Annotated in this window: 83 protein-coding genes, 1 tRNA gene and 1 other RNA gene (1 of these 85 running past the window's edge); 59 read left to right on the top strand and 26 right to left on the bottom strand. The window is 65.5% G+C overall.

Annotated features, from left to right (window positions below):
* Nucleotides 1–201: 201 nt before the first annotated feature.
* From NU1_RS28925 to NU1_RS28935, 3 genes are all read right to left on the bottom strand, one after another.
* Nucleotides 202–1,665: an HNH endonuclease signature motif containing protein gene (locus NU1_RS28925; protein ID WP_067526426.1), complete on the bottom strand. Its 1,464-nt coding sequence runs from the start codon at nt 1,663–1,665 to the stop codon at nt 202–204.
* 302 nt (nt 1,666–1,967) lie between these two features.
* Nucleotides 1,968–3,194, bottom strand: coding sequence for an acyl-CoA dehydrogenase family protein (locus NU1_RS28930; RefSeq protein WP_067526428.1), 1,227 nt, complete (start codon nt 3,192–3,194; stop codon nt 1,968–1,970).
* 75 nt (nt 3,195–3,269) lie between these two features.
* On the bottom strand, nt 3,270–4,658 hold the full coding sequence (locus NU1_RS28935) for an acyl-CoA dehydrogenase family protein (RefSeq protein ID WP_371859853.1): 1,389 nt from the start codon (nt 4,656–4,658) through the stop codon (nt 3,270–3,272).
* Nucleotides 4,659–4,891: 233 nt separating this feature from the next.
* Between NU1_RS28935 and NU1_RS28940 the strand changes: the two genes are divergently transcribed.
* Together NU1_RS28940 and NU1_RS28945 are read left to right on the top strand one after the other, a co-directional pair.
* Nucleotides 4,892–5,158 carry a hypothetical protein gene (locus NU1_RS28940; RefSeq protein ID WP_067526432.1) on the top strand — a complete coding sequence of 89 codons (267 nt, stop codon included), beginning with the start codon at nt 4,892–4,894 and terminating at the stop codon, nt 5,156–5,158.
* An 81-nt stretch (nt 5,159–5,239) separates the two neighbouring features.
* Nucleotides 5,240–6,691, top strand: a complete 1,452-nt coding sequence (locus NU1_RS28945) for a glycosyltransferase family 39 protein (RefSeq protein WP_067526435.1) — start codon at nt 5,240–5,242, stop codon at nt 6,689–6,691.
* Nucleotides 6,692–7,014: 323 nt separating this feature from the next.
* Here NU1_RS28945 and hisN read toward each other — a convergent pair whose 3' ends face one another.
* Nucleotides 7,015–7,800 (bottom strand): histidinol-phosphatase, encoded by a 786-nt coding sequence (hisN, locus tag NU1_RS28950; protein ID WP_067526437.1) that lies wholly within the window; start codon nt 7,798–7,800, stop codon nt 7,015–7,017.
* Nucleotides 7,801–7,940: 140 nt separating this feature from the next.
* Here hisN and NU1_RS28955 point away from each other — a divergent pair, with 140 nt between their 5' ends.
* The 9 genes from NU1_RS28955 (at nt 7,941) to NU1_RS28990 (ending at nt 16,398) form a co-directional block, all read left to right on the top strand.
* Nucleotides 7,941–8,792: a helix-turn-helix domain-containing protein gene (locus NU1_RS28955; RefSeq protein ID WP_067526439.1), complete on the top strand. Its 852-nt coding sequence runs from the start codon at nt 7,941–7,943 to the stop codon at nt 8,790–8,792.
* Nucleotides 8,793–9,174: 382 nt separating this feature from the next.
* A complete protein-coding gene (prfB, locus tag NU1_RS28960) occupies nt 9,175–10,290 on the top strand; it encodes a peptide chain release factor 2 (protein WP_067526441.1) in 1,116 nt (371 codons plus the stop codon).
* Between the two features lie 24 nt (nt 10,291–10,314).
* Nucleotides 10,315–11,175 carry a mechanosensitive ion channel family protein gene (locus NU1_RS28965; RefSeq protein WP_067526443.1) on the top strand — a complete coding sequence of 287 codons (861 nt, stop codon included), beginning with the start codon at nt 10,315–10,317 and terminating at the stop codon, nt 11,173–11,175.
* Nucleotides 11,162–11,359: an Rv3103c transmembrane domain-containing protein gene (locus tag NU1_RS42380; RefSeq protein ID WP_503826553.1), complete on the top strand. Its 198-nt coding sequence runs from the start codon at nt 11,162–11,164 to the stop codon at nt 11,357–11,359. The genes NU1_RS28965 and NU1_RS42380 overlap by 14 nt, the downstream gene beginning before the upstream one ends.
* 57 nt (nt 11,360–11,416) lie before the next feature.
* Nucleotides 11,417–12,106, top strand: coding sequence for a cell division ATP-binding protein FtsE (gene ftsE, locus NU1_RS28970; protein ID WP_067526445.1), 690 nt, complete (start codon nt 11,417–11,419; stop codon nt 12,104–12,106).
* Entirely contained in the window at nt 12,106–13,011 is a 906-nt protein-coding gene (gene ftsX, locus NU1_RS28975) for a permease-like cell division protein FtsX (RefSeq protein ID WP_067526447.1), read from the top strand. Before ftsE ends, ftsX begins: the two co-directional genes overlap by 1 nt.
* A gap of 213 nt (nt 13,012–13,224) precedes the next feature.
* The gene (gene recQ, locus NU1_RS28980; RefSeq protein ID WP_067526563.1) at nt 13,225–15,348 is read left to right on the top strand and encodes a DNA helicase RecQ; all 2,124 of its coding nucleotides are present in this window, start codon (nt 13,225–13,227) and stop codon (nt 15,346–15,348) included.
* 203 nt (nt 15,349–15,551) lie between these two features.
* Complete coding sequence (locus NU1_RS28985) at nt 15,552–16,001, top strand: hypothetical protein (RefSeq protein WP_157553190.1); 450 nt, start codon at nt 15,552–15,554, stop codon at nt 15,999–16,001.
* A 169-nt stretch (nt 16,002–16,170) separates the two neighbouring features.
* On the top strand, nt 16,171–16,398 hold the full coding sequence (locus NU1_RS28990) for a WLR motif membrane protein (RefSeq protein ID WP_157553192.1): 228 nt from the start codon (nt 16,171–16,173) through the stop codon (nt 16,396–16,398).
* Between the two features lie 42 nt (nt 16,399–16,440).
* On the opposite strand, the gene NU1_RS28995 is transcribed toward NU1_RS28990, so the two are convergent.
* Nucleotides 16,441–17,100, bottom strand: a complete 660-nt coding sequence (locus NU1_RS28995; RefSeq protein ID WP_067526454.1) for an LppP/LprE family lipoprotein — start codon at nt 17,098–17,100, stop codon at nt 16,441–16,443.
* A 246-nt stretch (nt 17,101–17,346) separates the two neighbouring features.
* Between NU1_RS28995 and smpB the strand changes: the two genes are divergently transcribed.
* The 4 genes from smpB (at nt 17,347) to NU1_RS29015 (ending at nt 20,031) form a co-directional block, all read left to right on the top strand.
* Entirely contained in the window at nt 17,347–17,823 is a 477-nt protein-coding gene (gene smpB, locus NU1_RS29000; protein ID WP_067526458.1) for an SsrA-binding protein SmpB, read from the top strand.
* A 75-nt stretch (nt 17,824–17,898) separates the two neighbouring features.
* Nucleotides 17,899–18,269, top strand: a transfer-messenger RNA (tmRNA) gene (ssrA, locus tag NU1_RS29005).
* A gap of 256 nt (nt 18,270–18,525) precedes the next feature.
* On the top strand, nt 18,526–18,888 hold the full coding sequence (locus tag NU1_RS29010; protein WP_067526565.1) for a cupin domain-containing protein: 363 nt from the start codon (nt 18,526–18,528) through the stop codon (nt 18,886–18,888).
* A gap of 27 nt (nt 18,889–18,915) precedes the next feature.
* Entirely contained in the window at nt 18,916–20,031 is a 1,116-nt protein-coding gene (locus NU1_RS29015) for a class I SAM-dependent methyltransferase (protein WP_084521894.1), read from the top strand.
* A gap of 27 nt (nt 20,032–20,058) precedes the next feature.
* Here NU1_RS29015 and NU1_RS29020 read toward each other — a convergent pair whose 3' ends face one another.
* The 8 genes from NU1_RS29020 to NU1_RS29055 all read right to left on the bottom strand — a co-directional run bounded on the left by NU1_RS29020 (nt 20,059) and on the right by NU1_RS29055 (nt 27,677).
* Nucleotides 20,059–20,760 (bottom strand): DUF899 domain-containing protein, encoded by a 702-nt coding sequence (locus NU1_RS29020; protein ID WP_067526460.1) that lies wholly within the window; start codon nt 20,758–20,760, stop codon nt 20,059–20,061.
* A 174-nt stretch (nt 20,761–20,934) separates the two neighbouring features.
* On the bottom strand, nt 20,935–21,972 hold the full coding sequence (locus NU1_RS29025; protein ID WP_067526462.1) for a DUF7317 family protein: 1,038 nt from the start codon (nt 21,970–21,972) through the stop codon (nt 20,935–20,937).
* A 238-nt stretch (nt 21,973–22,210) separates the two neighbouring features.
* A complete protein-coding gene (locus tag NU1_RS29030) occupies nt 22,211–22,756 on the bottom strand; it encodes a TetR/AcrR family transcriptional regulator (RefSeq protein WP_067526464.1) in 546 nt (181 codons plus the stop codon).
* Nucleotides 22,753–23,562: an alpha/beta fold hydrolase gene (locus NU1_RS29035; protein WP_067526466.1), complete on the bottom strand. Its 810-nt coding sequence runs from the start codon at nt 23,560–23,562 to the stop codon at nt 22,753–22,755. The genes NU1_RS29030 and NU1_RS29035 overlap by 4 nt, the downstream gene beginning before the upstream one ends.
* Nucleotides 23,563–23,596: 34 nt before the next feature.
* Entirely contained in the window at nt 23,597–24,730 is a 1,134-nt protein-coding gene (locus tag NU1_RS29040) for a metallophosphoesterase (protein ID WP_067526468.1), read from the bottom strand.
* A gap of 89 nt (nt 24,731–24,819) precedes the next feature.
* On the bottom strand, nt 24,820–25,491 hold the full coding sequence (locus tag NU1_RS29045; RefSeq protein WP_157553196.1) for a DUF4132 domain-containing protein: 672 nt from the start codon (nt 25,489–25,491) through the stop codon (nt 24,820–24,822).
* A gap of 50 nt (nt 25,492–25,541) precedes the next feature.
* Nucleotides 25,542–26,576 (bottom strand): AraC family transcriptional regulator, encoded by a 1,035-nt coding sequence (locus NU1_RS29050; protein WP_067526472.1) that lies wholly within the window; start codon nt 26,574–26,576, stop codon nt 25,542–25,544.
* A 66-nt stretch (nt 26,577–26,642) separates the two neighbouring features.
* A complete protein-coding gene (locus NU1_RS29055) occupies nt 26,643–27,677 on the bottom strand; it encodes an AraC family transcriptional regulator (protein WP_067526474.1) in 1,035 nt (344 codons plus the stop codon).
* A gap of 125 nt (nt 27,678–27,802) precedes the next feature.
* On the opposite strand from NU1_RS29055, the gene kstD reads away from it, so the two are divergent.
* Together kstD and NU1_RS29065 are read left to right on the top strand one after the other, a co-directional pair.
* A complete protein-coding gene (gene kstD, locus NU1_RS29060; RefSeq protein WP_067526475.1) occupies nt 27,803–29,518 on the top strand; it encodes a 3-oxosteroid 1-dehydrogenase in 1,716 nt (571 codons plus the stop codon).
* 152 nt (nt 29,519–29,670) lie between these two features.
* Nucleotides 29,671–31,782: a prolyl oligopeptidase family serine peptidase gene (locus NU1_RS29065; protein ID WP_067526476.1), complete on the top strand. Its 2,112-nt coding sequence runs from the start codon at nt 29,671–29,673 to the stop codon at nt 31,780–31,782.
* A 26-nt stretch (nt 31,783–31,808) separates the two neighbouring features.
* Here NU1_RS29065 and NU1_RS29070 read toward each other — a convergent pair whose 3' ends face one another.
* Entirely contained in the window at nt 31,809–32,399 is a 591-nt protein-coding gene (locus NU1_RS29070; protein ID WP_067526569.1) for a TetR/AcrR family transcriptional regulator, read from the bottom strand.
* Between the two features lie 312 nt (nt 32,400–32,711).
* Here NU1_RS29070 and NU1_RS29075 point away from each other — a divergent pair, with 312 nt between their 5' ends.
* Both NU1_RS29075 and NU1_RS29080 read left to right on the top strand, forming a co-directional pair.
* Complete coding sequence (locus tag NU1_RS29075; protein ID WP_067526571.1) at nt 32,712–33,413, top strand: ANTAR domain-containing protein; 702 nt, start codon at nt 32,712–32,714, stop codon at nt 33,411–33,413.
* 215 nt (nt 33,414–33,628) lie between these two features.
* A complete protein-coding gene (locus NU1_RS29080; protein ID WP_084521897.1) occupies nt 33,629–34,234 on the top strand; it encodes a sigma-70 family RNA polymerase sigma factor in 606 nt (201 codons plus the stop codon).
* A gap of 6 nt (nt 34,235–34,240) precedes the next feature.
* Here NU1_RS29080 and NU1_RS29085 read toward each other — a convergent pair whose 3' ends face one another.
* From NU1_RS29085 to NU1_RS29100, 4 genes are all read right to left on the bottom strand, one after another.
* A complete protein-coding gene (locus NU1_RS29085) occupies nt 34,241–34,687 on the bottom strand; it encodes an MscL family protein (protein WP_371859849.1) in 447 nt (148 codons plus the stop codon).
* A gap of 495 nt (nt 34,688–35,182) precedes the next feature.
* Nucleotides 35,183–35,395 carry a CsbD family protein gene (locus tag NU1_RS29090; protein WP_157553198.1) on the bottom strand — a complete coding sequence of 71 codons (213 nt, stop codon included), beginning with the start codon at nt 35,393–35,395 and terminating at the stop codon, nt 35,183–35,185.
* A 177-nt stretch (nt 35,396–35,572) separates the two neighbouring features.
* A complete protein-coding gene (locus NU1_RS29095; RefSeq protein WP_067526480.1) occupies nt 35,573–36,871 on the bottom strand; it encodes a D-arabinono-1,4-lactone oxidase in 1,299 nt (432 codons plus the stop codon).
* 159 nt (nt 36,872–37,030) lie between these two features.
* Complete coding sequence (locus NU1_RS29100) at nt 37,031–37,768, bottom strand: TetR/AcrR family transcriptional regulator (protein ID WP_371859850.1); 738 nt, start codon at nt 37,766–37,768, stop codon at nt 37,031–37,033.
* Between the two features lie 117 nt (nt 37,769–37,885).
* On the opposite strand from NU1_RS29100, the gene NU1_RS29105 reads away from it, so the two are divergent.
* A complete protein-coding gene (locus NU1_RS29105; protein ID WP_067526482.1) occupies nt 37,886–39,382 on the top strand; it encodes a DHA2 family efflux MFS transporter permease subunit in 1,497 nt (498 codons plus the stop codon).
* Between the two features lie 98 nt (nt 39,383–39,480).
* On the opposite strand, the gene NU1_RS29110 is transcribed toward NU1_RS29105, so the two are convergent.
* On the bottom strand, nt 39,481–40,629 hold the full coding sequence (locus NU1_RS29110; protein ID WP_084521900.1) for a lipase family protein: 1,149 nt from the start codon (nt 40,627–40,629) through the stop codon (nt 39,481–39,483).
* 184 nt (nt 40,630–40,813) lie between these two features.
* Here NU1_RS29110 and crcB (NU1_RS29115) point away from each other — a divergent pair, with 184 nt between their 5' ends.
* The 6 genes from crcB (NU1_RS29115) (at nt 40,814) to NU1_RS29140 (ending at nt 46,171) form a co-directional block, all read left to right on the top strand.
* Nucleotides 40,814–41,248, top strand: coding sequence for a fluoride efflux transporter CrcB (gene crcB, locus NU1_RS29115; RefSeq protein WP_067526484.1), 435 nt, complete (start codon nt 40,814–40,816; stop codon nt 41,246–41,248).
* On the top strand, nt 41,245–41,592 hold the full coding sequence (locus NU1_RS29120) for a DUF190 domain-containing protein (protein ID WP_212761313.1): 348 nt from the start codon (nt 41,245–41,247) through the stop codon (nt 41,590–41,592). Before crcB (NU1_RS29115) ends, NU1_RS29120 begins: the two co-directional genes overlap by 4 nt.
* Nucleotides 41,589–41,972, top strand: coding sequence for a fluoride efflux transporter CrcB (crcB, locus tag NU1_RS29125; RefSeq protein WP_084521910.1), 384 nt, complete (start codon nt 41,589–41,591; stop codon nt 41,970–41,972). Before NU1_RS29120 ends, crcB (NU1_RS29125) begins: the two co-directional genes overlap by 4 nt.
* A gap of 47 nt (nt 41,973–42,019) precedes the next feature.
* On the top strand, nt 42,020–43,660 hold the full coding sequence (pgm, locus tag NU1_RS29130) for a phosphoglucomutase (alpha-D-glucose-1,6-bisphosphate-dependent) (RefSeq protein ID WP_067526583.1): 1,641 nt from the start codon (nt 42,020–42,022) through the stop codon (nt 43,658–43,660).
* Nucleotides 43,653–44,903 carry an MFS transporter gene (locus NU1_RS29135; protein WP_067526486.1) on the top strand — a complete coding sequence of 417 codons (1,251 nt, stop codon included), beginning with the start codon at nt 43,653–43,655 and terminating at the stop codon, nt 44,901–44,903. The genes pgm and NU1_RS29135 overlap by 8 nt, the downstream gene beginning before the upstream one ends.
* A 530-nt stretch (nt 44,904–45,433) precedes the next feature.
* Nucleotides 45,434–46,171 (top strand): DsbA family protein, encoded by a 738-nt coding sequence (locus NU1_RS29140; protein WP_067526586.1) that lies wholly within the window; start codon nt 45,434–45,436, stop codon nt 46,169–46,171.
* A gap of 773 nt (nt 46,172–46,944) precedes the next feature.
* Here the strand turns inward: NU1_RS29140 and NU1_RS29145 are convergent.
* Complete coding sequence (locus NU1_RS29145; RefSeq protein ID WP_067526488.1) at nt 46,945–48,504, bottom strand: DUF222 domain-containing protein; 1,560 nt, start codon at nt 48,502–48,504, stop codon at nt 46,945–46,947.
* A 127-nt stretch (nt 48,505–48,631) separates the two neighbouring features.
* On the opposite strand from NU1_RS29145, the gene NU1_RS29150 reads away from it, so the two are divergent.
* Nucleotides 48,632–48,704: transfer RNA gene (locus NU1_RS29150), tRNA-Ala, on the top strand.
* 75 nt (nt 48,705–48,779) lie between these two features.
* Here the strand turns inward: NU1_RS29150 and NU1_RS29155 are convergent.
* Nucleotides 48,780–49,958 (bottom strand): ATP-binding protein, encoded by a 1,179-nt coding sequence (locus NU1_RS29155; RefSeq protein ID WP_245720369.1) that lies wholly within the window; start codon nt 49,956–49,958, stop codon nt 48,780–48,782.
* A 491-nt stretch (nt 49,959–50,449) separates the two neighbouring features.
* On the opposite strand from NU1_RS29155, the gene NU1_RS29160 reads away from it, so the two are divergent.
* The 3 genes from NU1_RS29160 (at nt 50,450) to NU1_RS29170 (ending at nt 52,577) form a co-directional block, all read left to right on the top strand.
* Nucleotides 50,450–50,680, top strand: coding sequence for a ribbon-helix-helix domain-containing protein (locus tag NU1_RS29160; RefSeq protein WP_169815159.1), 231 nt, complete (start codon nt 50,450–50,452; stop codon nt 50,678–50,680).
* The gene (locus NU1_RS29165) at nt 50,677–51,120 is read left to right on the top strand and encodes a PIN domain-containing protein (RefSeq protein ID WP_169815160.1); all 444 of its coding nucleotides are present in this window, start codon (nt 50,677–50,679) and stop codon (nt 51,118–51,120) included. Before NU1_RS29160 ends, NU1_RS29165 begins: the two co-directional genes overlap by 4 nt.
* Nucleotides 51,121–51,416: 296 nt before the next feature.
* On the top strand, nt 51,417–52,577 hold the full coding sequence (locus NU1_RS29170) for a phage tail tip lysozyme (protein WP_067526493.1): 1,161 nt from the start codon (nt 51,417–51,419) through the stop codon (nt 52,575–52,577).
* 90 nt (nt 52,578–52,667) lie between these two features.
* Here the strand turns inward: NU1_RS29170 and NU1_RS29175 are convergent, their stop codons facing one another.
* Nucleotides 52,668–52,928 (bottom strand): hypothetical protein, encoded by a 261-nt coding sequence (locus NU1_RS29175; protein WP_067526496.1) that lies wholly within the window; start codon nt 52,926–52,928, stop codon nt 52,668–52,670.
* Between the two features lie 132 nt (nt 52,929–53,060).
* Nucleotides 53,061–53,723, bottom strand: coding sequence for a MerR family transcriptional regulator (locus NU1_RS29180; protein ID WP_067526498.1), 663 nt, complete (start codon nt 53,721–53,723; stop codon nt 53,061–53,063).
* Between the two features lie 225 nt (nt 53,724–53,948).
* On the opposite strand from NU1_RS29180, the gene NU1_RS41860 reads away from it, so the two are divergent.
* Entirely contained in the window at nt 53,949–54,425 is a 477-nt protein-coding gene (locus NU1_RS41860) for a hypothetical protein (protein WP_157553200.1), read from the top strand.
* Between the two features lie 47 nt (nt 54,426–54,472).
* Here the strand turns inward: NU1_RS41860 and NU1_RS29190 are convergent, their stop codons facing one another.
* A complete protein-coding gene (locus tag NU1_RS29190; RefSeq protein WP_084521905.1) occupies nt 54,473–59,371 on the bottom strand; it encodes an NAD-glutamate dehydrogenase in 4,899 nt (1,632 codons plus the stop codon).
* 484 nt (nt 59,372–59,855) lie between these two features.
* On the opposite strand from NU1_RS29190, the gene NU1_RS29195 reads away from it, so the two are divergent.
* The 24 genes from NU1_RS29195 to NU1_RS41870 all read left to right on the top strand — a co-directional run bounded on the left by NU1_RS29195 (nt 59,856) and on the right by NU1_RS41870 (nt 92,144).
* Nucleotides 59,856–60,977: a GAF domain-containing protein gene (locus NU1_RS29195; RefSeq protein WP_067526593.1), complete on the top strand. Its 1,122-nt coding sequence runs from the start codon at nt 59,856–59,858 to the stop codon at nt 60,975–60,977.
* Nucleotides 60,978–61,046: 69 nt separating this feature from the next.
* Nucleotides 61,047–62,054 carry a conjugal transfer protein gene (locus NU1_RS29200; protein ID WP_245720370.1) on the top strand — a complete coding sequence of 336 codons (1,008 nt, stop codon included), beginning with the start codon at nt 61,047–61,049 and terminating at the stop codon, nt 62,052–62,054.
* A 44-nt stretch (nt 62,055–62,098) separates the two neighbouring features.
* Nucleotides 62,099–62,359, top strand: a complete 261-nt coding sequence (locus NU1_RS29205; protein ID WP_067526504.1) for a hypothetical protein — start codon at nt 62,099–62,101, stop codon at nt 62,357–62,359.
* Nucleotides 62,359–62,856 carry a hypothetical protein gene (locus NU1_RS29210; protein ID WP_174565947.1) on the top strand — a complete coding sequence of 166 codons (498 nt, stop codon included), beginning with the start codon at nt 62,359–62,361 and terminating at the stop codon, nt 62,854–62,856. The genes NU1_RS29205 and NU1_RS29210 overlap by 1 nt, the downstream gene beginning before the upstream one ends.
* Nucleotides 62,853–65,369, top strand: a complete 2,517-nt coding sequence (locus tag NU1_RS29215) for an ATP-binding protein (RefSeq protein WP_067526506.1) — start codon at nt 62,853–62,855, stop codon at nt 65,367–65,369. The genes NU1_RS29210 and NU1_RS29215 overlap by 4 nt, the downstream gene beginning before the upstream one ends.
* Nucleotides 65,366–67,696 (top strand): hypothetical protein, encoded by a 2,331-nt coding sequence (locus NU1_RS29220; protein ID WP_157553202.1) that lies wholly within the window; start codon nt 65,366–65,368, stop codon nt 67,694–67,696. The genes NU1_RS29215 and NU1_RS29220 overlap by 4 nt, the downstream gene beginning before the upstream one ends.
* Nucleotides 67,697–67,813: 117 nt before the next feature.
* Nucleotides 67,814–68,590, top strand: a complete 777-nt coding sequence (locus tag NU1_RS29225; RefSeq protein ID WP_067526510.1) for an NlpC/P60 family protein — start codon at nt 67,814–67,816, stop codon at nt 68,588–68,590.
* 146 nt (nt 68,591–68,736) lie between these two features.
* Nucleotides 68,737–70,902 (top strand): hypothetical protein, encoded by a 2,166-nt coding sequence (locus NU1_RS29230; protein ID WP_067526512.1) that lies wholly within the window; start codon nt 68,737–68,739, stop codon nt 70,900–70,902.
* Between the two features lie 128 nt (nt 70,903–71,030).
* Nucleotides 71,031–72,464, top strand: coding sequence for a C40 family peptidase (locus NU1_RS29235; RefSeq protein ID WP_169815161.1), 1,434 nt, complete (start codon nt 71,031–71,033; stop codon nt 72,462–72,464).
* Nucleotides 72,465–72,666: 202 nt separating this feature from the next.
* On the top strand, nt 72,667–74,112 hold the full coding sequence (locus tag NU1_RS29240) for a sodium/glutamate symporter (RefSeq protein ID WP_067526516.1): 1,446 nt from the start codon (nt 72,667–72,669) through the stop codon (nt 74,110–74,112).
* 959 nt (nt 74,113–75,071) lie between these two features.
* Entirely contained in the window at nt 75,072–76,679 is a 1,608-nt protein-coding gene (locus NU1_RS29245; RefSeq protein ID WP_067526518.1) for a hypothetical protein, read from the top strand.
* A 10-nt stretch (nt 76,680–76,689) separates the two neighbouring features.
* Nucleotides 76,690–77,604: a hypothetical protein gene (locus NU1_RS41865; protein ID WP_157553204.1), complete on the top strand. Its 915-nt coding sequence runs from the start codon at nt 76,690–76,692 to the stop codon at nt 77,602–77,604.
* 199 nt (nt 77,605–77,803) lie between these two features.
* Nucleotides 77,804–79,195: a hypothetical protein gene (locus tag NU1_RS29255; protein ID WP_067526522.1), complete on the top strand. Its 1,392-nt coding sequence runs from the start codon at nt 77,804–77,806 to the stop codon at nt 79,193–79,195.
* A gap of 27 nt (nt 79,196–79,222) precedes the next feature.
* Nucleotides 79,223–80,650, top strand: coding sequence for a PPE domain-containing protein (locus tag NU1_RS29260; protein ID WP_067526524.1), 1,428 nt, complete (start codon nt 79,223–79,225; stop codon nt 80,648–80,650).
* A gap of 22 nt (nt 80,651–80,672) precedes the next feature.
* Entirely contained in the window at nt 80,673–81,029 is a 357-nt protein-coding gene (locus NU1_RS29265) for a YbaB/EbfC family nucleoid-associated protein (protein ID WP_067526526.1), read from the top strand.
* Nucleotides 81,026–81,148: a hypothetical protein gene (locus NU1_RS43865; RefSeq protein WP_281221276.1), complete on the top strand. Its 123-nt coding sequence runs from the start codon at nt 81,026–81,028 to the stop codon at nt 81,146–81,148. The genes NU1_RS29265 and NU1_RS43865 overlap by 4 nt, the downstream gene beginning before the upstream one ends.
* Complete coding sequence (locus tag NU1_RS29270) at nt 81,145–81,810, top strand: hypothetical protein (RefSeq protein ID WP_067526528.1); 666 nt, start codon at nt 81,145–81,147, stop codon at nt 81,808–81,810. The genes NU1_RS43865 and NU1_RS29270 overlap by 4 nt, the downstream gene beginning before the upstream one ends.
* On the top strand, nt 81,807–82,157 hold the full coding sequence (locus NU1_RS29275) for a hypothetical protein (protein WP_067526530.1): 351 nt from the start codon (nt 81,807–81,809) through the stop codon (nt 82,155–82,157). The genes NU1_RS29270 and NU1_RS29275 overlap by 4 nt, the downstream gene beginning before the upstream one ends.
* A 39-nt stretch (nt 82,158–82,196) precedes the next feature.
* Nucleotides 82,197–82,493, top strand: a complete 297-nt coding sequence (locus tag NU1_RS29280) for a hypothetical protein (RefSeq protein ID WP_169815162.1) — start codon at nt 82,197–82,199, stop codon at nt 82,491–82,493.
* Nucleotides 82,494–82,545: 52 nt separating this feature from the next.
* The gene (locus NU1_RS29285; RefSeq protein ID WP_067526534.1) at nt 82,546–85,065 is read left to right on the top strand and encodes a hypothetical protein; all 2,520 of its coding nucleotides are present in this window, start codon (nt 82,546–82,548) and stop codon (nt 85,063–85,065) included.
* A gap of 464 nt (nt 85,066–85,529) precedes the next feature.
* Nucleotides 85,530–87,482, top strand: a complete 1,953-nt coding sequence (locus NU1_RS29290) for a type VII secretion target (RefSeq protein WP_084521906.1) — start codon at nt 85,530–85,532, stop codon at nt 87,480–87,482.
* Nucleotides 87,483–87,516: 34 nt separating this feature from the next.
* On the top strand, nt 87,517–87,906 hold the full coding sequence (locus tag NU1_RS29295; RefSeq protein WP_174565948.1) for a hypothetical protein: 390 nt from the start codon (nt 87,517–87,519) through the stop codon (nt 87,904–87,906).
* A 34-nt stretch (nt 87,907–87,940) separates the two neighbouring features.
* Entirely contained in the window at nt 87,941–89,824 is a 1,884-nt protein-coding gene (locus NU1_RS29300; protein ID WP_067526541.1) for a type VII secretion target, read from the top strand.
* 121 nt (nt 89,825–89,945) lie between these two features.
* Nucleotides 89,946–92,144 (top strand): hypothetical protein, encoded by a 2,199-nt coding sequence (locus tag NU1_RS41870; RefSeq protein ID WP_067526543.1) that lies wholly within the window; start codon nt 89,946–89,948, stop codon nt 92,142–92,144.
* Nucleotides 92,145–92,404: 260 nt separating this feature from the next.
* On the opposite strand, the gene NU1_RS29310 is transcribed toward NU1_RS41870, so the two are convergent.
* Nucleotides 92,405–93,376, bottom strand: coding sequence for a hypothetical protein (locus NU1_RS29310; RefSeq protein WP_067526545.1), 972 nt, complete (start codon nt 93,374–93,376; stop codon nt 92,405–92,407).
* 130 nt (nt 93,377–93,506) lie between these two features.
* Here NU1_RS29310 and NU1_RS29315 point away from each other — a divergent pair, with 130 nt between their 5' ends.
* Complete coding sequence (locus NU1_RS29315; RefSeq protein WP_245720371.1) at nt 93,507–94,496, top strand: C40 family peptidase; 990 nt, start codon at nt 93,507–93,509, stop codon at nt 94,494–94,496.
* Between the two features lie 330 nt (nt 94,497–94,826).
* Here the strand turns inward: NU1_RS29315 and NU1_RS29320 are convergent, their stop codons facing one another.
* Entirely contained in the window at nt 94,827–95,363 is a 537-nt protein-coding gene (locus NU1_RS29320; RefSeq protein ID WP_084521909.1) for a DUF4254 domain-containing protein, read from the bottom strand.
* Between the two features lie 137 nt (nt 95,364–95,500).
* Here NU1_RS29320 and NU1_RS29325 point away from each other — a divergent pair, with 137 nt between their 5' ends.
* The 3 genes in view from NU1_RS29325 to NU1_RS29335 are tightly spaced (at most 15 nt apart) and all read left to right on the top strand, a layout consistent with a single transcriptional unit that may run on beyond the window.
* On the top strand, nt 95,501–97,165 hold the full coding sequence (locus NU1_RS29325) for a hypothetical protein (RefSeq protein ID WP_067526549.1): 1,665 nt from the start codon (nt 95,501–95,503) through the stop codon (nt 97,163–97,165).
* A gap of 9 nt (nt 97,166–97,174) precedes the next feature.
* Nucleotides 97,175–97,552 carry a hypothetical protein gene (locus NU1_RS29330; RefSeq protein WP_067526551.1) on the top strand — a complete coding sequence of 126 codons (378 nt, stop codon included), beginning with the start codon at nt 97,175–97,177 and terminating at the stop codon, nt 97,550–97,552.
* Between the two features lie 15 nt (nt 97,553–97,567).
* Nucleotides 97,568–115,343, top strand: partial view of an amidohydrolase gene (locus tag NU1_RS29335; protein ID WP_067526553.1) — the 5' end (the start) only. It continues 24,851 nt past the right edge of the window; 17,776 of the gene's 42,627 nt are visible here — the first part of the coding sequence; its start codon is at nt 97,568–97,570; its stop codon lies off the right edge, out of view.

A 115,343-nucleotide genomic window follows, 5' to 3' on the forward strand; every position in this document is an offset into this window, starting at 1 on the left:
GCATCCCCAAACCCCTGCCTACTGGCAGGGCCGAGCGCCGTGAACCTGCCAACAAGACGATGGCACGGGCATAGCCGCTCGCTACCTGAACAGACTCCTGCCGATCCGGCCAAATCACTGACCGCACTGTTGGATTGACGGGAACCCCGCCGGACATGATGACGCCGCCCCCGCCACGGTCGGGGTGGCGAGGCGGCAAGGTCATGTAGGGGTGTCGGTCGCCGTGTCGGGCGTGAGGTATTCGCCCGGGTGATGGAAGTGATTCATCCGAGGCCTGCGGTGGCGGTCGTAGTGGCCGGGCGGAATCCATTGCGTCCGACCGGCTCTACGATGCCCCGGTGGTGCCACCGCGGCCGACCAGTCGGTCTCGGTGACCCCGGCGAGCTTGTGGTGTGTCTCGCACACCAAGGTCAGCTGGTCGGCATCGGTCCGCCCACCGGTGAACCACTCGGTGCGGTGGTGGGCTTGACATAAGTACCCGGGCTTTCCGCAGCCGGGGAACGTGCACCCGATATCGCGGGCGTGCAATACGATTCGCTGATTGGCCGTCCCGAGCCGTTTCGACCGCCCCAGGTAGATCGGCAACCCGTCGTTGTCGAATACCGCCAGGTAATGCCGCGCGTGCGCGGCCAGCCGCAGCAGGTCCCGCATCGGCAGCAGGCTGCCCCCACCGGTGACCACCGGGATCCCGCTCGCGAGCGGCGCATCCGCATCGGTGCTCTCGGTGACCGCTTCCCGGCCCGCGGCTTCGAGTTCGGTCAGGGTGGTCGACACGATCACCGTCACCGGCAATCCCCGGTGCTGGCCGAGTCGCCCGGAGGCGAGAGTGTCGCGCAGGACGGCCTTGAGCGCGTCGTGCTGTCGCTGTTCGGGGGTGCGCCGATCCCGTTGCACCACTTCGGCGTCGGGGTCGTCGTCCAAACACGGGGTGGCGTCCTCGGGATTGCCGACACCGGGCTTGGCGCCCTTGGCCAGTATCGCCTCCAGATATGCCCGCAACTCCGGATCGGCGACCAGCGTGCACACGCTCATCAGATCCGGTCCCTGCCGACCGACCCGCAACGACCGCCGTCGCGCCCGGTCGAGGTCGGAGAAGTTGCCGTCCGGATTGAGCAGCGCCTCGAGCCGGTCGGCGGCCTTGCGCAACTGATCCGGGCGCAGGGTGCGCGCGTGGCGGGCCAGTTCGGCTTCGGCCTGCGCTGTGGTGCCCGCGTCCACGGTGGCCGGGAGATGGTGCAGCGCCTCGCGAATCACCTTCACGTGCGCTCCACCGATCACCCCTTCGCGCTGTGCGGCGGCGGTGGCGGGCAGCGGCGGCTCGAGCAGCTGCCCGGTGTGGGCGGTGTGGTAGGCCAGGTCGTCGGCGGCCCGCCAGCGTGCCCGCGCCTCGACGGGGCTGATCCGCAGCCCGTCGGCGAGAGTGTCGATGAGGTTGTTGGTCCCGAAATCGGTACTGCCCCACTGCTCGTGCAGTTGCGCCACCACCTGCAAACCGATCCCCGGCAGGGCGCGCACCACGGTTTCGATACGTTGCAGCACCGCCAACCGCTCCGGATTGGACAACACATCGGTCCGCGCGGACCGCAACTGGGCGAGTCCCGCTTCGAGCATCGACAGCGCCGCGTCCATCGCCGGATCGGCGATCGGGGCAGGTGTCGAATGCATGTTCGAATTCTATCGCACCCGAGAAGCGACACGCTAGTAAAAATACGCTCTCACCTGCGGTTTGGCGTGTCGCAACTGATCATGCGACCGATTCCACCCCGAACGCGCTCCGTGCCCGAGCGCGCCACCCAGCCACTAACCCACGCTGGAACGCGAGACGACGGCCCTCAACCACAGATTCCGGGCGATGACGGCCCAGCGCCGGCCCGAGATGCCTCACAATCGGCTCGGCCGCTTCCCGGAAAAGAGAAATCGGCGCGAGCCCTGAACAGGACTCACGCCGATTTCCCTTGTACTGCTGGTTACTTCAGCTTGTCACTCGACAGCCCCAACACCCGGCGAGCCACAATGAGCTGCTGGATCTGCTGGGTGCCCTCGAAGATGTCGAGAATCTTCGAGTCGCGGCTCCACTTCTCGAGCAGGGTGCGCTGCGAGAAGCCGAGGGGACCGGCGAGCTCGACGGCCTTCAGCGTCACATCGGTGCCCATGCGGCCGGCCTTGGCCTTGGACATGGATGCCTCGAGGGAGTTCGGCTTCTTGTTGTCGGCCATCCAGGCGGCGCGCAGCGAGAGCAGGTAGGCCGCTTCCCAATCAGCTTCCAGGCGCAGGTACTCGGCTGCGGCGGCGTGCTGGTTGTTGGCGGGGATGTCGTAGGAGATCTCGATGCCCGCGTCGGTGAGGATGGTGCGCAGTTCCTCGAGAGCGGCGCGGCCTACGCCCACGGCCATGCCCGCGACGAGGGGGCGGGTGTTGTCGAAGGTCTGCATGACCCCGGCAAAGCCCTTCTCCACGTTGACTTCCGGGCTGCCGAGAATGTTGTCCTTCGGGATCCGGCAGTCCTCGAAGCGGATCTCGGCGGTGTCGGACGCCTTGATGCCGAGCTTGTGTTCGAGGCGGGACACGGTCAGGCCCTTGGCATCCCGGGGGACCACGAAGGACTTGATGGCGGCGCGGCCCTTGGTCTTGTCGACCGAGGCCCACACCACGATGTGGGTGGCGCGCGAACCGGCGGTGACGAAGATCTTGGTGCCGTTGAGGACCCACTCGTCGCCGTCGAGGGTGGCGGTGGCCGTGACGGCGGCCGAGTCCGAGCCGAAGGACGGTTCGGTAATGGCCATGGCGGCCCACACCTTGCCGAAGCGGCTCAGCTGCTCGTCGGTGGCGACCGCGGCGATGGCGGCGTTGCCGAGACCCTGGTAGGGGATCGACAGCATCAGGCCGACGTCACCCCACGAGGTCTCGAGCGCGTTCATCAGCGCGGACATATTGCCGCCGTTGGTATTGCCCAGCAGCTCGGTGGCGTGGTTGTCGCCTTCGTTGGCCTTGCGGCCGCCGGTGGCACCGGACACGTCCTGCGAACCGGAGTCGGACAGGCCTTCCACCATGGCGGCCATGGTGTCCAGCTCGACCGGGTAGTCGTGCTCGGCCAGGTCGTACTTGCGTGAGGCGGGACGGAAGATTTCCGCGGCGACCTGGTGGGCCTGATTGGCGCTGGCCCGGAGCTTCTTGGGGAGTTCGAGATTGATCATTGTTGTCTCCGTGTGTGCAGATGTCCCTGTGACGCGCAGCGTCTCCCTCGAGGGTGGCGGCGGGGACGGGGCGGGCTAGACGAGGACGATGCCTTCGGCGACACCGATACCGCGCAGATCGCGGTACCAGCGCTCGACCGGGTGCTCCTTGGTGAAGCCGTGGCCGCCGAGCAGCTGCACGCCGTCCAGGCCGATCTGCATGCCCTTGTCGGTAGCCAGCTTCTTGGCCAGTGCGGCCTCGCGGGCGAACGACAGGCCCTGCTCCGCGCGTGACGCACCCCGCAGGGTCACGAGACGGAGACCGTCGAGCTCGATGGCGATATTGGCGACCATGAACGCGACCGCCTGGCGGTGCGCGATCGGTTCACCGAACGCCTCCCGCTCCTTCACATACGGAATCACGTAGTCCAGCACGGCCTGACCGGTGCCGGCCGCCAATGACGCCCAACCCAGCCGGGCCAGCCGCACCGCGTCGGCGTAGTCCTCGGCCCGCTGCGCCGCATCGGCATCGCCGAGGACGGCGGTGGCGGAAACCGCGACATTGTTCAGCAGCAGCCGACCCAGACCAGCGGCGCGCAGGCCCATGGACGGATCGGCCTCGACCACAACACCCTCGGTGTCGGACTCGACAATGAAGAAGGCCGGGCGGCCGTCGAGCTCGGCGGCGACGATGAACAGCTCGGCGTCACCGGCGGCGGGAACCAGGCTCTTCACTCCGTTGAGCCGGTAGCCGCTGGGGGAGCGGGTGGCCTTGGTCTGTAGCGCGAACGGATTGAACAGCACGGTCGGCTCGCTGATCACGACCGACGCCTGCGGTACGTTCTCGCCGGTGAAGGCACCCAGGTAGGTCTTCTGCTGTGCGTCGGTACCCCACTGTGACAGCGCGACCGCGACACCGCTCGGCGCCAGGATCGGCAGCGCCAGGCCCATATCGCCGTGCGCCAGGGCCTCGGCGACCAGCGCGTTGGTGACCGCGCCGCGCTCGGAGGCGGCGCCGTCCAGCTCCTCGGGAACATTGATGAGGGTGATGCCGAGTTCAGCGGCGCGCTCGAGCAGATCGCGCGGAGCCTTGGCGGCATTGTCGGCCTCGTAGGCCGCCGGGCGCAGGATCTCGCCGGCGAACTCCTGCACGGTCTCGACGATCATCTGCTGCTCGTCGGACGGGGTCAGGTCGAAGTAGTCCTTGCCGCGGGACTCGTTGGCGGGCAGCCGCTTCGGGGCGCCGCCGCCGGACACCTTCTCGAACACACGGGTCGCCGCGCCGAGGGTCCGGAAACCGGTCTTGGTGCCCTCGTAGGTAATCCGCTCGATCGGCTTACGAAGCTTGTACTTCTCGGCCAGCTCGGAGCCCGTGATGGTCGTCATGACCCGCATCGCGGCGCCCATCCAGTCCCGCTTGACCGGGTTGAGGCCGACGGCGGAGGTATCCCGCTTCGTTGCGGTGTCTCGAGTACTCATAATCACCAAGTTCTCTCGGGTGTGTGGGGTGATCCTGCCCAGCAATCTTACTCCTGAGTAAGACTATCTTACTTCAGAGTAAGAAAGCCGTCGAGGGTTGTCGAATCGCCTGGTCGGCGCGGGCGCGTCCGAATGAGACAGACCGTACCGGTAAGTAGTGAAACAAACTTGCTTCAAATGGGTGCGCGCTGGGTTACCGTGGTCGCGCATCATCCGCCCCCGTAAGGAGGTCGCTTTCCATGAAGAAGCTCGTGGCCACGGCCGGAGCCTTCGCCGCTCTGACCATTGCCCTCGCACCCGTAGCCTCGGCCACCATCCCGCTCGAGCCCTATCAGCCGATCCAGGCACCGGCCAAGGCCGGTTCCATCGGTACGGAGTTCGGCAGCAGCGGCAGCGCCAGCGAAGTCGGTTCCAATTCCGCCCTGCCCAAACCGGGTGGTGGAAACACCGATACCGATGTCGGCATCGACACCAACTCCGCCGGTTTCGACCTGATCCCGGACTGACGCGGCGCGTACCGGCGCGGACACCGCAGCTGCGGCGTCGGTACCTGCCCCGATCGGAGCCGCATCTGGCACCGTTGCGATATGTACTGGATAGCGGGGATTTTCGCGGCACTGCTGGGCGCGCTCGCGAACGGATACGGGTATCACCGCGACGAGATGTACTTCCTGGCGTCCGGGCGGCGACTCGACTGGGGATACGCCGATCAACCGCCGCTCACGCCACTGCTGGCGCGAGCGATGTTGGCCATTGACGCCGATTCCCTGATAGTGCTGCGACTTCCGGCCATTGCCGCGGCCACCGTCATTGTCATCTGCGCCGGACTGGCCGCCAAGGAACTGGGCGGCGGTCGAATCGCGCAGGTCCTCGCCTCGGGGTCGGTCGCGTCCGCGGCATTGGTCATGGTCGCGGGACATACACTCGGCACCACCGTTATCGATCTGGCCGTGTGGTCGGGTGTGCTGGTGGCGGTATTGCGACTGCTGCGACCCGAATCCGAGCCGCGCACATGGCTATTGGTCGGTCTGCTCGCGGGTGTCGGATTGCAGAACAAGGCCCTGATGGCTGTGCCGCTGGCCGTACTCGCGGCGGCCGTGGCCGTGCTGGGCCCGCGAAAGATATTCGCTACCAGGTACTTTGCCTTGGCCCTCGCTATCGCCACCCTGATCGTGCTGCCCTACCTGTGTTGGCAGGCGGCCCACGGCTGGCCGCAATGGGAGGTGAGCCGGGCGGTCGCGGGTGGGTCGTCGGGGACCTCGGATACCCCGCTCACCTTCGTACTCTTGCAGTTCGGGCTGATCGGGCCGCTACTGGTACCGCTGTGGCTATACGGACTGTGGTGGTTGGCGCGGCGGCCCCGATATCGTGCGTTCGCACTCACCTATGGCCTGCTGTTCGTGGTGTACGGGATCACCGGCGGCAAGGCGTACTACCTGGGCGGGATGTATCCGCTGCTACTCGCCGCGGGAGCGGTGGGAATCGAGCGGTGGCTCGCCGCATCCGACAGGTCCGGTGTTGATCGCCGAACCCGCAGGGTCGCACTGGGTTCCGTGGTCGTGGTCACTGCCGTCGGTTCGGCACTGCTGTTCCTACCGGTGCTGCCCGTCACTGCCGTCCCGGATTCGCCGGTGCTGGCGGTGAACTACGACGCGGGCGAGACCATCGGTTGGCCCGACTATGTCCGCCAGATCGCCGAAGTCCGATCCGAGGTGGCCCCCGACGCCGAATTACTCACAGCCAACTACGGAGAGGCCGCCGCCATCGAACATTTCGGCACGCAATACGGACTGCCGACACCGCACAGTGGCCACAACGCCTACTGGTGGTGGGGGCCACCAACGGATGGACGGCCGGTTATCACGATCGGTCTCTCGTTGGAGCGTGTCCAAACGTTATGTGCCGAACCCGAACTGGTGGGCCGACTGGACAACGGGCTGGGTGTCGACAACGACGAGCAGAATCAGCCCATGTTTTTGTGCCGTACCCTGCGGGAACCTTGGTCGGAGCACTGGCCGATGATGCGTCATATCGGATGATGCTCGCCCACAACGAAATTGCGGTTTCTCGACTTCAAACCTACTTGTTTGCACAGCGATTCGCTGCATAGCGAAATTTGTATTGCAAGGACAGTTGTCCTGTTATTTCGATTCGGTCACTCCAACTGTCAAGGGCCACTACGTTTTTCGGTAGGACGAAAGGAGGGATCGCACATGTTGTCAGGACTCGTCTCGGTAGTTGTAGATCTGGTCAGTGGCCTCGTAGGCGCACTGATTGGCGGCGGAGGATCCGGTTCGGCCTAACGCCGACGATGACCACCCCGAACACCCCCGCACTCCGGGGGTGTTCGGCATTTGCGGGGTCAGGCGGCCAGGGCGGCGAGGGTCACGTCGTGCAGCAGGGAATTGGTGGCCACCGCATTGCCGCCGTGCGGGCCGGGGGTGCCGTCCAGCGCGGTGAACCGCCCGCCCGCCTCCCGAATCAGAATGTCGAGCGCGGCCATATCCCACAGCGAGAGTTCCGGTTCGGTGACGATATCCACCGCACCCTCCGCCAGCAGTGCGTAACCGAAGAAGTCGCCGTAGCCGCGCACCCGCCACACCTCATCGGTGAGGGTGATCAGCTTGTCCCGCCGCCCCAGCGCCTTCCATCCCGCCAGGCTCGAGATCGCCAGGCTCGCCGCACCCAGATGAGCCACCGCCGAGACCGAGATCGCCCGGGGCTCACCCTGTTCGAAGCTGCTCCAGGCCCCGGCATCCTGCGCGGCCCACCAGCGCCGCGACAGCGCGGGCGCGCTCACCACACCCACCACCGGTACGCCGTCTTCCAGCAGCGAGATGAGCGTGGCCCACACCGGCACCCCGCGCACGAAGTTCTTGGTCCCGTCGATCGGGTCGATCACCCACTGCCGTCCACTGAATTCGGCATCGCCGCCGAACTCCTCACCCAGCACCAGGTCCTCGGGCCGCTCGGCCCCGAGGATCGCCCGCACCTCCCGCTCCACCGCGAGGTCGGCATCGGATACCGGGGTCAGATCCGGCTTCGAATCGATCTTCAGATCGAGCGCACCGAACCGGTCGCGGGTAATCACATCGGCCGCGTCGGCCAGCCGCAGGGCGAGTTCGAGGTCACTGGAGTACGAGGTCACGCAGCAAACGTTAGCGGCTCGGGGCACTGCGGCACCTCTCGAGGCAAACTTCCCGCACGCTCCCGGGTCAGGCCCGGCCGCGGCGAGGGTGGTAGTGGCAGGGCCACTCTCCGTGGCTCGCGGATTGCTACGTTCGAGGCGTGAGTGACAACGAGCTGGGTCTGTTCCTGCGCACCCGTCGCGAAGCGGTTCCGCCCGCCTCGGTCGGACTGCCCGTGGGCCCGCGCCGCCGCACGCCCGGCCTGCGCCGCGCGGAGTTGGCGATGTTGGCCGATGTGAGCGTCGAATACATCACCCGACTCGAACAGGGGCGCGACCGGCACCCCTCCCAGCCGGTGCTGATGGCACTCGCGGATGCCCTGCGCATGACCTCGAGCGAGCGCATTCACATGTACCAGATGGCCAAATCGAGTTCGGGCTTCCACTGCCTGGGCGGTGCGCAACCCAATCGCGAAGTGCGCCCGACCATCCGGGCCATTCTGGATCGGCTCGAGCCGACCCCGGCGGTCGTGGTGAATCGGCTCACCGAGATCTTGGCCAGCACCGAAGGATTCCGGGCTCTCATGGACCAATCCGGCCTCTTCGACGCCGGGCTGCCCGCGAATTTCGCCCGCTATATCTTCACCGACGAGCGGGCGCGCACCGCCTTCCCGGACTGGGAGCACACCGCCGACAGTGTGGTCGCCACCCTGAAATCCGGGCCGTTCCGCGCCGATCGCATGGTCGCGACCCTGGTCGACGAACTATCCCTGACCGTCGGCGCACCCTTCACCGATCGGCTGCTGTCGATCCCGAGCCTGCCCGCCGCCAGCGGAATTCGCCGCGTAGTCCATCCAGAGGCCGGAGATCTGCGACTCGCCTACGAGCCCCTCGACCTCTCCGCCGACGATGACCAGCAGTTGATCGTGCACCTGCCCGCCGACGAGGCGACCGCCACCGCACTCGATCGACTCATCGGCCGCAGACCGGGCGGACTTCGCGCCCTCGGCTGAGCGATAGCGGCAAACCGACTGTGCCGTAATAAATCTCGCGTGCCATCCGCCGCATCCGCGCGTACCATGGCCGACCATGAACGATCACACTCTCGGCCGGACGGCCACCCCCGAAATCTCCGGCGACACCTTCGAACACGCCTGAACAGAGTCGGCCCCGACTCGCTTTTCGGTGCGCAAAGTGACAACTGATTTCGCAACGGTCGGGGTAACTCCTGGGGTACCCCCAAAATCGGGCTCGCTCCTGACCGTCGGCACGCGTGCAAAACGGAAAACGGCACTGAGCCGGGCGCTGAAGTCTCGGGGAGGCGGGGGAGCGCTGGAGTCTCGGGGAGGCGGGGGAGCGCTGAAGTCTCGGGAAGGCGGTATAACCTTTACAGTCGTGCATCCTGACGTCTCTGCTGATCTGGCCGAACTCGACGCGACTCTCAAGACCGTGGAGTCGGTGCTCGACCTCGATGAGTTGGTCCGCCGTATCGACGAGCTCGAACAGCAGGCCGCCGATCCGGAGCTGTGGAACAACCAGGAGCACGCGCAGTCGGTTACCAGTGAACTTTCGCACGCGCAGACCGAACTGCGCCGTATCCGCGATCTGCGGCAGCGGCTCGAGGATCTCCCCGTGCTCTACGAGCTGGCCGAAGGCGAGGAGGGGGAGGCGCACGCCGCCGCTCTCGCCGATGCCGATGCCGAGCGCACCGCCCTGCATATCGATGTGGAGGCCATGGAGGTCCGCACCCTGCTGTCGGGCGAGTACGACAAGCGTGAGGCGCTGGTCAATATCCGCTCCGGCGCGGGCGGTGTGGACGCCGCCGACTGGGCCATGATGCTCATGCGCATGTACGTGCGCTGGGCCGAACGGCACAAGTATCAGGTGGAGATCTACGACACCTCCTATGCCGAAGAGGCGGGTATCAAATCGGCGACCTTCGCCGTCAAGGCCCCCTACGCCTACGGCACGCTCTCGGTGGAGATGGGCACACACCGGCTGGTGCGCATCAGTCCCTTCGACAACCAGGGGCGTCGCCAGACCTCCTTCGCCGAGGTCGAGGTGCTGCCCGTGGTGGAGACCACCGACCACATCGAGATTCCCGAGGGCGAGATCCGCGTCGATGTGTACCGCTCGTCGGGCCCCGGTGGCCAGAGCGTCAACACCACCGACTCCGCGGTGCGGCTCACCCATATTCCGACCGGCATCGTCGTCACCTGTCAGAACGAGAAATCGCAGCTGCAGAACAAGATCTCGGCCATGCGCGTGCTGCAGGCCAAACTCCTCGAGCGCAAGCGGCAGGAGGAGCGCGCGGAAATGGATGCGCTCAAGACCAATGAGGGTGCGTCGTGGGGCAATCAGATGCGTTCCTACGTGCTGCACCCGTACCAGATGGTCAAGGATCTGCGTACCAACTACGAAGTGAACAACCCGTCGGCGGTCCTCGACGGTGATATCGACGCCTTCATCGAATCCGGAATTCGCTGGCGTATGCAGGAGCCGAGCCAGTAAGCCACAACCGGGGGTACACCACCGATGGACCACACGATTCTCGCCGCGGGCACCGGCTCCGATCTCACCAACTGGCTCCGGTCCAGCGGGCTCGAGATCGTTCTGCTGATTGTCGGCGCCATGCTGTTCAGCCGGTTCGTGACCTACATTCGCGATCGGGTGACCCGCAGAATCGATGCGGGCTTCCACAGCAGTGATTCGCTCGTGCGGTCCGAGGCGGCCAAGCACCGGCACGCACTCGCCCAGGTCCTCACCTGGGTGGTGCTATCGCTGGTGTATTTCCTGATTGCCTTGGAAGTGTTGCGGCGCTTGGGCTTTCAACTCGGTGGGCTGGTCGCCCCGGCCGCGGTGCTCGGTGCCGCACTGGGTTTCGGCGCGCAGCGCGTCGTCCAGGACCTACTGGCCGGCTTCTTTCTCATTACCGAAAAGCAGTACGGCTACGGCGATGTCGTGCGCATCTCGGTATTGGGGTCACCACAGGAAGCCGAGGGTACGGTAGAGGACGTAACATTGCGGATCACGACTTTGCGTAATGTTGATGGCGAAGTGGTAACAGTTCCGAACGGCCAGATCGTGAAAGTGATCAACCTATCCAAGGATTGGGCCCGGGCGGCTATCGACGTGCCGGTACCCGCGACCGCCGATATCAACCGGGTCAACGAGATCCTGCACGAGGTCTGCGCGAAGGCGTTCGCCGACCGCAAGCTGAAAACGCTGCTGTTGGACGAACCCACCGTGATGGGTGTCGAAGATCTCACCGTCGACCAGATGAACATCAAAATGGTTGCCCGGACGCTTCCGGGCAAACAGTTCGAAGTGGGGCGCGAACTGCGGGTGCGGGTAGCCGCGGCGATGCGCCGAGAGGGTTTGAGTGAAACTGCGTAAGTCCACGATCAGCTCGATCAAAACGCGTAGATCCACGGCAGTCCTGATGAGCGTGTGGGTCGGAACCTTCGTGCTCTACCTGTTCGTGAAGCCGGAAGCGCCGGAGAATCCGGGCTATTCGCCAATCGTCAACAGCGTGCTCAGCAACAATCTGCCAGCCGAGGAGACCTCACCTCCCCGCTAACCCCCAGCCTGCGCGGCGCATCGGCGCGCCGCGCGCCGCTGGCTACACTGGCTCTCCGTGATAGCACTGCGGAACGTCACCAAGTCATATAAGACCTCGACGCGACCCGCGCTGGATAATGTCTCCGTCGACATCGCGAAAGGCGAGTTCGTCTTCGTGATCGGACCCTCCGGCTCCGGTAAGTCGACTTTCATGCGGTTACTACTGAAGGACGAGAAGCCGACCTCGGGCGAAGTGTGGGTGACCGATTTGCGAGTGGATAAGCTACCCGCGCGCAAAGTACCGAAACTGCGTCAGCGCATGGGTTGTGTCTTCCAGGATTTTCGGTTGCTGCAGCAGAAGACGGTCGAGCAGAATGTCGCGTTCGCGCTGGAAGTAATCGGTAAGAGCGGCTCCTTCATCAGCCGCGCGGTCCCCGAGGCCCTCGATATGGTCGGCCTCTCCGGTAAGGCCGATCGCCTGCCCAGCGAACTCTCCGGCGGTGAACAGCAACGCGTCGCGCTGGCGCGCGCGTTCGTGAACCGGCCGCTGGTCCTGCTCGCCGATGAACCCACCGGCAACCTCGACCCGGATACCAGTCAGGACATCATGACGCTGCTGGAACGCATCAATCGCACCGGAACCACGGTGGTGATGGCCACCCACGACAACACCATTGTCGACGCCATGCGGCGGCGCGTGGTGGAGCTCGACCGCGGCCGCCTGGTGCGCGATGACGAGACCGGTGTGTACGGGGTGGGCCGCTAATGCGCTTCGGATTCCTATTCGGCGAGGTGTTCACCGGTCTCCGGCGCAACATCACGATGACCATCGCCATGATCCTCACCACCGCGGTATCGCTGACCATGCTGGGCGGCGGTCTGCTCTCGGTACGGATGGCGGATAAGGTCGAGAGCTTCTATATGGATCGGGTCGAGATCCGGCTGTATCTCGATGAGGTCGTCTCCCAGACCGATCCGGACTGCCTGGCGGAGCCGTGCAAGGCCCTGCAGGCGGATCTGAAGGCGGATCCGAATGTGTCGAGCGTGCAGTTCGTCAATAGCGAAGAGGCGGTGAAGGAGGTCAAGGAGACCACCTTCAAGGATCAGCCGGGATTGGCCGACGAGGTCAGCAAGGACGGGCTGCCCGCGTCCTTCCGGGTGAAGTTGGACAATGCCGAGGACTATCAGGCGATCTACGAGAAATTCGCGACGCGGCCCGGGGTGATGACGGTCCTCAATGACAAGGACATTGTTGACCGACTGGTCAGCTTCTTTGTCGGATTGCGCAATGCCGCCTTCGGTTTGGCAATGCTGCAAGCGCTCGCCGCACTGCTGTTGATCGCGAATATGGTGCAGGTCGCGGCATTGGCGCGGAAGACCGAAGTCGGCATCATGCGGCTGGTCGGCGCGACCCGCTGGTACACGCAGCTGCCGTTCCTCCTCGAAGCGGTGCTGGCCGCGCTGGTGGGTTCGGCGCTGGCGGTGGCGGGTTTGTTCATTTCCAAGCCGCTGGTGATCAATCGGGCGCTGGGTGACCTGTTCGACAATCGGGTGTTGCCGGGTATCACCGGAGACGATATCGCCGCGGTGTCGATGATCATTCTCCCGGTGGGTGTGGGATTCGCCGCACTGGCCGCGTATCTGGCGCTGCGGTATTACGTGCGGGAGTGAGACCCCGTGTCATCCCGGCATGCTTTTGGCCGGGATCCACTGCCGATCAGGTGGATTCCGGCCAAAAGCACGCCGGAATGACGTGGCGGGCCCCATACATGGGGTGCGTGCGAGGACAAGCGGTGCGAAGTCGCGCGGCCTGTGCACTACAGCGCTCGCCTGTCCTCGGGTATCCGTAGGATTGCTCGCGTGAGTGCCCCGGAGATCGAAACCATGCCCGCCGGTGTCAACGCTGCATCCGCTGAGTCCGTCACCGAGTCCATTACTGACTCCGTCAAAACGGATGCGGCACAGGATGTTCTACAGCGGGTATTCGGCTACGACAGTTTCCGTGGGCCGCAGCGCGACATTGTCGATCAGGTGATCGGCGGTGGCGACGCACTGGTGCTGATGCCCACCGGTGGTGGTAAATCGCTCTGCTATCAGATCCCCGCCCTGGTGCGGCCCGGCGTCGGTGTGGTGATCTCGCCGCTCATCGCGCTCATGCAGGATCAGGTCGACGCGCTCCGGGCGCTCGGCGTGCGCGCCGGATTCCTCAACTCCACCCAGTTCCCGGACGAACGGCGCGCGGTGGAGGCGCAATTCGTGGCGGGGGAGCTCGACGTGCTCTACCTCGCGCCGGAGCGGCTGCGGCTGGAGTCGACCGCGCAGTTGCTCGATCGCGGCACGATCTCGGTTTTCGCCATCGACGAGGCGCACTGTGTCTCGCAGTGGGGCCACGACTTCCGGCCCGACTATCTGGCGCTGTCCATGGTGCACGAGCGCTGGCCGGATGTGCCGCGCATCGCGCTCACCGCGACCGCCACCGAGGCCACTCGACGGGAGATCGCCGAGCGCCTGGACCTGACCAAGGCCAAGCATTTCGTCGCCAGCTTCGATCGCCCCAATATCCAGTACCGGATCGAGGGTAAGAACCGCGCCGATCAGCAACTACTGCAGTTCATCAATTCCGAGCATGCCGGCGATGCGGGCATCGTCTACTGCCTGTCGCGGAATTCGGTGGAGAAGACCGCCGCCTTCCTCAGCGCCAATGGCATCACGGCGGTCCCGTACCACGCGGGGCTGGACAATCGCACCCGTGCGACCAATCAGTCGCGATTCCTGCGCGAGGACGGCCTCGTCGTGGTCGCCACCATTGCCTTCGGTATGGGTATCGATAAGCCTGATGTCCGCTTCGTCGCCCATTTGGATCTCCCGAAATCGGTCGAGGGTTATTACCAGGAGACCGGCCGTGCGGGACGCGACGGCCTGCCGTCCACCGCCTGGATGGTCTATGGCCTGAACGACGTTGTGCAGCAACGCAAAATGATCGAATCGTCCGACGGTGACCTCGCTCATCGACGCCAATTGAACCTGCACCTCGACGCCATGCTGGCCCTCTGTGAAACCGTCCAGTGCCGTCGCACCCAGCTACTCAACTACTTCAGTCAGTCCAGCCGGCCCTGCGGCAACTGCGATACCTGCCTCACCCCGCCGGAAGCCTGGGACGGCACCGTCGCCGCGCAGAAGGCGCTGTCGGCCGTGCTGCGCCTGAAACGTGAACGCGGACAAAGCTTCGGCGCGGGCCATATCGTCGATATCCTCATCGGCAAGCGCAATCCCAAGGTCGAACAGCACGCCCACCACGAGCTCAAGGTCTTCGGCGCGGGTACGGAACTGCGCGATATCGAATGGCGCGGCGTCATCCGCCAGCTATTGGCGCAGGGGCTGCTGGCCGTGCACGGCGACTACGGCGTCCTCACCCTCACCGAAGCCAGCAATAAGGTGCTCTTCGAAAAGCAGCAGGTCATGTTCCGCCGCGAACCCGAACGCACCAAACCGGCTCGAACCCCGAAGGCCGCCAAGGGTTCCCGCCTCGCCGCCGCGGATCTCGCGCCCGGTGACGCGGACCTCTTCGAAAAGCTCCGGGCCTGGCGGGCCGCTACCGCCAAGGAGCAGGGCGTCCCCGCCTACGTCGTCTTCCACGACGCCACGCTGCGCGAAATCGCCGCCCGCAAACCGGGTTCCATTGCCGACCTCGGCACCATATCGGGGATCGGCGAGAACAAGCGCGCGAAATACGGTGCGGGCGTGCTGGAGGTCATCGCGGGCAGTCCGGTCGCCGCGGAGGCTCCCGCTACGGCGAAGCCCGTGGCCGCGGCGAAGACGGCCGGCACCCGGACCGCTCCCACAGACGCGAAATCGGCTACCGCGCCGAGGAAAGCCGTAGCCGAGCCGAGGTCGACCCCAGCGCGTGGCAGCCGTCCAGCGCCCGCTGCTTTCGATGTACCCGACGACATCCCACTGCCGGAACCGCCGCCGGACTACGACGAGTTGCCGCCCGATGGCGCGTGGTGACGCGAAACGTTCGATGAGTATCAGCGGAGCTGGGTGCGGCTCGGCACCCGTCGGTTCTGCTCGCGGGCGAACGCCGACCGCCGAGGTGCGGATAGACGGAACCTCACGCCCGACGGCAGCCGCCGGGTGGGATTCGGGTTGTGCGTTCCGGCGGGAGAATCGTCGAAGGGCGGCAGCCGAATTCGGCCGATACGATATTCCGGGTGTTCGAACTGGTTCTTCCTCTGGTCGCGGGAGTGGCCGCCCCCGCGATTGGCGGACTGCTGTACGGGCTGGCCTACCATCATGTGCTGGTCCCGTTGAATGAGGCGTTTCGCTATCACGGGGGGCCACGCTTTACCGGAAGACGTCCCGCCCTCGCGGTGGCTCACAGCTGTGCGGCCGAGCATGAGCCCGGGGCATGTCCGTGCCCACCGCGCCGTCAGCGCACGATCCTCGAGTACCACGGAGCGGACTGGCGCCGCCGATGCTTCCCGGTGCCGGGCCGATACCCGCTCGACGCCGAGGTGCCCGTGCACGTCAGCTACACCAGCAACCGTCCCTACCCGCTGACCCGGATTACCGTCGTCCGCAGTGCGATTCGCGGAACCGCGGCTGGATTCGCTATCGGTCTGGTCGTTATCGCCATGATGTGCGTGACGCTCTACGTTTAGCGATCAGCGACCGGCCGATCCGCCGACGAAGACCGGCTGTGTTCGGGTGGTCGCCTGGACCGTCCGCGCCGGTGTGCCGGGTTGCCGACTTCGCGTTAGCTGGTGCATAAGCGGTTGATCGAGGCGAATGTCCCGTGCGCGGAGCCCGATCGTGGATACCGTTTCGGTTATGGATTCCGATGACGACTCGTCCTATGAGCCCCCGGAAGAGGTTGACGACGGGGATGTGGGAGAGCGCCTGGTTCCCGGCGTGGGCGCATACGCGGTGGTGGAATCGGGATGGCTCGGGCGACGGCCGTCACCCAGTCGCGGACGCCCGCGGTGGACCACGCTGGTGCTGTTGGCCATGTGGATCGGGACGCTCGTGCTGTACCTATGGTTGCAGCGCGGCGGATGAAGGCCGGGAGCGCCCGGCCATCATGCCGCTTCGAAGCGCTGGTCAGCGCTGGCCGCCGGGATTGGCGACCTCGTCCGGGATCGACTGGTCCGGGGTGACCGTGCGGCCGTCCGACCCGAGGGTGAAGGTGATGACCACGGGGCCGCCCGAGGGACAGCAGTTGGCATCGCTTCCGGTCAACCAGCGATAGCGCACCTGTACACCGCGGTCGGAGGAGCCGACCACAGTCGTATACGACGTCGCCTTCAGTGTCGCGGTGCCGAGATATCCGTCGTGGTTGAAGAACAACACGTGGTAGGGCGAGCTGGCCGTACCGCCCGGCGTGGTCGCGAGTACCCACAGCAGTTGCGGGCACGACCCGACCGGTGCGTCCGTGGCGCTGTCGACGATGTACGGGTCGCCGCCCACCGAGGGGCCGATCGAGGAGATCGCGCTAGTGACCACGCCCGAGTTCAGATTGACACACCTGCCATTTCCCGCGGTGACGGGGATGCCGTCGGTCTGTGTGGGTGACGTTGTTCCCGGCTGCTGTATCGGGACGTCCTGCGTCGCGGGCGAGTCGGTGGCCGGGCCGGATGTGCCGGGTGTCGACTGTTGAGTGGTCGACGGTTGGGTGGTCGACGGTGTTCCGGTGTCCTGGCATCCGGCGACCGCGCCGGTTACCAAGATCGCCGCGAAGACTGTGCCGATGAGCTTTCTCATGCGTGTTCCTCCCGAATCGACTCCTCTGGAAGTCGGCGTCCAGGAAGTTGCCGTTACGCCCCGAACTCTGTGGGCTTGCCTCCAACCGTGCGTGAAAGGCACACTCCGCCAACGAAATTGCCGACGGCGAGCCATCTGATCCACTGGTGGCCGCGCATGATCGGTGTGCCACGTGACCGGCCAACCGCTGTCCGCGCGCGGCCCACCTGGGAATAAACTCGTTGCCGCAATGCTTAAGCTGGTCTTGTGAAAGAAAAGGGTCGCAAGGTCATCGCCTCCAACCGTAAGGCGCGGCACAACTACACGATCCTGGAGACGTTCGAGGCCGGGGTCGCGCTGGTCGGTACCGAGGTGAAGAGCCTGCGGGAGGGTAAAGCCTCGCTGGTGGACGCCTACGCCAGCATCGATGACGGCGAGGTCTGGCTGCGCGGACTGCATATCCCCGAGTTCAGCCACGGCTCCTGGACCAATCACGCGCCGCGCCGCACACGCAAACTGCTGATGCACCGCCGTGAGATCGACAAGCTGGTCGGCAAGACCAAGGAGTCCAGCCTCACCCTGGTGCCGCTGTCGATGTACTTCAATGAGGGCAAGGTCAAGGTCGAACTCGCCCTGGCCAAGGGTAAGCAGGACTACGACAAGCGCCAGGACCTGGCACGACGCACCGCCGAACGTGAGGTGACGCGCGAGCTCGGGCGGCGGGTCAAGGGGATGAGCCGGTAATGGGAATGATTCACCGGTCGTGAGGTGTTAAAGTAACGAGTCCGATCGCAAGGTCGGGCTACTGAAGTGACACACGGGGCTGAACGGTTTCGACTGCGTGCGTTAATTCAGGGGAAGCGTGTCGGTGCAGGCAAGAGACCACCGTAAGCGTCGCTGCAACCTTATAAGCGCCGATTCCAATCAGCGCGACTACGCTCTCGCTGCCTAAGTAGCGAAGCGTGTCTGTCAGCCCGGGTTCGCCCTCGACCCGGTCCCTGGCATCAGCTAGAGGGCTTACCGTCCGCCTCGGTCGCGGAGACAGGACGGGACATCGAACAGCGACTGGGATCGTCATCTCGGCTTGTTCGCGTGACTGAGAGATCCGAGTAGAGACACAGCGAACTGCACACGGAGAAGCCCTGGAAAAGCGGCGGAGGACCCGGGTTCGATTCCCGGCAGCTCCACTGAGAAGGCCCGGTCCATCAGGACCGGGCCTTCGTCGTTTTACATAGCTATCTTGCTACCGCGACCACGCGGGCATAGCATGTGATGCACGTCACTTGGAGATGGATCCAGGTGCGTATGCGCTTTCGATATGTAGTCGGGGGTAGGTGTCTTTTCCAGAGGCGGCGGCCGTGGTTCTCACGCATCGGAGGATGTCTTCCAGTCGGGCAAGTTTCGGCTATGGCCAGCTGCCGCAATGCGATCAAGAGGAGAGCGGCCATGTCTGGTCTGGTTCGTAGAACATTCGATTCACCCGAGGAAACCCGACCCTTCGAACAGGGCAAGGGCAGACTCGATCTCGTCAATCTCGACGGCGGCCCGGTGGGGCGGGCGGTGTTCGAACCCGGTTGGCGGTGGTCGGAGCATGTCAAGCCGATCGCCCAGACCGATAGCTGCCAGGCCGCGCATGCCGGATACTGCCTGGCCGGGCGGATGGTGGTGGCCATGGACGATGGCGAGCAGCAGGAATTCGGCCCAGGGGATTTCATGGTCGCGCCGCCGGGCCACGACGCGTGGGTGGTCGGAGACGAAGCCTGCGTCATGCTCGACTGGCAGGGCTTCGCCGACTACGCCAAGCCGTAGGCCGAATTCACTAGGAGTGGAGCTGTTATGTCCAGCGATACGCAGACCCTGAGCACTGCTGAGCCCACGACTGCCACGGATGCGGAATTCGCCGCGCGGGCAGAGGCTTTCGGCAATCGGATGCTGGAGATCCTCAATGACGGATTTCTGACCCTCATGGTAAGCATCGGCCATCAAACCGGCCTATTCGACGTTATGAGCTCATTGCCTCCCGCTACCAGCGCGGACATTGCCCGCGCCGCGCAGCTGAATGAGCGGTATGTCCGTGAATGCCTCTCCGCGCTCACTGTCGGCAGGATTGTCGACTACGAGCCCGACACGCACACCTTCGCACTGCCGCCGGAGCATGCCGCGGCACTGACCAGGGCGGCGGGTCCGGAGAATATCGCCGCCTTCGCGCAGTACATCCCGCTGGCCGCGAGCGTCGAGCCCGCGATCATCGACTGCTTCCGACACGGCGGCGGCGTCCCCTACTCGAAGTACGGTCGATTTCAGCAGCTCATGGCCGAGGAGAGCGCGGCGGTGCACGATGTCGCGCTGATCGACGTCACCATCACCCTCGTCCCCGGCCTGCCCGAGCGGCTGCGGGAAGGAATCGATGTCGCGGATGTGGGCTGCGGCAGCGGACACGCGCTCAACCTGCTGGGGCGGGAGTTTCCCAACAGTCGGTTCATCGGCTACGACTTCTCCGAGGAAGGTGTCGCGGCCGGCCGCGCGGAGGCGGCGGCCCTGGGGGTGACCAATACCCGATTCGAGGTTCGCGACGTCACCGATCTCGGCGTGTCCAACCAGTTCGATCTGATCACCGCATTCGACGCCATCCACGATCAGGCCCACCCGGCACAGGTCCTGCGGGGCATCGCCGAGGCGCTGAAGGACGACGGAACTTTTCTGATGGTCGATATCCAGGCCTCCAGCAATCTGGAAGACAATATGGAACATCCCCTCGGGCCGGGCATGTACACCATGTCCACAATGCACTGCATGACAGTGTCATTGGCACTCGACGGCGACGGGCTCGGAACCATGTGGGGTGAACAGGTCGCGACCCGCATGCTCCGCGAAGCCGGGTTCGCCTCGGTCGATATCGAGCACGTCGACGCCGATATCTTCAATAGCTACTACATCGCACGGAAGGCGTGACAGTGATCCGTGTGCTCCGGCCCCATTTCACCGGCTGATCGACGCATTCGGCTCGCCGTAGGCCGCGGCGATGTCCTCCGAGCTGCTCCACTTGCTGTAGGCCGGTGACTTCGGCCAGCCTGCGGGCGAATCCTGCCATTCCTCCTGGCGGCCGTACGGCAGCAGGTCGATCAGGGCGAAGGAATGGCTGAGTTGTTCGGTGCCGCGACCGTCGGTGTGCCAGGTGCGATAGACGGTGTCGCCGTCGCGGAGGAATACGTTGACCGCGAATTCCGCGTCGGGCGGCGCTCCGACGTCGGCGCCGAATGAGCTGTTCGCGGTGGAGTACCAGGTCATCTTGTTTCCGACGCGGCGCCGGTAGGCGAGGGCCTCATCGATCGGGCCCTGAGTGACGAGGACGAACCTGGCGTCGTAGTTGTTCAGGAACTCCAAACGGGTGAACTGCGAAGTGAATCCGGTGCAACCTCCGCACTGCCACTCCTTGCCCGGGAACCACATGTGGTTGTAGACGATCAGCTGTGACCGGCCGTCGAAGATATCCGCCAGGCGGACCGGCCCCTCCTCACCCTCGAGGGTGTAGTCGGGCATTTCGACCATCGGCAGGCGGCGGCGCTGGGCGGCGATAGCGTCGAGTTCCCGGGTCGCGGCCTTCTCTCGTTTACGCAGCGCGTCGAGTTCACGCTGCCAGGTATCGGCGTCGACGACGGGCGGCAGTGCTGTGGTGCTCATGGGGTCCTCCCTGACCGGGTTCACAGATTGCGTGCTGTAGATGTAGACGCCGGGCGCTCGGCGAATTCATCGGTCCGATCCGGATCCACCAGCCCGCGCGTGCGGACGGCGTTTCGAGGAGCGTCGTCGCGGTAGATCGCGAAGGGACGCAACAGCTTGCCGGTCGAGTCCGGCTCAGTGGGGACGGCCCTGGGTGGCGCGGCGGGGGATACCGCGTCGTTGGAGGGCGGTGCGGACGGTCGAGTGGGTGACGCCGAGCTGTTCGGCGATGTGGGCGAGAGTATGGCCGTTGCGGTAGAGGGTGATGGCGTGGTTGACCTCGTTGTCGGTGAGGTGGCGGTGGGTATTGAAACCACTGCCGCCGGTGTGGATGACACTGGTATTCGTGCCGGGGGTAGCCGGCATGATTATGCGGATCCCGTCCCGCAATGAGTGGACCTCCTCGCGCAATGCCGCCAGCTCACCGAGAATTTTCGCGGAGACGGCATCGTCGGCCTGGTTCTCCTGCTCGTGTTGTTCGCGATTCTCCTCCGCTCGTACATCTTCCGCCGCGCTGACCATGACGGCGAGGAACAGATTGAGAACGACAAAGGTGGAGACCAAGATGTAAAGAAGGAAGAAGATCCACGCGAGCGGTTTCGCGGCCATTACCTCGCTTGCGATATCGGGCCATGCCTCGCCGGTCATGACCTGAAAGAGGGTCCACATCGACGTGCCGAGGCTGCCGAAGTGTTCGGGTGTCACGGTGCCGAACAGCTTGGTTGCCAGGACTGCCGCCACGTACAGGACCAGCGCGAGCAATCCGAGGATTGATCCCATACCCGGTAGTGCCGCGAGCAGGTTCGCCACGACCTTCCGCATGCTCGGAGTAGCCGATACCAGGCGGAGCGCCCGCAATATGCGGAATGCCCGCAATACGGATAGGCCGCCCGTCGCGGGCAGTAGCGCCACACCGACCACGACGAAATCGAAGACATTCCATGGGTCGCGGAAATAGGCGAGGCCATAGGCGTACAACTTGAGCAGCATCTCGACAACGAATATGCCGAGCGCCGTCGCATCAATAATATGGACAAATCGGCCAGCGACGGTCATCAGTCCGCCGGAAGTCTCCGCGCCCAGTGCCACCGCATTGATGAGAATGACCGCGATAATGAACTGCTGGCATCCGGGTGACTCGACAAGTTCTCGTACGCGTTCGCGTGACAACACGGGCGGTCTCCTACTTCGGCACTATGCACGTCGTCATTGCTGGCACTCGAGCGGGTCGAAAATAGAACTGTGTTCGCCGCGCAATATCCTACGATCCGCATCGCTGTCGGAGCGGGGCTTTGCGAAGACCCACGGTGGCTGATCACCGTGCTCACCACTCGCGGTCCGGTCGGCGACCGTCGGGATCGTCAGAACCCTTCCCGCGATACATATTTCGGCATCAGCGACAACGTCGAGATCAGCGCAGATAGTGCCGCAGCGCCGCGCGAGTATCGGAATCAGTGGTGCCGGAGTCGAACTCGATCAGTGCCGCCTCGGCGACCAATTCGACCCACAGCCGGGCACTGTCGCGGGGATGCGGCCAGCCCATGGCCTCGAAGTCGGGTTCGGCCAGCTGCGCCATGGTGTCGTTGCGGAGGAGAATTTCGGCGGAGATGGCCGGTTCGGCGCGGGCTTCGAGGAGCAGCGCGCGGACGCCCGGTTGTTTGCGGCAGGCGTCGAGATAGGTGAGCGTGCTGCGCCAGAGACGGTCTCGGCCGGGCGGAGTTTCGGCGGTGAGGTGTTCATTGGAGGTGAGGACGCGGTCGTGGAAGGTCCGGTGTAGCGCACGTAAATAGGTGGCGCGGTCACCGAAGTGGTGGAAGAAGCTGCCCTTGGCTACGCCCGCTTCCGCGACTATGCGATTGACGCTCATCTGGGCGAGGCCGATACTTCCGGCCAGCCGCAGCCCGGCATCGAGGAGGTCGGTGCGGGTGCGTTGGGCGGCGTCCTGACGGGTGGTCACCTGCCGACTGTATCGCTGGGCCGGCGAATGAATTCCAGGGTGTGGGCGAGGAATTCATCGGGGTCCGAGGAGAATGGCACATGCCCGGTGGGGAGCGGCACCAGGCGGGAGCCGGGGATGGCGGCCCAGGCGGCGCGGCCCTCGCGGAGGGGAAGGATGATGTCGCGGGCGCCCCAGATCAGCAGCGCCGGTGCGACGATTCCAGCGGCGAGGGGACGCAGGTTGTATTCGGGAGCGGCGAAGCTGCGCCACAGCGCGGCGGTGGTGTGGACGCCCTCGCGAGTGCGCGCGCGGGTGCGGGCCTTTCCGATAATGGTGTGGTCATGTGCGGTTCGTGCCCGCATGTAGCGGGGGATCAGCAGCTGCCACACCATCCGGGTGACGGCGGGCGTGCCCATCATCCGACAGAACGTACGCGTCACGGCATTGTGTCGAGTGAAGCCGCCGCCGTTCACCAGCACCAGATGCGATACCCGCTCCGGTTGGGTGGCGGCGAGCCGGGCGGCGGCGAATCCGCCGACCGAATTGCCGATGAATACCGCCCGCGACACATGCAACTGATTCAGCACGTCCTCGAGCACCCCCGCGAAAAGCATTGCGGAGGCGGGCATATCGGCGGGCAGGGGATCGGATTCGCCATGACCCGGCCAATCCACGGCCAGTACCCGGAAGTGTGCCGCGAGCTGTTCGAGAATCGGGTCGAAATCGTGGTGGTCGTGCAGGGTGGCGTGCAGCAACACGATCGGTGGGCCGTCGCCGCGGTCGCTGACATGAACTGCACCCGCACGGGTTACGACATGGGGCATGGCTTCTCGTTCAGTGTCAATCGGCCGGGGAAAGCTAGGCCGCTTCCGCACGCAGGATGAGGACGGTGATCTCGCTCGGGGCGAATACCCGCAGCTGCGGACCCCAGAAACCGGTGCCTCGGCTGGCGTAGAGCTGGGTCGCGCCGTGGCGACTCAGGCCCGCGACCACCGGCTGGTCGAGACGGACCAGGTAGTGGAACGGCCAGATCTGGCCACCGTGGGTGTGGCCTGAAATCTGTAGCGCCACACCGGCTGCCGCGGCATCGGTGATCTGTTTGGGCTGATGTGCCAGCAGCACCACCGGCAGGTCGCGATCGACGCCCGCGAGCGCGGCGGTGAGGTCCGGTCCGTGCCCGGCGAGCCCGACGCCGGTGGGATCGTCGATACCCGCCATGACCAGGGTGTCGCCATTGCGGGTGATCAGTTCGTGCTGGTTGTGCAGTGGTTGCCAGCCGATGGACGTCATATGGTCGATCCAGCCCTGAGCATCACCGAAATACTCGTGATTGCCGGTGATATAGAACTTGCCCAGCGGCGCAACGACTTTGCCGAGTGGGTCGACCTGCTCGTGCCGCTTCTGCACCGATCCATCGGCGAGATCTCCCGCGTGGCAGGCGATATCGGGCTTCAGGTCATTGACGATATCGACCACTCGCTCCGACCAGCGCAGTCGATCGAGGGCGGCGAAGTGGGTATCGGTGACGACCACCATGCGCAGGCCGTCGAGACCGGTGCCGAGCCCGCGGATCGGCACCTCGACGCTGCGCACCCGGGGGATACGCCGGGCCTCGAAGATGCCGTAGGCGGTCAGCGCGATGGCCACGGCGAGCACGCCGATCGCGATGCTCTGTGAGCGGGCCGGATTCTGCACACCCGCACCCGCCAGCACCAATCGGGCGAGCAGCCCGATCGCCGACCAACTGAACAGCACCCACAGCACGCCGAGCATGGTGTCGCCGACAATGGACGCGGCATCGGACTGCCTGGCCCCGTGCCCGAGGAACATGGCCGTCGGCAGCGCCACATACCCCAGCGCGAATACCGCGGTACCCAGCCAGAACAGTGCGCTCGCCCCCTGTGTGGGTGCGGCGACCAGGGTCCACCACGGCAGCAGGAAAAGGACGGCCGGTATCGCCAGAAAGAGCGCTACGCGCGGGACATATTTCACGGATGACCATCCTCATCGACGCGGCCGCGGTCTACTCCGCCTGGACGCGATAGGTCCCACCGACAATAACAGCGACCACCGGCCACCTCTCATCGCCTGCCGACCGCCCGCTGGGCCACCAGCCACTCCAACTGTCGCAATAGCTCGGACGCGGCGACGACCTCGAGCACGCCGAAGGTGCCGCCGGTGAGTTCGACGGTGAGCAGCCGCTGTTCGTCCGGGTCATCGTGGTAACCGCCGCGGATACCGTGATCGAGGGTGACCGTCACCGCGTGACCGACACCGAAGCGGCGGCAGACGCGGTCGTGGGCGAGTTCCCAGCCGCGAGTGCACAGGCCGTAGACCTTGCCGGTCGAGACCTCGCGATTCTCGAAGCGGAACAGGCGGTTCGAGGCTGCTTCCTCGGGGGTGAAGGCGTGGATACCGCGGTGCAGCTGTTCGAGGGGTTGCGGCTCGGCATCCGCGAACGCCCCGCGCCACGTATCGAGGACGTCGGTCAGGTGTAGGGGGTGTGCGACGCCGACCAGGGCATCGTCGGGGAGATCGAACGGCTCGCCGTTCGGGCCGGCGTAGGTGTCGTCGGTGCGGATACGGAAAGAACCCGTCACCGCTCCGGTGGCGTCGAAGATCGCCCACACCAGACGGCGGGCCAGCGGCCCGAGTACCGGATGCTCGACGATCGTCTGCCGGTGCGGCCCGGCCCGCCAGCGACGGCCGTCGACCATGGCTCCTTCGAGGCGCCGGATCTGTTCGGTGGTCACGCCGTAGATCCTGCCCCGCGGCACCGACAGCGGCGCGGTCAACCGCAGTGCTACACCCGCACCAGCGATCGACCTCGGTGGGCGCGGCCGAAGAGACCCGGGGACTGGCCCTTCCAGCTGCGGAAGGCCGAGGTGAACGCCGAGACGCTGGAGTAGCCCAGGCGGTCGGCGACATGTTCGACGGTCAATCCGGCGACGAGGAGTTCTTCGGCCAGCATGCCGATGGTTTCGGTGGTGAGCTCGCGGAAGGTGGTGCCCTCGTCGGCCAGCCGGCGGCGCAGGGTGCGAACGCTGATATCCAGATCTGCTGCGATACGGGTCTGGTCGGCCACCCTCCCGTGGTGGATGAGAAGTTCGCGGACCTGGCCACTGATGCCGAGGCGGCTTCGCCGCTGCTGCATGAGGTCGGTGCACTGCTGCTCGTAGTAGCGCAGCATGGCGGGATTGGCTCGGGGTAGCGGCATGGCCAGGGCCCCGGTCGGAATGACCACCATGGACTGCGCCGCGCCCATGATGACCCTGTCCACTCCGAGTACCGCGCCGAACGCCTCGTAGATCGGGTGTGGGTCCAGTTGCAGCTCCACGCGCATTGCCGGGATCGGTCCGGCGAGCAGATCTTGCTGTGCGATGGAAACCACCGCGAAGTCGCGCTCCAGCGCGAACCGGTGAATCTCGCTCGGCAGGGCGGAATCGTCGCGGACCAACCGGGCCTCGGAGCCGTGGCGTTGCAGCCGGACCGGCGCGACCGTGAAGGAGAGATCGAGATAGCGCAGCGTGACGTCGATGACGTCGGCCAGGGTCGGGCAGTTCACAAGGGCGAATCCGAGGACGCCGAGACTCGTCGCATGACAGTTCATTCCGGAGAGCAAACCGAGCCCGGGTTCGTCGCCGGTCTCGTTCACGATATTGCGCATTACCGCGATTTCCTGTCCCACCGTGATCTCGATGGAGGGGTCGAGCAGGTCTTGCTCGCGAATTCCGGTGTGACGCAGCACCGATGACATCGCCAGGCCCCGCCCCGCCGCGAATTCGGTGAGCAGCGCGGTGCTGGTGATGGAACGCAGCCGTTCGAGTTCCTCCGCCACGTCAGCATCCTCCCAGATATTCGATTGTCGGATAGGCGGAATCGCAGCTCCGGTGGGTTGACCCGGCTATACGCGCACGAGCGATCGGCCACGGTGTACCCGGCCGAAGTGCCCCGGCGATTGCCCCTTCCAGCCGCGGAAGGCCGAGGTGAACGCCGAGACGCTGGAGTAGCCCAGGCGGTCGGCGACCTGTTCGACGGTCAGCCCCGCGACGAGGAGTTCCTCGGCGAGCATGCCGATCGTCTCGGTGCTCAATTCGCGGAATGTGGTGCCCTCGTCGGCAAGTCGGCGGCGGAGCGTGCGGACGCTGATATCGAGGTCGGCGGCGATGCGGGTCTGGTCGGCGAGTCTGCCGTGGTGGATCAGCAACTCGCGCACCTGCCCGCTCACCCCGAGGCGGCTGCTGCGCTTCTGTATCAGCTCCGCGCACTGGTGGGCGTAGAAGCGCGCCATGGTCGCATTGGCTCGAGGGAGCGGCAGACCCATGGTGGCGAGTGGTACCGCCATGACCGACCGTGGTGCGCCGAGGACGACCGCGTTCGCACCGAGTACCGCGCCGAAGGCCTCGTAAATGGGATGCGGTTCGAGTGCGAGTTCCACCCGCAGGTCGGGCAGCGGACCGGACAGCATTTCCTGTAGCTGGCCCATGACCACCGCGAAATCGCGTTCCAGCGCGAAACGGCGAATCTCGTCGGGGACTATCCGGTCGTCGCGGACGAGCCGGGCCTCCGATCCTTCGAATTCCACCTTGGCGGCCACGACCGTGAAATTGAGATCGAGATAGCGCACCGCGACATCGACGAAGTGCCCGAACGTCGGGCAGCTCATGAGCGCGAAGCCGAGCACGCCGAGACCCGCTGGGTGGCAGTTCATTCCGGCCAGCAGCCCGAGCCCGGGCTCGTCGCCGGCCTCGACCGCGATATTGCGCATGACGGCGATTTCCTGGCCCACCGTGACCTCGGCGTCCGGATTGCGTAGATCTGCCTCGCGAATTCCGGTGTGGCGCAGGATTGATGGCAGCGACAGGCCACGCCCGCCCGCGAATTCGACGAGCAGCGCGGTACTGGTTATGGAACGCAGTCGTTCGAGTTCCTCCGCCACTTCAGCATCCTCGCAGATATTCGGTGGTCGGGTATACGAATCGACCGCCGTGCTGCTCGATTCCCCGGCAAACCAACCGGCGGGTAATCTTCCTGGTCGCAGCTGATTGTGAAGGGGTACTGGTGATGGTTTCGGGCTCGGGGGACGCTGGCGTGGATCGTGTCGTGGACGTGATCGTCGTCGGTTCGGGAGCGGCGGGTATGAGCGCCGCGCTCACCGCCGCCACGCATGGTCTGGCGACCGTGATCATCGAGAAGTCCTCGTACTGGGGCGGTTCCAGCTCGCGCTCCGGCGGCGGCGTCTGGATTCCGGGTAACTCCGTACTGCGGGAGCAGGCACCCGGGGACGACCTCGAGGACGCCCGGCGCTACCTGAAGAGCATTGTCGGTCCGCATGTGGACCCCGCGCGGATCGACACCTACCTGGACCGCGGATCCGAAGCGCTGCAGTTCCTTATGGACAATGCGCCGCTGCGGTTGGAGTGGGTGCGCGACTACTCCGACTACTACCCGGAGGCCCCGGGCGGTCTGGCCACCGGCCGCACCTGTGAACCCCTCCCGTTCGACGGGCGGCGGTTGGGCGCGGACCTCGACACCATGCACCCGCCCTACAGCGACTCCGCCCCGCCGAATGTGGTGGCCAAGCAGTCCGAATACCGTTGGCTGAGCCTGGGATTGCGCAGCTGGCGGGGACCCGCCGCCATGGCGCGAATGGGTGCCCGGGCCGTGGCGGCCTTTCTGACGCGCAAACGACTTCGGGTATTCGGTGCCGCACTCATGGGCGAACTGATGCTCGGTATCCGCGAGGCCGGGGTGCCGGTGGAACTCGATACGGCCCTGACGGAACTGATCACCGAGAACGGTCGGGTGATCGGCGTGCGGATCGAACGCGATGGGCAGTCCGCCGTCTGGCACGCGCGTCACGGGGTGGTGCTGGCCTGCGGCGGGTTCGAGCACAATGCCGAAATGCGGCGCAAATACCAGCGCGAACCCATCGGCTCGGACTGGACCACCGGCGCACCGACCAATACCGGCGACGGCATTGCCGCGGCGCTGAAACTCGGTGCGGCCGTGAGCTTTATGGATGACGCCTGGTGGGGGCCGACCATTCCGCTGCCGGAGGGACCCTGGTTCGCACTGGCCGAACGGTCGCTGCCGCGCAGCATTATCGTGAATGAGCGCGGCGAGCGCTTCATGAACGAATCGCTGCCGTATGTCGAAGCCGTGCACCGGATGTACGGCGGCGAGCATGGCCAGGGTGATGGGCCGGGGGAGAACGTGCCCGCCTGGCTGATCTTCGACAAGAAATACCGCAACCGGTACATGTTCGCGACCGTTCCGGGCCGCGGGCCGCTACCGAAGGCGTGGTTCGATTCCGGAGTCATGGTGCGGGCCAAGAGTATTGACGAGTTGGCCACCCGAATCGGTGTGCCCACGGAGCATCTCACCGCCACCGTCGAGCGTTTCAACGGCTTCGCGGAAACCGGGGTGGACTCCGACTTCCAGCGCGGCGAGAGCGTGTACGACCACTACTACGGCGATATCACCAATAAGCCCAACCCCAGCCTGGGGCCGATTGTCAAGGGGCCGTTCTACGCGGTGCAGATGGTGCCGGGCGACCTCGGTACCAAGGGCGGTATCGACACCGATACCGCGGGCCGGGCGCTGCGGGCCGACGGTTCCGTCATTGCCGGGCTGTACGCGGCGGGCAATACCAGCGCGCCGGTAATGGGCCACACCTATGCCGGGCCGGGCGCGACCATCGGCCCGGCGTTGGTGTTCGGATACCTTGCCGCGCTGGATATCACCGAGCACGCGCGTACCACCGCGACCGCGATCTGAACCGTTTGTGCCGCAGTCGGAACTGGTCGCCATTTTCGATGTCCGCGCCGGTCACCGCCGATCGGCGCTCATTTGTGACCGGCGAATAGCCGGTAATAGTGAGTAGGGTTCTACAGGAATGGCGGTAGTCCGCGAGCGGTGAAGGGGGCCTTATGGACGTGGGTCGGCGATGGCGGATGGTGCTGTCAGGGTTGCTGGCCATGATGGTGCTGGTGGCCTGCGGCGGGGCGGGTGACCAGGAAGATCCGTATCTGTGGCTGGAGGAGCTCGACAGCCCACGAGTGCAGGAGTGGATCGGTAAGGAGAATGCGCGGACCCTCGGCGTATTGGAACAGGAACCGGATTTCGCCGATAACCTCGCCCACGCCAAGGAACTGAACAATGCGCCGGACCGGATTCCATTGCCGCTCCTCGAACATGGGGTAGTGGGTAATTTCTGGCAGGACGCCGAACACCCCCGTGGCGTCTTCCGTGAAACCTCTCGCGCGGATTACGAATCACCGCAACCGAACTGGACCACGCTGCTCGATCTGGACGCGGTGGCGAAGGAGGATGGCAGGAACTGGGTGTGGAAGGGGATGGACTGTGATCCCATCACCCATACCCGGTGTCTGGTCCGACTCTCCGAAGGTGGTGAGGATGCCGTCACTATTCGCGAATTCGACCGCACCACACGACAATTCGCGAAAGGTGGCTTCGTCCTGCCGCGCAGTAAACAGTACACCGCCTGGGTCGACGCCGATACGGTGCTGGTATCGCGCGAGTGGCTGCCGGGGGAGGTCACCGTATCCGGCTACCCCTACATTGTGAAGCAGCTGCGCCGTGGGCAGCCCCTCGCCGACGCCACCGAGATCGCGCGTGGTGACCAGGCCGATGGCCTCTTCACCCACCCGGTGCTGCTCGCAGACGGCGGTGGTCGCCGGGTGAATCTGATCGTGCGCGGGACCTCCTTCTTCGAGAGCCAGGTCAGCCTGCTCGGCGGTTCCGGACCGATGATGCTCGCCATTCCGCCCAAACACGATCTGGAGGGGATGGTCGGCAACCACATCCTGATCACGCTCAAACAGGATTGGACGACCGACGGCGCGACTCATGCCGCCGGAACGCTGATTTCGCTCGATGCCGATGACCTGATCCGGGGACCGCGCCAGTTGCGCGCCACCGCCGTGCACGCGCCCGGTCCGCAGGAAACCATGCAGCGCGTGCTCACCACGCGGAACCGGATTGTCGTGACCTCGTTGGACGATGTGCGTGGCCGCGCCACCGTCTACACCCCGCAGCCCGACGGAAGCTGGTCCGCCGCACCGGTTCCCGTACCGGACAACGCCACCGTCAACGCCGTCGACGCCGATCAGTCGGGTCATACCGCCTATCTGTCGGTCACCTCCTTCCTGACCCCGACCACCCTATTCAGCCTGGATACCGCGACCGCTCGGCTCGCGTCGGTGAAAACCGCTCCGGCACGGTTCGATTCGTCGAGGTATGTGGTCGAACAACTGAAGGTGGCCGCACCCGACGGCACCCTCGTGCCGTACTTCGTCGTCCGTGCCTCGGGTATGCGGTACGACGGCACCAACCCCACCATCCTCACCGGCTACGGTGGTTTCGGGTCGTCCTCGACACCCGGCTACAACGGTCTGCTGGGTCGGCTGTGGCTGGCGCGCGGCGGTGTCTACGTGATCGCCAATATTCGCGGCGGCGGTGAGTACGGCCCCGCCTGGCACGAGGCGGCCCGCGGGGTGAACCGACAACGCGCGTACGACGACTTCGCCGCTGTCGCACAGGATCTCATTACCCGCGACATCACCACGCCGCGCCACCTGGGTATTCAGGGCGCATCCAACGGCGGCCTCCTGGTCGGCGTGCAACTCACCCAGCGGCCACAGCTGTGGAATGCGGTCGATATCGCCGTCCCGCTCCTGGATATGGTGCGCTACGAGCAGATCGCGGCGGGTGCGTCCTGGGTCGATGAGTATGGGACGGTGGACGATCCGGCGCAGCGGGCGTTCCTGGAATCCATCTCGCCCTATGCCCGGCTGCGGCCCGACGAGAAGTATCCGGAGCCACTGGTGTGGACGACCACCAAGGACGACCGCGTCGGTCCGCAGCACGCCCGAAAGTTCGCTGCTCGCCTCGCCGAACAGGGGCATCCCTATCTGTTCTACGAGGCCATCCAGGGCGGGCACGGCGGCGGTTCGAACAATGACGAGAAGGCGCACACCACGGCGCTGGAGTACACCTACTTCCAGCGGCAGCTCATGTGATCAGCGCTCCGGCCACGACGAACCGCTCAGGGGCGCGGGCGCAATCCGTCGGTGAGATAGCGAACCATGTCACGCAGCAGCTGATCGGCGTCGTAGTCGGGGGTGAAATCGGAGCCGACGAGGGTGGCCACGCCCTGGAGCGCGGCAATGGCGGTAATGCCGAGACGCTTGGGATCGCCCGCCACGATCTCACCCGCCGCCTGCCCCTCGGCGATGAGGGCCACCGGCACCGTGAAGGCCTGCTGCACGGCCTCGGCCATGGCGGGTGTGCTGGAGAGGTTCTTGCGGGCGAACATGAGTGCGAGGAGTTCGGGGTTCTCGACGGCGAACCGTAGGTAGGCGCGGGCCATACCGTAGAGCCGGTCGGTCACCGGCCCCTCGGTGGTGGCCTCGGCGAAGCACTGTCCGAGGCGCTCGAATCCGCTCGCGGCGAGTTCGTCGAGCAGTGCCTGCTTATCGCGGAAGTGTCGGCTCGGGGCGGCATGACTGACGCCGATATCGCGGGCCAGCTGTCGCAGGGACAAACCGTCCGCGCCGACTTCGCGCAGCGTGGCCTCAGCCCGTTTCAGCAGGGCAGAGCGCAGATCGCCGTGGTGGTAGCGAGAACGAATGGACATGGTGAGCACAGGATATCCGACACCCTCCAAATGTAGTCACTGACTACTTTGTGGCTAGTGGCTATATCGGCGCAGGCTATGACCGAAGGAGAGCGCCCCGGAGGTGAAAGACGGTGCTGTACCGGCTCGGCGTATCGCATCGACCGGCGGTTGATCCGGTGGTGGAGCCGGATCGAACCGGAATGGTTCGGCTTGCGATCGTGCGGGTATTCCGCTGACGGTCCAGCGGCCCATACGATGAGATGTTCGGCGAAGGCTGCGCGGGAGGTCATTCGTGGTGGGCGGGCGCGCCCGGCGATCGGGGTGGTGGCGGTGTCCGACAGTGAGTTGCTGGTAGCGGTGCTGGCGAGATTCGCGCGCCTGCTGCCCACGGCGCGGGAGCTACCGGAGCTGCTCGACGAACTGTTGCGCGGTGCAGTAGAGGTCCTGGAGCCGGACGGAGCTACCGTCACGCTGTGCCTGCCGCAACAGCCGGAATATTTCGGTGGTATACCCGAGAAACTGCTGGAACTCGAAGCCTGTCAATGGGATTGCGCGCTCGGACCCGCCGTGGTCGCGCATTCGTGTGGTAATGCCATGACTGTCACCGATATCGCGCACTACGGCGATATGTGGCCGGAGTTCGCCGATCTCGCTGGGCAGCACGGACTTTCATCGGTCGCCGCGGTGCCCATGCGGGTCGAGCACACCGAAACCGGCGTGCTGAGCCTGTATTCGCGGCAACCGCGGCAGTGGACCGAGCGGGACCTGTCGGTCGCGGCACTGCTGGCGGGGATGGCCGCCGGACATATCGTCACCGTGGATGTGGTGCGGCAACATCAGCGGGTGGCCGAGCAGTTGCGGCACGCCCTCACTACCCGGATTGTGGTCGAACAGGCCAAAGGTGTTATCGCGCACGCGCATCACACCACGCCGGACGCCGCGTTCGAACTCATTCGCACCCACGCCCGGCGGAACCGGGTGACCGTGCACGCGGTCGCGCGCGGCATTGTCGAACTCGGCTTGCGTATCTGAAGCGTGCCGCGAGCCCGAGTATTCGCACCGGTCGCCGCTGGTTTGCGAATCTGAGTGACCCTGCGAAGATCCATGCGTATGCATTACCCGCGTCCGGTAACGTGGCGGGTGCGGAGCCGAGATCCCCTGTCCCCGGCCGGATTCCGTATGCGGTTGCGAGCGTCCCAATCCCCGACGACTCGTTGCGACCCATTACTGCCTTCTGGGGGATCACCATGTCACGAGCAGTGCGGCCGACGGCCATTACCGGATCGACTCGGCGCGGTAGCGATTACGATGATCTACTGCGCCGCATCGGCGTTGGTGATCGGGACGCCTACGGCCAGCTGTACCGCGCCACCCGCGCACTGGTATTCACCCGGGTACAGACCATTGTCCGCGATATCGGCTACGCCGAGGAGACCTGCCACGAGGTGTACCTGCAGGTATGGCGCAGCGCCGCCGCCTTCGACCCGACTCGGGGCAATGCGCTGACCTGGCTGTGCACCCTGGCCCATCACCAGGCGGTGGATCGGGTTCGTCGGGAACGGACCGCCTACGGCTACGAAAGCCGCTGGGGAGCCGCCGATTACCGGCGACCGGCCGATGTGGTGTCCGAGGAGATCGTGCGTCGCAATGAGGAGCACGCGGTGCGTGCGGGTCTGACCGCCCTCACCCCACGCCAGCGCGAATCAGTGGTGCTGGCTTTCTATGGCGGGCTCACCTACCGCCAGGTGGCGGCCCGCCTCGGCATCGGCGAACCAGCCGCCAAGGAGCGCATCAGATCCGGTCTGGCACACCTGAAATCCGCGCTGACGGCCGACGCCACCGCACCGGCGTAAGGCCGGCTACCGCTCGAGCGTATCGCCGCCGCGGGCACCGTTGCTCAATTCATCGCCGTGCGGCACGCGCGGCTCGACCCGCATGGCGTGCCTGCCGTTGGCCTCGACGTCGCCGGTGCGCTGGGCCGCGAGCAGATCGCGAATCTCGACCAGCAGTTCCAATTCGGTGGGGTCGGCCTTCACCTCGGTCGGTGCGGCGAACCGCCGCTTGAGGTGGTTCATCGGCAGGATCAGCACGAAGTACAGCACCCCCGCGACGATGATGAAGTTGATGGCCGCGGTGATGATCGGGCCGAGTGCGATGAAGGTGGCGGGCTTGTCGCCGATGAGCTGAACGCCGAGCCCCAGTTCGGCATTGGTGCCGAATACCGCGAGCAACGGTTCCACGAAGCCCTTGGTTACCGAGGTCACGATGGCCGTGAACGCGGTGCCCATGACCACGGCAACTGCCAAATCAATGACGTTGCCCCTCATCAGGAATTCTTTGAAGCCCTTGAACATGATGCTGCGAAGTCCAATCCGAATCAGTTCGCTATTACCGCGCGTAGCTTAGAGCGAACGACCCGGCGCTCTCGCATTACCAGCCAGTAGCTGTGAGGTCGCCAACGTGCGTAGCTGCACGTGACGCACCGCACGGGGGAGTGCTCGGCCCGGCGCTGGCTCGGCACTCGGCCCCGCCCGCGCGGAGGCGGGCGGGGCCGAGTGTGGGCTAGGAGCCGCCCAGCTTGGATTTCATATTCTCGACGATCTCGTTGAGCGCCCTAATGGCATCGGCTGCCGCGCCTTCGAGATTCGCCCGCACCTGTTCGAGCGACTTCGACATATCTCGTGTCCGGCCGCTTCACCGGCTTTTCCGGCGAGGTCTCCGACGGTACCGCCGACATTGTCGGCGAGTTCGTCGGAGGTGGCGGTGAGGTTGTTGTCCTCCTCGGTCATCGAAGGGCCCGCCTACTGCCGATTGCCGCCGAACTTGTCCTTGGCCTGCTTCATCGAGCCTTCGGCCTTGTCCTTGGCCTCGTTCGCCTTGTGTTTGGCGTCCTGGGTGGCGTCGTGGAACTTGGTTTCGAATTCGTCGGCCTGGCCCTCGATCTTCGATCCCATGCTGTCGGCCTTCTCCTTGGCCTTCGCAGCGGCTTCCTTGGCCTTATCCATCAGAGACATCGAAACCTCCGTAGGTGTGACACGTCCGGGGTCCGGGCGTGCGAATCGGGGTACTTCGACGAGCGGAATTGTCTAGCCATCTTTCAGCAACCGATCCTACGCCCGATTGACCCCAAAACGACCCGGTCGGTCTGTAAGTATTCGAGACCGGTCGGGCCGCAGCCGGGAAGTGCCGGGTCAGTTGACCGGACCGAGCACCCGTTCGAGGTAGGGATTGGTGAACCGGCCCTTCGGATCGAATCGCCTCCGGACCTCGGCGAACTTCTCCCAGTCCGGGTAGCGCGCCGCCAGCGTCTCGGCGGTCTGGAAGTGTCGCTTGCCCCAGTGTGGACGGCCGTTGTAGCGATCGAACACCTGTTCGCAGGCGCGGAAGTACGGCTCGTACTCCATTCCGGCGTATTGGTGCACCGCGATGTAGCAGGTCTCGCGACCGCCCGCGGGGGAGAGGAAGGCGTCGTCCGGGGCGACCCAGCGCACCTCGATCGGCATGACCGTATCGAAGCGCTTGGCCACCTCTTTGATCTCGCGAATGGCATCGACCGAATGTTCGCGCGGGATGGCGTATTCCATCTCGGTGAAGCGGAACAGTCGCGGACTGGCGAAGACGCGGTGCGAGCGCTCCACCTGCCGACGGTAGCTGCCCGCCCGCGCGGAGAAGCGCTGCAGCTGCGGGATCAGCGCCGGGCTGCGCCGGGTGATGCGGCAGAAGGCATCGAACATGTGGTTATTGACCACGACGTCGGAGAACCATTCCACGGCCTGGCCGCGCGGCTGCTCCGGTAGATCCACGGCATTATTGCGCTTGGTCATGGCGATATCGCTGTGCGCGAAGACGTAGAACTCGAAGTGCTCGTTGCCGTCCACATGGGTATCGAGATCGGCCAGCACCTCCGCGAGCGGAATCGGCCGCTCGATGCCCTCGAGGACGAAGGAAGGCACCATCCGCAGGGTGACGGCGGTGATCACGCCGAGTGCGCCCACATTCACCCGCGCCGCCCGCCAACCGTCCGGATCGGACTGCTCATTGAGCTCCACCGTGCCGCCGTCGGCCGTAATCAGCTCGATGGAGTGCAGTGCGGCGGAGAGATTCTGCAGCTTCGCGCCGGTGCCGTGCGTGCCGGTGGCGGTCGCGCCCGCAATGGTCTGGGCGTCGATATCGCCCAGATTCGGGAACGCCAGCCCGAGCGGATGCAGCGCGTTGCTGGCGGCATTGAGCGTCAGTCCCGCATCGACGCGCACCAGCCCGGTGGCCCGATCCACCGAGTGAATCCGATTCATCTTCGACAGCCGCATGAGCATGCCGTCGGTGAGCACCGTATCGGTGAAGGAATGTCCCGATCCGGCGACTCGAACGGTCTGCCCGGCGGCCTCGGCCCGCTTCAGTAGCGCTGCGACTTCCTCGGGCGAGCCCGGTTCGGCGATGGACGCCGGGACGCAGCTCTGATCCCCGGCCCAGTTCGCCCAAGAGTTGGTCATGTGACCAACTTTAAACCGCCAAGTGTGATCGGCGCTACCCCTGGGGGTGGGTCGGTGTTCCGCCCTCGGCTTGGTGACGCGGGCCCTACTGCCGGTCGGGTCGCCGATCCGATGGGGGCTGCGTTTCGCGGCGGGCACCGTCGAACTGCCCGGGCGCTGTCACCTCTTGCGGCACTCCCATATAGATGTCTTGGCCCGGTCCACCTCGTCCTCGGACAGTGGCGGGATGTCGAGGGGTAGCCGGGGTACCGAATCGCCCCGGACGCCATTGAGGACCAGTGCCATATAGCGGCGCCAGACATCCGGGTTGACCGAGCGGGCGAAGCCCGCGACGGCGTCGACCATATTCACCATGGCGAAGAAATCGCCGGGTTCGATCTCCGGGCGCAGCACGCCCGCGTCCTTGGCTCGCCGCACGACCTGATTCATGCCCGGTCGGACCCGGTCGCGCATACAGGCGAACCGCTCCATGCTGTCGCGCATTTCGAGCAGCACCTCGGCCAGGCCGCGGTTGGTGGCCATGTGCTGGCAGGCGTATTCGAACAGGTCCAGCAGGCCCTGCCAGGGGTCCGGGTGGTGCAGGGCGGTGTCGACGGCCTGGGCGAACTCGGAGACGTTCTGGTCGAAGACCTCCGAGATCAGCTCCTGTTTATTGGCGAACCGGCGGTAGACGGTGCCGACGCCTACGCCGGCCTTGTCGGCGACATCGTCGAGGGTGATCTCCAGGCCGTGTTCGGCGAACAGTTCGCGCGCGGCCGCGATGATGCGCTGTTGATTGCGGGCGGCGTCGGCTCGTAGCCGTCGGGGCGGCTGGCCGGTGGCCGTCGACGGATCGGCTTGCGGAGCGCCAGACTGGCCGGTCGGAAGCGGTACAGCCGTGGCAGTGGCGTGATTCACACCCATATGTTACCAAGCTTCGGGATTAAGCGGAGGAGTTATCTCCGTTTGGATGGTAGATTCACTCGGAAAGCGGAGGGATCGCCTCCACTCAGCGTACGGGACAAGGAAGTATCCATGACAACCACCGTCGATATAGCGAAGTCGCCTTCGCCGACCGGTCGCCGGGGCTCCCATGCCCTGCGCTGGTGGGTATTGGCGGTACTCGGTATCGCACAGCTCATGGTCGTGCTCGACGCGACCGTCGTGAATATCGCGCTCCCCGAGGCCCAGGCCGATCTCGGCTTCTCCAATGCCGACCGCCAATGGGTGGTCACCGGTTATGCCCTCGCCTTCGGCAGCCTGCTGCTGCTCGGCGGACGGCTCTCCGATCTGTTCGGGCGGCGCACCACCTTCATTGCCGGGCTGGTCGGCTTCGCGGTGGCCTCGGCCGTGGGCGGCGCGGCGGGCAGTTTCGAGGTATTGGTCGGCGCGCGGGTCGCGCAGGGCGTGTTCGGCGCGCTGCTGGCTCCGGCTGCACTGTCGCTGCTGACCGTCACCTTCACCGAACCGTCCGAGCGGGCAAAGGCTTTCGGTATCTTCGGCGCGGTCGCGGGTGCGGGTGGCGCACTCGGCCTGCTGCTCGGCGGCGCGCTCACCGAGTGGGCGTCCTGGCGCTGGGTGATGTACGTGAACCTGGTATTCGCGGCTGTCGCGCTGGTCGGCGCGGCTATGCTGCTCGCCAAGCACGTTGTCGCCACCGAACGACCCAAACTCGACGTGCCCGGCACGATCACGGTCACCGCCGCGCTGTTCTCCATTGTCTATGGCTTCTCGAAGGCCGAATCCGACGGCTGGACCAGCTCGGCCACCCTCGCCTTCCTGATCGGCGGCGTCGCCCTGCTGGCGGCCTTCGTGGCCATCGAGTCGCGGGTCGCGCATCCACTGCTGCCGCTGCGGATTCTGACCGACCGCACCCGGGCGGGTTCCTACTTCACGGTGTTCGCCATCGGTATCGGCATGTTCGCCATGTTCTTGTTCCTGACCTACTACATGCAGCAGACACTGCACTACACGCCGATCGTCACCGGTGTGGCCTTCCTTCCCATGGTGGTGGGCATGGTGGTCTCCTCCACCACGGTGCCGACGCTGGTCATGCCAAGGGTCGGGCCGAAAATCGCTATGACCGCGGGCTTCCTGCTCGAGGCGCTCGGCATGGCGCTGCTCACCCAGATCGACCTGGACACCTCCTACGCCACCCATATCCTGCCCGGCCTGATCCTCATGGGCCTCGGCGGCGGTACCGCGATGTCCATCGCGTTCCAGGGTGCGACCGCGGGTGTGGTGCACACCGACGCCGGTGTCGCCTCGGCCATGGTGAATACCAGCCAGCAGGTCGGCGGCTCCATCGGCACCGCACTGCTGAGCACCCTGGCGGCCACCGCCTTCGACAAGTACGTCACCGAGCACGACCCGGCCGCGCCGATCACCATGGCCAAGGCCGCGATTGCGAGCTACACGACCACATTCTGGTGGGCCGCGGGCATTTTCCTGGTGGGCGCGGTGGTTATCGCGTTCCTCATGCCGAATACCGTGCCCGCACCCGCTGAGGGGGAACCCGTACTGGCGCACTGAGATTCGCTGCGCGATAGATAACACGTGCCCCCGTCCGCAGTCGCGGACGGGGGCACGGTGTTTCGGTGGTGCCTCGGCTCGCCGAGCCGTCGGCGGGCTCAGCAGTTGGACGGAGCCGGGCTGCCCGCGAAGCGATCGGCGAGGTAGCCGAAGGCGCGGGGTGCGCCCGCCACGATGGCGGTGCCATGGTCCGTACCCGGGATCACGTCGAAGAGCACCGGCGTGCCGGCGGCACAGTAGCGGCCCGCGGTGCCGAGTGCCAGATCCAGCGGCACCTGGTCATTGCCGCCGTGCCACTGGTAGACCGGGACGCGGGGGACACCCGGATAGATCTCCAGGCTGTTCTCGTGCATGGTGCGCACGATCGTGGCATCGACTTCCATTCCCGGACGGAACATTTCGCCGATCGAGTGATTCGCGCCGGCGCTGATGATCTCACTGGTGCAGGCATTGGCGATCTGCGAGCGCAGGGCGAAACCGGCGGGGCTCAGCGCGCGATCCATAGCCATTTCGTTCGGATACTCGCGTTCCAATCCCACCGCGACCGCGAAGCCGAGACCGAACAGCGGATGCGGGGCATTGCCGACCTGCAGCGCCAGCTTGCCGGGATTCACTGGAACCCCGCCCACGGCGACACCGACGAGCGGGAGTTCGGGTGCGTACGCGGGGGCCAGGGCCGCCGCGAAACCGGTGGACATGGCCCCGCCGGAGTACCCGGCCAGGCCGACCGGCGAAGCGCCGAGCCCCGCGGGGCCGAACCGCTTGACTGCCCTGATGCCGTCGAGGGTCACCTGTCCGCCCATGCGGGCAGCGCCGTACGCGCTCGTGGGACCCAGGTGATCGGGGATGGCCACCGCCCAGCCGCGGGCCAGCAGCAGGTTCAGCGCCGGTGCCTCCTGCAGACTGCCGTTGATCAGGCTGTGCGACGGGGCGCACTGCAGGCCCAGGGAATTCACGAACGGTTGATAGGAGACCAGCGGGCGCGCACCGCCGCCGGGCGGCAGCAGCAGCGTGGTGACCGCGGTAATGGGCGCACCGCCGGAATTCGTCGAACGGTAGGCGAGCTGCCAGACCGTCGCGCCCGGGAAGCCGTGTGTGGGGACGAGACGGTGGTTGATCACATCGCCGGGGGCGAAATCGGCGAGATTGCCTGGGGGCGCGTAGAACCCATCCGCTTCGGCAACGGGGTAGACCGCCCCGTGCGCGGCGGGTGCTGCGTTCAGTCCGCTCGCCAAGGCTGCCGCCATCGCCGCAGCGATGACAGAGCTCCGGACCAGCAAACCTCTGATCGACTGCCGTGCCGTCAACTTCGCTCCTGAGGCCGATGGGACAACGCCGGGATGGCGGCACTATCCTCGCAGTTCCGAGGTGTCGATCGGGCTCAACAACACGCGGGCGGCAACGAAATAGCTAACAACGGTGGGAGGGCTGATGGGGTCGAGACTCGGCGGAGCCGACACACCGGTTCTCGTGGCTATCGCCCTGGGGGGCGGAGTGGGCGCCGCGCTGCGCTACGGGGTGAGCGTATGGCTGCCACAGGTCGGCGCGATTCCGTGGCAGACGTTGGCGGTCAACGTTATCGGCTGTTTCGGTATCGGCGCGCTCATGGTGTGTATCAATGAAATGTGGGCTGCGCACCGGCTGGTGCGGCCGTTTCTCGGCGTCGGTGTGCTCGGCGGCTTCACGACCTTCTCCACCTTTGCCGTAGAAGTTCGTACACTGCTCGAATCGGGCCGAACGGTTGCGGCGTTCGGATACCTCGGGGGAACTGTGATGGCGTCATTGGGCGCGGTCATTGTCGGGGTGGGCATGACGCGGTGGTTGCTGGGGACTGGAAGCGGCACACGGAAAGGCGGCAGACGATGAATGATTCGATGGGTGCGGGCTGGCGACCCGCCTCGCGGCTCACCGTGCTGCTGGGCGAGGACGACCGATGGCAGCATCGCCCCCGCTATCACGAGATCGTGCGACGCGCCCGAGATGCCGGATTGGCCGGGGCCAGTGTCTGGCGTGGCGTCGAGGGCTACGGGGAATCGTCGGATATCCACACCACCCGACTGCTGGATCTGGCCGAGCATCTGCCGGTGATGGTGATGATCGTCGATGACACGGCGCGGTTGCGCGCGTTTGTGGAATCCAATGCGGACCTGCTGAATTCGGTGACGGTGGCGCTCTCGCCCGTGGAATTGTGGCAGGGGGCGCATTCGTGACAGTGCTGCTCGTAGCGCTGGGCGGTATGGTCGGCGCGCCCGCTCGATATCTGGCGGATCGCGCAATGGCCCGTCGATTCGGTAGTGTCTTTCCACTGGGCACATTGGTGGTGAACGTAACCGGGTCGGCGATCTTGGGCGTGCTGATCGGATCGGGAGCAAACCATTGGCTGCTGGCCGCCGCGGGGACAGGATTCTGCGGGGCGCTGACCACGTTCAGTACGTTCGGATACGAGACAGTTCGATTGGCTGAGGAGGGCGCTTTCAGCTATGCGGTGGCGAACGTCGTGATCGGCGTTGCGGCGAGTCTGGCCGCGGCTTTCATCGGAGCGTCTGCGGCACAGTGCCTATCGGAGACAGCACTGTGGGTGTCGTCATGATGCTGATGACGAGCCGGTCCCAGGCGGTACGGAAGGGAGGCCCGAGCATGGCCCACGATCGAGCCGGTCGTCCGGCCCGGGCCGCGGATCTCGTGGACGTCGCACATCTGGTGACGGCCTACTACAGCCGTATCCCGGATCCCTCGGATCCGGCGCAGCTGGTTGCCTTCGGTACCTCCGGCCATCGCGGATCGAGTCTCGACAATGCCTTCAACGAGGCGCATATTCTCGCCATTTCGCAGGCGATCGTGGAGTATCGCGCCACCCGCGGCATTACCGGACCGGTGTACCTGGCCCGTGATACCCATGCGCTATCGGAACCGGCGTGGACCACCGCGATCGAGGTCTTCGCCGCCAATGACGTCACCGTTATCGTCGATTCGCGCGACAGGTACACGCCCACACCGGCTTTGAGCCACGCGGTGCTGCGGCACAATCGAGGTGGCACCCGGCATCAGGCCGATGGCATCGTGGTGACGCCCTCGCACAACCCGCCGCGTGACGGTGGCTTCAAATACAACCCGCCGCACGGTGGACCGGCCGATACGGTCGCCACCGACGCCATTGCCGCGCGCGCCAATGAGCTGCTGCGCAATGGTCTCGCCGACGTGAAGCGCACGACGCTCTCGAACGCGATGGCGCAGAAGGTGGAGCGCTACGACTATCTGGACCGCTACATCGCGGACCTGCCGAATGTATTGAACCTGGACGCGATTCGCGGCGCCGGGATTCGCCTCGGTGCCGATCCGATGGGCGGGGCGAGTGTGGACTACTGGGAGGAGATCGGGCAGCGGTACGACCTCGAACTCGAGGTGGTCAATCCGTTCGTCGATCCGACCTGGCGGTTCATGACGCTCGATGCCGACGGGCGCATCCGGATGGATCCGTCTTCGCGCTATGCCATGGCATCGCTGGTCTCCATTCGGGACGACTACGACATCGCCACCGGTAACGATGCCGATGCCGACCGGCACGGGATCGTGACTCCCGATGCGGGACTGATGAATCCGAACCACTACCTGGCCGTGGCCATCGAATACCTGATCGCCAACCGGATGGGCTGGGACGCGCTCACCAAGATCGGCAAGACGATGGTGACGTCGGGCATGGTCGACCGGGTGGTCGGGGTGCTGGGGCGCGATGTGCACGAGGTACCCGTCGGGTTCAAATGGTTCGTGCCCGGGTTGTTCAGCGGCAGTTTGGCCTTCGGCGGCGAAGAGAGCGCCGGAGCCTCCTTCCTGCGCAGTGACGGCACCGTGTGGACCACCGACAAGGACGGCATTGTGCTGGCGCTGCTGGCCGCCGAGATCACCGCGGTCACCGGGCAGAGCCCGTCCACGCGGTACTCGGAACTGGAGAAGCGCTACGGCGCGCCGACCTACTCGCGTACCGATTCCGATGCCACCGTGGAACAGAAAGCACGGTTGGCGGCGTTGACGCCGGACATGATCACAGCGACCGAGATCGCCGGGGAACCCGTCACCGGCATCCAGACCCGGGCGAAGGGCAATGGTGCGGCGCTCGGCGGAGTGAAGGTCACCACCGAGAACGCGTGGTTCGCCGCCCGGCCGTCGGGCACCGAGGACAAGTACAAGATCTACGCGGAATCCTTCGAGGGCCCCGAACATCTGGCCCTGGTGAAGGCGGCCGCGGAGGAACTGGTGGGACAGGCGCTATCTGGTGAATAGATCCACCGGAGCGGAGCGGAGAAAATCAGGCACCGCACTACCGGTCGAGATCTGGGTGCTGGTGGGCGCGGCCTTCACCATCGCCATCGGATTCGGGCTCGTCGCACCGGCACTACCGCAGTACGCGCGCGGATTCGGTGTCGGTGTCGCGGCGGCCTCGGCCATTGTCAGCGCGTTCGCCCTGATGCGATTGCTGTTCGCGCCCGTGAGCGGTCGGCTGGTGCAGAAACTGGGGGAGCGGCCGGTCTATCTGGGCGGGCTGCTGATCGTGGCGGTATCCACGGGGGCGTGTGCGCTGGCGCAAACCTATTGGCAGCTGCTGGTATTGCGGTCCCTGGGCGGGATCGGGTCCACCATGTTCACGGTGTCCTCGCTGGCACTGGTGATTCGAATGTCGCCGCCGGCCGAACGCGGGCGGGTGTCGGGGATCTACTCGACCAGCTTCCTCATCGGATCCATAACCGGGCCGCTGGTCGGCGGTGCGCTGGCCGGGTTCGGGTTGCGCTGGCCGTTCGTCATCTATGCGGTGGCGCTGCTGGTGGCGAGTTACATCGTGTATGCGGCGCTGAAGAATTCGGCGCTCGCGCTGCCCGAGGTCGCCGGGGATACCCCCATCATGACCTTCCGGCAGGCCTTGGCCGAGCGCACCTATCGCGCGGTGCTGTGGTCCAACTTCGGCAATGGCGCGGCGGTATTCGGCGTGCGCATGGCCTTGGTGCCGCTGCTGGTCGTGGAGGTCCTGCGCTACGACGAAGCCCTCGCCGGGGTGGCATTGACGGTATTCGCCGCCGGAAACGCGGTGGTGCTCTTCCTGTCCGGCCGCTGGTCGGATCGCCTGGGCCGTAAACCATTCATGGTCTGGGGCACGCTGATCTGCGCGATCGGCACCGGCGCCCTGGGGTTCGCGCCGAACCTCACCTGGCTGCTGGTGGCGTCCTTCGTCGCGGGGTTCGGGTCCGGCATGTTCACGCCCGCTCAGCAGGCCGCGGTCGCCGATATCGTCGGGAGCGGTCGGCGCGGTGGGCCGGTGTTGGCCGGATTCCAGATGGCGGCGGATCTCGGGACGGTGCTCGGGCCGTATGTGGTGGGTCTGCTGGCGGAACGGGTTTCGTACGGGTTCGCGCTCGGGGTCACGGGCGTGGTGCTGGCCTCGGCCGGGCTGGTGTGGATGTTCGTGCCGGAGCCATTGCAGCGCAAGCCCTTGGCGGAGGTGACGACCAGACCAACCGAGCGCGACACCTAGCCGCGCCCAACCGAGCGCGACACCTAGCCGCGCCCTGCTGAGTGTGACGCTTGGCCGCGCCCTGCTGAGTGTGACGCCTGGCCATCCGAGTACGACACTGAGCGGGTGGCCGGAGGTACCGCACGTTTCGCGATGGACCCGCGCCGTCATCCCGGCGTGCAGTTGGCCGGGATCCACACTGTGCGGTGCCATTCCGGTGTGGATTCCGGCCGAAAGCATGCCGGAATGACAAGGGACTTGCGCTCAGGACTTCTGATCAGGTGTTCAGCCCCGCCAACCGGGTGCGCCGCCTGGGCTCGCGAACGGGCGCATATGACGCGTTGGCTGGACGGTCCCCACCTTCGTCATCCCGGCGTGTTTCCAGCCGGGATCCACCGCTGCCCGAATGGATGTGGATTCGACCGAAAGCGTGCCGGAATGGCTGGGTAGTGCGGCGGTTTGTCGTGTTTGGGTGGTAGTTCGTGGGGCGTGGATGCCCATGCGGTGGGGTGCTCGTCACAGCGGTCGCGCATTGCGGCAGAGTGTTGGCCGTGAGTAAATCCTCTACGAACTACACCCCTCGGCCGGTGTCGAACACGACGACCTACGCGCTCGGCGGCGTAGCCGTGGTGGTGGTCGCCCTGATCGTATTCGCCCTCTTCCGATGGAACAGCGGAAATAGCGAGATCCGTAATGACGGTTATGGTCCCGTGCATGATCCGGCGGTAACGGTTGCCCTGGATTCCGATGGCGCGATCGTCCTCGGCAAGCCCGGTGTCCTCGAGACCGTGGAGGTCTACGAGGATCCGATCTGCCCGGCCTGCGGGTCGCTGGAGCGCATCTACGGCCAGGAGATCGCGCAGCAGATCGACGAGGGCAAGTTCGCGATTCGGTACCGCCTCGTCAACTTCCTCGACGAACAGTCCAACAGCAAGGACTATTCGACGCGTGCCATCGCCGCCAACGAGTGCGTGGCGCAGAACGGCGACGGCCCGGTGTACTCGAAATTCCATGACCTGATGTTCACCTCGCGGCAGCCCACCGAGGGCAGCGGCGATCTGAGCGATCAGGACATCGCCGAGATCGCCAAGGAATCCGGTGCACCGGATGCGGTGCAGCAGTGCATCACCACCGGCGAGCGCGCCGAATCCGCCCGCAACCACGCCGAAGCGGCGCTGACCGCGCTCGAGGCGGCCAACGACGGCACGGTGGCGACACCCTCGGTGTTCATCGGTGGCAACAAGATCGAATGGACTGACGAGGAGTGGGTGCTCACCGCTGCTCGCTGAGGTGGCGCACGTGAGGCGAACCATGGTCGTTGTGGAGTGGGCTGGTGCGACGACGCGGATCACGTTGGTGGCCCGCCTTCCAGCCTTCCGTCCCTGACAACGGGTTTCAGCCTTCGTGCCGCTGAAGGCAAGTGCTGTTCTCGGGGCCTACGTAGCCAGGTTGGGAGCGGCGTGCGGCTTCCAGCGGGTGCTCGGAGGCCGGGCAATTTTATGTGGTGGCGTTGGCTGCCGTCCCCGACCTGAGTCCCCGGTCGGGTGCCGTGATCTTCCATTCCAGCCTGGCGGCGGACCGTTGTCACGTCCTCGAGATTCCACAACGAAGAGATACAGATTCGCGCCCGCCGGAGCAGACCGATCGGTCAGGGGGCCATAGTGGCGGGGGTTACTCGGCCGATGCCGCCACCAGGTCCCCCTGACCGATCGGTCTGCTTCGGTATGTCCTCTTTGTCTTGGTTTTGGTCTTGATCCCTTCTCGTCCTGGCGCTCTTGTCTCTTGTTTGTCTGTTTCGTGTGTCTTGTTCTGTCCCGAAATCGGGACAACGGTCGGTCCACCGTCGAGAAGGTGAGAATCCGCGCCTGACTGGGGGACTCAGGTCGGGTACGGCAGGCGACGCCACCACACTGATTGTCTTGCCCTTCTTCCGAACCCCGCTGGAACCGCCACCCCCGCTCCCAACCTGGCTACGTAGGCCCCGAGAACAGCACTCGGCCCCGCCTCCTGCCAGCGACCGATGGCCAGCGCGTTAGTAGGAGATACCGGCGACATCCAGCGACTACTCGGTGGCCCGGACCGGAAGCGCGTCGGGGATGTCGTTTTCGGGAGTGCAGCGGGAGAGCTGTGGGTGGATCAGAGTGTGGCCGTCTATGGGATAGGAGAGGTCGGCGGGGAGGGAGCGGAACGGGTAGGGCGGGTGGATGTTCACGCGTTCGTACGGGGTCGGGGGGAGGCGGGGAGCTTCGATGTCGGTGTGGGGGAAGAGGTATCGGGCCCCCTCGCGGGTGGTGGTGTGGGTTTCGCCGGTGGGGTCGGTCCATTCGATGCGGTCGGTGTCCGGGCGGCGGATGCGCCAGGCCTGGGATCCCCTGTCCACCAACATTTTCAGGCGATGGTGCCGGGTACACAGAGCAGCCACGTGCGCCATACCCGGGAGCCGCGGCCGGGGGTTTGTCGCTTCGACGTAGGTGAGCTGAGTGTCGGTGGCGGGCATGGGGCAGCCGGGAAACCGGCACAGGCCGTCGACGGCGCGTACCTCTTCGGGTAGTTGCGACGAGGAGCGTTCGGCTCCCGCTCGCGGGGTCGGAGGTTCCGGTACCACCTCGACGCGGGCGTACTCGAGCATCGCGCGGGCCAGCGGTGCGTCGATCGGCCCGTATCCCGCGAGTAATGCCGGATCATTGCGAATTCCCGCGAGAGTTTCGGCGGAGACCCCGACCTGGATCAGTGGTTGCCGCGGTACCTGCGACTCGGCGCGAACCGGGCTGGACCGGGTGTGCCGAGGCGTTCCCTCACCATGAGGAAGCTTGCCCTCGACGTTCGAAAGCTCGGATCCATTCGGGTCCGTACGTGATCCACCACGTGCCCGCGGCTCCGGCCGTGCCTGCTCCTGCGGGCAGCGTTCCCCGTGCCCGCACTCGCAGCGCAACCAACCGGACCCGTCGGCCAACGCCACCAGGGCGTCGGCGCGGCGCTGCGGCATGCTACGGGGATCGTCAGCACAGACCTCTGCCGCCAGCTCCCGTAGTCGATTGGCCACGATCTGCGCTCCGGCCGCCGGTAGCAATCCGTCGAAGACCGCCATCCCGTCCTGCACCGACCGAATGCGAACATCCCGATCCCGCTCCCGATCCTCGCGCCGCTGCCGCTCCCCATCCGGGTCATATCGCGCCACCCACCGCCGCGCCGTCTGCCGCAGCCGAATCGGATCACTGCGCGTGGCGACATCGATGAGCTTGGGCTCCACCGCTTCTCGCACCTCGCGCGCCAACCCGCGCGTGGTCTCGGCAATCACCTGCACCCGCGCCAGATCGATCCGCCCCGCGGCGAACGCCAACTGCGTCTGCGGTAGCTCGTCGAGCGCGAGTCCGATATCTATGAGCGCCGCGGCCACGGTCTCGGAAACCTGTACCGCCACCGCCACCTCGGCCGCCGCGAATTCCCCGGCCCGCACCCCGCCCGGCCCGGGCGCGGCATTGCTCGCCCGATGTCGTCGATACAACTCCCGCACCGCTGTGATCTCCGCCGCCTGGGCAAACGCCGCGGCCCCATGTGCCCGCCGCAGCGCGTCGACCAGCTCTTCGTCACCCATAACCTGGACCTCCCTGCTGTCGAACATACGTTCGACCCTACTCTCGAAGATCGCCGATGTCACCCATCTATCCAGGCGATTTGGTCAGCAGAACAGCCGTGGTGTAACTTCGTTCAGGCCAGCGGGGAACACCCCCGATGGCAAAACTCAATACGGGGCTATGGCGCAGCTGGTAGCGCACCACACTGGCAGTGTGGGGGTCAGGGGTTCGAGTCCCCTTAGCTCCACAGAACGGCAGAGCCGCAGGTCGATAGCCTGCGGCTCTGCCTTTTTCGTGGCAGTGCGCGAACCGTTCGAGGCGGTCATGGTCGTGAGTTCCACAGGGCGCTGACCGGCAGGGCGCGGAATTTCGGTCCGAACGGGAGGGTTTCGGTGCCGGTGTAGAGCACGTATCCGGCGAGGAGGTCGTCACCCAGGCGTTCTGCGAGGTGGCGGAGACCGCGGAAGTCCTCGCCCTTGACGGTGGCGGCGGCTTTCACCTCGATAGCGATCACTTCTCGGCGGTTGTTCTCGAGAATGATGTCGACTTCGACGTTGTCGCGGGTGCGGTAGTGGAACATGCGGGCGTCCTGATCGGACCAGGTGAGCTGGCGAGCGAGTTCAGCGGCTACGAAGCCCTCCAGCAGTGGCCCGAGTGGGCCGTTCACGGCCCGCAGCGCGCGGGCGTCGGCACCGCACAAGTATGTGGCGATACCGGAATCGACCATGAACACCTTGGAGGTTGCGACGGCTCGAGTCGTCAGGTTTCGCGACCAGGCGGGGATGCGTTTGATCAGGAAGACTTCTTCCAGGAGGCGGAGGTAGCGGGCGACGGTGTCCTTGGGCAGGCCGAGTTCGTTGCCGAGGGTGCCGGGAACCAGGAGTTGGCCGGAGCGGGCGGCGACGAGGTTGGCCAGGGTGAACATCTCTGCGGCGCGTTCGATCTCGGACAGCTGCATCACGTCTCGGTTGATCAGATCGGCGACGTAGGAGGAGAAGAATCGGGAACGCCGTTTGCCCTCTCGTGCAACGGCTTCGGGGAAGCCGCCGCGTGCGATCCGTTCGATGTAGTCATCGCGATTTTCGGTCCCGTCATACCGTAACTGTGGTCCGCGGTCGAAGGCGCAATCGATGAATCTGTCCGGCGCGCCGTCGATTTCGCCTTGGGAGAGCGGCCAGAGTTCAATCGTTTCCATGCGTCCGGGAAGGGCGTCCGGAACGCTGCGGAGTGCCATGACGTGAGCCGAACCGGTGAGCAGGAACCGGCCGGGTCGTCCATCGGCGTCGACGGTCTCCTTGATCGCCAACAGTAGCTCCGGTACTCGCTGTACCTCGTCGATGATCAAGAGGGAATCGTCGAGGACGAACTGGGTTGGGTCGTAGCCGGCTGCCTGCCGGGTCTCCGGCTTGTCGAGGCTCCGCCAGGTCGCGCCGATCTCCCTGCCTATCCGGGCGACCAGCGTGCTCTTGCCGCATTGACGAGCCCCGTTTACCAGGACCACGCGCGTATCCGCCAGTGCCTCATGGACTGCTGAGTGGGCATGACGGGGAAGGATCCGACCAATCGGAGATGACGAGAAGGACGAGGTCACCGCAGTAGTATCGCATGTCCCGTGCGCGTTTTGCCGCGCAATGCGTGCGCGTTCTGCCGCAAATCTTGTGCGCGTTCTGCCGTTGTGATCGTGCGCCTCTTGCCGACACCGGAACAGTTGTCTTGCTGGAGCGTTGCCGAGGAGTCGGCGATGCGATCCGCAGGTGATTCGTTGCGCTCGGGCACGTGGAGCGGTCGCGATCATCGAGCACCGCCGTCCGAGTCCGACCGGGTGCCTACTGCTCGTATCATGATTTCCGGCCCGCCGACCAGCACCGCGCGGTTCGTATGCTGGTCCGTCAGTTCACGTAGCAGCAAAGCCGCAGGTCATTGGCCTGTGGCTTTGCTGTTTTTCTTGCAATGCGCCAACCCCGTGGGTGCCCTACGTAGTACCCTATGTTCATGAAGGCCAAGACGAGCGTCTACCTCGATCCCGAGCAGGCTGGCCGTCTGAAAGAGGCAGCCGAAAAGACTGGGCGATCGGAGGCCGACCTCATTCGTGAGGGAATCGACCTCGTACTGCTGCGGGCGCACAGCGCCCGCCGCACCCGCCCATGGCCGTCGTTCGATTCCGGCGATCCTGAGTTCGCTGCCAACAGTGAGGACGCACTCGGCGAGGCATACGGCGAGTGAGTTTCTTCATCGCCGACACTTCGGCCATCATCGCTGCCTACGATCGCGCCGCGGAACTGCACGAGAAAGCGCGTGAATACCTCGCCACCTCCGTCGCTGTCGTCTCGCCACTGGTCCTCGACGAAATCGATCATCTGCTCATCGCACGATTCGGAAAAGATCGTCGCACAGCCGATCTCGTACTCGACGACCTGCTCACCTCGGCCGAGGAGGGCGCGGTGCTCATTGCGGTCGTCGACCGCGACGACTTCCGGATCGCCCAGCAGATCATCGAACAGTATCGAGGCCTCCGGCTCGACCTGGCCGACGCGGTTAATGTCGTGCTCGCCGAGCGCTACCTCACCAACGACATACTGACGTTGGATGAGAAGGACTTTCGCGCCGTTCGGCCATTGACGCCTGCCCATCCGTCGTTCCGGCTCCTGCTCCAGGACGACTGAACAGCCGACAACCATCGGCGGTGAAAAGCTTTGTGCACCAGCGGCCTTCGGGCTGTGTTGTCGTGGAGCGTTCGGGGTCATCGGGTTCCACCGCCCGCGAACCGCGGCCGGGTACCCACCGCCCGGATCGCGATGTCCGGCCCGTCTACCAGCACCGCGCGAAAGGCTCCTCGGAAAGGAGCCGCACCCATGGTCGGTGGCACCTCGGCGGTGTGCCACTGGCCCGCTGAATGAGGTGACGGGGCTTCCCGCTGTCGGGGATAGGGAACACTCGAATGTGGGAAGCAGGAGGCTCCATGGCTATTACCGACTCCAAGCCGACCGAGGCGGTGGCGCATTTCTCGGGTTGGAGCATTGATCTGAAGCCGCCGAACGGTTCGCCGGGTTGGCTGGTATCCGTGATCGAAGCTACTGAGCAGTCGATTCAGACATCAGTGGACCTGCTGGGTTCTGGTGCGGGGTCGCAAGCGCAAAACCTGGTAGACATGTTCGAGAAGGAAGGCCTTGTCACCGATTCTGAAAACGGATCGGCCATGGTGTCCGATTATGCGTCGAGTCAGGGCAAGATCGACGGCATTGCCGTGGAACTCCGGCAGCAGAATGAAGACGTGGACACCTCGGCATATGCGACGTCGACAGCGACCAGCACGGCCATGTCGGAAATTGATGGCGAGGTCGTAAAACTCGAGGAAGCGTTGAGTGCGGAGAAGCCGTACTTCGATGAGGATACGAAGGAGTATCTGCTGTCGACGGCGGCGGAGTTGCGTCTGCTGACCGCGCTGCTGGGGGGGCTGGATGCCATCCATTCTATAATTCAGGACACTTCGAACGAGGCTGAAAAAGAAGCCGAGCGAATCACTTCGTCATCACCTTCCTACCCTTCGTCGCCGTCTTACCCCGCGCTACCAGCCATGAATACCGGCGGATACGGCGGCTCTGCGCCGTCCGGGGGTGATATGGGAGGCTACTCGGCGATGAACGCGGCGATGATTCCGGAAGGTCAGCGGCCGCGGGTGGAGGAGATGTACCAGCGCCTGATCGACAATGGGTTCACGCCGGCGCAAGCGGCCGGAATCCTGGGCAACATTCAGGCGGAATCGAATTTCAAAACCGATGCTTGGAATGACGCGCCGGGTGAAAAATCTCTGGGGTTGATTCAGTGGCGCGCCGACCGGCTGGAGGGGCTCAAGGATTTCGCCGCCGCGCAAGGTGGATCCATCACCGACTGGAGGATTCAGATCGATTATATTTCGCACGAGATGAGAAACGGTGAGTCGCGAGCGTTCCAGCACATCAATCATGAAGACGTGCGGAATGATCCAGGGAGGGTTGCCGCACTATTCGATGAGAAATATGAGCGGAGTGACGGTACAGCCCGTCCGAAGCGTATCGCGAATGCTATCAGTATTGCGAACTCCATGAGCACCACCTCGGCGGGTAACAACATCGCCGTGTGACATCTGGCGGCTCGAGCGACACCGCCGCGAGGAAGGTCGCTGGGCGCGCCGCGGCTTCCGGACAGCGAGCGGCGCCGAAGTAAGCGGTCCCTAGGCCGGGTTGCGTGCAACTTCCCGCAACCCGGCGTCCTCGATGAAGTGAGTGACAAGTCGGTCCACCAACTCGACCCGTCCGCCGCTGATGTGCAGGCAATCGGACTCGATTCCCGCGAACAGCACGGTGAGTTCATGCTGTGCCACGCCGGCCATAGCTAGGTGTTTGGACAACGCCCGAAGCCGCGGGCTGGCGGCCCGGTAGAACCCGCGGGTGGGTACGTCGCTACCGAAGAACACGGCATTCAGCGGTTCCATACTGTCTATCAAACCACACTTCGGGCCGTTAAATAACGGCTCGTAGAATATTGACACACCCGTTGCCGAGGCGAATCACAGCCGACTCGGATCCGGGTTCGTGGGGCCGCGGGGCGGCCGGTTGGCGGGCCATCAGGACTGTTTCTGCCCGGCTTCACCGGCAACAGCCGGGTATCCGCGGTTGCTGTGGTGCCGCATGGCGCCTTTGATCAGCTCGTTGGAGGCCTGGGCGCAGAGGCCGTCTGCCTGCGTGGTCTCGTGCGCCCAATCGTCACCATCGGCGGTTAGTGCTGGCCGGCGGGCCTGGAGGGTCAGTCTGCGGATCAACTCGGCCTGCCTGGCGGCGACCCGGGCGCAATCGGCATGCAGCCCGGTGAGGAGTTGGAGGACCTCCGCGGCGGGAACGTCGGCCCCGAGCAACCGGGCCGCCAGCTCGTGCAGGATGGGATAGGCGTCGCGCCCGGTGGCGAGGACTCGTTCCAGCTCCGCGGTGGCGGCGCTGCCCGTGTCGGTGTTCCTGATCGACTGGTTCTTGACGCCGAGCACATCGGCGAGTTCCTCGCCGCGGTCCCAGGCGTCGAGCAGCTCCTTGATGCTGCTGAGCTTCATTCCCCGGCTCAGCAGCTGGCTGATGGTTTCCAGTCGGGACAGGTGCTCCGGTCGGTAGTAGCCGGTCCGGCCGCGGACCTGCGGGGGTGGCAGCAGGCCGCGTTCGTGGTAAACGCGCACGCTACGCACCGTGGTGCGCCCGGCGCGCGCGAGATCATCGATGGTGTATTCCGGCTCCGGGTTCATACAACCAGTTAACCACTATGAACGACGGTACACTATAGAACGTGCCGCTATTTAATGGCATGTCTGGGGTTGTCGAGGTTCTGGTGTTCCGCTACTGTTCGGAATAGCTGATTGCAGCTGATTCCGGGGACTGTGGAGCAGCCCTGATGAACCACCCGGCGCGTATTCGCGTGATATCGGGACACCTGTCGAACGAGGGTGTCCCCGGCGTACCCGGAGACTGCTATGACCATTACCGAATTCCCTCCACAGCACCGCCCTGCCCCCGCGCAGCCCAGTCGCCCCGAACCCAGAGCCGTGCAGCGTCCGCCGTGTGCCGAGCGACCCGACATTTGGGATCTGGACACCGGCACGCCGGACGTCTGGCGGGAGGCCGTCGAGGCCTGTGACCGTTGCCCACTCCGCCGCCAGTGCCAGGGCCTTGCCGCGACACTGACCGCTCGGGGTGAGGGGCCGCGCGCGATGATCTGGGCCGGTGTCGGCTACGACAGTTCCGGCAATATTGTGCAGAACCTGGACCGGCACCGAAGCACACCGATCGATCGCCGACGGCCGACCCGGATCATCCGCACCAGGTTCGGCTGCGGAGCGGCGGCTCCGGAGCCGCCGGCGAGCGGGCCGGAGCCAACCCCCGGCCAGCTCCAGCGCCGAATCATCCTGGGCCGCAGCGTTACCCGGCCGCAAGAGCCAAGCGGCTCCTGAACGGCCGGGGGCTGTGGTAGCCGGTAGTAGCCGGTAGTAGCCGGTAGTCAGTCGCGACGGCGGGATGGTTCGAGCACCCACCCCGTCGTCATGCTCCGGATCTGCCGCGCCGCCACGGACAGGGTTGCCAGATCACGCCCGCCGCCGCAGTGGATTTCGTCGAGCACAGCTCGCGCACGGGTCAGCCTGGCGCGCTGGGTCGACTCCCAGTAGGCGATCTTCTCCGCCGCGGTTTCGTCCGGACCGGTCGCGGTGAGCACCGCGGCTGTCAGCGACCGCAGGGCGGCGTACAGGTCGTCGAAAATAGCGAGCCGGGCCAGTGCGGGCCAGCGACCACCCCGGTCCAAGCGCCGTACGGCATTGAGGAGTCGCTCGATCTTCAGGTGATCGTCGAGGGCGTAATAGACTTCGGCCACTTCATCGCGGCTCCGGCTGGTCGTGTCCGCGATGTCGACGACGTCGAGCAGCGGGAAGAGATAGATCAGCCGGCAGACTTCCTCGGCCAGCTCCCGCGGCGCACCCGCCTCGATCGCCGGCCGGGATCGAGCGGCGAGGTCGGACCGGTGATCCGCACCCAGCAGGTCCGGCACCGTGCGTGCGAGCACACGGATCCCGGTCGAATACCGCTCGATGTCCGCTTCGATGTCGATCGGTTGCGGCCGGTTGCCGAGCAACCATCGGGAGGCGCGGTCCAGCGTTCGCTTGGTTTCCAGCTCCAGCGCATCGCGAGCCGCGGTCGGCATCTCGGTGGTCCGGATCCGGCGCCACAGATCGTGCAGGTCGAAGATCTCGACGGCAACGGTGAAGGCGCGCACCGCATCCTCGGTATCGGCACCCGCCTCCTCGGATTGGCGCAAGGCGTAGGTGATACCGCCGAGGTCGACGATGTCGTTGGCCAGCACGGTGGCCACGATCTGCCGGCGCAGCGGGTGCGTGTCGATCGCCGCGCCGAATCGTTGCCGGAGGGGGGCCGGGAAGTACTGCGGCAGTCGTGCGGCGAACGCCGCGTCATCGGGCAGCGAGCCGGCCAGCAGGTCGGCCTTCACCCCGAGTTTCACGTGCGCCATGAGGTTCGCGAGTTCGGGGGAAGTCAGGCCGCGCTGTGCCGCGGCCCGCCGGGTGATCTCGGTGTTCGACGGCAGCGCTTCCAGTTTCCGATCGAGGCCACGCAGCGCTTCCAGGGCAGTGATCATCCGACGGTGCAGTTCGACCGACTCGGCCGCGTCGGCGCGGGCGAGACCCATCAGGAAGTTCTGTGCGATGTTGTCCTGCAGTACGAGTTCGGCGACTTCGTCGGTCATCGAGGCCAGCAGCTTGTCGCGTTCGACGGTGTCGAGTTCCCCGCTCGAGACCACGCGGTCCAGCAGCACCTTGATATTGACCTCGTGATCGGAGCAGTCGACGCCGGCCGAATTGTCCAGTGCGTCGGTGTTGATCCGGCCACCGTGCATGCTGAACTCGATCCGGCCGAGGGCCGTGGCACCGAGATTGCCGCCTTCACCGATTACCTTGGCGCGTACCTGGTTTCCATTCACCCGCACCGGGTCGTTGGACTTGTCGCCGACTTCGGCATCGGATTCGCTGGCCGCCTTGATGTAGGTGCCGATACCGCCGTTCCACAACAGATCGACGGGTGCGAGCAAGATCGCGCGCACCATCTCCGGCGGCGACAGCTCGGTGACGTCGTCGTCCAGCCCGAGCGCGAGGCGTGCCTGCGGGCTGACCGGAATCGTTTTGGCGGTGCGATCCCACACCCCGCCACCCGGGCTGATGAGCGCCTCGTTGTAGTCCGCCCAGGAGGATCTGGGCAGGGCGAACATCCGTTTCCGCTCGGCGAACGATTGGGCGGCATCGGGATTCGGATCCAGGAAGATATGCCGGTGGTCGAAGGCCGCGACCAGGCGGAGATGTTCGGACAGCAGCATGCCGTTGCCGAACACGTCGCCGCTCATGTCGCCGATCCCGGCGACGGTGCAGGGTTCGGTCTGGGTGTCGATGTCCATTTCCCGGAAGTGCCGCTTCACGCTCTCCCAGGCACCCTTCGCGGTGATACCCATGGCCTTGTGGTCATAGCCCACCGAACCGCCGGAGGCGAAGGCGTCGCCGAGCCAGAAGCCGTACCGCCGCGCGACCTCGTTGGCGATGTCGGAGAAGGTCGCGGTGCCCTTGTCCGCGGCGACCACGAGGTAGGTGTCATCGCCGTCGCGGCGCACCACCCGATCCGGTGGCAGCACGGTGCCGGTGCTGGGGGCGATGTTGTCGGTGAGATCGAGGAGTCCGGAGATGAAGAGCCGGTAGCACGCCACCCCCTCGGCCCAGACGGCCTGCCTGTCCGCGGCGGGGTTGTCGGTGGCGGGCGGCGGATTCTTCACCACGAAGCCACCTTTGGCGCCGACCGGAACGATGACGGCGTTCTTCACCGCCTGCGCCTTGGCGAGTCCGAGGATTTCGGTGCGGAAATCTTCCCTGCGGTCCGACCAGCGCAGACCGCCGCGGGCCACCGAGCCGAATCGCAGATGCACCCCTTCGATCCTGGGGGAGTAGACGTAGATCTCGAACTGCGGCTTGGGTTTCGGTAGTTCGGCGATCTGTCTCGGGTCGAATTTGAAGGCGAGGTAGCTGCGGTGTTCTCCGCCCGCACCATCGGTCGTGTAGTAGTTCGTCCGGAGCGTCGCGGTGACAAGTCCGCTGATCGCGCGCAGGATTCGATCGGCGTCCAGGCTGGCGACGGCGTCGATCCCGGCATGCAACTCGGCCGCGATCTCGGCTTCTCGCCCGGTTCCGGTCCGGTTCGGGTCGAAGTACGCCTCGAACAAATCGATGAACGACCGTGCCGCCCATGGTTGCTGGTGCAGGACCCGGGTGATGTTGGGCTGGCTGTAGGCGAATCCGGCTTGCCGCAGGTATTTCGCGTAGGCGCGCAGTATCGTCACTTGGCGCCAGTGCAGCCCCGCGCGCAGCACCAGCTCGTTGAGTCCGTCGGATTCCGCTCGCTCGTACCACAGTGCCTCGAAGGCTTCGGTGAACCGCAGTTGCGGACCCGAGACCACCTCCGCACGAGCGTCGGCGTCGGTGAGTGCGGCATCGATGGTGCTCGCCAGGGCGGTGGTCAGCAGCTCGCGCGGCGCGTGCAGGTTGAAGTGATAGATCCAGCGGGTACCGGTATCGGGCAGGTCGATTCGATACGGCCGCTCGTCCCGCACGTCGACGCCGAGGCTGCGCAGGATCGGCAGGACCCGGCTCAACGAGACGCCCGCGCCGCTGATGTAGAGGGTGAACTGCCAATCGCCGACGGCGGCATCGGGTGCCCGGTACAGGCGCGTATCGATGCCGCCGGCCAGGTGCTCCAGCCGCAGCAGGTCGGCCAGCGCGTGGCTGGGGGTGAAGTCCTCTTTGTAGCCGTCCGGGAAGGCGTCGGCGTAGCGTTTCGCCACCGCGGAGTCGACCGCGGTACTGGTTGCCGCCTCGGCGACCAGCCGGTCGGCCCAGGTGTGGGTGGTCGCGAACAACAGGTCCTGGACGCGCTGCCGATTGGCTTCGGAGATGTCGGCCGTACCGGCGTGCTCACCCCGATAGACCGTGAAGTAGATGTTCGCCAGCTCGGATTCGGTGGCCCGCGCCGAATAGCCGATGTGTTCGCCGTCGAATTCCGCGAGCAGAATGCTCTGCATGGCCAGGCGCACCCCGGTGGTGTAGCGGTCCCGCGGAAGGTAGACCAGGCAGGACACGATGTGACCCCGCGGGTCGTGCCGCAGGAACAGCCGCACTTGACGGCGCAGCCCCAGACCCAGCACGGCGGAGGCGGTGTCGAAGAGTCGTCTGGCCTCGGAGGAGAACAGTTCGACGCGCGGGAGTGATTGCAGCACTTCCAGCATCGAACGCGCGGAGAAGGAGTTGGGTTCGAACCCGGCCCATTCGATGACCTGCCGCACCCGCTGTTCGATGACGGGGATGTCGAGGATGTTCTCGTGCAGTGCGGTGACCGTGAACGTCCCGGCGAACACGTGCTCAACGACCACGCGGTTCTCGTCGTCGTATTCGGCGATACCGATGAGGTAGGGGTCGATCCAGCCGGGCGCCGCGGACTCGGCCGAACCCGGTGCCAGCCGAAGCATTCCGCGGTCCGGACCGAATTCCGGCACCAGGATTCTCGTGTTCGATCGGTCGTCGAATACTCCGCAACCGGATCCGGGCAGTCGGCGAAGCGTATGGCGGTCGGCCGAGTCGGTCGGGGCGGATACTTCGAATTCGGCGTATCCGAGCAGTGTGAAACGCTCATCGGCGAGCCACCGCAACAGCTTTGCGTATCCATCGGGGCCGTCGATCTTGTCGGCCAGTTCCGACTGTCGGCGCTGGATCTGCACGGTGCTGTCGGAAACCCGGCGCAGGTCGGCGAGCAGCGGTGGCAGGGCCGTTGAAATGTCCGCTAGCACAGCGGGTTCGGTGCTGGCGCTGAGCTGGATGTGGATCCAGGATTCCCGCGTGGCCGAGCCGGCGGTAGCCGTGTCGGAGCTGTCACCGTCGTGGGATGCCAGGGACCACAGCACCCCCTGCTCGTCGCGGGTGACATCGAAGATCGGATGGATGACGTCGGTTACCGTGGCACCGAGCCGCCGCAGTGTCGATACCAGTGATTCGACCAGCAGCGGCATGTCGGTGTTGACAATCTGCACCGCCGATCCGATCCCGCTCGCCTCGGCGGGGTGGTACACCCGGATGGTGGCTGCCCCGTCGGCGCGAGTGCTGCCCAGTGCCAGATGGTGGCCGAAGATCCGCTCGGCCTGTGTGGAACTCAGCGGTGTGGCGCCGGAGCGGATCTGGCGGAAGTACGCCATCTGCAGGTGGGTCAGGTCGCCGAGGAGTTCGTCGGGGAGTGTCGAGCCGGTCTGGGGTGGATCGGAATCCAGGGTAGCTGTGCGGGTTGGCCGAGGCTGCGGGGTCTCCATGGTTATGAACGCACGTCGTACTGATGGTTGGGGTACGACGTGCTTGCTCCTGACTGCTGATCGCGATATCTACTTATATGATGTACCGTTGTCTGGCGGCACGATATTCAAGATACATCTGGAGGTTTATCGCAGCAAGCAACTGGAGGGTCACGTGTCCGGTGTCACCTCGATGCCGGCCGACAGGCGGGGTTGTTTCTTAAGTAAGAATCAAATCTGCTGGGGGTTCACGCGAAGGTCCGGCGCTCGGACGGTGGCGGTTCGAGACTTGTTCTAGTCTCGCTCAATGACGCTCCCAAAGGTTGACATGCGCTGTACTCAAGGGTCATTCGGACGGCTGGCATCGTTTGGGCTACATGCTTCGCGGGATATCCCTCTGAATAGTGGGCCGCCGTCTCGGATTGCTGCCCGCGATCGACAGCCAGCGGAAGCAATGACTTCGAACGAGAGTAAATACTGGGCAACCGATGAGGGAATCAGGCTGATGATCCCATGGGTAACCGTGGAGACGCTGGTGCCGTCTGCTATGTCAGTGGCGACGATCGGCGGTGACCAGCGCGACTTCGCAAGTGTGCGCCGGGTGCTGCAGCGGGTGCTGAAGCGGACGCCCGCGCTATACGACAGCCTCACCACCCACAGCGTCATCGAGGCCCTCCATGCGACCCGGTGCGACGGGAAAGCGCTGGACCTCGAGGTCCCGACCACCACCGGCCCGCACGTACTCCAGACGCGCCCGGTGCTCGGGCCCACCGACGAGGTGCATGCTGTCCAGCTGTGGATCGGCCCCGCCGGAGTGCCGGTCGAGCCACCCCGGGCGGTGGGAGCGGTGTGGGATCTGGACACTCAGGTCATCCGGCAGCCGAGCGCGGTGACCGCGCTGCGCGGGATCTCGGTGGAGGAGTATGTGCCGACGATGTCCATCGCGGAACTGTTCCAGCGGACCGCGGTGTTCGATCGGCACGGTGAGGTGCTCGATCTGCTGTACAACCCCGGCCGGGACGACAAGCTCCAGTTCGACCTCGACCTGGCACCGGTGGCCGGCCGGCCCGCCGGCCGGTGGCGGCTCACGGTCCGCGCCCGGGAACAGGGTGCGTGGATGCTGATCGAGGACGTCAGCTCGGCGTCGCCACTGCGGCTGTGGCCCACGCTCGAGCAGGTCGGTCTCCGGGAAGCCCATCGGCGGGCCGGCACCCATCTCGCCGTCATACAACTCGAGCACACCTCCATTTCGCATTGGTTGACCGATTCGGCACCCTGGATCCGGTGGGAATATCTGTACCGGCCGGTCGATGTCTTCCATCCCCAGGACCGCGAACGGATCGCCGCTGTCCAAGGTCTGCTCGCCACCGGTGTGGCGACAGAGGTGACGGTGCGCACGCTCAGTTACTCCGGAAGCTATGTCCCGACGACAATCCGTCTCTACCCGTATCCCGGGTTCTCCCGCAGTCAGCTCGTGCTCGGCGAGGTGCTCCTCGCCGACAGTGTCGGTTACTTATCGGCCGGTAGTGCCGGCCCGGCGCAGCCCGAGTCGTCTACCCGGTTGGGATACGACGAACATCTGAGCCGGCACCGTGTTGATCACCCGGACTACGGTAGAGCCAGCTGACGGCGGGCCTCCCCAATTCTGGGAAGAGCGCAGGTCCACGCGGGTTCCGATGCTCCTACCCTGTGACAGGTGAAGACAGCGACGGGCCTGCGGGCAGATTCGGGGGATGCGCTTTTACGCCGCATGATCGCCCGGCGCCGCCGCGACAACGCGGTGTTCGCGATCCTGGCGACCCTGGCTGTGCTCGGCGGCGGGCACGCGGTGTTCAGCTTCTTCGCGGCCGATCCGCCGGGGCCCTCGGACTCGACGACGGTATCGATCGTCGGGAATGCCCAGCTGGCGGGCTCGTTCGCCCAGCGATACGTCATGACCTATGTGAGTGCCGAAGCGGGGCAGCAGGATCGGGTCAGTGAATTCATCGGCGACAGCCGGGCGATCAGCCTGCCCAAGAAGGCGCCGAAGGTCTCCGATCCGGCGGTGGTGTTCACTCGGCGCACGAACACCAGTGGGCTACTGGAGATCTGGTCGGTGACGGTATCGGTCCGGCTCGGCGCGGACTCGGACGCCGCGGTCGAACAGTTCTATCGGGTAGCGGTCTCGGTGGGCAGTGGCCGAGTGCGGGCCCTGTCGCTGCCCGCGGTGGTCGCTCCGCCGGGGCCCGGCCGCGACCTTGTCGCCGCGTATTCCGCACCGTGTCGCGAAGATACGCCGGTTTCGGGCGCGGCAACCGGATTCCTCCGGGCCTACCTCACCGGCTCTGCCGACGTAGCGCGATACACCAGCCACAATGCCGGCATCGCCGCGCTGGCGCCCTCGCCGTTCGACGAACTCGAGTCCGTGTCCGTCTCAGCCACCGAATCCAGCTGCGGGACATCCGGTTCCACGGCGCATGTGCTCGTCACCGTGACCCCGGCGATCGATGCGGACGTGCTCGCACCGCTGGACTATCCGCTGACCCTGGTGCGGACGGATCAGCAGTGGCAGGTGCAATCCATGGACCAGGTTCCGGCCCTGCCCGATCCGATCACGGAGGTCTCCGCCAACGCGAACCAGATCGGGTCGGGCGCGGCGTCGACCACCAAACCCACCACAGCGCCGACAACCTCGGTGCGAATACCACCGGCAACCCAGAACTGACCCGAACGGTCGCAGCCAGACATCCGCCGAAAAGAGTAGCCACCATGGGTAGCAGCCTCACCAACATGCTGTACGGCATCCTGTTGTTCGTTCGCTGGGCGGGCCTGATCGTGATCTCGATCGCGGGCATCGGGATCCTGATCAGCGAAGGCATCAAGTCCAAGCTTTCCCCCGGCAAGGTCCTTGCTGTGGCCGGGTCGGCCATCCTGGCCGCTGTCCTGGTGTGGGTGTTGCCGACATTGATCAACTACTCCCGGGCCGAGGTCGGTACCGTGATCCCGGATATGCCGGTCGGAGGTTACTGATGACGCAGGTCATCAAGGTTTTTACGCCGATCAAACGGGTGCCGACGATGGTCGGCAAGGCGCAGAACGGCCAGAAGCTGCCGTTCGGTCCGTACACCCTGCCGCAGATCGGCGCGGGCGTCGTGCTGATGCTGATCACGTCGGTGTCCGCCATGTCGATTCCCGGGAATCCCGCGGTGACTTTCATCATCGGCCTGATCCTCACCGTGATCGTGGTCTTCGCGCTGGGGCTCGTGCCCTATACCGGCGTGCGGTTGACCTCGCGGGTGCTGTGGTTGGGCCGGCTGCTGGTCTTCCGGAAACCGGTGTCCGCCTCCGGGATGCCGATCAACGCGGAGTCGGCACGGTACACCGTGTACATCGAGGATTCCGTGGTCGTCGTCTTCCCCGATCCCGCGGCTCTGGCGTCCGCACGGTCGAAACCGTCCGCGTCCGGCGCCGGAATACTCGAACTGGCCGCTGGACGTTCCAGCCAGGACAACCTAGAACGGCAGTGACGGTGCTGGGGCGCGACATTCAGCCCACGGCGGCGATCCGTGGCAATCTCCAATTCACTCAGTCCGGTCTGGTCACCGCGACCTACTTCATCGACCCGGCCGGCTATGGGCTGCGCACGCCGAGCGACAAATACGATGTGAAGCTCGCCCATCACGGCCTGATCACCAATCTGCCCAGTGGTTCGCTGCTGCTCGGTATCCAGGCCAGACTGGAAACCCTCGACGTGCTGCGGAAAATGGTCGAGGGTGTGGATCTGGACCGGTCCGAGGATTACGCCGACGAGGTGGTCGCCTCCTACGAGCGGATCCAGGCGATCATGCCGCAGACGCGGATTCACCTGCTGTCGTTCCCGGTGGGTTCGATCGGTACCGGGCTGTCGACGTTGACCGGGTTGTGGCGTAGCACCCAGGCCGTCGATGTCAGCGCGATCTCGAAGGAAGACCTGGATTCCTATGACGAGAAGGCGACATCGATCCTGTCGAAGATCGGCAGCGACTTCGCGCCGACACCGGTGCCGGCGGCGCTGTTCCAGTGGCTGTGGGAGCACTACCTCAACCGTGGCGCGCTGGGGGATCCGGCCGCACCGACCCGGGTCGGCGTGCTCGAAGACGCCACCGCGGCGGTCTTCGGTTCGGCCGCGCTCGATGAGGGCGCCCAGGCCGACAGCCGATACCGGGTCCGGCCGTCGTTCATTCCGGTGATCAAAGTCGTACAACCCGAGGCCCCGGATCGCCCGTCCTATCAGTCCATGCTGACCCCACGTTCCTTTCCCTACGCGGGCATGACCTTTCCCGGCGGCAGTGAATTCCTCGACATCATCAACGGGATGGCCGGTGTCAGCATCGACTGGGGGATGCGGGTGTCGATGAAACCGGCGGAGGAGGTGCTGCGCAATAACGAACTCGGTTTGCGGCGGCTCGGTGAGCAGATGGAACAACGCGATACCGAGGTGTCTTTCGCCCAGAACACGCTGATGTCGAAGGCACAGATGCTCAGTGAGTACAACCACCACTTCGAGGTCAGCGGCGGCGAGTCGGAGGTGTCGTTCACCACGGTCATCGCTGTCGGCGGCCCGACCCGGGAGGCGACGCTGGATGCGGTGAACCTGCTCAAACGCCGGTACAAGAGGTTTCAACTCGAGATGACCGCGCCGGTGGGCGCGCAGGTGGATCTGTGGTCGATGCTGATTCCGGGAAGTCCGGCCCGGCGCGCCTTCGAGGATTTCGCCCATATCGTCCCGTCGGATATGTGGTCGGGATTCGTCCCGTTCACCTCCAGTGAGATCGGTGACGACAGCGGGCCGGTGATCGGGGTGAACCTGCTGTCCGGACAGTTCCAGCCGATCCATTTCGGCATTATGGAGGCAGCACTGCACGACCTGTCCGCCTCCTTCGCGGTGACCGGTGAACTGGGGTCGGGTAAGTCGTTCTTCCTCAAACTGATGGCTGTCCTGGTGCACGACATGGGTGGTCAGTTCCTGGCCATCGACCGCAGCCAGGTGGGAGAGTGGGCGCACTTCGCCTCGGCCATCGACCACGCTGTGGTGATCGACCTGACAGCGCCGACCGTCTCGCTGGATCCGTTGCGGCTGTTCGATTCCCGGGTCGCCGGCGAGCGAGCGCTCGATTCGCTGCTGCCGATGCTGGATCTCTCGCCCACCGCGAGTGCCGGTGCGGTGGTGAGCAATATGCTGACCGAGAAGGGCCGCGCCGAGCACGGTATTCACAGCATGCTCGATCTGGTGCACGCCACCCATCGGCTGCGCGACGATCCGGGGTCGGGGCCGGAATACGCGGACCTGGCCGCCCGGCTCGGTGCCGTCGCCGACCGGCTGCCGGTGCTGTTCGACCCGATGCTGAAGCCGCTGCAGCTCAATGCCGCGGCAACCGTCGTGCGCAGCCACGGCCTGGCGTTGCCGACCGCCGAAGAACTCACCACACCGCACCTGTACAACCGGCTGCCGCTGACCAAACGGCTCGGCACCGCGCTCTACGAGCTGGTCGGTGTCGCCGCCCGGGAAGCGTTCCTCACCGACAACGGCCGGTTCGGGCTGCTCGTCGGTGACGAGGCGCACCATTTCACCCAAACCCAGGTGGGTGCCGCGGTCACCTCGGATTTCAGCAGGGACGGCCGAAAGCACCTGGCCGCCATCGGTTTGGCCTCGCACGACCCGGCCACCGATTTCCAGGGCGCGGCACACAATCTGATTCCCAACCGGTTCGTCTTCCGGCAACGGGACGAAACGTTGGCGCGCAACAGTCTCGAATGGCTCGGCATCGACGTGGACGAGGCACCGTATCTGGTGCAGATTCTCCGGGAGTCGACCTCGCCGCCGACCGGCGCCGGCCGCACGGTCCCGGAGGAGCGGCGGGGAGAGATGTTCATGCGGGACGCACTGAACCGGATCGGCCGCGGCAAGGTCCTCGGGCCGGCGCGGCCCGACCGGGCCGCAGCCATCAACAGCACGCCCACGGCGGCGGGTCGATCGGTGGTAGTGGAGCGGCAGGGTTGACGATGAACCGGGACCGGATTCAGGAGGCGCTGCTGGCACTTGCGTTCTTCGATGCGCGCCGGTGGCAGCCGTCTGAGCTGGTGCGTCGAGGGCGGGGATGGCTGCGGGCGCGGCCGGGGCGGCGCCGGATGGCCTGGGTACTGCTCGGTGTGTTCGTGGCGCTGGTGATTCCCGGCGTCGTCGGTGCGGTGGCCACTGCACAGTCGGACACCCTCGCCGCGGCGGGCGCCCCCAACAGCGGGCTGAGTTGGATGAATATCACCGATTCCCACGGGGTCCGGCTCTCGGACTATATTTTCGTCACCGACCACGGCAATGTCCTCAACCCGGGGAAAACCGCGCTGGCCTTGGTGATCGAGTTGGAATTCGCCGGTTACATGGTGCTGGTGACCTCGGCGATCTGGCTGATCGGTTTCGCCTTGAGCTTCGGCTGGCTGGACCAGTTCGCCAACGCGCTCACCGGAACGGCTCATGCGTTCACCGGACAGATCGCGACCCCGCTGGTGCTGTTCACCGCCGCGGCGATCGGCACCTTCTTCGTCGCCTGGTTCACTGTGCGCGGATTTCACGCCAAGGCGGCCATGCAGGTGGTCACGATGCTCGGGCTCGCGGTACTGGGGCCGCTGTTTCTGGCCGAACCGCTGGCGGAAGTGCTGTCCTCCGATGGGGTGCTGGTAAAAGGCCGCGATGTCGGTCTCACTGTCGCCGCCGGATTGAACGGTCACAACCACACGAATCCGAGCGCGCTGGTAGCCACCATGCAGGGTGATCTAGCGGACAGCTTTGCCCGGCGACCGCTGCAAACCTGGAACTTCGGCAGTGTCATCGATAATTCCTGCGGTCACACCTGGACCACCGGTATGCGCGGCGGCGACCCGGACAAGGTGCGGGAGAACCTGAAATCCTGTGACGCCTCGGCCGCCTCGGCCGCCGCGAATCCCAGCGCCGGGCAGGTCGCCACCGGATTCCTCCTGCTGTTCTGCGCGGCGATTCTGCTGCTGTTCGCACTGTATCTGTCGGCGAAGGTGTTGAAGTCCGCCCTGGACGCCATCTATCACGGATTCATGGCCATATTCGGGTTCGCCGCAGGCGGTTTCGTCTACGGCCCCACCCAAACCTTCCTGGTCCGCAATCTGGTGGACACCGTCATCGCGGCCGCGCGGATGGCGGCGTTCACCATTTTCCTCGGCATCTACGTGCTGTTCCTGGCCAGCCTTTTCGACCAGGCCAAAGATCAGGTCGTGCAGGTGCTGTTCATCGCCGCCGTCGTCGAACTCGTCGCCGTGAGCCAGCTGCGCAAACTCAGCGCCAGCCTGGACCGCGGCAACGATTGGATGGCGAACCGGTTCTCGCTCGCGATCCAAGGCCAAGACGGTCATGGCGGCGGCTCGGGCGGCATGGGCGCGGGTGACGGGCGGGCTTTGGGGATGGGGATGGCGCATGGACAGGGTGGTATCGGCACCGGGTTCGGCATGCTCGCCGGGCTCGCGGCCCTGAGCACGGTCAGCGGGTCACCAGCGACCGCGTGGCTGTTGGGCCGGACAATGGATCCGTTGTCGCCGCGTGCGCGCCGGCGACAGCAGATGGAACTCCGGCACATGGAGTACGCTCCGCTGATTCTGCAACGCCAGCAGTGGCTGCAATCCAACCGGCATGCGTGGGAGCGGGCCGCGCGGCGACGGGCCAGCGGTGTTCCCGGTGGTCAAGGGATTCACTCACCGCTGGGTGTCGCCAATGTGATCGACGGACTCGGCGACTCCGGTGCCCCCAAACAGGAAATCAATGGTGCGCTGGCCTCGATAGGCGCGGACAACTTCGATATGTTGCACGTCGACCGAGCGCTGGCCGTGCAGAACGGGTCGATGTCGAGAAACCCGTACGGGTTCGTTCCCTTGCAGAAAGCCAGCGCCGCGTGGGAGGCGGTGCACAACCATCCGGTCGACGCCAAGCGGGGATTGCAGGAGCATTTGGCTTTCGCCGCTCAAGCCAATGTCGCGGCGACGAACTTTGCCCGTCACTCTCGACGGCCACGTTTTCTGCACGCCGGCGACGAAATCGATTGGGGTTTCGTCCGCGACGTCGAGCAGAACTGGGATTTCCGGCGAGATCTGGATGCGGCGATCTCACCGGATCGCTGGCGGGCCGCAGGCAGTAATACCCGGCATCATATCGGTTCCCGGCTTGCGGTACAGATGCGGGACCGAACGTTCGCCTATTACCAGAATCCGACAGTGGCCAACCGAGACAGAGTCGATGAAATCCACAACCGTATCAAGAACCTCGACCATATGGACGAGCACTCCGGCCCGGACCTGTGGGATCCGTGATAGTGGACACCGGGAGTCTGCACTGTGTTATTGCTGTTATTGATACTTCTTTTAAGAAAGCCTTCAAAGAAGCCTTCAAAGAAGTCTTCGGAGAAGCGTTCGAGGAAGCGTTGGCTCGTGATCGTGCTGCTGGAGGCAACGCTGTGGTGTGGTGCTCTGCTGATGGTCGCAGTACCGCTGGACATCGCTCAGGCGGCGCAGTCGGAGGATTGGCGGTATCAGTGCGACAGTGCGGTGGGGCCGGATCCCTCGGCCACTGCCACGGCACCGTCCGCCAGCACTGCCGCGCCGGAGGATGTCACACTCAGAACGCCACCGGCGACCAACCCGTACGCCAGCCTCACCGCCCCACCCGGTGCCAATTTGTCCGACTGGGAACGGGCCTGTATCTCGGCGATGCCATCGGCCCCCTATCAAATGCCCGCGCTGCGGACACCGAATTCCGGTGTCGCCGTCGCCTGTGCCGGTGCCCTGGCCGTGGAACAGGTAGGGGTACGAGTGGTGGTCGGCGCGGGCGGGCTGGACGGTCCGTCGGGGGATGCGTTCGGGCCGCCGGTACTGACCCGATACGTCACCTATCTGGCCGATTTGGCGACCAGCACCGGGCAGTGTGCGCCCGCGGCACTGCCGCCCGCGACGCAACACACGGCCTGTTCACCACTTCTTCCGGAGACCATTGCCGGGCAGGGAGTGTGTGGCCAGCGCGTCGATATCGCGGCGGCCTCCGCCGGCGATCTGGTGTTCTGGGACTACCAGGACAGCCGACCGAACCGGGTGGGGATCGCGCTCGGCGCGGGCGAGATCGTGACCGCCGATCTGTCGGCGGGCCGGTTCGTCCGGCAACAGATTCCGCACGACGCGGATGTCCGGGTGAAGCGAGTACTCGGCAGATGAATAATTCATGAATCGGTGCTGAATTCAGTGAACTGAATTCATTCGGTATTCACAGCTGCGACATCGAATACGCCTACCAGCGCCTATTGCTGGACATTGTCTGACGTTACGTTTTTCGCGTGTACATCAGACTGCGGCGAATCGCTGTGGCAATTGTTCTCGCGGTGGTGTTTCCAGCAGTCATCGGTGTCGTCGCGACCGCACAGACTCCAGGCGCGGACTCGGAACGACCCCGCCGCAGCGGACTGAGCTGGATGAACATCCGGGACAGTTCGGGAGTTCCGCTGTCGGACTACCGGTTCGTCACCGGCGAGGTCGGTCTGCACCGCCCAGGTAGCAGTTTCTGGACCATTTTGCTCACGGTGGAGTTCGCCGGATACCTGCTGTTGGCGATGACAGCGATCTGGCTGATCGGGTATGTGCTCAGTTTCGCGTGGCTCGATCCGTTCGCCCGAGCGCTCACCGGGGTCGCGGACGCGGTGACCGCGCAGGTGTCGATGCCGCTGCTCGTCGTCACGGCCGCGACCATCGGTGCCTTCATCGCCGGTTGGTTCGTCGTGCGTGGGTGGCCCGCCAGGGCCGCCGCGCAGACGGCCGCCATGCTGCTCGTCGCCGTGGCCGGCCCGATCTTTCTGGCTGGACCACTCGCCGCGATACTGGCACCCGACGGTGTGGTGGCGCAGGGGCGCGACGTCGGCTTAACAGTCGCGGCCGGTCTCAACGGCGACAGCAACCCGCAACCGAGCCGGTTGGTGGCCGCCGTCCAAGCCGAGCTGGCCGACAACTTTGTGCGTAAACCCTTGCAGGTCTGGAACTTCGGCCATGTGCTCGACGATCGCGATGCGTGTCGCGCGGCATGGTCGTCGGGCATCGGTGCGCCGGAACCGACGGGGATGCTCGAGGATATCCGCGACTGTGGCGATACCGCCGCCTACCATGCCGTCACGACGATCGGCGCCGGACAGGTGGGCATCGGCCTGACGCTGCTGTCGTTCTGCGTGGTCCTGCTCGGGTTCTCGATGTATTTGGCGATCCGGATCATCGGGGCGGCGCTCGACGCTGTCTATCACGGGTTCATGGGGATCTTCGGGTTCGTGGCAGGCGGCTTCATCTACGGGCCGACCCAGACCTACTTGATCCGCAATCTGGTCGACATCGGGATGGCCGCGGCCCGGGTGCTCGTATTCACCACCTATCTCGGGGTATACGTGCTGTTTCTGGGCAACTTGTTCCGCCAGGCCGGCGGTCAGGTCATGGCGGTGCTGGCCATCGCCTCGGTGGTCCAGCTGGTCGCGATCTGGCAGGTGCGTGCTCTGCGCCGCGGACTGGATCGCGGCACCTATTGGATCGCGAACCGGATCGCGCTGACCGCGCAGGGCGGCAGTTCTTCCGGCGGGGGTTCCACGGCGCTGGGCATGGGGACGGCGGGTGCCGCCAACGCCCTACCCTCCGGATTCGGCCTGCTCGCCGGCCTCGCGGCAGTGACCACGATCAGCAGTTCACCGGCCACCGCATGGCTGGCAGGGAGAGTCATGAATCCCCTTGCGCCACGTTCGATCGCACGCCAGCACGCGGAGTTGACCGCGATGGAGTCCGCGCCTTTGACGTTGCAGCGCATGCAGTGGCTGCAAGCGAATCGCGATACCTGGGAGCGGGCGGCGCGCTGGCGTGCCGCCCAGGCAGGTGGTGTGGACACTCCGATGAGTGTCGGGCACGTCATGGACATCCTGATCGATTCCGGAGTTCCCAAGCGGGAACTCAACGGTGCGCTCACGGCCGTCGGAGCGCACCCCGTGGACATGCTGCACGCCGACCGCGCTATGGCTGTGCAGGATACGACCATGTCGCAAAGCCCCTACCGGACGACGCGGCAACAGCAGGCCTTGGCGGCCTGGGAGTCGGTGCTCAACCACCCGCTCGGGCCCGAGCGCGAGCTGCGCGAGCACCTGGCATTCGCCGCACGCGCGCACATCGCGGCACACAAGCTGGCCCGCGATATGCCGAGCCCGAAAGGCGCCAACTGGCTGGGCAATTCGATGGTGGACCACGATTTCGTCCACGATATCCGCCAGAACTGGGACTCCTCGGACGCGCTGCGGGCCGCGGTCGGCCCGGACCGGTGGCGTGCGGCCAATTCCGAGACCCGGTTGCGGCTCGGCGCCGAGCTCGCGGCCGACCTTCGGGCAGCGACCGAGCGGTACTACCAGCAACCGAACACGGGCAATCTGGCCCTGGCCGATCGGACTGCACGCCGGATCGCCCGTCTCGCGAGTGCTAGCCCCGAAGGGGCAGCGGGGTTGTGGGAGCGCTGACACTGGATTGTCCCCAGTCGTGGGGGTACCGCTGCCGACGCCGGAGATCACTATGGAGGGCGGCAGTTGTCGGCGGAGGTGCGGAGGTCCGGTGATGGTCTCGGCGGGCAGGAGTGCGGGGAGACGATGTGACCAGCGTTGAACCGAACGTCGATACCGATGCGGTCGCCGAAGCCGAGTTCTTGACCGATGTGGATGACGTTGGCAGCGAGGCTGATTGGCTGGAACGGCACACCCCGTGGTCACGGCCGAGGTCTGGGCGCGGTGGATCGCCCGCACTGCCGTCCGCGGTGCCTCCAGCGTCGCCGCCCAACCCGTCCAGTACCCCGGGTGTTCCCGCCGCGCAGCAGGTGTCGGCGCAAGCACCCGCACTCCACCCTGGGGCCGCGTCGGTGCTCAGCCCGGGTGCGAGCCCGGTATCGCAAGCGGGCCTCACCGCAGCCGGTCCCGCTGGGCCACTAGCCGACACCGATTATCTCGGGTTCCCGCGCGTCGGCGACCGCGCCGATCCTGATCTCGGCTTCGAGGGTCCCGCCGAGAGTGCGCAAGCGTTTCCGTTCGACACTCTGCTTCCGGCACTCGAGTCCGCGCTGTCGGGTCTGGGCGCTCCCGGCAGCGGCGCGCGGAATCAGCTCACCGATACCACGCTTACCGCCACCGACGGCGAACCCGCTACGGTCGCGCTCACCCCGAACGCCGAACAGGCCTTGCAGGCCCTGAACGAACTCGCCGCCCTCTACGGCGCGGGCAACACCACCACGCCCACCGCCGAACTGCCCGGCGACACGGCCGACAGCGGCGGCACCGGAGCCGGAGCCGCTGGTTACCGGGCCGCCGCCGCGTTCAGCAAGTTCGCCAAGGGTTCGTTCCGGAATCTCGACAACAAGCTGGCCAACTATGTCACCAACCTCGCCGGCGCCAACACTGTCGACCGCAAAGCCCTCCTCGCGCTCATCCGGGAAACCAATGTCGCGCTCGCTGCCGTCGGCCCGGACAGTTACACCGCCGCCGGGCAGCGCAAAGTTCATGAGATCCTGTCCCGCGCACTGCAATACGCGCACAAGCTGGTTGGCACCGGGCAGGGCAACTCGGCTGCCGCCGCCGCCCACATCAATCAGCTCACCAATGGCTACCTCTACAATCTCGCCGGTCAGAATGCGCCCGCCGTCCCCACATTCCCCAGTGGCGGAAGCGGTGATGTTCCGGCTGCGGCGCAGCACGCGATCAAGGTGGCCTTGGCGCAAACCGGTAAGCCCTATGTGTGGGGCGCCGAAGGGCCCGGTAGCTTCGACTGCTCGGGCCTGATGCGGTACGCGGTGAGCAAGGCCGGGGGGCGGATTCCCCGGGTAGCCGCGGATCAGTACCGCCAAGGGCACAAGATACACCCGAACGATATCCGCCCGGGGGATCTGATCTTCCCGATGTCCCGCTACGAGAGCGACGGTTTCGGGCACGTGATGATGTACATCGGTGGTGATAAGGCGATCGCGGCGTCCCGCAGCGGAGTGCCGATCGGGGTCGTCTCGATGCCGCGCGACTTCCGTGCCACCCGGTGGAGCTGACAGTCGAGATCGCCGCGCTACCCGGTCTTCCCGCTGTGGGGAAGGCTCAATGTGACGCCTTCGTCACACCATCTATCGTATCGTTGATCAACGGCACGTTAGATGGAGGGAAGATGTCGCGCCGTTGCACCTGCTCAGTATGACGTAGACGCGCCACCCAGGCTCGGTGATCCAGTCGGGAGTGTGCGCCGAAAGGGTTCGAATGTCCGCGAACACAATAGGTTTCGCACTGCTGCTGCTCGGCGTGATGATGCTCATCTCCAAGATCATCAGGGTGAAGTGGCGGCTGGCACAGAAGTTGTTCATCCCCAGCTCGATCATCGGCGGCGCGCTGGCGTTGCTGATCGGGCCCGACGTGCTCGGCCGCATCGCTTCCGCCGTCGGCATCGACTGGTTCGCCGATGCCGGGCTGTTCACACCGGAGATTCTTCGGGTGTGGAGCACGCTGCCCGGCCTGCTCATCTCACTGGTGTTCGCCGGGCTGTTCCTCGGGCACCGCCTGCCCTCGCCGAAGGAGGCCTTTCAGGTCGCGGGACCGCAGATCTCCTTCGGTCTCACCATCGCCAGCGGCCAGTACGTGTTCGGGCTGCTGTTGGCGATGCTGGTGCTGGTACCCGTCTTCGGGCTGCCGGTCTGGTCGGGGACGCTGATCGAGATCGGCTTCGAGGGCGGTCACGGCACCGCGGCCGGAATGGCGGACACCTTCGCCGAATTCGGCTTCGCCGAAGCACAGGACATGGCACTCGGGCTGGCCACCGTCGGTATCCTCTCCGCGATCATCGTCGGTATCGCGCTGATCAACTGGGGTGTGCGCACCGGCAAGACCGCGGTGCTGGACAAGAACGCGTCTCCTACAGTTTCCGAGCAGGCCGGGATCGTGGAGAAGGAGCAGCGGCGCTCGGCGGGCACCCTCACCGTGGCACCGTCCTCCATCGAGACACTCACCCTGCATTTCGGCCTGCTCGCGCTCGCGGTGCTGATCGGCTGGTTGATCCTGACCGGGCTGAAGTGGGTTGAAACCCAGTTGTGGGCCGAGAGTTTCGAACTGTTCGCCCATGTACCGCTGTTCCCGATCGCCATGATCGGCGGCATCATTGTGCAGCTGGCCATCCAGCGCTTCGACCGCGACGAGATCGTCGACGTTCAGCTGGTCGAGCGGTTGCAGGGATTCTCGCTGGATGTCCTGGTGATCGCCGCTCTCGGCACCTTGTCGCTGACCGCCATCGCGGCCAATATCGGCCCGTTCCTGCTGCTGGCGGGCGTCGGCCTGGCCTGGTCGCTGGCCGCCTTCCTTTTCCTCGCCCCACGCATGATGCCGAACTTCTGGTTCGAACGCGGTATCGCGGACACCGGTCAATCCATGGGTGTCACCTCCACCGGCCTGATCCTGCTCCGGGTCGCCGATCCGGACCTGAAGACACCCGTCTACCAGGCGTTCGGATATAAGCAGCTGCTGCTGGAGCCGTTCTTCGGCGGTGGTCTGATCACCGCGGGTGCGATCCCGATCATCGTCAACTTCGGCGTCGGCTGGCTGTTCGGGCCGATGCTCGTGCTGTTCATCGCCGCGACGTCGTTCGGGATCTTCTACTTCGGGCGCCGCCGGACACCGTCCACCATCGAAGAGCCCACCGCGAGCGCTCCCGGCTGAGCCGACGGATTCTGGTCCCGGCGCGGACGGCGCCCACCCGGTGTGGGCGGGTGGGCGCCGCCAGCGACTGGCGGGCACCTGTACCGGGCGTGTGCGCACAGCGGAACCCGTTCCCAGAACTGGGGATATTCGAGAATGGGGGGAGTCGGAAAGGAATCCCACGGCGTAGTCGACAGTTGCCGCGCGATGGCGCGGCAGCCTCGGCTATGTGGCATATGTAGTCCCGCACCTTGGACGGATCAGGAACGCTGATGGCACGAGACCGTGACAGTCTTCTCCGGGAGGCACGCGACATCCGCTCGCGGGGTGTGAGCGGACCATGCGGGCTGGAGCGGTGATCGTATGGGTAACTGGCTCACTAAAACCTGGGACAGTGTCACCAGCATCGACGGGCTGGGCGGCGACCTTTTAATCGGGGGCGCAGGTCTCGCTGCGGGCTTGCTGGGAGGCCCAATTGTTGGCGCCGCAGTTGCCGCAGGTGTGTCGGGTTTGGTATCCGGCGCGCGCGGAAACGCGGGCAGCGAGATACTCACCGACATGGCGCTCGGCAGCCTCGCGGGGTTTGGCGGGGGCGCCCTTATAGGTGGTGCGACACGGCTCGGCGGTCGAGGTATGTTCGCGTCCAGCGGAAACGCTCTTGTTGAAGCTGGACGCGGATTCGGCGTCGGCAATGGCATTGGGAAATTGACAATGGCGGGCTACGGTGTTCGAAATGCAATGGGTGGGAGTTACGGCAGGTACATCACTAGTGCTGTGGCCACGGGGGTTGGAGCCGCCGTGGGGAGTAATGGCCGCGAGTGGTATGCCGATATGGCTCCGGATGACGGCAGCGGTGTATTAGGCCAAGTTCCGACAAAGGACTACACAGCGGAACTGATCAGCAGTGGCCGACTAACCGTTCCTAGCGGATACATTGCACATGTTTTCGGCCCGGATCGTACGAGTGCTGAGTGGCCCACATGAGTCTGGACCCGATGTCGGAGAAGGCGGAATCCGACTACTTCGAATTCGCCCTATATGTGTACGACAGCTGGGCAACATTCGGTGATGGTGTGATGGCCAGTGTCCCGGAAAGCGCTCCGGTGCCGCAAGCCTCGAGCGACGGACTTTCCGGGATCGCGCACTACGAAACTGCTGTCCACAATCTGAAAGTCGCTTACCAGGAACTCGCGGCCGCCGATGAGATAGTACCGGGGATCGTCGAGGCGGCCGCATCCATTTCCACCGCCGGACAACAGGACATCGAAGCCAATGTCGACGCTATCAACGGATTCGTCAAGGTGAATCCGAGCGATCTGAATCAGCTGGCGCAGGTGGGCTTGGAAGGAGTTGTCGGCGCCTTATCGGCGGATGAATACCTCGCCAGATTGTCCGATGCGTATCTGAAGATTATCTCCGGGACGATGACCACTGCGACGCAAGAGTTACAGGCTATCGCCAGCGAGGTCGACACGCTCGCCCCGGAGAATACCGAGGGAGAGAATACCGAGGGGGGAAATACCGAAGGAGAGAACACCGAGGGAGAGAACACCGAGGGAGAGAACACCGAGGGAGAGAACACCGGGTGGGAGAACACCGGGTGGGAGAACACCGAGTGGGAGAACACCGAGTGGGAGAACACCGACGGTACGGTGAATCCCGACGACGGCACCACTCGATTCCAACCGATAGATTTCGGTGCGGACAACGCCACGGAGGGCACCGCCGAAAACCCGGCCGCCACCACACGGGAAACAGAGCAGCGTGGCGCGTCCGAAACCTCCGGTGAATCCGCCGGAACAGGCTCGGCGGTCGACGCCACTCCCTCTAGTGTGACACCAGCCGCGCCGCAGACGCAGTCGATGCCCTCGACCTCCTCAGGTGCAGGTCCGGGGTCCTTGGCGCAGGGGCTGGCGCCGCTGATGAACGCGCGGAACAACCCCGCTCTGAACAGGACTCAGCAAGACCAGCGGTACGACAGGTCTCCACGTGAGCGAGGTGGCAGGCCGGTGGCGCCGACGGCACCGCCGCCAGCTCAGGCGCAGAATACGGCGCAGCCATCCACGACATCGACGCCGAATTCGCCGACCACGACACCGGCACGCAACCAGGTGTCGAGCAGTCAGCCGCTGCGCACACCCGGTGCTGAGGACCGGATGGTGTACACGTTCCGGGACGGTCGTACCCAGGAGGTGTCGCCGGTGGTGTACGCCGCCCTCACCGCCGCGTCCGACAATGCCGCGCGCACCGACGCCCGCGCCGCCTACAGCAAGACCACCGCGAAAATCGCTGGCCGTCAACTCGGTGACCGGGTGGATCCGAACCAGGTGGTGACCGGAGATATCGCGGAATGGGATCAGCGGACCGCGCTGGTTGTCGCCTTCGGCACCGAAACGAGCGGCACCCTGGAAGTGATCGTGGACGGACAGCTGGTGCCGTTCACGGCTGAGCTGAGCGACAGCCAAGGCGCCTTTGGAGCGTTCTCCGGCTTCTTCCATCCGCGTGGAATCGACAGCACTGGTCCCGACCATGCGGCGGCCCCGTCCGACCCTGCCGAGGTGTCCGTATCCGCAGCGATACCGGCTTAAGGAGAGATTCATGGCTATAGGTGCAGTAGTAGAGATTGCCGCGGTCGCCGCCTCTGCCAGCGTGTATGGCAAGGGGGCTTCTGCGGCGATAGGAGGCGCGGCCGGATTCATTGGTAGCGCCGCCCAGGGGGGTAGTAGTTGGACGGATCATCTAACGGCCGCCGGGACTGGTGCTGTTGCGGGTTTTATCGGCGCAGGCGCAGGTGCTGTCGCATCCAAGATCATTGGAAAAGGGCATGGAGCTTTCCAGCTGAAGCGCGCAGAGGGTGCTCTCGGAAAGGCAAGAAGATCATTTTCTGAATTGAATTCTCGGGGGTCGATCGGTGCTGATATAGAAAAGGCGAAATCGCTTGCCGACGATGCTGCGGTGGCTTATGCTAAAGCTGGTAAAAAGAAATTGAAGGCTGCTGCTCAAAAGAAAATGGATGCAGCCGACAAAGAACATGGCGTCCTTGCCGAAAAGTCGGGGCTGCCGCATGCCGAATATCGAGTGCACAAGGCGGAAAGGGCACTGGATCAACTGAAAGGGAAAAGCTCCTCCATATTCGACAACCATTCTGGAAAATGGAAAGATTGGCTCGGTCGCCCCGCTGGCGCAGGTAGCCGTGTGGTGCAGGGAGTGGGCGCGGGAGGCTTGTACGGCCTCCAGCCCCGATTGTGGGGTCCGTCAGGCGGTGATTCGTCTGACGGCTCCGACGGCTCCGACGGTGGTGACGGGGCCGTAAGCGCTGTTTCCGGTACCTGGGTGGGTGGACATGTTGCCTCCATGTCCGAAGGGCCTTTTCAGCCTGGGGATCCTACGGGTCGGTTGGGTACCGGGTTCCTGTGGCAGCCAGATGGTTTGGCCGACGATTTACAGCGGTGGTACGGCGGTTCAGTAGTTGTTTCCACGACCGAGTCGGGGGGCGGGCAGGTTGGCGACTGATCAGCCGCAGGTGCCTGCCGGTACCGGCATGTCGCTAGCGGACGTGCTGAGTGACAACTGGCAACTGTTCGGTGACCCCGAGAATTTCGACATCGAGGCGTTGGCACCTGTGCCGAACCCGCCAGGGACGGTCCCTATCAGTTCTACCGCTGACAGTAATGCTGTAGGGGCGGGGGCTTCGGAGTATGAGGGAGCTGCCGTGCGATTAGCAGCCGCCGCGCAACATCTCAATGACATGCAACTGGCGGTAGCCGAGAAGGTTGCTGAGGCCGCGGAGAACACCGAACAGGCCAGGGCAAATATGGTGAAACTAATCAGGTCCATCAACGCTGCGGCGACGAGGATCACGACGGATTCCGTAGAAATCAACGCTGCCTTCGCGCAACTGATGGCAGAGGCATTCGAGCTCAACGCCAGGGAGCTCGAGTTGACCTCTGATACCAGCAACGATATCGCGGATGGAGTCGACGATTTGGCGGCGCGGATGGAAGCGGCCATGTTGGCGCAAAGTGAAGAAATGGACCGGCGCTTCGAGGAACTGCTGGCCAACAACCCGTACAACCCCGATCTCCCGGGCCTGCCGGATCCCACGCCCCAACCGACTCCCGATCCGGGCGGTCCCACACCCGGCCTCCCGGATGACCCGAATACTCCGAATACTCCGGGCGGCCCCGGTATTCCCAGCGACCCGAGAACTCCGGCCGACCCGAGAACTCCGGCCGACCCGAGCAACCCGGCGAAGCCGGTCATTCCTGGTGGCCCGAACAACCCGAACAACCCGAACAACCCGGGCAGTCCGGGTGGGAACCCGCTCGGTGGTATGTCCGATATGTTGAATCCGCTGATGCAGATGATGATGCAGCAGGCGATGATGCGGAATATGTCCGATCAGGGCAGGGATAACCGAGATCCGCGCGACTTGGACCGGCCCGATCCCGCCCGCCCCGTCCCCACGCCAGCGCAGCCGAACCCCCAAACCCCCGCCCAACCCGGTACCCCTGGCCAACCAGGAGCCAATCCCGGCCAGTCCAATCCGGTCCCGAACCAACCCGTCACCCCACCCCCGGGCGCGACGGCACCGCCGGACTCCGGCGCCCCACCGCACCGGACCCCCGGCGGCGACGGCAAGGTCATCTACACCTTCCCGGACGGCCGCACACAAGAGGTGTATCCCAAGGTCGCCGACGCTCTCGACAAGGCGTTCGCCGATACCGCCGGCACCGATGCCCGCGCCGCCTACGGCATGGAGCCGGCGAAGTCCGCGAAGAACGGTGACGGCAAGGACAAGTATCCCGGCGCTCGGGTGGACCCGCAGCAGTTGATGACCGGCGATATCGCCATGTGGGAGGAGCGGACCGCGTTGCTGGCGGTGTTCGGTTCGTCGGACGATGGCACCCTGGAGGCGGTCGTGGCCGGCAAGCTGAAGTCCTTCGACGCCGAGATGGGTGACCCCGCCGGGGAATTCGGTGCCTTCGCGGGCTTCTTCCATCCCGCGGGAATCGAGGCGCCCGCCGATCCGTCGGCCAGCACTGTCAACGCGACCCCCGCTACCGACCAGCCGGTGCCGGCTGTGGCGCTTCCGGTGGCGTGAGGGTACGGGAGATGAGAGGACGGGCGCATGGACCTCGATGTTGATCCGGCCGAATTGGTCGCCGCGGCAGCCGATCTCGCCGACATGGTGCGCGCGACCGGTGCCCAGATGCCGGCGGAGTGGGTGACCCCGGCCGGTGCCGACCCGGTGTCGGCGCAGCTGGTTCCGCTGCTGAATTCGCAAGCGGCACAGTTGTTCAACGGGATGCAGGGGCTGCTGAGCGTGCTGGCGCGTCTCGCCTACGATGTCGGTGAGGCGGCGGTGCAGTACGCGGACTCGGATTCGGCCAATGCGGCGCGCATCGACGGGTCGTCGGGTGAGTGGGTCGTGAACCCGGCCGGATTGCTCGAGGGTCTACCGGAACGTGTCGCGCCGATGATGACGTTCCCGGATCCGAGTGCGGCGGCCGATCCACTGGCGCTCGCCCAACAGCTGTACACCGGCCCCGGCTCGGCGGCCCCGACGCGGTTCGCCGATTCGGTGCGCGCCTTCAACGCCGGTCCCTCCGCCGACGCCGGCCGTCGAGTGAGTGCCGCCGTCGACGTGCTGACCGGCTGGACTCCGGTCGGTTCCCAAGCAGCGAGTCAACTGGGGCACTACAAGGGCTGGCTGGACAGTATCGGGCGGGGAATGGACCGGCTGGCCGGCCAGGTCGATGCCTACAGTGGGGCGTTCCAGATAGCGAAGGACAAACATCCCACACCGGGGGAGATCCTCGCCGCGCGCAAGCGACTGGTGTCGGCGATCCGGTCGAAGGATGAGTCCGCCATCGCGGCGGCGATGGCGGACTATGAGGAAAAGAACCTGCGTTCGGCCGAATCCCTCGGCAGTTTCGAAAGCAGTGCGGCCGCTTCGCAGGCCGCTGCCGAGGCAGGAGATTCCGAGGGCGACGCGTCCATGTTGCAGTCGCTGCTGCCCACGCTGATGTCAGCGCTGGCTCAGGGCGGGTCGATGGTCGAGCAGCAGCTCACCGAACCTCAATACGATGACTATTACGACGATTACCCCAGTTTCCTCGACTACGGCGGCACGCCGGGCATCCCCGGATCCGCGCCGGGCGGCGCGCCGTCACTGTCGAATTCGCAGTACGCGTTGGGGCCGATGCCGATGAGCGCGGCACCCGCCGCGTCCAACGCCGGTACCGGCACCCCGCGGGTTCCGGTCGTCCAGGCAGCCGGATCGGCCGGGTCGTCGTCCGGGATGCCGATGGGGCGCGGCGGCATGATGCCGATGATGCCGATGGGTGGCATGGGTGCCCCCGGAGCCGGAGGCGCTGGCGGTGGTGGCGACCGCGCGCGCGTGGTCGCTTGGCACCCGGACCAGCTGATGTATGTCGACGACACCCCGCACACCGAGTCGGTGATCGGTGAACGGCCGGTGATCGCACCCACCGTGACACCACCGACCCCGGCTCCGGCGAATCCGTCGCAAGCCCAATCCGGAGGCAACACATGAACCAGCGAAGCGAGCCGACACTATGAGCGATATCCATCCCGACGTGCAGGCGGCCCTGGATACGGCCCGCGCCCTGCGCCACCGCATCGCCGATATGCGCGAACGTCTCGACTCGATCCGGGCCCGCAGGCCCTCCCCGGGCGGCGATGTCATCCCGGAAGTCGATTCCATGGGCCGGCTGACGGACCTGTATGTCGCGCCGGGCACCACGCTGCGCTACACCAGCGACGAACTGGTCAGCGAGATCATGGCGGCCATCACCGAAAGCACCGCCGACGCGGCACGCCAGCATCGCGCCATCATGAACACCGCGGCGACCGGGGTCGAAGAAGGCGCGAAGCCGACAGGGACCAATGGTGCCGAGGTAGCAGCGCGATGACCGAACACACCGCCGACGCGGCACGTCAACATCGCGCCGTCATGAACACGGCGGCACTCAGGGGCGACGAAGACGCCAAGCCGGCAGGGACCAATGGTGCCGAGGTGACAGCGCGGTGACCGAACACACCGTGACAGTTCCCGAAACCGTGCGCTGGCTGCATGAAGAAGGATTGCGGCGACTCGCTGGTATCGGTGCGCGCCAACCGAACCCGATCGCCGCATACACCGTCTCCGTCGACACCGGCGCGGTCACCGCGTACCCGGATGCCGGTGCTGGCGCGACCACGTTCGAGGTCGAGGACCTGCCCCCGCCGGCGGATTCCGCGCGACGCCTGGTAGTCGTCGGAATCACCACGGCGACAGCGGCACTGGTGGTCGACCTGGCGACCGTGTTCCAGATGGCGATCAATGCCGACCATCCCGAACAGCTGGCCCGCGCCTGGGCTATGCAGCTGATGCTCAACCCGGATATCACCGTGACCACCAACAGTGCGGCCACCGCGATCGGCGGCAGCGACCGCTACCGGCACACCTTCATCCCCGGCGGCGGCGCGACCCTGCTCAATATCGACGACGCGCGCCCGCCCCTCACCACCGTTACGCTCAACCCGGTGACCGAGGGCGTCAACCACCTCGATGTGCTCAGCGATGATTCCGCGGAATGCTATCTCGGCGCCCAGTTCTGGCAGCTGCGTGAGGTATTGCGGATCGACGACAACACCTGGTCGGCGCTGTCGGCCACCCTGGACCCACGAATGGCGGAGGACACCATCTCATGAACGACACCCATCCGTTCGACCCGGACGACGACGATCAGCAGGCCCCGAACTGGCAGGCCCGCATCTACGAGGTGTTCAACCCGGACAACTCCGCGGGCGTGGCCTGCAACCGGGACGGTGAGATCGTCGGCCTGCACCTCACCGACGACGCCCGCGACAACGGCGACAGCTGGCTGGCCACCGAACTGCTGCGACTGGCCCGGCTCGCGCACCTGAAATCGCGGGTCGGTTTGCGGGCCGAAATGGAATACCGGGGCGCCCGCCCCTACACCATCGATTCGTTCGACCTGCCCACCGAGGCCGCCTACCGGGCGATGGAGGAAGCGGAGTTCGGCACGAACCGATGAATCGGCACTAGCGAAACGGAGCGCGGGATCATGCTCGATATGGATGAACCGGCCGAGGTCACCTCGGCCGCGGAGAAATTCTCCACCGCCGTGCACACCGCCGTGGGATCGGCGCAGGGCAGCACGGACGCGCTGCGCTTGGAGACCCGCCCGGAGTCGGACCTCGACCACGCGATGTCCGGGCAACTGGAGTGGATCAGAGACACCTTCACCGCGGCGGCACAAGCCAGCACCGGCCGCGCCGACGACGTGCTCGTCGACGCCGTCTTCGGAGTGACCGAGTTGGATGCCGCGGACCTCGCCGGCGGCACCCGGATACGTAACGAGGACGCCTGACTGTGGTGGAAAGCTGTGGCGGACCGGGCAATCGACGGAAGCGGTCGCGGCGGTGACAACCGAGCAGCACAGTCCGCACTGGGCGGACATCGTCGGCCGGCATTGGCCCGCGATCGGACCAGGGGACTGGAATGCGCTCGAATCGGTCGCACGCGATGCCGCCACCACCCTGAACACCGGCGACACGACGCAGGCACAGCAGGGATTCGACCAGACGGTGCGTGCCAGCGGCCGGTTGCAGTCGGTGAAGGATCGGATGATCGCCCAGCACAGCGATCCACAGGCGTTCGCCGACGCACTCGCCGCCACCGCCGATGTGCTGCGCAGCTTTTCGGACGTGACGTACCGGACCAGGCACCAGATCCTCGATATCGTCGACCGGGCCGACCGGAACATCCAAGCTGAGAACGCCGCCGCCGCCGAAGAAGTGGCGGCAGCCGAAGAAGCCGCCGAGGACTCCGAGCAGGACTCCGATTCCGACGTCGCGGCCGAGCGGGAAGCCGAGCGCGCGCGACGGGTAGCGGCGATGATTTCCGGTGCTCGCGCCGATGTCGCCGATGTCGCTGCCGCAGCGGTGAATTCGATTACCCCGGTTTCGTTGCCCGAGCTGGCCGCCATCGCCGAGTATCTGGGCCAGCCCGGTCCGGTCGCGCCGAATCCGCCGCTCGCAGACGAGGATCCCACGGTCATCGATGGGGGTGACTATCTGGATCCGGGCGCCGATGTCGCAGCGAGCACCGATCCAGGGACGACATCACCGAATCCGTATGCCGCCGCCCCGTTTGCGGCTTTCCCGTTGCAGCCGGCGGGCTGGGGTGGGCTCGACTCCGAGGGCGCGGGGCCGACGTCGGACGGCTCCGACACACGGGAGGACACCGGTACGCACGGTCCCGGGGGTGGGCGGGTGCCCGGTGGATTCACCTCTGTGCCAGGACAATTCGCCGGCGGCGATACCGGTGCCGGGGGGTCGTCCGTGGGAATCCGCCATCCGATGGCGACCGGCCCGGCGTCCAGCACCGACCCAGCGGAGTCATCGGACACCGAATCCGAAGGTGACAGCGGTACCGCCGAGGACGACATCGGGGCTGCTGACCACAACAGCGGTTCCGGAGACGAAAATGCCGGCACAGCCGGAAACGACAAGAGCACCGCAGGCACGGCCGGAAACGACACAGGCACCGCCAGCGGAGGCACTGACTCCCCGCAGGGGCAGGACAATGAACTGGCGCTGGGTAAGCAACCGGGCGAGCAGTTCCCCTGCGACACAGCTGATTCTTCAGGTGTGCCGCCCGTGGGGGTGATGGCGCCGGTGGTCGCGCCCCCGCCCCCGGTGCCGGCGACCTCGGCTCCGCCGACAACCCCGGCGCCCAACAGCACGCCGAAGATCGCGGCCGGCCCCGGCGCGACACCGAAACCCGCGCCGGGCGCGAATCCGCTGGGCAACACCACGGCTTCCGGCCCACCGCAGCGCAGCGACGCCCGAACAGATCAACCGATACCGGCCCACACCAGCGACAGACCCAACGCCGAAGACGTGGTCGGTGCCGCGATGAGCGCCGCCGCCGCACCCACGTTCATTGTCGGTGACCGGGTCGACGGTGATCTCGTCTTGGCACAGACACTGCTCGGCGGAATTCTGGCCGCGGTCGGGCCGGACGTGCTCGGCTTGGACTGGGCGGTCGCCACCCTGCGTGGCCCCGGCGGTCTCAGCGCCTTCGTCACCTCGAACGAGGGCCGAGGCTGGCTGCCGACGGGACTGTTCCTGCCGCGGGAAGTGTCACTGCCGTGGGTGTGGACCGAAGCCGACCGCGTCGGCGCGGCCTGGGAGGGGGTCGCCGACCCGGCACGTGTCCTGGTCGAATTCGGCACGGCGTGGGGCGCACGGTCCGGGGGGCACCTGTCCGCGCTCGCCTCCTCCACCGTCCTCGGCGACGACCTCCGCACACCACTGCGCGAGGTCCCGATGGCGGCGTCGGTGCCGCCATCGGACCGGTGGGATCTGCGCACACCGGCCCCCGGCCTGACCGATCGCCTCGGCACTGTCGGATCCCCCGACCTGCTGGCCCGAGCCAACAGGGTCCCGACCGAGGTGTTCGCGCGCTGCACCGAATTGGCCTGGGACGCGCACACCCGGGTCGGCGCTACCACCACCCCCTGCACCGAAGCGTCCCTGGCTCGCGAAACCCGCCAGCACGTCCTGACCCTGCTGCGCGGTGGTGACCCCGTGCCCGCCGAACTGTGGGGCGAACTCCGCGACGCGGACGACCTACTGGTCGCGGCCATGCTGTCCCGCCGCATCACAGCGGGCCGAATCGAACTGGGCGGTTTGAAGATCGACCGCGAGTCCGCGGTCTTACGCGCGATCGTCTTCGAACGGCGATGTGATGAGCTACTCCTGCTGCTGGCCGACGCGATCGCTACGACAGCAGCCCCTCGCCAACTCCTACGCGACGCTCTATACGCGCACGCGCAAATAGCAGCCCACCCGCACCCACCCAGCCAGCCCACCCCAGCCGACCCCAGCACCCCCGACCCCCGCCGCACCACCATCTCCGACTTGCCGCAGCGATAGACCGACGGGCCAGCGCCGCGTCCGGGAAACCTCGCAACAGAAATCTAACTCCCGTCATTCCGCCGCGCTTGCCCCCGTCATTCCGGCGTGCTTTCCCCCGTCATTCCGGCGTGCTTTTGGCCGGAATCCACCGCTGATCAGGACGTGGATCCCGGCCGAACGCACGCCGGGATGACGGGAGAGTTTCCATCGAACATCTCTGGACGCGGCATCTAGCGCACCAACCGCCCCCGACCTCCGCCGCACCACAATGTCGGTGTTGCGGCGGCGGTAGAGCGCGGATCAGCGCCACTGTGATCCAGCTTCCGCCGCTCAGCCCGAGGAGGGGCCGCACCAGCTCTGTAGCCGGAAACGTTGCGGCAGAAATCCTTCCGACATGTAGGACGACGGAATTCCGGCGCATCCCCACCTCTGGGAACACCTGACAATGGTGGGACAACGGTTGTGGAGAGGACTAGTCTGGCATGTCCGATTGGATGGAGATCGACCCGCAGGCGTTGCGTCCCCTCGCCGATCAACATGACCGGGTCGCCGCCGACACCTTGGAGTGGGCGCGTCCACCTCGGGAATGGCTCGACAACTTCCTGCCCACCTACGGCAAGATCGCCTATCCGGTGTACACCGCCTTGGAGCGGTACTACGACGCGCGCGAACGTGCGGGTAAACGGCTGGCCGGCCAGCATCAGCAGACCGCGGCGGCATTGCGTGCCGCCGCTGACGCCTATGAGCAGACCGATGCCGATATCGCCCGCCAGGTCCAGCAGGCCGGCGACCCGGATTCGGCGGGTACCGCCCCGAGTCCCGTCGCTACCGCGCCCGGCGCCACCACCCCCGGTACCGTGCCTGCGGCGACGACGCCGTTGACCACCGCCGGCGCGGGCGAATCCGGTTCGGTCAGTTCGCCGGTGAACAATGGCCTCGGTAACGCCGCGGTCCCGACTGGCGGCGCAGCTGCCCCCGACGCGGCGCAGCCGGGTGCGTCGTCCACCCCTGCCGCTGCTGCCGCCGCATCACCCACAGGCCCCGTGGCCGCAGTGGCGCCGACCGATCCGGCATCCACCGCCGGTTCGGCTGCCGGCACCCCGCCGGCCGGGCCACCAGCCGGTTCAGCGCCCCCTGCCGGTCCTATGATGCCTCCCCCGATGGTCCCGCCCGTCGTTTCCGGCGCACCGGCCGGCGGTGGAACCACCTCGGGTGGCGATGGCACGCCGCCGATGACGCCGATGGCGCCATTCGCCAACGCGCTCAACAACGCTCGCGATAAGGCCGCCGAGCCGAACTTCGTGGTCGGTGACGCGCCGGATGACGATCTGATCTTGGCCCGCACCCTGCTCGGCGGGATCCTGTCGGCGGTCGGTTCGGCGGCGGTCGGTTTGCAGTGGGCGGTGTCGGTGCTGCGCGGTCCCGGCGGCGCCATGGTGCTGGTCACCTCCAATGAGGGTCGCGGCTGGTTGCCGGCCGGGGTGTATCTCCCCGAAGGCACCACCGTGCCGTGGACTGTCGAGGGCACGGATGCCGCATGGGAGGGGATCACCGATCCCGCACGGGTGCTCGCCGAGTTCGCGATGATGGCCGGACCGAGGTCCGGGGTGCGGTTGACCGCGCTGGTCTCCTCCACCGACATCGATCCGGCCATTCAGGCTCGCTTCGGTGACGTGTCCATGCAGTCGGCGGTGCCGCCCACCGATGACGTGGATCTGAGTGTGCCCACCGACGACACCGTCGACCGTCTCGCCTTGGCCGGCTGGCCGAACCTGCAGGACAAAGTGGCCGCCGTCGCGGACGACAAACTCCGCGACCGTGCCTTCGGGCTGGCGGCGGACGCGAACACCCGGATCGGGCACACCACGGCGGCGACACCGGAGGCCGCGGTGGTGCGCCGACTGCGCGACAACATCCTCACCGAACTGCAGCAAGGCCGGCAGATACCGCGGGACTGGTGGGATGAGCTGCGTGACGCCGACGACCTGCTGGCCGCGACCATGCTGTCGCGACGGGTCGATGTGCGCCGCGTCGACCTCGGCGACCTCCGCCTCGACGACCACGCCGAAACACTGCGCGCCCTGGTATTCGAACGCCGCTGCGACGAACTGCTGATGCTGTTGGCGGAGGACGTGACTCGCCAAGACCTCCGCGACGCGGTGTACGCGCACGTGCAGATCATGGGGCATCCGCTGTACAGCGCGGCACCGGAGACGGTGGTGGCGCCGGAGATCGATACGGCGGCCCGGGAGGAGGTGCTGGTGTCGGAGGCCGATCTCGTTGCCCCCGATGCGGATTCGGCGCGGACCGTTGTCACGGCCGGCGTGCCACTCGAAACGGCTGGGGTCGCCGCGCCGCCCACTGGAGCAGCTGTGCCGCCCACCGTGATCGCGCCGGAGACCGGGCGTGGCGGCGGAGCCGCCAGGAACGGATGACGGTCACCAGCGAGACGCGAGCAAGCGAGATTCCATGCGAGAGACCCACCCTCATGTGCGTGCCACACAGGCGATGATTCGAGCGTTGCGCCACCGTGCGGCCGAGGTACGCGAACGACCCGATCGCATTGTGGCGCGACGCCCCTCCCCGAGCGGCGCGGTGATTCCTGAGGTGAACGCCAAGGGGCATTTGCTGAACCTGTACCTGGCACCGGGAACGTGTACGCGTTTCGATGATCAGGAACTGGTGGCCGAGATCATGGCCGCCATTCTCGAGAGCACCCAGGACGCACGGCAGCAGTACCGAATTGCCATGAACGACGAGGCAACTCGGCGCCGGCCACTCGGGGAGATCATGCGGGAATGGCGTGCTCGGCCCGGCTCGAACCGCGAGATTCCCAACTTTGGGAACGACCGAGAATGAAGGGCAGGGATGTCGGCGGAGGGAGTCGAACAGCATGGCCGACCGTATCGAGGTCGATCCGGACAGCCTTCGCGCGATGGCCGACCGGCATGATCATGCGGCCGCCCGAATCCGGGAATGGGGCAAGATTCCGCACGATTGGCTCGCTCGGTTCCGATCCGAGAACGGAACGATCGCCGAACCCGTCCGCGCGGCGCTGACAGACTACTTCGACCGGCGCCATCGGCGGGCGGAACGTCAGGCCGATCACCATGAGCGCACCCGTGATGCGCTGCTGGAGTCGGCGAATATCTTGGAGGCGCGGGATCTCGAATTCGGTCGGGACATCGGTGATCGGGGGCGCGATTTCGATTATTCGAGCACAGGTGGGCCGGTACCCGCGACGACCACTCCTGCAGGTGGGTGGGTGCCCGGCTCGATCGGCCCTGCGACGAACACTCCTACTAGAACCAGTCCGGAGTCGGCGAGGGGGAATCCGGATAACCGGGAGGACACCGATCCGGTCTTGGCCGGGGCGGTCCCGCCGACTGTTCCCCATCCGCTCAACGGTTCGGATGCCCAGGTGGATGATGGGGCCGAGCGCTTTTCGGGCGTCGGTGACAGTACTCGGACGGAAGACATCCTGATCGGTGAAGACGACAGTTCCGGCGGGTGGACACCACCTTCGGTTGGCGATCCCGCCGAGGTTGCCACGCCGCTGCCGATGGCGGTCATCCCTCCTGGTCTGGCCGGCGGCCCGTCGTCGCCGCCGGCCGGGGGTGTCATTCTCGGTGCCGAGTCGCCCACCGGGGCGGCCGCGCTTCCCGCGTTCATAGGACCGGCTCGGATGGCCGATGGTGACCAGCGGCCCAGCCCAGCGGCGACCGCAGCGCCCGACACACACGATCTGGCCGCCGCGCGTTCGTTGCTGGCTGCGGTCTTGTACGCAGTCGGGTCGACCGCCTCCACCGTGCAGTGGTCGGCCGGGGTGCTGCGCAATCCGGCTGGTGCGGCGCTGTTTCTGACCACGAACGAGGGCCGAGGCTGGTTGCCACCCGGTTTATATCTTCCGCGGAAAGTGTCCACGCCCTGGATACGGGACGACAGGGTGGGCATTCGGGTGTCGGAGCAGGACAGCTGGGAACGTTGTGCTGATCCGGCTCGGATCCTGGTGGAGTTCGCTGATATCTGGGGAGTGCACGCGAATGCCCGGCTTACGGCACTGGTCACGTCCGGGCGGATCGATCCACGGCTGCGCGAGACCATCGCCTCGGTGGCCGTCGAGGAGCGGGTCGCACCCGGTGGCGACATGGATCTCCGAGTTCCCAGCCCCTATACCGTCGATCGGCTGGGCCTGGCCGGATCTACTGAAGCACTGCACCAGGCGGCTGTTGTACCGCGTGTCGCGCGTTCGGCCCAGGGGTTGGAACTGGCCGCCGACGCCCATCGGCGTGTGCGGCGAGCTGGCGCTACGCCGCTGGCAGCGGCTGCTGTCGAACAACTGCGGGATCGGATTCTGGCCACGCTGGAGTCGGGGCAGTCGCCGCCGAGCTCGTGGTGGAGTGGGCTGCGGCAAGCCGACAGTGCACTCGCTTCCTTGATCGCGGCCCACCGGGCGGGCACGGCATCGCACCGAACCGGCCTTGTGGCTGGCGACGAAAGTGCAGTGCGGTCACTGGTTTTCGAACGCCGCTGCACCGAACTGGTGCTGCTGCTGGACGGGGAACCCGGCTACCGGAAGCTGCGGGACCAGCTCTACGCACATGAGCAAATCGTCAAGCATCCCGCGTTCATCGACACTCTGGCCGTGTCCGTGGTGCCCCCCGGCTCGGACAGAACACCCGCCGCCGCCGGATTGTCTGTCGCAGGGAAAGCGCGTGCGGACAGCGATGTGCCGGTGGAACCACTAGCGGCAGGCTTCGACATCCGCAGCGGGTAGCAGGACTGGGCCGATGCTCGGTACTTGTGCGGCGCGTTGAGGAAGTCTTCGCCGATGGCAATCACCGGGCGCGCACCCCGGATGGGCAGCGCTGCCGCGCACCGATTAGCGAGGAGAGGGCATGGGCGACAAATACACCGTTTACAACAGCGACGGTGAACGTGAACGGGACCGTTACGATGTTAAACCCGATGAGGGGTTCTATTACGCTCAAGATAAAATCGACGGGGAACTGACTCTCTACCGGGTGGTGGGCGACCATCATATAGCGATTGAGACATGGCCTTCGTCGTATGACGTCGACTATCGCGTGACCGGTGACGGTGAGGCGTACGCGTCCGAGGGTAACGGCAGCCAAACCATCATGGTCGACCCCGATGACCGGCAGGAAAGTGAAGATATCGGTTTGGCCGACCTGGATGAACTCTGGGGTGAGTACGGCTACATGGATGGGCTGCGTCCGGAGGGCGATGTTCTGGAGTGGGTGCGGCTGCCTATTCCCCGTGGCGCCAGTCCGGACTTGGCAGGTTTGATCGTCGACACCAAGGACACCATGCAGGAGGGATTCGATTCGATCGGCGTCGGCAACCCGGAAGCGGCACCGGATTTTACGAGCGTCCTCGAAGATATCGGGACCGCGCAGGGGTGGACGGACATCCGGAATATTTCGAGTACGACCGGGGAGCATGAGACGCTGACTGTCCGGCTGGATAGTCGGCAGGAATTGTTTGACGATAAGAATAATAGCGTCGAGATCGATGTCGATGACCTGACCCCTAGGCAAGTGGAAATACTCGAAAACCTTAGACGGATCAAGAATGATCTGGCGGGCACGCTCGAAGAAAAGATGGATCTCCTCGAATACTATGCAGAGACCGAAGGCTACAGCATCAGCGAAGATGATGATGGAAATATGGTACGTAACCATTCTCCGGCGGCGGCCAGTAAAACTTATACGGATGTCCTCTATGAATTGGTCGAGGATGAGGGAGGAAGCCCTCGATTCGAGTTGCATCCCGATATTGAACAAGCTATTTACGTCTCAGCTATCATCACCGCTTCCGAGGATTTCGACTCTGAATACACGAAAGCGGAAGCGGAATTTCAGGGCATCGCTGGTCGAATAGATGATGACAATGAAGACGACACCAACAACGACGACACCAACAACGACGACACCAACAACGACGACACCAACAACGACGACACCAACAACGACGACACCAACTATGACGACACCAACTATGACGACACCAACTATGACGACACCAACAACGACGGCACCAACAACGACGACCCGTTCGAGGGTGAGGGGGTGGACGGTGTAGAGGGTTTGTTCGACGATGTGATAGGTGACACCGCTGACGACGGAGTTGACGGTGCCGGCGCTGAGGACGGGGCTGAGGGTGCCGATGATTCCGCGGAGGGTGCGGCGTCCAGGGATCAGATGTTCGAGGATGCGCTCGGGGCGTGGCGGTCCGAATATTTGGGTGGGCAGGACGGTGAAAACAGCGACAATGGTGACAATGGCGGTAATGCTGTTGTCCCGGCCGCGAACAATAATAATGGTGGGGGCTCTACGGATCCTTTGGGTGGGTTGGGGTCTATTATTCCGTCTTTGCTGCAGTCGGGGATGATGGGTAATAGTCCTAATATGGGTAATAGTGTTCCGCGGTTGGAGCGGGATCCGCGTGATGATCCGCGTCGGTTTGAGAGTCCGGCCGTGCCCGAGGTTGTTAATACGGTGCCCGCTGGGCAGCAGCTGCCGAGTGTGACGGCGCCGGGGGACGTCGGTGTACCGCCGCCGGTGGTGACGCCTGCCGGGGGAATGGTGGATGTGAAGTTGCCGGACGGGTCGGAGTTGAAGACGTCGTCGGTGGTGGCTCAGGCGGTGAATGCCGAGCTGCATAATCCGAACGGCTCCGATCCGCGGGCCGCGTATGAGGGAACCGCTGGGCAGGCGTCGTCGTCGAGCCCGTGGACGCAGGTGAGCACTCCGCAGACCGGTGATGTGGTGCAGTGGACGGATCGGTCGGCATTGGTGGTGAATACCGATGCTGGGGGGTTGCAGATGATTGTGAACGGCCAGGTGGTGCCGTTGGATCCGCATAATCCGCCGGAGGATGGGCGGGGTGGATTCGGTGATTTCGTCGGGTTCTTCCATCCGTCGGGGATCGATTCCACCAGCGCGGTTGCGGCCACCGGTGTTCCGGGTGCGCCGGCTGCTGGTGCGCAGGTTCCGAACCCGCCGGTGGTTACCGCGCCCAGCGACACTGCGCCTCCGGTACCGGAGGTACCCACACCAGAAACGCAGCGATAACACACCCGAACGAAGAGCCTGTACCGCCCGATCATGTTCCCCATGGTTGAGGATCAGGGACGATGAACCCATCCGGCACGTCGTGGGAAAGGGCCGACCGAGCAGATGCCTGGTTACTTCGAGGTCGAACCGGATCGGCTACGTCGCATCGCGGCCGAACACGACAAGACGGAATCGGCCGCCGAGCGGTCGCAGCGGTAACGCACCAGGGAAACCCGTTTGTTACCAGCGATTTTGCCGCATCAGATCGTCGGCAAGGGTCAGGTCAGACCCACATGGCCGGCCAATTCGTCGAGTAATTGCGGCAGGATGGGTGCGGGCTGAGCGGGCTCGGCCTCCTTGCCGTCCTGGCCTTCGGCCTTGTCGTCATCACCGTTCTGGTCTTCGGCCTTGTCGTCACCGGAGGAGTCTGGCGAATCCTCCTTCGCGGAGGGTTCTGTTTTGTCCTTCTTCTCGGAGTCCTCCTCGGAGGGTTCGTCCTCGCCGAACACCCGGTCCATCAGTTCCGGCGCCAAGCTGCTGATCAGCGGCATGGCGGCCATCGGCAGCATGGCCAGGATCGGGAGCAACCCTGCCAAGCCGTCACCGCCGCCGCCTCCGCCTGCACCATCGGCAGTGTCGCCGCCTCCGCCGCTGCCCTTGCCGTCGTCGTCGCTGCCGTCCTCACCGGCGACCTTCGCGTTCTCGGTCGCGACGACTGTCACCTTGAGGTAGACAGCTTCGATCGCTTCCGCGAGATGCCCCAGCACCTCCAGCTCCGTTTTTCCCGTGAGGTTGCCATCGGAGTCTCGGATCAGTTGGGGGCCAGCGAGTTTGGTGGTGTTGAGTTCGGAGACGATGTGCTTGATGGCCTTCAGCGTCATATCGTCTTCGTCGGACACGTATTTCGAGACGTCGACGACGTTCCTGTCGGCCCGTATCAGCGCGCTCTGCCGGGCTTCGACCAGGGCCAGCGTTTCCTGGTAGTCCTCGCTGGCCGCGCTTTTGCCGAGGTTCTCGTACTGGACCGGCTGCACCAGATCGTCGACATTCGGGGGCGGGCTGGTGGTTCCGATGCCGAGCAGATTGACCGCCGACTGTATAGCGGTCTCAGTGAACGAGATGAACGCGAGCAGGCCGGGTGAGGCGCCCTTGGGGCGGACGAGCTCGACGGTCCAGTAATTCTTGTCCTCGCCGGTTGCCGCTGTCGCGGATTTCGCCTCGATCTGCTTGCTGGTCAGGACTGCTGCCATGCGCTGGAACCGCCTCTCTCGGTAATCTCGTTCATTGTCTGCTGTTCTCGATTGTGGGAAGGGCAGACAATGAGTCAGGGGTGCGCGGAAACGAGTGGGCGGTGGGTGAATCGGTCGAATGGAGTCGGAATTGACAACACAGGTCGATGACATCCTGCGCTCGCTGAGTGCACTATACGGCGACGGCCAGCCCGCGTCCGGCCAGTCGGCCGTGATGATGCGCGATATCGCCGCCACTATGCGCGCGCACAACGCGGCCGGGGTCACCGGATATGCCGACACGCTCGGCGTGCACACCGCTACCGCCGAATCCCAGTCCCAGCGAGACGGCGGCGTGCACACCACGGTCGCCACCTCCGGTGACGGCACGCTCAACGGCCGGCAGCAGTTGTCGAATCAGCTCGCCGACTTCCGGTCCCGGATCCAGGCGATCGCCTCGATCGGCGATACCAGGTTCAGCGGTCCTGCCTTGCTGGATACCGCGCAGCGCAGCATCACCAACGCGACCAGGCAGGTCAACGCCGATGTCGACGCGGTACGCAAGCAGGCGGCGCAGATCATCCCGCCGGTCGTGCCGCCCCGCCGACGCCCTCCGCCTACCGACCAGCCGGTGTCGCGGTCGCGTGGCCGCAGGCTCCGCCGCCGCGTGTCCGTGCCCGTGCCCGCGTCCGCACCGGCCGGTGTGCGCTCGAATCCGCGCCCGAGTCCGCAGCCGAGGATGCCGCAGGCCTCGGACGGGACGCTCGGCGGCCACGCGGCAGCGGCGGCCAGCGGCTGGCTCGGCACACCGTACGTGTGGGGTGGTGGCGGCGCGGCCGGTCCGAGCGGCGGCGGTTTCGATTGCTCAGGGCTCACCCAGTACGCCGTCGCCCAGGCCACCAATGGCGAGGTGACTTTGCCTCGCACCACCTATGAACAGATCTACAGCGGATACCGAGTGCATCCGAACGATGTGCGGCCCGGAGATCTGGTGTTCCCCGGTGATTCGTGGAGCCACCGAGGTCCCGAGCATGTGCAGTTGGCGGCCGGTGGCGGCAAGGTGATCGAAGCGCCGTATACGGGTTCGACTGTGAAGTACTCGGATATGCCACGTAACGCTGTCGTCATTCGGGTGATGTGAACGGTCAGGCGTACCGTTCCGGCAGCGATCGGTGGCGGCCATGCCACCGACCGCTGCCTTCGGAAGACCTTCAGGATGAGGGGATCTGAAGGGCTCGCGTCGACGGTACCGGTACTGCCGTCTCCGGCGTTCCCGTTGCTGGGAACAGGCACGCAACCACGTTCGGCGGCATCGACAAGGTGGGTGGCGTCGGTCGCTGGGGCCGGCCGGATAGGTGGGACATGAGCGAGGGCGCTACCGGGTGTGGGCCAGTGCGCCGCCCTTCAGGGCGGTGGTGAAGGCTCACGCGGGAGGGCCGCTAAGGCCCGAGCGTGCCCTAAACCGAATCGCTCACCAGACGCTGACGGCGGGCGGGGCGGTGACCGGTAGCCGGCGGCGGCCGGCGTGCACCTCGGTGATCAGGTCGGTGTAGGCGTCGCAGAGTTGGGCGACGTGGTGCCAGGCGGTGTGCAGGTCCGGGTCGCGCGCGTCCAGGGTGGCCAGTGCTCGGCGGGCGTTAACCCACGCCGCAGCGATCCGGTCGATGACCGAACCGAGGGTTTCGGTGTGCAGGCTGGCGCCGTGGCGGTGCTGCGGCAGGCGCTGCTGGGTCCACAGGTCGATGGCGTGAATGATGGTGGCCCGATGCCGGGTTGTTTCGATGACGTCGACCAGGGTGTCCGCGGACTGCTGGTGCAGCGCGGCGAGTTCGCGAACCCAGCCGATGATCGGGTGCGGGGCATTCGCCTCGTCGCGAAGTGCGGTGATCAGCTCGGCACCGAGCGGCAGGGTCGGTTCGGAACGTTTCAGGTGTGCGCCCGCGCCTTCGACGTGCAGTCGGCGAAGGGAACCACCAGCGCTGCGTCCGGGGATGTCCGGTGTAGTCATGACGGCTCCTTCTAGCCGAGCTGTTTCTCCATCGTCGCAGCTTCCCAGGGGTGAGAACGAGTCGGTGAGCGATCCGGATTCTGTTCACTACGATGGGATCTCGACACCGACCGGGCGCGCGTAGAAATCGAGGAGCCATGGCAGACGAGCTGCGCATCGATCCGGTTTGGTTGCGCAGCCAAGCACAGGCATTGACGGCCATCGGTGACGAGGCTGCCGGCACACACAGCTGGTTGACCAGCGCACTGGCTGCCACGGACCGCTCGTGGGGGGAGGACGACCCGGGGCAGGCGTTCGCCGAGAATTACGTGGGCGAGAACGAGCAGGTCATGCGAAACCTGCAGGATCTGATCCAGCAAGAACGGGAGTTCAGCCGCAGCGTCGCCGAGGCCGCTGACGCGTTCGAGACCGGTGACGCCGAGATCGCTGACGAGGTCACTCGCGCGGACGAGGAAAGCACGCGGCAATCACGTCCGTTGAGTTGGCCACGTCCTTTGAGTTGGCCCGGGGGAGCCGGCCAGACGGTGGCCGGTACACCGGGGTATGCCGATCCCGGTGCGGCGGACAGGTCGGTGTCGCCAGCGGTATCGCCGTCGATGCCGGCCGAGTCGCCGTCGGTGCCGGCAGCTCCGGCAGCGAGTGTGCCGCAGGCGAATCCGGCGGCGGATGCCGCTCGCCAGGCAGGTAGCCAACCGCCCCCGGCGTCTCGGGCGAGTGACTCGGGCAACCCGGTAGGGAACTCCGGCACCCAGCCAGGTGCGGCGAATCCGGCCGCGGATCGACGCAACGGCGGACCCGGCAGGTCCGTCGGCCCGACACAGCCCGCATACCCCAAATGGACCGCACCGAAGCCAGGCAACCCGGTGGCCCCTGGTCCTCAGCAGGCTGCACCCGGCGGAAGCCGACCGAACTCACCATGGTCAAGTCTCGCGCCGCCCGCCGCGTCGGGCACTCCCCCGAACGCGGCACCGAGAGGGGCCGCGCCGCCCGCGCAGCAGCAGGTACCGCAGCAGGCGCCGCCCGGTGCCCCGCCGCGCCGGGCTGAACCGCCGAAACCCAAGGACGACAAGGACACTGGACCTAAACCATCGGCTGCGAACGCGAAGGTCGCGCGTGCTCTCGCCCAGCGACACGGGCTTGCGGTCAAGGGGTTCGACGGCCCCGGTCTCGACGAGCACACGGTCGCCGAGATCGCGGCGGCGATCGAGGACGTCAAGCCGAAATATCCGCAGATCGACCTGCGCGGCATCGCGATCGAACAGACAATCCCGGGCACCTGGTCGCGGATTGTGCCAAGCCGCGATGATGCCACCGGACACCGTTACGTGTCGTGGCTCGTGTTCAGTAAGGACGCCGCGCTGAATCCTGTCGACTTCGCGGAAACCATTTCGGCCGCAACGGCATCCGGGCACCTGGTGCGGGGTTCGGATGAGCGGCCGGTGTATTCGTCGATCATTCGCGAACTCGGCGCCTGCTTGGACGTCGCAGGTGATTTCGCTGCCCGGGCACGGGGGCAGCGGGCGCTGATCGCCGAGCATTGGAGCACGCTCGCTCCGGCCCGCCGCCAGGACACGCTCGCCGTGGTGGTCAGCAGCTATAAGGCCTGGCGTAATCAGTTGTGTGGCAGCTGTTTCCAGCGCGGGCAGCTGGCGCCCGAACGAGCATTGATCGAAGCATTCACGGAGGTGGAGTTGCATGCGGCCGGTGCGGTAGCGCCGGCGTGGGCGCTGCGGGAACTACTGGTACACGCGTCGCGGCCGGAAGATCCCAGCGGCGAATCGGTTGCACAATCCACTCCCTAGCGAGTGCCTATGGATCAGCGAGAGAGGGAGCAACTGCGTTCAGCCAATGATGAGCTGCGACGACGGTTCGACCGGGCCATGCAAACCTTCGAGCAGGCCCGGCCCGGCGATATCACCGCACAGGTGGCGGGTATCAGAATGACGGCGGCCTCCTGCGACCGGCTGGCAGAGGCGACTGTCGACGCCACCGGTGTGCTGGTCGACCTGCGGTTCGCGGTGGGTGCGTGCCGGCGTCCGGCGGCCGACATCAGTCGAGCCGTCACCGAGGCCGCGGCGGAAGCCCGCCGGCTCGCGATGGCCCAGACCGAAACGCTCATAGCGCCGTTCGCCGCGGTCGCCGACGAGGTCGCCGAGCTCTGGCCTGATGACGACCAGCACCGCATCTGACGGGGCAGGCGGCCGATGAGCATGCAACTGCCGTCCTGGCTGGAGAACCCGGTGTTCGGGTGGAGACTGCTGGTCGACCTGCTCCTCGGGCACATCCCGGAAGCCGACATCGACCAGATGCGTGAGCGCGCCGAATCGCGTTGGACCACCGGTGACAAGTGGATGGCACTCGCAGAGTCACATGAAGCGGCCGCAGCCGCGGCCGACGCCGGAATTCACGGCAGTGGTGTGGCGGCTACCGAGCTGGCCGCGGCACATCGCCGAATGGCCCAGGCGTGGCGGGAACAGGCCGAAATCCAGTACAGCCTCGCGAAACAGTTGTACGAGGGCGCGAACGAGTTCGAAAAGACGGCGTGGGTCATCATCATCTCCGGGATAGCACTGGGGGTGTTCACTGTCGCGGGCCTGGCATTTGCCTCACCCGTCGGCATTGCGACCCGTATCGCCTTCAACGCCAAGAGACGTCAGTTGTTGCAGGCGCTGATCAACTATTTCCGCACCCGCGGAGCCCAGGCAGCCAGTCAACGAGCCGGACTGGGGTTGGCTGGGCGCGGCGCCGGTCAACGAGCCGGACTGGGGGTGGCCGCGAAGTCGACCGGTCAACAGGCCGGGCTGGGCGCCGCGGGGAAGGTGGCCGCGGTCGCGCCCGGTGCGGCACCAAGCGTCGCGGCCACGATAGGCAAAGCCACGGTGGTGGGCACGATCTCGGGTGGCGTGATTCTCGGCGGCGCTGATCTGGCGGCCCAAGTGATTCAGATCAACGACGAGGACACCAAAGGTCACCGGGAAGAAATGGACTGGAAAGCCGTCGGGATCGCCACCGCTTCCGGTGCTGCCGGTGGCGCCGCCGGTGCGGTGGTCGCGGGCAGACTCATACCCGTGGTGGCCGGGTGGGGAACAAAAGCGGCGAGCGCGGCCGGACGGTTCGGCGGGCGGGCGGCCGGTATCTCGGTGATCGGGGCGGCCAGTGGTTTCGTGGGTGGTGTCGCGGGCGCGTACACCGGAGCCGTGGTGAGCGGGCAAGAACTGACCGACGTCATGCTGATCGAGTCGGTGGTTTCCGGCACCGCCGGCGGTTTTGTGGGAGCGGCCGCATACCTGTTCGTGCCGACCCCGCCGGCTGGGGGCGTGGTCGACCCGAGTGCGCCGGGTGCGCTGGAGGTGCTGGATATCAGTGCCGCACAGGCGAAGATCGATGCCCCGCGTATTGCCGGAGAGAGCGCGCCGCTGACAGACGGTGCGATCGAGGCGGCGATCCAGCGTTGGCGGGAGGAGGAGGCTGCGCTCACCCCGGCCCTGGCCGGGACCGGAGAGCGGTCCCCGGCAGCGACGGCACCTGCTGCCTCGGATCGGTCGGCGCGACCGCCGGCCCCCGTCGGCCCCGCCCAGCCCAAGGCCGGGGGCGGTGACCCCACGCAAGCTCGCGCCAAGAACGGCGGTGCCGTTGCGCCAGCGCACGATCCGGCTCCCGCGCTGGTTCTCGACAACGTGCCGGATGCGGGTGTCGCCGCGAGTGCGCCCGCGCAAGGTGGAGCAGTGCCGGAGGGGGCGGCACCGCCGGTATCGGGCGCCGGCCCCGCGCTCGGCGGTGACGGTGCGGCAGCACCGCGCCTTCCCGACGCGGCCGGCGGTGGCGTTGTGCCGCCGGACGGCTTCGAAAGGCCGCCGACTGCGCAGCTTCCCGAAGGCTTGGTGCGTGGTGGTGACGGTGCATCGCAACCGGTGATCGGACGAGCAGACCTGGATCCGGCCTCGGTCGCGCCGGATCCGGTGCCCGGCAAGCTGGCAACAGCCGAGCCAGCCACGACTACCGCAGACAGCAGTAACGGTAGCGTCCCGGCGAAGTCGGCCGAAGAGAGTGGCGGCAGCCCTGCGCCCGCGAACGCGAAGGCCGATGCCGGTGATGACGGTAGCGTGCCGCCGAGGCCAGTCGAAGGGGGCGGCGACAGCCCAGCGGTCGCGAACGCGAAAGCCGATGCCGACGATAGCGGCAGCGCACCGGCAAAATCAGCTGCAGCTGACGGAGACGACCCGGCAGCTCCGAACGCGAAGGCCGATGCCAGCGACCCACCGAAGTCGAAAGATTCGGCGGCACCGGATCCCGAAGCCATCACGGTTGCCAAGTCGCGGGTAGCGGCATATGAGGCGCTCGAGAATCAGCTGGGCACCATGTCGGGTGACGACCTGCGGACCATGATGCGCGAGGGCGCCTCCGACAACGCGAAGGTCTTGGCCTTCATGGAGACATCCCGCCGGGCCAGCATCACCGACCACAACCCCGCCGGCCGGGTGATGCGTTGGCAGCAGTTGCTCGGTATGGAGGCGATGTTCAACGGCAGGTTGAATGTCGATGCGGGCCAGGGCAAAACGATGATGTTCATGGCGCACGCGTGGAAGCGGGTCAGTGCGGGTGAATCGGTCATGTTCGTCACCTCGGCGCCGGAACTGGCTCGCGCCGCCCATGAGGAATTCGCGGCGGTGCTCCAGCCCTCCGGCTACGACGTGCACCGTTTCGACGCGGATGCGAAGTCACCGCCGCCGGAGGAGGGGAAAGGCACGGTATATGTCGCCACCGCCGAGGAGGTGGCGCAAGGTGTCAATAAGGGAAATCCGCCGCCGGCCGATCATGTGATGATCGACGAGATCGACGATGTGCTCAAATGGGCGAGCACGGTGTTCGTGCTGGCGAAAGGTACCGCGGAGGATTCACCGCCGGAAATCCAGAGCTATGTCAATTCGATGCACGCGTTCTTCGAGGATGCGTTGCAGCGGGGGACGGCGTCCGCGGTCGACAAGCGAGTAGGGCTGACGAAGGACGATTTCGCTCACCACGGCGGGAAGCTCCAACTGACCGAAGCCGGCGAAGCGAAAGCACGCGGACTGCTCGACGAATGGTGGCCGCAGCAGGATGGTGTCCGCAGTGCCGCCGAGCCCCTGATACAGGAACGGGCCACAGCAGCCGAAGAGCTGCGACTCCGATTGGAGTCCGAGCGGAACAGCGGCGAGACGGTACCGACAGGTGCGGAACGGACCGGTGTCGAGCAGGATCTGCACCGGTTGACCATGGCCGCGCAAGCACGCTGGGATTATCTGCCGCAGCTGAACGACGCCTACATTGTCCACGACGGGCAACTGACCTTGATCAACCAGGCCAATGGCTCGGTGATGCGAGATCCCGAAACCGGTATGGAGAGCCGCTGGGGGGACGGGCTCGCGCAGGCCTTGGAGGCCGAACACGGACTGACTGTCCGCGACGACGCCGAAGTGATCGCCCAGGTCACCATCGACCAGATATTCGGTGACAGCAACCAGTATTTCGACTCCGTGACCGGTGCTTCCGGCACCGCCCTCAGCTTGGGTGACGATGTAGTCGCAGTACCCCGCACCGATCCTTCGCAGCTGGAAGTGCATGCCACCGTAGCGGCAGACCACGATGCCAAACTGGCGAAGATGGCCGCCGATATCGCGGCCGAATGGGACAACGGTCGCGGCCGCGCCCAGCTGGCATACAGCGTCCGCAATAGTGACGCGCAGAAACTGTACGACCAGCTGCAGGAACTGGGCGTGCCCGCAAAGCTGGTGGACGCCCACACGCAGGTGCGGGAAGGTACCAATTTCAAAGAGCACTGGAAAGATATTCTCAGTGGCGCCGGTGGAGAAGGCGCCGTCACGATCGCGACCATCGCCGGCCGCGGCACCGACATCATGGTCGGCCCTGCCATGGAGGACCGCGGCGGCCTGATCGTGCGCGTCACCGAATACTCGGGCCTGTCGCAGGATCTCGACATCCAGGTGAAGAACCGTGCCGGCCGCACCGGCCCCATTTTCGACGTCGACAGCGAGACCCGTCTCGCACTCGCCCAGATGGCCAAAGAGATCAAGGTCGAATGGGACAACGGGAAGGGCAGTGCCCAACCGGTCCGTGTCCGTGACAGCAGCGAAGCGCAGATACTGCAGAACCGGCTACGCGAACTGGGTGTGCCGGCCGATATGGTCGACACCCGCGTGCCGACGGCGGACAGTGCCGGAAAAGATGGTGGCGTCACGATCCGTTTCGACGCCGACGGCAAGACCCGTTTCGGAAGCCAACGCGGCGACGCGATCTTCTACGCCGCGCCCGACGATGCCCTGTTCGCTCGGTATGACGGCACTCCGATGGAAAGCGTCATTCGCAGCACTGTCGACGAATACGCGAAGGCTGCCGCCGACCCCGACAGCCCGGAATTCGCCTCGGCCGAAAAGAAATTCGAGGGGTTGGTGCAGGTTCTGCAGACTTGGGCGGCGCAGGCACACACCCAGGGCGCGCCTGAGGAGCCGGATTCGGAAACCGGCGAGGACGCAGTGTCCGACAAGCAGGCCGCCGAGTTGGTCGCCGCTGCCGAGAATCCGGTGCCGGACCGGACCGATTGGGAGCGGTGGACACAGCGCCACGGCGATGACCTGCGCGACAAGATACACAAATCTGTCGAACCGATGCTCCAGGCGTTCGGTACCATCCAAGGATTCGAAGGGGCCCGCGACAGTTACACCAGGCTGCTCGAAGAGGCCGACAAGGCCGGCGCCCCGTACGAACACGAGGGCCGCGAGCACCAGCCCACCCAAACCGAGCGGTTGGCCCGGCTGGTGTTGCTCGCCCAGAGCGCCGGCGTGGACGTGTCGCCCGAAGTCTTCACCGGTGTCGCCGCTGCCGCGGCAGCGGCGCACGGCTCGGAGTACGGCACCCGGATCGCGTTGTTCACCAACCCAGCTCCGGGCACCCAGGTCGACGTGCAAGAGGACCAACAACAGCCACTGGTCGTCACGTCCGCTGGACAGTCCTTCGATAGCGACCTGTTCGAGGTCAACAACCCCGCCGACGTGACCATGCTGCGCGACGCCGCCACCGACCTGACCGGATTCGTGGTGCAGCCGGAGCACTTCACCGCACCGGATGAGGTGGAAACTGCGGCCAAGGAGATCCTCGAGGCCATGCTGGCCGACTGGTCCCCCGAACGCCGAGCCGCTGAAATCGATGCGCTCGCTGAGGCTTTCCGCAACACGCCGTCCGGCCGAGTGGAAGTCCGGCTGATCGACGACCCGGATGCCGAGGGCGGTGCCCGCCTGCGTTACGGGCCGGTTGAGGTGGCGACGCCGGATGAGTCGGCTACGCCGGATGCGGGAGCGACGCCAGATGAGGCGGCCACATCGGTTGAGTCGGGCACATCGGTTGAGACAGCCACGCCGGTTGAGACGGTGACCCCTGACTTGGGTGCAGCGGTGACCGATCCGGTTGAGACGGCGACCGGCCCGAGTACTGCGGTGACCGATCCACTGCTGGATCGGGATTACGGTGCGCTGTCGGAGTCCGAGCAGGCTGCGGCGTTGATCTCGGTTCTCTCGGCGGGCGGTGTGGCCGCTGTGGTTGCGCAGGACCTTGCTCGGCCGTTGCTGGACAAGGCGCGCAGGCGGGGCCGGCGCAGCGCAGACGCGGGTGCGGACTGGTATCGCCCCCTGAAGGACGCGCAGGAGAAGTCCGTCAAGCAGTGGGACAAGCGGGCGTACACCCTGATCGACGACCTGCTGGCGGGTGGCGCCGCCGAGACGGCGGCGCGGCAGCCGGCGCGGGAGTTGGTGGATCACCTGCGTCAGCACTTGGATCAAGGAGGTAAGGCGCCGAAGTGGTTCGGCCGGTTGAAGGTGGTTCTGCAGGAGTCGTTTACCGCCGCCGGTCTCGACTTCGAGGCGGTGGCGCCTGAGGCTGTCGTTGCGCCGGACGGCACCGAGCCGCCCGCGCCGGTGGTACCGGGGCAGTCGGTTCGCGACCGTGTCGACGAGCTGATCGCCCGCTTGCGTACCGGCGATGACCTTTTCGCGGACGGGGAGGCCGCGCGACTACGGAACCAGCTCGCGGGACTGCGGGAAGCGGGGAAGCCTGTCGACGAGGCCGCGTTCGCGGATCTGTCGGCGGCGTTGGGTGCGGCTCGTGCAGCGGAGCGGGCGGCGCGTGCGGGTGAGTCGGGTCGAGATTCGATGGCGGCGGATAATAGCGAGTCGTCGATTCGATCGGTAGCGGTATCGGAATTCATAGAGGAACCGGAGCTCCGTGAAATATTCGCGGATTTGACCAGTGCGTTGGGGTTTCCGGTGGTCGGAACCATCCGGACCGCTCCACTCCCGGCCGATGTTCCTGGCGAAGTAAGCCACCGAATCGAGTCGGGCCGGCTCGTGATCGATATCGTGGTGAACGAGCAACTGCTGCACCGGGATCGGGGCGCGGCGTGGGCACTGGAACACGGTGGGCGTGCGGAGTCGACGGCACGCTTTCTGGTGGCATACCTCGTGGGGCAGGCCATGGCCGGAGCGCTCGGGCGTGCGGGCACCGTACGTGCCGAGGTGGAGGCGTTCGAACACTACAGCGGGTTGAGCTTCGACCGAGATGATCCACGTGCCTTCACAGCGGGAGACGGTGTGGGCTTCAAGTTATGGCTGCGCAGCGAGTTCGGTCGCAGCGTTCGGCGCGGAGAGAACATCGATTGGAGCCTGATATTCGCCGAATCCTTCGCCGCGGCGGACACTTATGAGAACCCCGGCGATGCCATGCGAGTCATGCATGGGGCATTGACTCGAGAAGTCAGCGCCGTCCTCGAGCGGCACGAGCTTGATCTGGAACCCGGGCGGAGCGACAAGCAGAAGATCATCGATCGGGTTCGTACCGAGTTCGGTGTCGTACTCGATAAATTCGCCGACAACCCGAGAATTCAGGTACAGACGGTAGAGCAGATCGAGGCATTTCTCGAGCGGATCGACAGCGTCGACCGAACGGCCCTGCCGAACAAGATAACGGTGGGTTCGAATTCCGGCAATGTTCGTGCCGACGTTCGCAGGACAATCGACGGATCCATGGTGATGGTCCTCGATGAGCTTGTCGTAACCGAACCGGATCTGATGCAACGCTGGATGGCCGTGGAAAATGCCACAGGCTGGCACGTCCCCGGTGATCTCATCGAGTTGATCGGCCACGAACTCGGACATGTGGCGCATCTGCCGGTGGCACACCTGGCTACCGATGCGGCGGCGGACAAGGTGCTGCGCGCGTGCTTCATGGAGCAGCGCGGAATCGCTGCTATCGCAGACATTGTGGAGAGCAAATTCCAAATATGGCTGGCCGACCAGCTGACCCGCTACAGCTTCAACCCCCACGATGGGTTCCGCAACCCTGATGGGCCACCGAACTATCGGGAGGCGTTCGCCGAAGCGTATGCCTCGGTGCTTTTCCATCCTGAGGACGCGACACCCGGTGAGAAGGCTTTGGCTGGCCTGATCAAAGACGCTCAGCGATTGGCAGGAGTTCGGCCGGTGGAATCCGCCGAGGAGGCAGCACGGGTGCCGGTCTGGCTGTGGGTGGACGACCTGGTCGATGCGTTGCAAGAGAATAGGGCCACCGACGAGGTGGTCTTGCAGGCACGGGAGATGCTGGGGATGCTCCGGTTTATCGGAGAACCCGTTGGGAGCGAGCGTCTGGCGGCGGCATTGTCCGTGTATACCAATGGTGCGAATGCTGCCGCGGGTGCAGCCATATCGGAATTGGGCTTCACTCCTGTGGATTTGGGTGCGGGGCATACGGGATTCGTGGCAGGCGATCTCGCCGAGGCCGAGACGGTATTGGTGTACGCCGGTGCGGGACTGCAAGATCCAGGATCAACCGACGTATCGGGTCTCGTTGCGCTGATGGCACAAATCCAGGCCGCCGGTGCGGGGAGTGTCGCGGTGGTAGTTCCGGTGGGCGACGGTGTCTCCGGCCTGGGTGACGCGTTCACCCATGTCACTGGACGGCGCTGGTCGCCGCCGCCGCGGATTGTCGTTGTCGCTGAGAGTGATAGCGCGGTCGCGCTTGCCGCGGCGGTCGATCCGGTGTTGGCCGCGTCGATTGATGCGGTGATCGTCCAGGGGGTGGACGATCTGGCGAGCATGCGGCTCGGCTGGCTGCCTCGATGGACACCGGTGTATACAGAGGGCGCTGAGCAGACCGATTCCGGGGAGCGCAGCGGGCCGGTACCCGCCGGTGTGCAGCGGATCTCCGGAAATGTGCTCGAGCATGTTCTTCAGCAGGAGGCCGGCCAGCAGTCCGCCAACGCAGCCGGACTCCGAACTGCCCCTCCCCAACCACCCGCCGAATTCACCACTGGCGACACGGAGTTTGCCGCGAGCGCGGTCGGTTTCTCCATGGGGGAAAGCCTCGATCCCACCGGCCGACCACCTGCTTCCGAGAAGTCGGCGAGGGACGGCAGCGGCCAATCCGATCCGGCCGACGCGGACGGCAGTTCGCCCGCGCCCTCACCTGGCACCCTGTTCGCCGACCTCCCGGCGATGCTGGCCGACGAGCGATATCGGAAATGGGTGCCGATGTTGCCGCCGGAGCAGCTGAAAGCTGTCGAGGATTTTCTGCAGAGTGGGGGGAAGCCTAAGGCGACAGCAGGCCCGGAGGCCAAGGCTTACAACGATCTCCGCAATGCACGCGTGCGGTTGCTCGGATTCGAGCGCGCCGAGTCCATATTGGCCGCCGCGACGCCGCGTGTAGTCGGGGCAACCAAGCAGCACCTGCCGCCTAAGCAGGCCAAGGTTTACGAACTGCTCAAGGAGCGGGACGAGAGCCTGGAGGCCGCAGTAGATGCAACCGGATGGCAACCGGATGTCGTCAAACAGCAGCTGTATAAAGCGATGACGGACCTTGCGGAGAGAATCCGAGTCGGCGGGCTCGGTCTCGAACTCGAAGCGGTGCGTGCGGAGACCGAACTGCTGATCGTGGAGTACGTTGCCGCACTCGCAGAGTTCGGCTTCACCGAGCAATACGGGCCGGACCTCGAACAGTTGCGTTCGAAGCGCAACGAGTACGCGGACCAGTTGCCCGGGCTTCCCGCGGACTCGCCCGTGCCCAAATGGATAGCGCGGCACGACAAGATAATCGAGGCCGCGGAGGGGCTCCCGCGGCTGCAGGCCCGACTGCGCGGGCTGGAGATCCTGGACGACGCACTGGCCGAGATGTCCGCACCGCGCGAGGAGGCATGCGGCAAATACGCCGGACTCCGCGCAGCGGCCGAGGACCTGCCGGAGTACCCCGGCCCGGACACGACCAGGAGAATATCCGAGGCGCTGGATTCGGCGATCGCGGAATTGCACAGCGGATTCGCGGCGGGGGCCACCCGGCCCACCGCCGCTAGGGTGCGTGCCCTACTCGACCGGATCACGCTGTTGACCGAGGCGCGAACAGCGTCGGAATCATTTGAGCGCCTTGACCATGCCTATGAGCGGGCGCGCAAGCTGGTCACCGCAGCTGTACGAGTCGCCGACGACGCGGAATGGGATCGGGTGCTGGCGGAAGTCCTGGCCGGTGAGGCGGACAGCACGGTCACCACATCCCCGGACAGTTTCGCAGAACTGCGTGCACTGGTCGGTTCCGCGGATGGGCTCGACATCGAGTTCGTGTCCATGCATGCGGGATTCATCACCCGCGACGGAATGCGGGAACTGGTCGTTGTGACCCCGCATGCTTCCGACGAATCCAACTGGCGCACAGCGGCATTCGACGTGCTCACTACGGCCGATGCTACGAGCGATAGCGGACAGCCGCATACACTGCTGCGGCTCCTCGATGCCGACACCGGGAAATCGAAATTGGCGCGTTTCGTCGGTCGCGTGCCGCTGGTGACCGACGAATCCGGAGTCTGGCGCGACGAAGACGGCAATGCGTGGTATCTCCCCAGCGCGGACGGGAGACAGGGGCCGGGCGGGCTGCCGTGGCGGCCCACCGACTCGGACCGGGGTCGAACGACGCACGAGCCCGGGCGGGCTCGCGGCGCTTCTGGGCACGGGTTGCCGCCGGGTGCGCCGGGTGCGGGGCGTGGCCGCAGGCATCCGTTGCGGAGCAAAGACGACCCGACGGCGAAATCTGTCCTGGACAATCGGTTCGTTTCATTTGGTTCGAATCGGCGCGAACCCGCCTATGAGGGAGCATCTGTACCGGAGACTTCCGTCCCTCCGTCCGCCTTGCATCCGGCTGAGACTGTGCGTCTCGCCGGGCCGTTGGTGGAGTTGCTGCAGGGTTTGGTGGAGCATCCGGAGCGGTTGACTTCGGACGAGCTGCTGGCTGCTGCTCGTGCGGTGCGTCGGGATTTGCAGCCGCGGGATTCGTTGGAGGAGGCGGATCCGAGGTGGCGGGCGATCGACGCGGTGCTCAACGAATACGACGCCGCGGTCGGTACTTTCAATGATCCGATCGAGTACACCACTGTCCATGTGTTCACCGAGTCGGATCTGGCTAACGTGCGGCCGGGCCGAATGGTGGTGGTGCACGCCGATGGGGAAGCCGGTGTCGAGCTGACCACCGCCGTCCTGCACCGCCTGTTCCCACGGCTGGCGCCGGACCGTTTCGGTGTTTTGAACCGGATGATCAGCGACACCGTCCGGCTGGGTGATGGCCGGGCGGAGGTGAAGATCGACGGTCTGGGCCGGGAGTCGCGGGTCGATGTGGCGATGCGGCGCAGGTCGCCGCGAGGTGCGCAGATGCTTCCGGAGTCGGTGCTCGAGCATGCCGGGCTGACCGGGCTGCTGCACCCGGAGAACGCGGCCTGGCCACACGGTGTGCAGTTCACGTTCACGGTCGGTGACGACGGGCACCGGGCCGCGGTGCGTGGCGAACCGCCCCACAGCATCCAGCGGGAGCGGCACCAGTCGTCGCGGCGCCAGTGGTTCTGCTCCCCGGACAGCGCCGACATGGTTTCCGAGCGCACTCGGATCGGGTTGCGTGATCCGCAGCGTTTGCTGGACTCCCTCGGTGGCGGGACTTCATATGTGTTGCCGGAAGTGCTGGGCAACGATTGGGTGCCCGGGCATGTGGACTCGCTGGACTCGGCGGCCGATCGGGTGGTTCCCGGCGGCACTGTCCTGGTCGGTATGGATATGGCAGGAGCCGAGGCAACGCCGCGATTCGACGAACACGGCGTGGCGGAAGCTATGGACGGCCACCTTCTGGTGTTGTACCGGGACGGCGAGGGGCCGGTACGGGTGCGAGAAACCGTCAACGGCGTTGTCTACGACTATCTGTATGACCACGGGATGGTCATCCCCGGCGTGCAGAACAAGTTCTATCGCATCGTCTTCGACGGCGAAGGCCGGCCGCAACGTCCCCTGGCCGAAGGGCAGATCTCGGACGCGCTCGCGGGCCAGGACCGTCCGGTGGGGTGGTTGGGCTCGCGGCCAGGTGGGCAGGCTACAGAGGATGGCGAAGGGCAAACAGAAGCGGATTCCATCCCCGAAGACGGTGAACCGGGGCCGGATTCGGCCCCCGAATTGCGGCTCGAGATAGCCGACGATGTGACCGACGCTGATGCCGCGCAGCAGGTTCGGGAGTTCCTCGAGTATCTCGAGTATGTCGATCCGGAACGGTTCGGGAATGTCGACTGGCTTCCTTCGGTTGTGGCGGATGCGGTGGTGCGGATCGGCGGCTCGGTCGCGGTGTCGGTGGTCGACGCGGATGCCGGTCCGGAACTGGTCGTCGAGGTGTCCGGTGGTGCGGGAAGTCCACGGCTGGAGTTGCGAAAAGTCGGTACGGAGATGCCGAGCGTTGCAGCGCACGGACCGACGGCCTTCCTCACCGGGGATTATCTGAGGCGACTGCATCGGAATTTCACTCCGCAGGGTGCGGAGGCGAAGAGCCCGGAAGCGGCACTGACCGTTCTCGACGTGTTGCGGACGCGGTTCGTGCCCACCGATACGGAACTGGCCGTCGTGTGGGGTAGTGATGGCGTCGTCGCGATTTCCGCTGACGATGTATTCGAGCTCGAAGGGCGGCCTGGGTCTGGGCTGACGCTCCAGCCGGCGGTGACCCTTGATCCGGAACTCAGCAGCGAGATGGCCGGAGCGGTCGTGAACGCGCTACCGAAGGCTGTGCCCGAGGATGATGGCGGCCTGGACCGGTTCGGATATATCAGCGAGATACCGGCAATTGTGGCCGAGGCCGCACGGCAAATCGGTGGCACCGTGTCGATGTCGGTGGTCGACGGGGATGCGAAGCCTGAACTGCGCGTTGAAGTGGTGTCCGGTGACCCGGACGGTAGCAGTCGGCTGTTGGTGCGGAAGTCAGGCAGGAACTGGCCGAGCATCGAAGCGAGTGGACCGGTTGCCCTTCTTGCTGGGGGCTATCTGGGGAAGCTGCAACGCCAGCTCTTTATTCCGGGCAACACAGCGAGGGAGCCCCTCGCGCTGAACATGCTCGACGCGTTGGTGTCGTCGGGATCGGTGCCGTCCGACGCGGTAGTGCGAGTTCAGTGGGGTACCGGCGGGTCCATGGGTATCAACGGGCCCATCCAGGTCATTGTCGAGGGAGAATTCCAGCTAGAAGGCGATATCCGTCTGCTGAGTCTCGAGCCGGTGGCGGCCGACGAGAATCGACGCACTGAGGTAGTCGGCGCGCTGCTGAACGCATTGCCGACACCAGCGCCCGAGAGTGTGCGGAGCACCGTACTCGGTGCGATGGGTGGAGGTAGTTCGGATCCGGTCCAGGTGCGTGCTGATAGAGGCGGACCGGTTGAGGTCGCTGTCGGGACCCGTCGGCGATTCAAATACCGCGCCGTCAGTAGCGCGGAATTCAAGGCGTCTGCCGGTGATCCCTGGCTTTTCGAGGCTCTCACCAGCGTTACTGCTAGGCCGGGGCGGGAAAGGCGCAGTCCCGTGTCCGGGGAGGCTGATTTCGTCACGGCGTTGCCGGATCACATCTCTGATTCTGTCCGCTCCACGATCCAGACTCTGAATGATCTGGCAGATTTGGGCGCGGCGGAAATCGAAGTGGATACCACGGGCGACCGAAGGCAGCCGGTGACTACGGTGACTGTCGCCATCGGGTCGGTCCGGGCCAGCTACGACTCCGGCCGCTCGCCGCATGCCGGCGCGGCTATGGCGCCGGCCAACGGTCCCAAGTCGGCATGGGTAGTTGAAGGTGATGCCGACGACCCCATCCTCGCTCAGGCGCTGGCGGTTTTCATTCCGGGAGCGGACACGATCGACGGTGGATTCCTCGATCTCCTTTCGGGCCAGGTTCCCGCCGATGCCGTCAGGTTCATGGACGCTATCCTCCGCGCCGGCGGGGAGTCGCCGAAGATTGAGGTGACGGTCCAGCCCGGGGTCAGCGCCGTGGTGATCATGGAATCCGGCGGTTTCCGTTTTGAGCTCGACACCAGCCGCGGTACCGGCAAGCTGGAAGCGGTGCCCGGCGAATCCCGGCACAACAACGCCATTGCAGATTTGTTCAGTGAGGTTTTGGCAGGTGAACGGTACGCGGTTGAGGCCGCATGGCTCCCGAAATGGATCAATGAGGGTCTGCGACTCCGTGCGGGCCAACCCGCCACAGCGATTGTCGAGTTCAGCGCCGATGCGGCACCGCAACTCTCGCTGAAACACGGTCGGCACCCCTGGCATACGATGCGACGGGCCGAAGACGGTGGGTGGCAGGCCACCTGGGATGCTTCTTTCGGTACCGACTGGAGCAAGTTCGTCAGGGCTGCCCGCAATCAGATGGACAAGCATTGGGGGGCGAACTGGTCCGTTCGCGGGATTGATATCGGCGAAACGATTGACACCATGCTTACTGTCAATCAAATTGGCGATTCGAACATTCCGATAACTGTGAAACTATCCGAGGCTCGATGGCCACGGAAGTTCGAGTTGTGGCCGCTCCATGGCGTACCCGTCGAACAGGTAGAAGGGCTGCTTATCGACCGCATTTCCAAGCAGGTCGAATTGATTCAGAAGGAGCGAGAATCCGCCGATGTCTTGCAGGCCGAGTCGACAACCATTTTGGACGGCGATATCCTACCTGCGAATATTGAGGAGCTTCGCGGCTATTCCGAAGCCATAAAATCGGACGAGGACATCCTGGCAAAGCTCCGCAGTCTCGTCGCGGGATCCGAGTTGGCGGGGCGCGACCTCGAGCAGCTGATTTTCAGCGTTGTCGAAAAGCTCGCGGGCAGCGCCTATCCCGCGCAACTTCATAAGCTAATTTCCGGAACCAAGTTGAACTGGGGTAAACTCAAGCGGCTTCGTGATCGCGTTTCCGATGCCCAATGGGAGGCGCTGGAAATTGAGCAACTCAGTCACCTCGTCGCTGAAGGGCTGGCGGCCGATATGGGTGTCAAACAGCTTAGCGACCGGATAATCGGAGATCTGATTGGTCCCGATGTGGAAAGCTCGATTCGGAATCAACTGGAGGAGTGGATATCGAGTCTAGAAGAATCGATCAGAAGTAAGGAAAGGTCAGTATCGGAGATAAAATACCGCCTGATAAAAGTGGGTGCTGGTGGCGCAGTCGCTCTGATGGAAGCGAAAGACAGCAGCGACTCTCGCCATCTAGAACATTTGCGGGAGCGTTTCGCTTTTCACCCCGCAGCGAAAGCGATGATCGATCAGCGTTGGGTGGCAGTGCGGAAGGAGGATCTGGATAATCAGAAATATATGCTCGATATTCTGGTGCTGATGCTGAGTGCAGATCCAGCACTCCATCGACGTGCCGAAGCATTAGGCTCCGACTGGTACTTCGACCCTGATCGCGCTGGTGGCTGGCTGGGCTGGCATCTCCCTGCGGTCAAGGAGAGCGACGATCCTGATCTATTGCTGGACTGGGTCAAGCTGATCACGCCCGAGGGGCAGCGGTGGGCGTGGGCCAGTCTCGATGACCGGCAGAAAAACCTACTGTTCGAGCATGTCACTCGGGACCAGGCGCTACGCGAATCCCAAGTGGAGGGCATCCTGTCCCCGCGGGAACGTTTCGCGAACGGCCCGCGAAAGTGGCGTCAACAGGCCGAACAGTTGGTGAAGAACTACTTCCGCGGTAAGGGCGGCGCCGAGCTCGAGAAGGAGCTGACCAGGCTGCTCACCGATACCGTGCAGGCGCCACAGGATCGGACACCCGCCGATAGCTCTGGTGCGGTGGCTGGTGGTCTGGACGTACTGACCACTGTCGGCATGCAAGCACTGTTCCCGGATCCCGGTCCGGCCGGCGGTACGGCGCAGAAGGGTCGTAAAGGCAGACAACAGCAGAAAGGTGCGAAGGCCCCGGATCCCTTCACCGTCGCTGGTTTCAACGACGAGGTACTCGGCCGGGCGCGCACCGCGCTGGCCGAAATTCTGGCCGAGGACGTGGAGGCGGTTACCTCGAACGCCGATGTTGCGCGGCAGGAGGACACTGCCCGGCAGAAACTGATCGATTCGGTGGTCGAACGAATCCAGAGTGATTACCTCGAGTCGGTGCGGACCGCGGACCTGAGCGAGCGTGCGTCGGCGTGGACGCTGGAACTGGCGGGGGATCGCGGGTGGTTCGAGGAGGCTGTCGCGAATCTCGAAGCGCACCTTGCCGAGGAGCGGTCCAAGGCCGATGCCGAAGTCCGACGTCTCTTCGGCGTCGAGGAGGTGACCAAAGCATTCTTCGAGGCGCTCGGCATTGCCGTCTTCCGGGCATTGCGCGCCGACCAGCCGGATGCGGTGCGGGCTCTGCTCAGTGCTTTTCTGCTGCAGGCCCGGGCGATCGAAGCGGAGTTCACCGGACCGTACGCGACGTGGTGGGCGGAGATGGTGAATGGCGTTATCACCGCGCAGTTCGGTGACCGGACGCTCGATGAGATAGCGGAGATGCTCAATAGTGCCGATGCGGAGGTCAGGGCGCGCGCCAAGCTGCTGTTCATCGAGATCGCGGGTGCGGAGCAGACCGTCCAGCTTTATCAGGCGCTCCTGGGGGAGATGACCGCGGTATTTTTCACCGATGTGGTGCATCCGATGCAGGCCGACCTCGACCGGCTGAACAACCCGCCCAAGTTCCTGATCGAACGCAAGAACGGCGACTACCATCAGTACACCTCCGCCGGTAACGAATTCCTGGTCAGTGTGCAACTGTATTTTGAATCCCGAGGTATCAAACGCCCCGACATTCTCGATATCGACGAAGGTAACCAGGATGTCAGCGAAGTCTATGAACTCCTCGAGAAGGTAGCCGCCGAAACGGAGGGCTGGTCGACCAGCTGGGAATGTCACGAACACGGTGGAACGTACGAAAAGCATGGTCGCTGCACTGAGCCGATAATTGTATTTGACAATAAGCAGCGCAAACGGGAAGTCCCATGCAACATTCCGGCGAGTTTCTATCTCAACTATCCAGGATATTCGTTTCCCGTTCCCGAAACGGTCGGTGTCGACCAACTCGAGGGCGGATCAGTGTACTGGTCCTGCGGCGACGGGCACCCCGGCGAGTTCAGTGAATCCGGTCGCTGTACCGAATGTGAAGGCTATCTGACCCGTTATGCTCATTTTCCGGCGGGAAAGCTCCGGATCCGCGAAGAGGATATGTTCTCCTGCGTGGGATTTGATTTCGGGACGTATGTCCGGAACCTCATGACCAGGCTCCGCAATGAAAATACCTTGAATTTCTCCTCGCTACACGCCAGTTTCGCCGGCCAGCAGCGTGACGTGCAGATGTTGCTGAAACCGTTCGGCTTGGCACATCACGTGACGAACTACGACTACGACCACGAGAAGGCGACGCCGGCGCAAATCATCGCCGCCATGCACAGTGCCATGCTATTGAGCCTCCAAGAGGGGCTGGACAAGATCAAAAACGACACCCAGACGCTCACCGGGTTCGCCACATTCCTCCTCGAGGGCGCCTGGACCCCGCTGGACGGTGACCTGGGTCTGGCGCGGAAAGCTCTGCAGGATGCGGAGAGCCGCGCCACACAGCTGTCACCAGACGCTCAAGCAAGGTACATCGAGGCTCTGGAAGGAGCTGCGCGAAAGGCTAAGGTTCCACTGCCACCGAAACCGTTTCAACACGTCAAACTATTCGGCGGGGATCAGCATGCGTACGGAGCAGGCGGCAATGTAGGCGGTGTCGACGATATAGTCGCTCAGGCGGCGCGTGCGCAGGAGAAGCGTGACAATGCTGCGCGAGCGCAAGGCCGTAGCTCCAAACCTTCCGGCTCGCCTGGGAGGCCAGCCAATCGGACGAGGCCACCGGGCCAGCGTCGCGTGGCGGACTCACCTCCCGCACAGGATGCGCGACCAGCGTCGCCATCAGTGCGATCCCAACCGGAAGCTACCCCAGAACCAGCGGCGCCGGCTTCGACGTCGGGCCTGGAGCGGTGTGCCCGGCTGATGGCGTCGCTGTCGCGGCTGCGGGGGGCGGGGGTGCCGGGTCGGACGTTCCCGGAGGCCGGCCAGGTCGAGGCGGCTGGGGCCTGGGGAGAACATTATGCGGCGCAGGTGAATGCGGGGTGGGCGCCGCAGGCGTACGGGTCGTTGCGGGAGTTCATAGCGTCGGTTCGGCATCAGCCCGTGGGGTTCCGGGCTGAGGTGGCGTTCGAGGTTATTGACGGTGAGATGGGTGCGGAGGGAAAGCGTTCGCACATCGTGGAGATACGTCATGATGCGGACCGCGGGTGGGTGGTTTTGGATACCGATCCGGAGATTCTGGGTGCGGAGAAAGCTGCTGAGCTGGAGCGTGCGCTGTTGGCGGGGCAGACGGATCTGAGCGGTTGGGAGATCCCGTTCGACCGCTATTTGGAGATCGGTCCGAAGGAGGCGAAAGAGCTGAAGGAGGGGGAGGGATGGGTGTCGGCGATTCTGTATCACGCGGAGACCGGGCTGCCGTTGTACGCCTACGATCCGCACAGCATCCATGGGCCGATACACATGCCGGCCGGGCCGGACGTTGGGCCCGACCCCTTTCGCGGCGACAGGTGGCCCGAGCCCGAGCCGCCACCGGACGGCCAGCAGG

Source organism: Nocardia uniformis NBRC 13702, assembly GCF_001613345.1.
GTDB lineage: Bacteria > Actinomycetota > Actinomycetes > Mycobacteriales > Mycobacteriaceae > Nocardia > Nocardia uniformis.

Bases quoted from the DNA above. Each gene is read 5' to 3' on its own strand.
- NU1_RS28940 (WP_067526432.1), top strand. From the start codon at position 4,892: ATGAAGAAGCTCGTGGCCACGGCCGGAGCCTTCGCCGCTCTGACCATT.
- kstD (WP_067526475.1), top strand. From the start codon at position 27,803: ATGGTTTCGGGCTCGGGGGACGCTGGCGTGGATCGTGTCGTGGACGTG.
- NU1_RS28930 (WP_067526428.1), bottom strand. From the start codon at position 3,194: ATGATCAATCTCGAACTCCCCAAGAAGCTCCGGGCCAGCGCCAATCAG.
- NU1_RS29210 (WP_174565947.1), top strand. From the start codon at position 62,359: ATGACGCAGGTCATCAAGGTTTTTACGCCGATCAAACGGGTGCCGACG.
- NU1_RS41860 (WP_157553200.1), top strand. From the start codon at position 53,949: ATGACCATTACCGAATTCCCTCCACAGCACCGCCCTGCCCCCGCGCAG.
- NU1_RS29020 (WP_067526460.1), bottom strand. From the start codon at position 20,760: ATGAGCACCACAGCACTGCCGCCCGTCGTCGACGCCGATACCTGGCAG.
- ftsX (WP_067526447.1), top strand. From the start codon at position 12,106: ATGCGCTTCGGATTCCTATTCGGCGAGGTGTTCACCGGTCTCCGGCGC.
- NU1_RS29010 (WP_067526565.1), top strand. From the start codon at position 18,526: ATGTCTGGTCTGGTTCGTAGAACATTCGATTCACCCGAGGAAACCCGA.
- NU1_RS29275 (WP_067526530.1), top strand. From the start codon at position 81,807: ATGAACGACACCCATCCGTTCGACCCGGACGACGACGATCAGCAGGCC.
- recQ (WP_067526563.1), top strand. From the start codon at position 13,225: ATGCCCGCCGGTGTCAACGCTGCATCCGCTGAGTCCGTCACCGAGTCC.
- NU1_RS28925 (WP_067526426.1), bottom strand. From the start codon at position 1,665: ATGCATTCGACACCTGCCCCGATCGCCGATCCGGCGATGGACGCGGCG.
- NU1_RS41865 (WP_157553204.1), top strand. From the start codon at position 76,690: ATGGCTATAGGTGCAGTAGTAGAGATTGCCGCGGTCGCCGCCTCTGCC.
- NU1_RS29065 (WP_067526476.1), top strand. From the start codon at position 29,671: ATGGACGTGGGTCGGCGATGGCGGATGGTGCTGTCAGGGTTGCTGGCC.
- NU1_RS29195 (WP_067526593.1), top strand. From the start codon at position 59,856: ATGATCCCATGGGTAACCGTGGAGACGCTGGTGCCGTCTGCTATGTCA.
- NU1_RS29295 (WP_174565948.1), top strand. From the start codon at position 87,517: ATGCGAGAGACCCACCCTCATGTGCGTGCCACACAGGCGATGATTCGA.
- NU1_RS29110 (WP_084521900.1), bottom strand. From the start codon at position 40,629: ATGGCGGCAGCCTTGGCGAGCGGACTGAACGCAGCACCCGCCGCGCAC.
- NU1_RS29035 (WP_067526466.1), bottom strand. From the start codon at position 23,562: ATGCCCCATGTCGTAACCCGTGCGGGTGCAGTTCATGTCAGCGACCGC.
- NU1_RS29080 (WP_084521897.1), top strand. From the start codon at position 33,629: ATGTCACGAGCAGTGCGGCCGACGGCCATTACCGGATCGACTCGGCGC.
- NU1_RS28995 (WP_067526454.1), bottom strand. From the start codon at position 17,100: ATGAGAAAGCTCATCGGCACAGTCTTCGCGGCGATCTTGGTAACCGGC.
- NU1_RS29190 (WP_084521905.1), bottom strand. From the start codon at position 59,371: ATGGAGACCCCGCAGCCTCGGCCAACCCGCACAGCTACCCTGGATTCC.
- NU1_RS29160 (WP_169815159.1), top strand. From the start codon at position 50,450: ATGAAGGCCAAGACGAGCGTCTACCTCGATCCCGAGCAGGCTGGCCGT.
- NU1_RS29120 (WP_212761313.1), top strand. From the start codon at position 41,245: ATGAATGATTCGATGGGTGCGGGCTGGCGACCCGCCTCGCGGCTCACC.
- NU1_RS29290 (WP_084521906.1), top strand. From the start codon at position 85,530: ATGTCCGATTGGATGGAGATCGACCCGCAGGCGTTGCGTCCCCTCGCC.
- NU1_RS28965 (WP_067526443.1), top strand. From the start codon at position 10,315: ATGGACCACACGATTCTCGCCGCGGGCACCGGCTCCGATCTCACCAAC.
- NU1_RS29260 (WP_067526524.1), top strand. From the start codon at position 79,223: ATGGACCTCGATGTTGATCCGGCCGAATTGGTCGCCGCGGCAGCCGAT.
- NU1_RS29325 (WP_067526549.1), top strand. From the start codon at position 95,501: ATGGCAGACGAGCTGCGCATCGATCCGGTTTGGTTGCGCAGCCAAGCA.
- NU1_RS29320 (WP_084521909.1), bottom strand. From the start codon at position 95,363: ATGACTACACCGGACATCCCCGGACGCAGCGCTGGTGGTTCCCTTCGC.
- NU1_RS43865 (WP_281221276.1), top strand. From the start codon at position 81,026: ATGACCGAACACACCGCCGACGCGGCACGTCAACATCGCGCCGTCATG.
- NU1_RS29070 (WP_067526569.1), bottom strand. From the start codon at position 32,399: ATGTCCATTCGTTCTCGCTACCACCACGGCGATCTGCGCTCTGCCCTG.
- NU1_RS29245 (WP_067526518.1), top strand. From the start codon at position 75,072: ATGAGTCTGGACCCGATGTCGGAGAAGGCGGAATCCGACTACTTCGAA.
- NU1_RS29300 (WP_067526541.1), top strand. From the start codon at position 87,941: ATGGCCGACCGTATCGAGGTCGATCCGGACAGCCTTCGCGCGATGGCC.
- NU1_RS29280 (WP_169815162.1), top strand. From the start codon at position 82,197: ATGGATGAACCGGCCGAGGTCACCTCGGCCGCGGAGAAATTCTCCACC.
- NU1_RS28945 (WP_067526435.1), top strand. From the start codon at position 5,240: ATGTACTGGATAGCGGGGATTTTCGCGGCACTGCTGGGCGCGCTCGCG.
- NU1_RS41870 (WP_067526543.1), top strand. From the start codon at position 89,946: ATGGGCGACAAATACACCGTTTACAACAGCGACGGTGAACGTGAACGG.
- NU1_RS29095 (WP_067526480.1), bottom strand. From the start codon at position 36,871: ATGACCAACTCTTGGGCGAACTGGGCCGGGGATCAGAGCTGCGTCCCG.
- NU1_RS29180 (WP_067526498.1), bottom strand. From the start codon at position 53,723: ATGAACCCGGAGCCGGAATACACCATCGATGATCTCGCGCGCGCCGGG.
- crcB (WP_067526484.1), top strand. From the start codon at position 40,814: ATGGGGTCGAGACTCGGCGGAGCCGACACACCGGTTCTCGTGGCTATC.
- NU1_RS29105 (WP_067526482.1), top strand. From the start codon at position 37,886: ATGACAACCACCGTCGATATAGCGAAGTCGCCTTCGCCGACCGGTCGC.
- NU1_RS29090 (WP_157553198.1), bottom strand. From the start codon at position 35,395: ATGTCTCTGATGGATAAGGCCAAGGAAGCCGCTGCGAAGGCCAAGGAG.
- NU1_RS29265 (WP_067526526.1), top strand. From the start codon at position 80,673: ATGAGCGATATCCATCCCGACGTGCAGGCGGCCCTGGATACGGCCCGC.
- NU1_RS29240 (WP_067526516.1), top strand. From the start codon at position 72,667: ATGTCCGCGAACACAATAGGTTTCGCACTGCTGCTGCTCGGCGTGATG.
- NU1_RS28990 (WP_157553192.1), top strand. From the start codon at position 16,171: ATGGATTCCGATGACGACTCGTCCTATGAGCCCCCGGAAGAGGTTGAC.
- NU1_RS29170 (WP_067526493.1), top strand. From the start codon at position 51,417: ATGGCTATTACCGACTCCAAGCCGACCGAGGCGGTGGCGCATTTCTCG.
- NU1_RS29205 (WP_067526504.1), top strand. From the start codon at position 62,099: ATGGGTAGCAGCCTCACCAACATGCTGTACGGCATCCTGTTGTTCGTT.
- NU1_RS29310 (WP_067526545.1), bottom strand. From the start codon at position 93,376: ATGGCAGCAGTCCTGACCAGCAAGCAGATCGAGGCGAAATCCGCGACA.
- pgm (WP_067526583.1), top strand. From the start codon at position 42,020: ATGGCCCACGATCGAGCCGGTCGTCCGGCCCGGGCCGCGGATCTCGTG.
- NU1_RS29145 (WP_067526488.1), bottom strand. From the start codon at position 48,504: ATGTTCGACAGCAGGGAGGTCCAGGTTATGGGTGACGAAGAGCTGGTC.
- NU1_RS29330 (WP_067526551.1), top strand. From the start codon at position 97,175: ATGGATCAGCGAGAGAGGGAGCAACTGCGTTCAGCCAATGATGAGCTG.
- NU1_RS29175 (WP_067526496.1), bottom strand. From the start codon at position 52,928: ATGGAACCGCTGAATGCCGTGTTCTTCGGTAGCGACGTACCCACCCGC.
- NU1_RS29015 (WP_084521894.1), top strand. From the start codon at position 18,916: ATGTCCAGCGATACGCAGACCCTGAGCACTGCTGAGCCCACGACTGCC.